The 114,799-nt window shown below is 55.8% G+C and carries 103 protein-coding genes and 1 tRNA gene (2 of these 104 cut by a window edge); 51 read left to right on the plus strand and 53 right to left on the minus strand.

What is annotated here, in order from left to right; translation table 11 throughout:
* The 7 genes from KUO20_RS02435 to def form a co-directional block, all read right to left on the minus strand.
* Nucleotides 1–1,120: the 5' portion of a TraB/GumN family protein gene (locus KUO20_RS02435; protein WP_235041328.1), read on the minus strand. The gene continues 173 nt to the left of window position 1, outside the view; the window shows 1,120 of its 1,293 coding nt (coding positions 1–1,120); its start codon is at nucleotides 1,118–1,120; its stop codon lies off the left edge, out of view.
* Between the two features lie 46 nt (nucleotides 1,121–1,166).
* Nucleotides 1,167–2,615 carry a TrkH family potassium uptake protein gene (locus tag KUO20_RS02440; RefSeq protein ID WP_235041329.1) on the minus strand — a complete coding sequence of 483 codons (1,449 nt, stop codon included), beginning with the start codon at nucleotides 2,613–2,615 and terminating at the stop codon, nucleotides 1,167–1,169.
* 52 nt (nucleotides 2,616–2,667) lie between these two features.
* On the minus strand, nucleotides 2,668–4,041 hold the full coding sequence (gene trkA / locus KUO20_RS02445) for a Trk system potassium transporter TrkA (protein WP_096282082.1): 1,374 nt from the start codon (nucleotides 4,039–4,041) through the stop codon (nucleotides 2,668–2,670).
* Between the two features lie 181 nt (nucleotides 4,042–4,222).
* Complete coding sequence (locus KUO20_RS02450; RefSeq protein WP_096282081.1) at nucleotides 4,223–4,429, minus strand: dodecin; 207 nt, start codon at nucleotides 4,427–4,429, stop codon at nucleotides 4,223–4,225.
* 62 nt (nucleotides 4,430–4,491) lie between these two features.
* Entirely contained in the window at nucleotides 4,492–5,829 is a 1,338-nt protein-coding gene (gene rsmB, locus KUO20_RS02455; RefSeq protein ID WP_235041330.1) for a 16S rRNA (cytosine(967)-C(5))-methyltransferase RsmB, read from the minus strand.
* Entirely contained in the window at nucleotides 5,826–6,818 is a 993-nt protein-coding gene (gene fmt, locus KUO20_RS02460; RefSeq protein WP_235041331.1) for a methionyl-tRNA formyltransferase, read from the minus strand. The genes rsmB and fmt overlap by 4 nt, the downstream gene beginning before the upstream one ends.
* A 44-nt stretch (nucleotides 6,819–6,862) precedes the next feature.
* Entirely contained in the window at nucleotides 6,863–7,375 is a 513-nt protein-coding gene (gene def, locus KUO20_RS02465) for a peptide deformylase (RefSeq protein ID WP_235041332.1), read from the minus strand.
* A 179-nt stretch (nucleotides 7,376–7,554) separates the two neighbouring features.
* Between def and KUO20_RS02470 the strand changes: the two genes are divergently transcribed.
* The 5 genes from KUO20_RS02470 to aroE are packed head-to-tail and all read left to right on the plus strand — an operon-like array spanning nucleotide 7,555 to nucleotide 12,035.
* A complete protein-coding gene (locus KUO20_RS02470) occupies nucleotides 7,555–8,427 on the plus strand; it encodes a peptidoglycan-binding protein (protein WP_235041333.1) in 873 nt (290 codons plus the stop codon).
* A 39-nt stretch (nucleotides 8,428–8,466) separates the two neighbouring features.
* Nucleotides 8,467–9,591: a DNA-processing protein DprA gene (gene dprA / locus KUO20_RS02475; RefSeq protein ID WP_235041334.1), complete on the plus strand. Its 1,125-nt coding sequence runs from the start codon at nucleotides 8,467–8,469 to the stop codon at nucleotides 9,589–9,591.
* 49 nt (nucleotides 9,592–9,640) lie between these two features.
* Nucleotides 9,641–10,198 (plus strand): L-threonylcarbamoyladenylate synthase type 1 TsaC, encoded by a 558-nt coding sequence (gene tsaC / locus KUO20_RS02480; RefSeq protein ID WP_235041335.1) that lies wholly within the window; start codon nucleotides 9,641–9,643, stop codon nucleotides 10,196–10,198.
* Between the two features lie 56 nt (nucleotides 10,199–10,254).
* Nucleotides 10,255–11,217, plus strand: coding sequence for an oxygen-dependent coproporphyrinogen oxidase (gene hemF / locus KUO20_RS02485; protein WP_235041336.1), 963 nt, complete (start codon nucleotides 10,255–10,257; stop codon nucleotides 11,215–11,217).
* Entirely contained in the window at nucleotides 11,214–12,035 is an 822-nt protein-coding gene (gene aroE, locus KUO20_RS02490; RefSeq protein ID WP_235041337.1) for a shikimate dehydrogenase, read from the plus strand. The genes hemF and aroE overlap by 4 nt, the downstream gene beginning before the upstream one ends.
* A 123-nt stretch (nucleotides 12,036–12,158) precedes the next feature.
* On the opposite strand, the gene KUO20_RS02495 is transcribed toward aroE, so the two are convergent.
* The 16 genes from KUO20_RS02495 to KUO20_RS02570 form a co-directional block, all read right to left on the minus strand.
* A complete protein-coding gene (locus KUO20_RS02495; RefSeq protein ID WP_235041338.1) occupies nucleotides 12,159–12,962 on the minus strand; it encodes a M48 family metallopeptidase in 804 nt (267 codons plus the stop codon).
* A gap of 147 nt (nucleotides 12,963–13,109) precedes the next feature.
* Complete coding sequence (locus KUO20_RS02500) at nucleotides 13,110–13,724, minus strand: hypothetical protein (protein WP_235041339.1); 615 nt, start codon at nucleotides 13,722–13,724, stop codon at nucleotides 13,110–13,112.
* Nucleotides 13,725–13,811: 87 nt separating this feature from the next.
* Nucleotides 13,812–15,215 (minus strand): ribosome biogenesis GTPase Der, encoded by a 1,404-nt coding sequence (der, locus tag KUO20_RS02505; RefSeq protein ID WP_235041340.1) that lies wholly within the window; start codon nucleotides 15,213–15,215, stop codon nucleotides 13,812–13,814.
* The gene (gene bamB, locus KUO20_RS02510) at nucleotides 15,212–16,369 is read right to left on the minus strand and encodes an outer membrane protein assembly factor BamB (protein WP_235041341.1); all 1,158 of its coding nucleotides are present in this window, start codon (nucleotides 16,367–16,369) and stop codon (nucleotides 15,212–15,214) included. Before bamB ends, der begins: the two co-directional genes overlap by 4 nt.
* The gene (locus tag KUO20_RS02515; protein ID WP_235041342.1) at nucleotides 16,366–17,025 is read right to left on the minus strand and encodes a YfgM family protein; all 660 of its coding nucleotides are present in this window, start codon (nucleotides 17,023–17,025) and stop codon (nucleotides 16,366–16,368) included. Before KUO20_RS02515 ends, bamB begins: the two co-directional genes overlap by 4 nt.
* 57 nt (nucleotides 17,026–17,082) lie before the next feature.
* Nucleotides 17,083–18,384: a histidine--tRNA ligase gene (hisS, locus tag KUO20_RS02520; RefSeq protein ID WP_235041343.1), complete on the minus strand. Its 1,302-nt coding sequence runs from the start codon at nucleotides 18,382–18,384 to the stop codon at nucleotides 17,083–17,085.
* A gap of 90 nt (nucleotides 18,385–18,474) precedes the next feature.
* The gene (gene ispG, locus KUO20_RS02525; RefSeq protein ID WP_235041344.1) at nucleotides 18,475–19,590 is read right to left on the minus strand and encodes a flavodoxin-dependent (E)-4-hydroxy-3-methylbut-2-enyl-diphosphate synthase; all 1,116 of its coding nucleotides are present in this window, start codon (nucleotides 19,588–19,590) and stop codon (nucleotides 18,475–18,477) included.
* A gap of 8 nt (nucleotides 19,591–19,598) precedes the next feature.
* Nucleotides 19,599–20,537 (minus strand): RodZ domain-containing protein, encoded by a 939-nt coding sequence (locus KUO20_RS02530; protein WP_235041345.1) that lies wholly within the window; start codon nucleotides 20,535–20,537, stop codon nucleotides 19,599–19,601.
* Nucleotides 20,538–20,584: 47 nt separating this feature from the next.
* The gene (gene pilW / locus KUO20_RS02535; RefSeq protein ID WP_235041346.1) at nucleotides 20,585–21,319 is read right to left on the minus strand and encodes a type IV pilus biogenesis/stability protein PilW; all 735 of its coding nucleotides are present in this window, start codon (nucleotides 21,317–21,319) and stop codon (nucleotides 20,585–20,587) included.
* A 137-nt stretch (nucleotides 21,320–21,456) separates the two neighbouring features.
* Nucleotides 21,457–22,641, minus strand: a complete 1,185-nt coding sequence (rlmN, locus tag KUO20_RS02540) for a dual-specificity RNA methyltransferase RlmN (RefSeq protein ID WP_235041347.1) — start codon at nucleotides 22,639–22,641, stop codon at nucleotides 21,457–21,459.
* A 102-nt stretch (nucleotides 22,642–22,743) separates the two neighbouring features.
* A complete protein-coding gene (gene ndk / locus KUO20_RS02545; protein ID WP_235041348.1) occupies nucleotides 22,744–23,169 on the minus strand; it encodes a nucleoside-diphosphate kinase in 426 nt (141 codons plus the stop codon).
* A gap of 223 nt (nucleotides 23,170–23,392) precedes the next feature.
* A complete protein-coding gene (locus KUO20_RS02550; protein ID WP_235041349.1) occupies nucleotides 23,393–23,719 on the minus strand; it encodes a HesB/IscA family protein in 327 nt (108 codons plus the stop codon).
* 30 nt (nucleotides 23,720–23,749) lie between these two features.
* Complete coding sequence (locus tag KUO20_RS02555; RefSeq protein ID WP_235041350.1) at nucleotides 23,750–24,916, minus strand: aminotransferase class V-fold PLP-dependent enzyme; 1,167 nt, start codon at nucleotides 24,914–24,916, stop codon at nucleotides 23,750–23,752.
* Between the two features lie 60 nt (nucleotides 24,917–24,976).
* The gene (locus tag KUO20_RS02560; protein ID WP_235041351.1) at nucleotides 24,977–25,444 is read right to left on the minus strand and encodes a Fe-S cluster assembly transcription factor; all 468 of its coding nucleotides are present in this window, start codon (nucleotides 25,442–25,444) and stop codon (nucleotides 24,977–24,979) included.
* A 76-nt stretch (nucleotides 25,445–25,520) separates the two neighbouring features.
* Nucleotides 25,521–26,396 (minus strand): serine O-acetyltransferase, encoded by an 876-nt coding sequence (gene cysE / locus KUO20_RS02565; RefSeq protein ID WP_235041352.1) that lies wholly within the window; start codon nucleotides 26,394–26,396, stop codon nucleotides 25,521–25,523.
* A gap of 87 nt (nucleotides 26,397–26,483) precedes the next feature.
* A complete protein-coding gene (locus KUO20_RS02570) occupies nucleotides 26,484–27,230 on the minus strand; it encodes an RNA methyltransferase (RefSeq protein WP_235042402.1) in 747 nt (248 codons plus the stop codon).
* A 189-nt stretch (nucleotides 27,231–27,419) separates the two neighbouring features.
* Between KUO20_RS02570 and KUO20_RS02575 the strand changes: the two genes are divergently transcribed.
* Nucleotides 27,420–28,214 carry an inositol monophosphatase family protein gene (locus KUO20_RS02575; RefSeq protein ID WP_235041353.1) on the plus strand — a complete coding sequence of 265 codons (795 nt, stop codon included), beginning with the start codon at nucleotides 27,420–27,422 and terminating at the stop codon, nucleotides 28,212–28,214.
* Between the two features lie 181 nt (nucleotides 28,215–28,395).
* On the opposite strand, the gene secF is transcribed toward KUO20_RS02575, so the two are convergent.
* From secF to queA, 5 genes are all read right to left on the minus strand, one after another.
* A complete protein-coding gene (secF, locus tag KUO20_RS02580; protein ID WP_235041354.1) occupies nucleotides 28,396–29,322 on the minus strand; it encodes a protein translocase subunit SecF in 927 nt (308 codons plus the stop codon).
* Nucleotides 29,323–29,371: 49 nt separating this feature from the next.
* Nucleotides 29,372–31,225 (minus strand): protein translocase subunit SecD, encoded by a 1,854-nt coding sequence (secD, locus tag KUO20_RS02585; protein WP_235041355.1) that lies wholly within the window; start codon nucleotides 31,223–31,225, stop codon nucleotides 29,372–29,374.
* 132 nt (nucleotides 31,226–31,357) lie between these two features.
* Nucleotides 31,358–31,684: a preprotein translocase subunit YajC gene (gene yajC, locus KUO20_RS02590; protein WP_235041356.1), complete on the minus strand. Its 327-nt coding sequence runs from the start codon at nucleotides 31,682–31,684 to the stop codon at nucleotides 31,358–31,360.
* 93 nt (nucleotides 31,685–31,777) lie between these two features.
* The gene (tgt, locus tag KUO20_RS02595) at nucleotides 31,778–32,899 is read right to left on the minus strand and encodes a tRNA guanosine(34) transglycosylase Tgt (protein ID WP_301733657.1); all 1,122 of its coding nucleotides are present in this window, start codon (nucleotides 32,897–32,899) and stop codon (nucleotides 31,778–31,780) included.
* A 79-nt stretch (nucleotides 32,900–32,978) separates the two neighbouring features.
* Nucleotides 32,979–34,010 (minus strand): tRNA preQ1(34) S-adenosylmethionine ribosyltransferase-isomerase QueA, encoded by a 1,032-nt coding sequence (queA, locus tag KUO20_RS02600; protein WP_235041358.1) that lies wholly within the window; start codon nucleotides 34,008–34,010, stop codon nucleotides 32,979–32,981.
* 114 nt (nucleotides 34,011–34,124) lie between these two features.
* Between queA and KUO20_RS02605 the strand changes: the two genes are divergently transcribed.
* The 10 genes from KUO20_RS02605 (at nucleotide 34,125) to KUO20_RS02650 (ending at nucleotide 42,837) form a co-directional block, all read left to right on the plus strand.
* A tRNA-Leu gene (locus KUO20_RS02605) sits at nucleotides 34,125–34,211 on the plus strand.
* A gap of 140 nt (nucleotides 34,212–34,351) precedes the next feature.
* Nucleotides 34,352–35,119, plus strand: a complete 768-nt coding sequence (locus KUO20_RS02610) for a helix-turn-helix transcriptional regulator (RefSeq protein ID WP_235041359.1) — start codon at nucleotides 34,352–34,354, stop codon at nucleotides 35,117–35,119.
* A gap of 148 nt (nucleotides 35,120–35,267) precedes the next feature.
* A complete protein-coding gene (locus KUO20_RS02615; protein ID WP_235041360.1) occupies nucleotides 35,268–35,624 on the plus strand; it encodes a RidA family protein in 357 nt (118 codons plus the stop codon).
* Between the two features lies 1 nt (nucleotide 35,625).
* Nucleotides 35,626–36,561: a bifunctional Delta(1)-pyrroline-2-carboxylate/Delta(1)-piperideine-2-carboxylate reductase gene (gene lhpI, locus KUO20_RS02620; protein WP_235041361.1), complete on the plus strand. Its 936-nt coding sequence runs from the start codon at nucleotides 35,626–35,628 to the stop codon at nucleotides 36,559–36,561.
* Nucleotides 36,562–36,678: 117 nt separating this feature from the next.
* Entirely contained in the window at nucleotides 36,679–37,752 is a 1,074-nt protein-coding gene (dctP, locus tag KUO20_RS02625) for a TRAP transporter substrate-binding protein DctP (protein ID WP_235041362.1), read from the plus strand.
* 104 nt (nucleotides 37,753–37,856) lie between these two features.
* Nucleotides 37,857–38,402, plus strand: a complete 546-nt coding sequence (locus tag KUO20_RS02630; protein ID WP_235041363.1) for a TRAP transporter small permease — start codon at nucleotides 37,857–37,859, stop codon at nucleotides 38,400–38,402.
* Entirely contained in the window at nucleotides 38,399–39,673 is a 1,275-nt protein-coding gene (locus KUO20_RS02635) for a TRAP transporter large permease (protein ID WP_235041364.1), read from the plus strand. The genes KUO20_RS02630 and KUO20_RS02635 overlap by 4 nt, the downstream gene beginning before the upstream one ends.
* Nucleotides 39,674–39,749: 76 nt before the next feature.
* Nucleotides 39,750–40,781: a histone deacetylase family protein gene (locus KUO20_RS02640; protein ID WP_235041365.1), complete on the plus strand. Its 1,032-nt coding sequence runs from the start codon at nucleotides 39,750–39,752 to the stop codon at nucleotides 40,779–40,781.
* On the plus strand, nucleotides 40,778–41,884 hold the full coding sequence (locus tag KUO20_RS02645) for a class II histone deacetylase (protein ID WP_235041366.1): 1,107 nt from the start codon (nucleotides 40,778–40,780) through the stop codon (nucleotides 41,882–41,884). The genes KUO20_RS02640 and KUO20_RS02645 overlap by 4 nt, the downstream gene beginning before the upstream one ends.
* Nucleotides 41,881–42,837: a branched-chain amino acid transaminase gene (locus KUO20_RS02650; protein ID WP_235041367.1), complete on the plus strand. Its 957-nt coding sequence runs from the start codon at nucleotides 41,881–41,883 to the stop codon at nucleotides 42,835–42,837. The genes KUO20_RS02645 and KUO20_RS02650 overlap by 4 nt, the downstream gene beginning before the upstream one ends.
* Here the strand turns inward: KUO20_RS02650 and KUO20_RS02655 are convergent.
* The 6 genes from KUO20_RS02655 to KUO20_RS02680 all read right to left on the minus strand — a co-directional run bounded on the left by KUO20_RS02655 (nucleotide 42,834) and on the right by KUO20_RS02680 (nucleotide 50,570).
* On the minus strand, nucleotides 42,834–43,937 hold the full coding sequence (locus KUO20_RS02655; protein WP_235041368.1) for a pyridoxal phosphate-dependent aminotransferase: 1,104 nt from the start codon (nucleotides 43,935–43,937) through the stop codon (nucleotides 42,834–42,836). The genes KUO20_RS02650 and KUO20_RS02655 overlap by 4 nt on opposite strands.
* Before the next feature lie 58 nt (nucleotides 43,938–43,995).
* A complete protein-coding gene (locus KUO20_RS02660) occupies nucleotides 43,996–45,375 on the minus strand; it encodes an FAD-binding oxidoreductase (RefSeq protein ID WP_235041369.1) in 1,380 nt (459 codons plus the stop codon).
* Nucleotides 45,376–45,469: 94 nt separating this feature from the next.
* Nucleotides 45,470–47,101 (minus strand): ABC transporter ATP-binding protein, encoded by a 1,632-nt coding sequence (locus tag KUO20_RS02665; protein WP_235041370.1) that lies wholly within the window; start codon nucleotides 47,099–47,101, stop codon nucleotides 45,470–45,472.
* A 27-nt stretch (nucleotides 47,102–47,128) separates the two neighbouring features.
* Nucleotides 47,129–47,962 carry an ABC transporter permease gene (locus KUO20_RS02670; protein ID WP_235041371.1) on the minus strand — a complete coding sequence of 278 codons (834 nt, stop codon included), beginning with the start codon at nucleotides 47,960–47,962 and terminating at the stop codon, nucleotides 47,129–47,131.
* Nucleotides 47,959–48,939 (minus strand): ABC transporter permease, encoded by a 981-nt coding sequence (locus KUO20_RS02675; protein WP_235041372.1) that lies wholly within the window; start codon nucleotides 48,937–48,939, stop codon nucleotides 47,959–47,961. Before KUO20_RS02675 ends, KUO20_RS02670 begins: the two co-directional genes overlap by 4 nt.
* Nucleotides 48,940–49,013: 74 nt before the next feature.
* Nucleotides 49,014–50,570 carry an ABC transporter substrate-binding protein gene (locus tag KUO20_RS02680; RefSeq protein ID WP_235041373.1) on the minus strand — a complete coding sequence of 519 codons (1,557 nt, stop codon included), beginning with the start codon at nucleotides 50,568–50,570 and terminating at the stop codon, nucleotides 49,014–49,016.
* 215 nt (nucleotides 50,571–50,785) lie between these two features.
* On the opposite strand from KUO20_RS02680, the gene KUO20_RS02685 reads away from it, so the two are divergent.
* The 12 genes from KUO20_RS02685 to KUO20_RS02740 all read left to right on the plus strand — a co-directional run bounded on the left by KUO20_RS02685 (nucleotide 50,786) and on the right by KUO20_RS02740 (nucleotide 64,471).
* Nucleotides 50,786–51,475, plus strand: coding sequence for a GntR family transcriptional regulator (locus KUO20_RS02685; protein ID WP_235041374.1), 690 nt, complete (start codon nucleotides 50,786–50,788; stop codon nucleotides 51,473–51,475).
* Nucleotides 51,475–52,497 carry a histone deacetylase family protein gene (locus KUO20_RS02690; protein ID WP_235041375.1) on the plus strand — a complete coding sequence of 341 codons (1,023 nt, stop codon included), beginning with the start codon at nucleotides 51,475–51,477 and terminating at the stop codon, nucleotides 52,495–52,497. The genes KUO20_RS02685 and KUO20_RS02690 overlap by 1 nt, the downstream gene beginning before the upstream one ends.
* A 123-nt stretch (nucleotides 52,498–52,620) precedes the next feature.
* Nucleotides 52,621–56,286, plus strand: a complete 3,666-nt coding sequence (locus KUO20_RS02695; protein ID WP_235041376.1) for an ATP-binding protein — start codon at nucleotides 52,621–52,623, stop codon at nucleotides 56,284–56,286.
* The gene (locus tag KUO20_RS02700; protein ID WP_235041377.1) at nucleotides 56,283–56,912 is read left to right on the plus strand and encodes a condensin complex protein MksE; all 630 of its coding nucleotides are present in this window, start codon (nucleotides 56,283–56,285) and stop codon (nucleotides 56,910–56,912) included. Before KUO20_RS02695 ends, KUO20_RS02700 begins: the two co-directional genes overlap by 4 nt.
* On the plus strand, nucleotides 56,909–58,180 hold the full coding sequence (locus KUO20_RS02705; RefSeq protein ID WP_235041378.1) for a hypothetical protein: 1,272 nt from the start codon (nucleotides 56,909–56,911) through the stop codon (nucleotides 58,178–58,180). The genes KUO20_RS02700 and KUO20_RS02705 overlap by 4 nt, the downstream gene beginning before the upstream one ends.
* Nucleotides 58,177–59,058 carry a DUF7281 domain-containing protein gene (locus tag KUO20_RS02710; RefSeq protein ID WP_235041379.1) on the plus strand — a complete coding sequence of 294 codons (882 nt, stop codon included), beginning with the start codon at nucleotides 58,177–58,179 and terminating at the stop codon, nucleotides 59,056–59,058. The genes KUO20_RS02705 and KUO20_RS02710 overlap by 4 nt, the downstream gene beginning before the upstream one ends.
* A gap of 295 nt (nucleotides 59,059–59,353) precedes the next feature.
* Nucleotides 59,354–60,853, plus strand: a complete 1,500-nt coding sequence (locus tag KUO20_RS02715) for an AAA family ATPase (protein ID WP_235041380.1) — start codon at nucleotides 59,354–59,356, stop codon at nucleotides 60,851–60,853.
* A gap of 654 nt (nucleotides 60,854–61,507) precedes the next feature.
* Nucleotides 61,508–61,864 (plus strand): hypothetical protein, encoded by a 357-nt coding sequence (locus KUO20_RS02720; protein WP_235041381.1) that lies wholly within the window; start codon nucleotides 61,508–61,510, stop codon nucleotides 61,862–61,864.
* A gap of 29 nt (nucleotides 61,865–61,893) precedes the next feature.
* Entirely contained in the window at nucleotides 61,894–62,715 is an 822-nt protein-coding gene (locus tag KUO20_RS02725) for a hypothetical protein (protein ID WP_235041382.1), read from the plus strand.
* Between the two features lie 115 nt (nucleotides 62,716–62,830).
* Nucleotides 62,831–63,202 (plus strand): zinc ribbon domain-containing protein, encoded by a 372-nt coding sequence (locus KUO20_RS02730; protein WP_235041383.1) that lies wholly within the window; start codon nucleotides 62,831–62,833, stop codon nucleotides 63,200–63,202.
* A 132-nt stretch (nucleotides 63,203–63,334) separates the two neighbouring features.
* Nucleotides 63,335–63,766, plus strand: coding sequence for a hypothetical protein (locus KUO20_RS02735; protein ID WP_235041384.1), 432 nt, complete (start codon nucleotides 63,335–63,337; stop codon nucleotides 63,764–63,766).
* 288 nt (nucleotides 63,767–64,054) lie between these two features.
* On the plus strand, nucleotides 64,055–64,471 hold the full coding sequence (locus KUO20_RS02740) for a lysozyme inhibitor LprI family protein (protein WP_235041385.1): 417 nt from the start codon (nucleotides 64,055–64,057) through the stop codon (nucleotides 64,469–64,471).
* Nucleotides 64,472–64,612: 141 nt separating this feature from the next.
* Here the strand turns inward: KUO20_RS02740 and KUO20_RS02745 are convergent, their stop codons facing one another.
* Nucleotides 64,613–65,740 (minus strand): glycerol dehydrogenase, encoded by a 1,128-nt coding sequence (locus tag KUO20_RS02745; protein ID WP_235041386.1) that lies wholly within the window; start codon nucleotides 65,738–65,740, stop codon nucleotides 64,613–64,615.
* Between the two features lie 171 nt (nucleotides 65,741–65,911).
* On the opposite strand from KUO20_RS02745, the gene KUO20_RS02750 reads away from it, so the two are divergent.
* A complete protein-coding gene (locus tag KUO20_RS02750; protein ID WP_235041387.1) occupies nucleotides 65,912–66,874 on the plus strand; it encodes a ribonuclease Z in 963 nt (320 codons plus the stop codon).
* A 40-nt stretch (nucleotides 66,875–66,914) separates the two neighbouring features.
* Here KUO20_RS02750 and KUO20_RS02755 read toward each other — a convergent pair whose 3' ends face one another.
* A complete protein-coding gene (locus tag KUO20_RS02755) occupies nucleotides 66,915–67,307 on the minus strand; it encodes a hypothetical protein (RefSeq protein WP_235041388.1) in 393 nt (130 codons plus the stop codon).
* Between the two features lie 453 nt (nucleotides 67,308–67,760).
* On the opposite strand from KUO20_RS02755, the gene KUO20_RS02760 reads away from it, so the two are divergent.
* Nucleotides 67,761–68,408: a glutathione S-transferase gene (locus KUO20_RS02760; protein ID WP_235041389.1), complete on the plus strand. Its 648-nt coding sequence runs from the start codon at nucleotides 67,761–67,763 to the stop codon at nucleotides 68,406–68,408.
* A 15-nt stretch (nucleotides 68,409–68,423) separates the two neighbouring features.
* On the opposite strand, the gene KUO20_RS02765 is transcribed toward KUO20_RS02760, so the two are convergent.
* On the minus strand, nucleotides 68,424–69,008 hold the full coding sequence (locus KUO20_RS02765; protein ID WP_235041390.1) for a CGNR zinc finger domain-containing protein: 585 nt from the start codon (nucleotides 69,006–69,008) through the stop codon (nucleotides 68,424–68,426).
* Between the two features lie 92 nt (nucleotides 69,009–69,100).
* Between KUO20_RS02765 and KUO20_RS02770 the strand changes: the two genes are divergently transcribed.
* Entirely contained in the window at nucleotides 69,101–70,030 is a 930-nt protein-coding gene (locus tag KUO20_RS02770; RefSeq protein ID WP_235041391.1) for an alpha/beta fold hydrolase, read from the plus strand.
* Nucleotides 70,031–70,239: 209 nt separating this feature from the next.
* On the plus strand, nucleotides 70,240–70,791 hold the full coding sequence (locus KUO20_RS02775) for a hypothetical protein (protein WP_235041392.1): 552 nt from the start codon (nucleotides 70,240–70,242) through the stop codon (nucleotides 70,789–70,791).
* 42 nt (nucleotides 70,792–70,833) lie between these two features.
* Here KUO20_RS02775 and KUO20_RS02780 read toward each other — a convergent pair whose 3' ends face one another.
* Nucleotides 70,834–72,018: an FAD-dependent monooxygenase gene (locus KUO20_RS02780; protein WP_235041393.1), complete on the minus strand. Its 1,185-nt coding sequence runs from the start codon at nucleotides 72,016–72,018 to the stop codon at nucleotides 70,834–70,836.
* Nucleotides 72,019–72,114: 96 nt separating this feature from the next.
* On the opposite strand from KUO20_RS02780, the gene KUO20_RS02785 reads away from it, so the two are divergent.
* Complete coding sequence (locus tag KUO20_RS02785) at nucleotides 72,115–72,990, plus strand: NAD-dependent protein deacetylase (RefSeq protein WP_235041394.1); 876 nt, start codon at nucleotides 72,115–72,117, stop codon at nucleotides 72,988–72,990.
* Here KUO20_RS02785 and KUO20_RS02790 read toward each other — a convergent pair.
* From KUO20_RS02790 to KUO20_RS02815, 6 genes are all read right to left on the minus strand, one after another.
* Nucleotides 72,987–73,619 (minus strand): DNA-3-methyladenine glycosylase, encoded by a 633-nt coding sequence (locus tag KUO20_RS02790; RefSeq protein WP_235041395.1) that lies wholly within the window; start codon nucleotides 73,617–73,619, stop codon nucleotides 72,987–72,989. The genes KUO20_RS02785 and KUO20_RS02790 overlap by 4 nt on opposite strands.
* A gap of 175 nt (nucleotides 73,620–73,794) precedes the next feature.
* Nucleotides 73,795–74,715 carry an SMP-30/gluconolactonase/LRE family protein gene (locus tag KUO20_RS02795; protein WP_235041396.1) on the minus strand — a complete coding sequence of 307 codons (921 nt, stop codon included), beginning with the start codon at nucleotides 74,713–74,715 and terminating at the stop codon, nucleotides 73,795–73,797.
* Nucleotides 74,712–75,710 carry an ABC transporter permease gene (locus KUO20_RS02800; protein WP_235041397.1) on the minus strand — a complete coding sequence of 333 codons (999 nt, stop codon included), beginning with the start codon at nucleotides 75,708–75,710 and terminating at the stop codon, nucleotides 74,712–74,714. The genes KUO20_RS02795 and KUO20_RS02800 overlap by 4 nt, the downstream gene beginning before the upstream one ends.
* The gene (locus KUO20_RS02805) at nucleotides 75,707–76,633 is read right to left on the minus strand and encodes an ABC transporter permease (protein WP_235041398.1); all 927 of its coding nucleotides are present in this window, start codon (nucleotides 76,631–76,633) and stop codon (nucleotides 75,707–75,709) included. Before KUO20_RS02805 ends, KUO20_RS02800 begins: the two co-directional genes overlap by 4 nt.
* The gene (locus KUO20_RS02810; RefSeq protein WP_235041399.1) at nucleotides 76,630–78,108 is read right to left on the minus strand and encodes a sugar ABC transporter ATP-binding protein; all 1,479 of its coding nucleotides are present in this window, start codon (nucleotides 78,106–78,108) and stop codon (nucleotides 76,630–76,632) included. The genes KUO20_RS02805 and KUO20_RS02810 overlap by 4 nt, the downstream gene beginning before the upstream one ends.
* A gap of 12 nt (nucleotides 78,109–78,120) precedes the next feature.
* On the minus strand, nucleotides 78,121–79,194 hold the full coding sequence (locus tag KUO20_RS02815) for an ABC transporter substrate-binding protein (RefSeq protein WP_235041400.1): 1,074 nt from the start codon (nucleotides 79,192–79,194) through the stop codon (nucleotides 78,121–78,123).
* Nucleotides 79,195–79,396: 202 nt separating this feature from the next.
* Between KUO20_RS02815 and KUO20_RS02820 the strand changes: the two genes are divergently transcribed.
* The 3 genes from KUO20_RS02820 (at nucleotide 79,397) to KUO20_RS02830 (ending at nucleotide 82,866) form a co-directional block, all read left to right on the plus strand.
* Complete coding sequence (locus tag KUO20_RS02820; protein ID WP_235041401.1) at nucleotides 79,397–80,602, plus strand: GAF domain-containing sensor histidine kinase; 1,206 nt, start codon at nucleotides 79,397–79,399, stop codon at nucleotides 80,600–80,602.
* Nucleotides 80,583–81,317 (plus strand): response regulator transcription factor, encoded by a 735-nt coding sequence (locus KUO20_RS02825; protein WP_235041402.1) that lies wholly within the window; start codon nucleotides 80,583–80,585, stop codon nucleotides 81,315–81,317. The genes KUO20_RS02820 and KUO20_RS02825 overlap by 20 nt, the downstream gene beginning before the upstream one ends.
* Before the next feature lie 85 nt (nucleotides 81,318–81,402).
* Entirely contained in the window at nucleotides 81,403–82,866 is a 1,464-nt protein-coding gene (locus KUO20_RS02830) for a protein adenylyltransferase SelO (protein WP_235041403.1), read from the plus strand.
* A gap of 134 nt (nucleotides 82,867–83,000) precedes the next feature.
* On the opposite strand, the gene KUO20_RS02835 is transcribed toward KUO20_RS02830, so the two are convergent.
* Entirely contained in the window at nucleotides 83,001–83,159 is a 159-nt protein-coding gene (locus KUO20_RS02835) for a hypothetical protein (RefSeq protein ID WP_235041404.1), read from the minus strand.
* Between the two features lie 281 nt (nucleotides 83,160–83,440).
* Here KUO20_RS02835 and KUO20_RS02840 point away from each other — a divergent pair, with 281 nt between their 5' ends.
* Nucleotides 83,441–85,066: an N-acyl-D-amino-acid deacylase family protein gene (locus KUO20_RS02840; protein WP_235041405.1), complete on the plus strand. Its 1,626-nt coding sequence runs from the start codon at nucleotides 83,441–83,443 to the stop codon at nucleotides 85,064–85,066.
* A gap of 298 nt (nucleotides 85,067–85,364) precedes the next feature.
* Here the strand turns inward: KUO20_RS02840 and KUO20_RS02845 are convergent, their stop codons facing one another.
* The gene (locus tag KUO20_RS02845) at nucleotides 85,365–85,892 is read right to left on the minus strand and encodes a LysR family transcriptional regulator (RefSeq protein WP_235041406.1); all 528 of its coding nucleotides are present in this window, start codon (nucleotides 85,890–85,892) and stop codon (nucleotides 85,365–85,367) included.
* A 64-nt stretch (nucleotides 85,893–85,956) separates the two neighbouring features.
* Here KUO20_RS02845 and dinB point away from each other — a divergent pair, with 64 nt between their 5' ends.
* The 3 genes from dinB (at nucleotide 85,957) to KUO20_RS02860 (ending at nucleotide 88,211) form a co-directional block, all read left to right on the plus strand.
* Complete coding sequence (dinB, locus tag KUO20_RS02850) at nucleotides 85,957–87,003, plus strand: DNA polymerase IV (protein WP_235041407.1); 1,047 nt, start codon at nucleotides 85,957–85,959, stop codon at nucleotides 87,001–87,003.
* 110 nt (nucleotides 87,004–87,113) lie between these two features.
* A complete protein-coding gene (locus tag KUO20_RS02855; protein ID WP_235042403.1) occupies nucleotides 87,114–87,941 on the plus strand; it encodes an alpha/beta fold hydrolase in 828 nt (275 codons plus the stop codon).
* A 21-nt stretch (nucleotides 87,942–87,962) separates the two neighbouring features.
* Nucleotides 87,963–88,211: a YkoF family thiamine/hydroxymethylpyrimidine-binding protein gene (locus KUO20_RS02860; RefSeq protein ID WP_235041408.1), complete on the plus strand. Its 249-nt coding sequence runs from the start codon at nucleotides 87,963–87,965 to the stop codon at nucleotides 88,209–88,211.
* Between the two features lie 51 nt (nucleotides 88,212–88,262).
* On the opposite strand, the gene gabT is transcribed toward KUO20_RS02860, so the two are convergent.
* The 6 genes from gabT to csiR all read right to left on the minus strand — a co-directional run bounded on the left by gabT (nucleotide 88,263) and on the right by csiR (nucleotide 97,006).
* On the minus strand, nucleotides 88,263–89,540 hold the full coding sequence (gabT, locus tag KUO20_RS02865) for a 4-aminobutyrate--2-oxoglutarate transaminase (RefSeq protein WP_235041409.1): 1,278 nt from the start codon (nucleotides 89,538–89,540) through the stop codon (nucleotides 88,263–88,265).
* A gap of 214 nt (nucleotides 89,541–89,754) precedes the next feature.
* Nucleotides 89,755–92,310 carry a membrane-bound PQQ-dependent dehydrogenase, glucose/quinate/shikimate family gene (locus KUO20_RS02870; RefSeq protein WP_235041410.1) on the minus strand — a complete coding sequence of 852 codons (2,556 nt, stop codon included), beginning with the start codon at nucleotides 92,308–92,310 and terminating at the stop codon, nucleotides 89,755–89,757.
* Between the two features lie 226 nt (nucleotides 92,311–92,536).
* The gene (locus KUO20_RS02875) at nucleotides 92,537–93,325 is read right to left on the minus strand and encodes an EAL domain-containing protein (RefSeq protein WP_235041411.1); all 789 of its coding nucleotides are present in this window, start codon (nucleotides 93,323–93,325) and stop codon (nucleotides 92,537–92,539) included.
* A 268-nt stretch (nucleotides 93,326–93,593) separates the two neighbouring features.
* Entirely contained in the window at nucleotides 93,594–94,823 is a 1,230-nt protein-coding gene (locus KUO20_RS02880; protein WP_235041412.1) for a CaiB/BaiF CoA transferase family protein, read from the minus strand.
* A gap of 61 nt (nucleotides 94,824–94,884) precedes the next feature.
* The gene (locus tag KUO20_RS02885) at nucleotides 94,885–96,063 is read right to left on the minus strand and encodes an acyl-CoA dehydrogenase (protein WP_235041413.1); all 1,179 of its coding nucleotides are present in this window, start codon (nucleotides 96,061–96,063) and stop codon (nucleotides 94,885–94,887) included.
* A 163-nt stretch (nucleotides 96,064–96,226) separates the two neighbouring features.
* A complete protein-coding gene (csiR, locus tag KUO20_RS02890) occupies nucleotides 96,227–97,006 on the minus strand; it encodes a DNA-binding transcriptional regulator CsiR (protein WP_235041414.1) in 780 nt (259 codons plus the stop codon).
* A 342-nt stretch (nucleotides 97,007–97,348) separates the two neighbouring features.
* Between csiR and KUO20_RS02895 the strand changes: the two genes are divergently transcribed.
* Genes KUO20_RS02895 through KUO20_RS02905 form a run of 3 tightly spaced genes read left to right on the plus strand, consistent with a single transcriptional unit; the run spans nucleotide 97,349 to nucleotide 100,902 of the window.
* Nucleotides 97,349–98,320 (plus strand): TAXI family TRAP transporter solute-binding subunit, encoded by a 972-nt coding sequence (locus KUO20_RS02895; RefSeq protein WP_235041415.1) that lies wholly within the window; start codon nucleotides 97,349–97,351, stop codon nucleotides 98,318–98,320.
* 18 nt (nucleotides 98,321–98,338) lie between these two features.
* Nucleotides 98,339–98,851, plus strand: a complete 513-nt coding sequence (locus KUO20_RS02900; protein WP_235041416.1) for a DUF1850 domain-containing protein — start codon at nucleotides 98,339–98,341, stop codon at nucleotides 98,849–98,851.
* Nucleotides 98,852–98,883: 32 nt separating this feature from the next.
* The gene (locus KUO20_RS02905; RefSeq protein ID WP_235041417.1) at nucleotides 98,884–100,902 is read left to right on the plus strand and encodes a TRAP transporter permease; all 2,019 of its coding nucleotides are present in this window, start codon (nucleotides 98,884–98,886) and stop codon (nucleotides 100,900–100,902) included.
* Nucleotides 100,903–101,008: 106 nt separating this feature from the next.
* Here the strand turns inward: KUO20_RS02905 and KUO20_RS02910 are convergent, their stop codons facing one another.
* On the minus strand, nucleotides 101,009–103,537 hold the full coding sequence (locus KUO20_RS02910) for a penicillin-binding protein 1A (RefSeq protein WP_235041418.1): 2,529 nt from the start codon (nucleotides 103,535–103,537) through the stop codon (nucleotides 101,009–101,011).
* 190 nt (nucleotides 103,538–103,727) lie between these two features.
* Between KUO20_RS02910 and pilM the strand changes: the two genes are divergently transcribed.
* From pilM to gltB, 8 genes are all read left to right on the plus strand, one after another.
* Nucleotides 103,728–104,705, plus strand: a complete 978-nt coding sequence (pilM, locus tag KUO20_RS02915) for a type IV pilus biogenesis protein PilM (RefSeq protein WP_235041419.1) — start codon at nucleotides 103,728–103,730, stop codon at nucleotides 104,703–104,705.
* 16 nt (nucleotides 104,706–104,721) lie between these two features.
* Complete coding sequence (locus KUO20_RS02920) at nucleotides 104,722–105,255, plus strand: PilN domain-containing protein (protein ID WP_235042404.1); 534 nt, start codon at nucleotides 104,722–104,724, stop codon at nucleotides 105,253–105,255.
* Nucleotides 105,252–105,911 carry a type IV pilus inner membrane component PilO gene (locus tag KUO20_RS02925; protein ID WP_235041420.1) on the plus strand — a complete coding sequence of 220 codons (660 nt, stop codon included), beginning with the start codon at nucleotides 105,252–105,254 and terminating at the stop codon, nucleotides 105,909–105,911. The genes KUO20_RS02920 and KUO20_RS02925 overlap by 4 nt, the downstream gene beginning before the upstream one ends.
* The gene (locus KUO20_RS02930) at nucleotides 105,908–106,465 is read left to right on the plus strand and encodes a pilus assembly protein PilP (RefSeq protein ID WP_235041421.1); all 558 of its coding nucleotides are present in this window, start codon (nucleotides 105,908–105,910) and stop codon (nucleotides 106,463–106,465) included. Before KUO20_RS02925 ends, KUO20_RS02930 begins: the two co-directional genes overlap by 4 nt.
* Before the next feature lie 116 nt (nucleotides 106,466–106,581).
* The gene (locus KUO20_RS02935; protein ID WP_235041422.1) at nucleotides 106,582–108,576 is read left to right on the plus strand and encodes a type IV pilus secretin PilQ; all 1,995 of its coding nucleotides are present in this window, start codon (nucleotides 106,582–106,584) and stop codon (nucleotides 108,574–108,576) included.
* Entirely contained in the window at nucleotides 108,576–109,160 is a 585-nt protein-coding gene (gene aroK / locus KUO20_RS02940; RefSeq protein WP_235041423.1) for a shikimate kinase AroK, read from the plus strand. The genes KUO20_RS02935 and aroK overlap by 1 nt, the downstream gene beginning before the upstream one ends.
* Complete coding sequence (gene aroB / locus KUO20_RS02945) at nucleotides 109,157–110,263, plus strand: 3-dehydroquinate synthase (RefSeq protein ID WP_235041424.1); 1,107 nt, start codon at nucleotides 109,157–109,159, stop codon at nucleotides 110,261–110,263. Before aroK ends, aroB begins: the two co-directional genes overlap by 4 nt.
* Nucleotides 110,264–110,786: 523 nt before the next feature.
* A protein-coding gene (gene gltB / locus KUO20_RS02950) for a glutamate synthase large subunit (RefSeq protein ID WP_235041425.1) crosses the window boundary here: on the plus strand, nucleotides 110,787–114,799 show its 5' portion. It continues 430 nt past the right edge of the window; only the first 4,013 of its 4,443 coding nucleotides appear in the window; it begins with the start codon at nucleotides 110,787–110,789; its stop codon lies beyond the right edge, outside the window.

Here is a 114,799-nt window from a genome sequence, read left to right on the forward strand (position 1 = left end):
GTTTACGCATGTAAAGCTCAACACCCGCAGCCACGAAGCCTGCGCCAATCGTCGGATTCAGCGAGGTCAGCGGGGCGGCGAAGAAGGTGGCAATCACGGTCACCGGATGCGCTAACGCGATAATGGTCGCACCGCCCGCGAGAATCCCGTTAATTAAGAACCACTCAAGAACCAGCTGCCAGCCAAGGCCCGTGTTACGCGAGAAGCCGACGGCAAAGCCTGTTAACACCAGCGCGGTAATCAGCCACGGCAGTATTTTCCAGAGTTTCGTGGGTGCCGGGGTCGCTTCAAGTGATTCGCGCTCTACCTTGGGGTCCGCGGGCAGCGGCGCCTCAAGATGCTCAACGGTGCCTTTCAGGTGGCCGGCGCCGATAACCACCAGCACATGCTGATAGCGCCCCGGTGGAGCATCTTCCGCTAAGCGCAGCGCCATATAGCGATCACGCTCGCTAATCAGCGGCGTATAAAGCGCCTCAGATTCGGCGGCAAATTCGTTGAACGTTGCCTCCAGCATATCGCCTTCTTTAAGCTTTTCGATATCCTCTTTGGAAACATCCTGACGTGATAGCACGCTGCCGATAAGGCCTGAAAATAGCGAGAAGCGCTGCCACCACGGCACGTTGCGATAAATGCGTTTTAGCGTCAGGCCCACATCGCGGTCTACCAACAGCAGCGGTAGCTGCAGCCGGCTAGCTTCTTCCACCGCCGCGCGCATTTCTGCCCCAGGCTGAATGCCGGACTGGTCGGCAATGCGCTGCTGAAAAGCGCCCAGTGCAAGGCTTGCGGCCACCATGCCCGCTTTGCCTTCTTTAAATACTTGGAACAGGTCTTGCTCGCCCATGGCATCTGGGTTGGACATGCTGTGATGGCGGGCGTCACAGAGCTCAATAGCCACGGCATCAAAGGCGCCGCTGTCCAGCAGCTTGCGAACGTCGTCCGCGCTTTCTGCTGATACGTGGGCCGTGCCTAGCAGCGTATAGCGGGTATCGCCGATGGCGATCGTTTTAAGCGGCCCGCTGGTGGCCGGGAGCGAGGTCGGCGGTAGTTCTAGCGGCGGTGTCTGTGTGTCAGGCGTAGCGTTACCCGACGCTTCTTCAGGGGACGTGTCTTCGTGATTCATTAACGGCTCTCAAGTCGATCAAATAAGTAGGCCTGATGTGTAACATTTAACGTCGCCAGAAGGCGGGAGTAAAAAGCACCAGTACCGTGAAAATTTCCAGGCGCCCTAGCAGCATGGCCATGACCAAGATCCATTTCGCGAAGCTAGGCAAGTCGCCATAGTTAGTGCTGGCTTCACCTAGTGCGGGGCCAAGATTGTTGAGCGCTGACCCCACCGTCGACCAAGCCGTCACTTGATCTACGCCGGTCGCCATAACGCCCACCAGCATTAAAAAGAACAGCAGGACGTAAACGGAAAAGAAGCCCCACACGGCTTGGGCAATGCCGTCGGGAACGCTGACTTTACCGACTTTCACCGCAATTACCGCGTTGGGGTGAATCAGTCGCATGATTTCACGCATGCCCTGCTTAAGAATCAAAATAATCCGAATCACTTTCATGCCGCCCGCCGTTGAGCCGGAACAGCCGCCAACGAAGGCCGCTACAAAGAGTAAAAACGGCAGCGCGCCCGGCCACATCGAGAAGTCGGCGACGCTGTAGCCTGCGGTCGTGGCGACAGACACCACTTGGAAAATCCCGTGCCGTAAACCGCGCTCTGTCTCGTAGGTATTTGTCAGCCAGAGTGACAGCACCGTGATTACCGCCAGGGCGAGCAGGAAGAGCATCAAAAAGCGTGCTTCCGGATCCTGAAAGTAGTGCAGCAGGCTTTTTTCGCGCCAGGCGATAAAATGCAGGCTAAAGCTAAAGGCTGAAATCAGCATAAAGACCACGCAAATCATTTCAATCATTGCGCTATCAAAATAGCCGATACTGGCGTCATGCGTAGAAAAACCGCCGTTGGCAACGGTGGAAAAGCTGTGGCTCAACGCATCAAACCAGCCCATGCCCGCCAGCATATACGCAATCATGCAGGCGATTGTCAGCGTGGCGTATATGTACCACAGGGCTTTCGCCGTTTCGGTGATGCGGGGAGTGAGCTTAGAGTCTTTGAGCGGCCCCGGGATCTCGGTACGATAAAGCGCCATGCCGCCAATGCCGAGCGTAGGCAAAATAGCCACTGCCAGTACCACAATCCCCATGCCGCCTAGCCACTGAAGCTGCTGACGATAGTAAAGAATCGATTCGGGTAAAAAGTCGATGCCGGTAATCACCGTTGCACCGGTCGTGGTTAAGCCGGAGAACGATTCAAACACCGCGTCGGTAATGCTTAACGAGCCATCTCCGAACAGCATCAGTGGCAGCGAGCCAAACAGCGCCAGTACCGTCCAAAACATCACGGCGATAATAAAACCATCGCGGATCCGCAGCTCTTTCTGAGAGTGTCGGTTGGGAAGATACAGCAATAGCCCCGTAGCGACCGAAATCGCAATGCCGATAATAAAGGCACTCCACACGCCGTCTCGAAACCAAAGTGACATCAGCGTGGGAGGCAGCATGGTAAGGCTGAAGAGCATCAGCAACAGCCCCAAAATGCGCAAAATAACCCTCAGACTCATGGTTGTTGCATGCTCCTGTTATTAGCTCTGGATGGCAGTGATGCTGGGGTTATCAAAAGAATGTTAAACCAACTTGGAATAGGCGCTCTACATCACGGATACGCCGCTTATCGATCACAAACAGGATCACGTGGTCGCCGCTCTCTACCATCACATCGCCGTGGGCAATGATGACCTCTTTGCCGCGTACAATCGCGCCGATGGTGGTGCCGTCGGGTAGGTCGATGTCACGAATGGCGCGGCCGACTACTTTGGACGACTGCTTGTCGCCATGGGCGATGGCTTCAATCGCTTCGGCCGCGCCGCGACGCAGCGAGTGCACGTTAACGATGTCGCCGCGGCGCACGTGGGTGAGCAGGCTGCCGATGGTGGCCTGCTGAGGGGAGATGGCAATATCGATTTCGCCGCCTTGGACCAAATCCACGTACGCCGCGTTGTTAATTAACGTGAGCACTTTTTTCGCTCCTAGGCGCTTGGCGAGCAGCGATGACATGATATTGACCTCGTCATCGTTGGTCAGCGCGCAGAAGATATCGCACTCTTCAATGTTCTCTTCTTCCAGCAGGCGCTTGCTGGTGGCGCTGCCATGCAGTACGACGGTACGGTCCAGGCGTTCCGAGAGCGTGGTGCAGCGCTCCAGATTGTGCTCGATGATCTTGACCTGGTGGCTGTGCTCTAAGTGCTCTGCCAGCCGCTCGCCGATATTGCCGCCACCGGCGATGACGACGCGGCGAAAGTCGCGTTCGACTCGGCGTAGCTCGCTCATTACCGCGCGAATGTCGCGACGGGCGGCCAGGAAAAACACTTCGTCGTCGGCTTCAATCACGGTATCGCCGCGTGGAATAATCGGCCGGTTGCGTCGATAAATAGCGGCTACGCGAGTGTCTACATTGGGCATGTGGTGGCGTAGAAAGGCGAGGTCTTGACCCACCAGCGGGCCGCCGTAAAAGGCTTTAACCGCGACCAGCTGAACCAACCCACCGGCAAACTCCAGCACCTGCAGCGCCCCCGGATGCTCAATCAAACGGCGTACGTGATCGGTGACCACTTGCTCTGGGCTGATCAGTACGTCGATGGGAATGGCTTCATGGGCAAAAAGCCCTTTGCGGGTTAAGTACGCCGTGGCCCGCACTCGGGCGATTTTGGTGGGCGTACGAAACAGCGTGTGCGCTACCTGGCAGGCGATCATGTTGATCTCGTCGCTGTTGGTCACAGCGATCAACATATCGGCGTCTTCACAGCCCGCCTGGCGCAGCACAATAGGATATGAGCCCGGCCCCGTGATGGTACGGATGTCGAGTTTGGTATGTAGCTCGCGCAGTTTTTTGGCATCAGTGTCGACGACGGTGATGTCGTTTTCTTCGCGAGCGAGGTGTTCTGCTAAGGTGCCGCCGACCTGGCCGGCGCCAAGAATGATGATTTTCATTGCTGAGCATCGGTTCCGTTAAAAGCACCAGCGCGATGTCGTTAAGACCGAGAGGCGGTCTTACGACTCCTTCCTGCAAGACCCTGACGCTCATGAGTGTATTGAGTCAGGGCGTCTATCATGCGCTGCAATAAAGACGGCGGCCAGTGTAAACTAGCCGCCGCTGAAAAGCAGGTGGGTATTATTCTAGCGTGAAGCCGACCTTAACCGTGACCTGCCAGTGCGCTACCTGGCCGTCTTCAATGTGGCCACGGGTATCGATCACTTCTAGCCAGCGCATATGCTCAATCGTCTGCGATGCTTTGGCCAGGGCGTTCTGTACCGCTTCCTCGATACCTTTCTCAGAAGACCCGGTTAGCTCTACATGCTTGTAGGTATGATGACTCATGATATCTCCTTCCTTGTCATAAATTCACTGCCCAGGTTAAGGCGCTAAGAACTTAGCCTCAGCTAGGCAGTGCGCTTTTCTAGTCTGGCATAAAAAAAGCCATCGTGACTGCTTACGGCAGGAAACAATTGACGGCCTGCGCCGGTGGCAATGCCCCAGGCGACGTCCTTAGGCGTCGTGACATGAGCATCGGGGGTGCGAGCAAGGAACGCCTCAATTTGCTCAGCGTTTTCTTCCGGCAGCACAGAGCAGGAAGCGTACAAAAGCGTGCCGCCTTCGCGCAGCATGGGCCAAAGATTGTCTAGCAGCTGACGCTGAAGCTTGGCAAGCGGGCGGATATCGTCCTTGCGGCGCAGCTTTTTGATGTCCGGATGGCGTCGGATAACGCCAGTGCCCGAGCACGGCGCATCGAGCAAAATGGCGTCAAACGGTGTGCCGCTCCACCAGTCGCGCTCGGTGGCATCGGCATGTTGCAGCACGGCCTCAATGCCTAAACGGCTTAGCGTATCTTCCACGCGCGCTAGGCGCTGGTTGTCGCTATCAATCGCGGTCAGCTGAATATCAAACTGCTCAAGTAAATGGGCTGTTTTACCGCCCGGGGCGCAGCAAGCATCCAACACGCGGGCGCCGGGGCGTGGGGCAAGCGCGGGCCCCAGTAGCGCCGCCGAGAGCTGGGCCGCTTCATCTTGAACGCTAACGTGGCCGTCTTCGAAACCGGGCAGCGCCGTGACGTCGCAGGGCGTTTCCAGAGTGATGGCATCGGGGCCATGCGGGCATAGCTGCCCAGTGAGGCCTTGTTCGGTCAGTTGGGCTAAATAGGCTTCACGATCGTTGTGATGCTGATTCACTCTTAACGTCATCGGGCCTGCGTGGTTGTTGGCCTCAACGATGTCGCGCCACTGCTCAGGCCATGCCTGGCGCAGCGCGTTGAGCAGCCACGGCGGATGTTCTAGCGCAACGTTCTCATCCTGGTCTACCTGCGCTTGGAGCGCTTCGGACTCGCGCTGCAGGCGGCGTAAGCAGCCGTTTAAAACGCGGGTGGCCCACTCTTTGTTGAGTAGGCGTGCTGCGCCCGCCGTCTCACCGACGGCCGCATGGGCCGGGATGCGCATGTACAGCAGTTGATAAATACCTACCAGTAGCAGCGCTTGAACATCGCTGTCGCGCTTCTTAAACGGCTGCTTAAGCAGTACGCCGGCTAAGGCTTCCAAGCGCGGTAAGCGGCGGCAGGTGCCAAAGCAGAGTTCTTTTAGCAGCCCGCGGTCGCGAGCCACGACGCTGTGGTCATCTAATCCAGCCAGTGAGCCTTGGTCGCTGAGCACCGGAGCCAGCGCACGCGCTGCAGCGGCGCGCACTTCTTGGCCACTGCCGCCGCTTTGTGGGGAGCGCTTTTGGTTCATCGTGAGTTTCCTTCGCTGGACTGTTCCGCTGGTTTACCAAAACGAGCGCCGGTGGCAAGGCGCGCGTGGCGCGCATTCAATAGGTCGCGCACGGCCATGGCTTTACCGCCGGGCAGCTGTGCGCTGGTCACGCATAGTATCTCGCGGCCCTCTACACCACAGGCAATCCGCAGGTGATCATCGCCGTGGTCTAGCAGGGTGCCAGGCGCAGAGGGCGCATGTTCGCCTGCTTCCACGCTTGCCATCAGCAGCCGAAGGCGCTCATCGCCCAGGGCACACCAGGCCACTGGCCAGGGGTTGAACGCACGGATTTTGCTGGCGAGCAGATGCGCCGGCTGAGCAAAATCGAGTTCCGCTTCTGCCTTGCTCAGCTTGGCGGCATAGGTGACGCCGTCTGCAGGCTGCGGCGTGGCATGCACGCCATCGGTGGTCAGTGCATCCAGCACGTGGATCAGGGCATTCGCACCTTGAACCGCGAGGCGGTCGTGTAAATCACCGCCGGTGGTCTGCGGCGTAATAGGCGTACGCACTTCTGACAACATCGCGCCGGTATCCAGGCCAGCGTCCATCTGCATGATGGTCACGCCGGAGGCGCTATCACCCGCTTCAATGGCTCGCTGAATGGGCGCTGCGCCGCGCCAGCGCGGGAGCAGCGAGGCGTGAACATTGATGCAGCCTAACCGCGGTATATCCAGCACCGCTTGAGGCAGCAGCAGCCCATAGGCGACCACCACCATGATGTCAGCGTTAAGCGCGGCCAGCTCGGCTTGAGCCGCGGGCTCTTTTAGGGTCTGAGGCTGATACACCGGCAAATCGTGTTCCAACGCCAGCTGTTTAACCGGGCTGGGCGTGAGTTTGCGGCCACGCCCGGCAGGGCGGTCGGGCTGCGTATAAACCGCCACCACGTCATGCTGGCTTTCCAGCAGCGTTGCAAGACTTGAGGCGGCGAATTCAGGCGTGCCGGCAAAAACAACGCGCAATCGTGACATAAAGAGGGGGTTACCTAGCTTATGTAAAAAATCAGTAGAAAACGTTAGGCGTCCTGCATTTGCTTTTGGCGCTTCTGCATTTTTTTGAGGATGCGGTCACGCTTAAGTGGCGACAGGTAGTCAACAAACAGCACGCCTTCAAGATGGTCGTATTCGTGCTGAATGCAATGTGCCAGCAGGCCTTCTGCCTCTAACTCGTAGGCATCGCCGTTGCGATCCAGCGCGTTGAGCTGCACCTTAAGATAGCGCGGTACTTCGGCGTAATACTCCGGGATCGACAGGCAGCCTTCCGACAGAGGCTCTTTCACGTCGCCTATCGGGGTGTAGCGCGGGTTGATGAGCACCAGCGGCTGGGAGTTATCGTCGCTGACATCCATGACGACGACACGACGGTGGACATCGATCTGCGTAGCAGCTAGACCGATACCACGGGCGTCATACATGGTCTCCAGCATATCGTCGACAAGCGTACGTACCTCATCGTCGACGGTTTCCACCTCAGCGGCCTTGGTGCGCAGGCGCTCGTCGGGGAATTCTAAAATAGGAAGTTTGGCCATGGCGTTACAATCACCGTTATGCTGAGTCTAAATTAAGTCAAACTAGGCCGTGAGCAGCGTCGTCCAGCCTAAGTACTTTATGATGGGCCACTATACCATGCTGTCAACGTTTCTGGGCATGCGCGCCCACTGCTCACAGCGTTTCAGATCTACATCATCATCGCACCGAGGAGAGCAGGATGGCGATAAAACAACACCCTTCTCGTCGCGCTTTTGGCGCTCTGTGGCTGAGCGCCGCGTTGCTAGTAAGCGTTGATTCCGCCGCTGAGAACGGCCAGCGTGTCGTGACGCTTTCACCTCAGGTGCGCACGCTGGTCCCGCCGGAAACAGGCGCGCCTATTTCGATGAGCGCCGCTTCGATGGATGCCGCTTCAGTGGACGTCGCGCGTGCCTTTTTACGACAGCATCGCGTGGTCGATAACGCCGAGAATATTAACGCGCTGGCCTATGTGATCGCCGGTGAGGATCGCCGCTTGCTGAGTGGCGCGGGCGATAAGCTCTACGTGAGAGGCGACGTCCCACGCCACGCTCAAGTGGGAATTTACCGCCAGTCAGCGCCTTATCACACGCTGGATGGTGCGCCCTTGGGCGTCGAGCTGATTAGCATCGGCATTGCTCAGTATGTGAGCGATGACGGCGACATTGCGCAGCTTGAAGTGCTTAGCTCCCATCGGGAAGTGCGGGTTAACGACCTTGTTTTACCGCTGCCAGAGCCTGCGCTGGGCGCTGAGCTGACACCTCGCGCGCCGTTAACGTCAGTCGAAGGGCACATCATTGCCGTGCCGGATGGCGTGCGCTTTATTGGGCGCCTGCAAATCGTTACGCTAGATGTGGGCCGCCTTGATGGCCTGCAGCCAGGCCACGTGCTGCAGGTTGAGCAGCAAGGTGAGCAGGTGGGCGACCCGCGAAGCGAGGAGATGATTCAGCTGCCCAGTACCGAGGCGGGCAGCGTTTTGGTGTTTAAGCCCTTTGATCACGTCAGCTATGCGCTGGTGATGCAGGCATCGCGCGTGCTGGAAGTCGGTGATCAGGTCTCTTCATCGGTTCGTTAATTAGGCGGGAAGCATCAACGTTGTGAGTAAGGAGGTGATATGAACACGCAGCAATGGCTGGTTATCAATGCGCTGCCTGGTATGGGCGCACTGCGGATTGCGCAGTTGGTTGCCCGTCAGCCTCAGTGGCCGGAAGGCTGGCTGGCTGCGCTGCCGAGCCGCGCAGCCAATGAGCTGCGCTTGTGGCTTGAGCATCCCGCTCGTAGCCCGCTGCAAAAGGTGGTTGATGAAACCCTGGAATGGCAGCAAAACGCCTCCCGTCGGCATGTGCTGCACCGCGATCACCCCGCGTGGCCGACACTGTTGAATGAAGTCGCCGACCCGCCGGTGGTGCTGTGGGCTCAGGGCGATCTTGACGCACTGGAAGGGCCTAGGCTTGCCATCGTGGGAACCCGTCGCCCCACCGGCGAAGGCAGCCACAATGCACAAACCTTTGCTCGTGACTTAGTCCGCCGTGGCTGGTGCGTGGTCAGCGGTATGGCGCTCGGCGTGGACGGAGTTGCTCAGCGCGCGGCACTGAAGGCGGGCGGCAGCACAATCGCCGTACTTGGCTGTGGCGTTGACGTGATTTATCCCGCCTCTCATCGGGATCTGCATGAACAGCTTGGCCAAGTACCAGGCGGGTTACTGCTGTCAGAACACCCGCCGGGAACGGTGGCGCGGCCAGCGTTTTTTCCTCGACGCAATCGAATCGTCACCGGCCTTGCCCTCGGTACGCTGGTAGTCGAGGCAACCGAAAAAAGTGGCTCGCTGGTCAGTGCGCGGCTCACGTTAGAGCAGAATCGTGAATTATTCGTGCTACCCGGTTCACTGCATAACGTGCAGGCAAGCGGCTGCCTGGCGCTATTGCGTCAGGGAAGTGCCTCGTTGGCCTGTAGCATTGACGATATCATTGCCGATCTTGGCCACTGGGCAGGGGCATTTATTCCTGAGGTCGACGCTATTCAGTCTGACTTGGCGTCGTTGAAAGACAATCAGGCTAGCACGGAGCCGCTGCCCGATACGCTACTAGAGGCGCTTTCGGCTACGCCAACGCCGATTGATCTACTGGTGCATGCCACTGGTGTGACGGTCAGCGACTGCCAGCAAAGGTTGCTGATGCTGGAGTTAGACGGCTGGGTAACTCAGCAAGCGGGAGGCTGGGTGAGGCTGCCGCGGCCATGATAGGATAAAACCATTAAAGGCACGTTAGCCCTGACGGTGAGGAGAGACCATGAGCCTGGTGACCGATCTAACCCCTGCGATTAGCGCGCTGCGTGCCGGGGGAGTGATTGCATGTCCCACGGAAGCTGTCTGGGGGCTTAGCTGCGATCCTGGAAATGACGAAGCCTTGGCGCATCTTATGCGCATAAAAGAGCGCGACCCCGCGAAGGGCGTCATCCTTGTTGCCGCCAGCATCCAACAGTTTCAGCCCTGGTTAAGCCAGCTGCCGCTTACCATGCACGCGCCTCTGGCCGCTAGCTGGCCTGGCCCTAATACCTGGTTAGTGCCTGACAACGGCCGAAGCCATGGGCTCGTGCGTGGCGCCCATGCGCGTGTAGCGCTACGGGTGACCGCCCATCCGGTGATGAAAGCGCTGTGCGAAGCCTTTGGTGGCCCGCTGGTGTCCACCTCTGCCAACCGTTCGGGGGAGCCGCCTGCGATGAGCGCTGCTGAGATCACCGGCATCTTTGGTGATGAAGTGGCCCATGTGGTGCAGGGCGAGCTAGGTGGCAATGCCAAGCCCAGCACCATTAGAGATCTGGCCACCGGTAAAATTATGCGTTCTTAACCGGCTTTAGAACGACTCACTATTCTCCACTCACTATCCACCACCCAGGAGTCCCCGTGGCCCACGAACACCTTGATGACGTTAAACGCTACCTTCTGGATTTGCAGGATCGGCTCTGCGCAGGCTTAGCTCAAGCCGATGGCGAGGGTCAGTTTCAAGAAGATAGCTGGAATCGTGAAGAGGGCGGCGGTGGCCGTTCCCGGGTGTTAACGAACGGTGGCGTGTTTGAAAAAGGTGGCGTCAATTTCTCGCATGTTTACGGTGCCCAGCTTCCGCCGTCGGCCACCGCCGCGCGTCCTGAGCTTGCCGGGCGCAGCTTTCATGCGCTGGGCGTTTCCTGGGTGCTGCACCCTGAAAACCCACATGTGCCAACTAGCCATGGCAACGTGCGCTTTTTTATCGCTGAGAAAGCCGGTGAACCGCCGGTCTGGTGGTTTGGCGGCGGCTTCGATCTGACGCCTTTCTACCCTGTGATGGAAGACGTGCAGCATTGGCATCGCGTCGCCAAAGCGGCCTGCGACCGGTTCGGAGACGATGTTTATCCGCGCTATAAAACATGGTGCGATGAGTACTTCTATTTGAAGCACCGTGATGAAACGCGCGGCGTCGGCGGGCTGTTTTTCGACGACCTAAACGAAGGCAGTTTTGCAGAATGCTTTGCCATCCAGCGAGCGGTGGGTGACAGCTTTCTAGATGCTTATTTGCCTATTGTGGAGCGTCGTAAGCAGGATGCCTGGGGCGAGCGCGAGCGTGATTTTCAGCTCTATCGGCGCGGTCGCTACGTGGAATTTAACTTAGTGTGGGACCGCGGCACGCTGTTTGGCCTGCAAAGCGGTGGGCGCACAGAGTCTATTTTGATGTCGCTGCCGCCGCTCGCGCGCTGGGAATATGCCTTTACGCCCGAGCCAGGCAGCGCTGAAGCTGATCTGCAAAACTTCTTACACCCCCGGGACTGGCTCAACGAAGCCGCCGGGGGCGTTTCTGATAACCATCGAAGCCCTAGTGAAGCGCCGTTATGACCGATTACTACTGCGTGTTTGGAAATCCTGTCAAACACTCCAAGTCGCCGCAGATTCACGCCGAGTTTGCTTATCAAACGCAGCAAGCGATTGAGTACACTGCCCAAGAGGCGCCGATTGATGGTTTTGCGGGCGCCTGGCAAGCATTTGTTGAGGCGGGTGGGCGCGGTGCCAACGTTACCGTGCCGTTCAAAGAAGATGCTTTTGCACTATGCGATACGCTTAGCCATCGAGCCGCCCGAGCCGGAGCGGTGAATACGCTAATAGTGGGAGGCAATGGCCGCACCTACGGCGACACCACCGATGGCATCGGGCTAGTACGTGATCTGGCCTATCATCGGGTGGCGTTAGTGGGAAAGCGGATTTTGGTCGTGGGGGCAGGCGGTGCAGTGCGCGGCATATTGGAACCACTGCTTGCCGAGCAGCCCAGTGAAATCGTTGTGGTCAACCGCACCGCCGCCAAGGCTGAACAGTTGGCCCGCGATTTTGCTGATCTTGGATCTATCACTGGCGGTGGTTTTGACACGATTGCCGGGACGTTTGATGTGGTGATTAACGGCACCAGCGCTAGCCTTTCAGGCGACTTACCGCCGCTACCTGATACGCTATTTAATACCAGTGCCTGGGCCTACGACATGATGTACGGATCAGAGCCGACGGTGTTTTTACAGTGGGCTGGGCCGCGAGGCGCTAAACTGCTAGACGGCTTAGGCATGCTGGTTGAGCAAGCTGCAGAGTCGTTTTTCCTGTGGCGAAACGTGCGCCCGGATACGGCGCCCGTGCGTGAAAGGCTGCGCCAATCGCTCAACTATACATAGTTTACGTTACGAGCAGCCCAGATGATAAATCGTTTCAATAAGGTTTAGCACGCGTCGTTAATGGGCTATAAAAAAAGCGGGGCCGGATAACTAATCCGGCCCCGCTTTTTTAAACGCAGGCTATCAAGGGCGCGGGCAGTTGGGCTTACGGCCATTGCTGCGGGCTTGCTCATAGGTAGCCAGAGCCTGATCCATATTGGCCTGCAGGCCTTCAATCCGATTACCTTGGCCGGGGTGAGTCGACATCCACTCAGGGGGCGCGCCGCCGCCGGTAGCGGCCTGCATGTTTTCCCATAGCGTCACGCTCTGGCGTGGGTCAAAGCCCGCTTGCGCCATCAGATCCAAGCCAATTATGTCAGCTTCACTCTCATGTGCCCGAGAAAATGGCAGCACGATACCGTACTGGGCACCCATGCCCAGTACGCCCATCAGCTGTTGGCCGCCGGCGGACTGCATGCCTGACGCACTGGAAATAGCCGATAAGCCTAGCGATGTGGCGTTTTGAGTGGAGGCGCGCTCATTAGCGTGGCTTGCCAGCACGTGGCCGACTTCATGCCCTATGACCGATGCCAGCTGATCCTGGCTAGTGGCAACGTCCAGCATGCCGGTATTCACGCCGATATAGCCGCCGGGCAATGCAAAGGCGTTGGGCTGCTCGGATTTAAATACGCGGGTTTGCCAGTCTAACTGCTGCTGCTCGGCGGGCAGTGCGGCGATAACTGCATCGGCAATACACTGCACGTAGCGTTGGCTAGTTTGGTTGGCAGCGGGAAGCTCTTGCTGGTATTGAGAAAACGCCTGACTGCCCATTTCATTGAGTTCGCTGTCAGACATCAATAGCAGCTGCGAACGTCCTGTGGGCGAGGTGGTACAAGCAGCGATAGACACGCATAAAGCGGTCATAGTAAAAGGGCGAAGCCAGCGCATGAGAGGTTTTCCTTTTAAACGAATGAGTTTCTTGTTCATAAGATAGCCGCTGAAAGCAGTCAATCAATGCTGACTATCATAACCTACCTAAAGGGTAAGTATGGATGCTGAACGGCATCGCCGTTTAAGGCGCTTGACTGAAATAGTCTACCCTTGCGGGATTAGCTGACCATCAGCGCCCACGTTCAGACGAATGGTCGGAGTCAATAACCCCGCCGGAAGTCGCATACCTAGCCCGCGTAGATCCCCTGGCGTAATCGCCAGCTGGCTGCCGGGAGGCAGCTCGCCTTGCGTGGCTAATTGGCTGGCAAGCTCTAGCATAGGGGCCATGCGCTGAGTGTCAGTGGCCAGCACGTCAAAGGCAACCGGCAGGCGTAAGTTAGCATCGTCGCCGGAGGTCAGCGTCACGTCTTGCTTATATTGGCCCTGAACAGGATCAACGCCGGGCATATCCAGCGTCCAGCGAAAGCCTGACATCTCAACGGGCGGCATGCCCGCGGGCAAGCCCAGGCCCATGGCAACGGTGGCTTGTATGGGTAAACTTCCCGCACCGAGACTAGAGGCGATCAGGCTGGTTAGATCACTGGTATCTAACCCTGCTTTGATGTTGTAAGGGCCAATGCGCACGTCTTCAATGCCCAGCGAATTTACCGCCAAACGAAACGCAAAAAGCCCCGTTTGGGGTAGAGCGAGACAGCCGGCAAGCAGGCTGGCAATGCCCAGCATGATTAGCCAGCGACAGCGCAGAGCAGCAATAAACATAACATTCCTCGTAAGGCGAGTAAGGCAAAACGCCCGCTTGACGATGCAAGCGGGCGAATGTGAATCACAGGGTAAAACGTTAGCGCATTAGCGGCGGCTTTTGCGCGCCTCTTTGGTGCGGTTAAGCTCGCGTTTCTTGGCCTTCTCTTTGTCACTGGCCCCCGCCATTGTGTCGAACGGGTTGCTGCCCGAACGAAACTCAAAGCGAATCGGCGTTCCGCGAACCTTCAGCACTTTACGGAAAGTGTTGGTGAGGTAGCGGCGATAGGCCTCTGGCACGGACTCAGTTTGATTGCCATGTACCACTATAATCGGCGGATTGCTGCCGCCCTGGTGAGCCATGCGTAGCTTAATCCGTCGCCCCTGTACCATTGGGGGTGGGTTTTGGCTGACAGCATCCTGCAGCAGAGTGGTTAGGCGGTTGGTCGACCAGTGGGCATTGGCCGCGTCAAAGGCACGATCAATCGAGGGATAAAGATCACCCACCGCGGTACCGTGCAGAGCGGAGATAAAGTGCAGCTCTGCGTAGTCAGCAAAACCTAAGCGGCGCTTGATCTCAACGCGCATCTTCTCCTTGGCTTCGCTCTCTAAACCATCCCACTTATTCACCGCGAGTACCAGCGCGCGCCCGGTGGTCAACACATAGTCGAGTAGGTGCAAGTCCTGCTCAACCAAGCCGCTGGAGCCGTCCAATACCATGATCACTACATGGGATTCTTTGATCGCATCCAGGGTCTTGATAATAGAGAATTTTTCGGTTATTTCGCGGACATTTTTGCGCCGCCGAATGCCTGCCGTGTCAATCAACACATAGGGTTTGCCGCGGCGCTCAAAAGGAATCTCGATAGAGTCACGGGTCGTGCCGGCCTCATCAAAGACCACCACTCGGTCTTCACCGAGCAGACGATTGACGAGGGTTGATTTGCCGACGTTAGGCCGGCCAATCACGCCAATGCGAACGCCCTTGCTGCCGGTGTCGGCAGGAATGCTGGCGTCGCGCTCGGGAAACGGCTCAAGCACCACGTCGATTAACGTAGACACATTGCGCCCGTGAGCGGCGGCAATCGGCCATGGGTCGCCAAGCCCCAGCGACCAGAAGTCGCCCATCGCCGAATGTTCTTCTAGGCCGTCGGTTTTATTCACCACCAGCCAGGTTTTTTTCTGATTAACCCGCAGGTGATTAGCAATCGCTTGGTCTGCGGGCATAAGGCCTGCGCGCGCGTCGACCATAAACAGCACAATATCGGCTTCATCAATAGCGGCTAGTGACTGCTCCGCCATCGCGGCGTCGATTCCCTCTTCGTCACCGCTGATGCCGCCGGTATCAATCACCGTATAGACTTTATCGCCCAGCATGCCGTTGCCATATTTGCGATCGCGGGTGAGGCCCGGAAAATCGGCCACGAGTGCATCACGCGAACGCGTTAGGCGGTTAAACAACGTCGATTTGCCCACATTGGGGCGACCGACTAAAGCAATGACGGGTGTCATGGAGTGACTTCCAGGGTTTCCAGGCGACCGTTGTTGGCCTGAACATGAATGGTGCTGCCTTCAGTGACGGGGCGCACGCTAATACCTGATTTGTGCACGCGCGTACGTCCGACAATGTCGCCTTCGCGTGCATCGATCAGGTGAAGGTAGCCTTCAAAATCACCGACCACAATGCGGCCACCGGCAAACGCAGGTGCGGTTAGCCAGCGATCTTCTAAATCATCGTTGCGCCAAACTTCTTGGCCATTGTCTGCATCTAGTGCCACAACGTTGCTGTTATCGGTGACGATATACAGCAAGTTACCGACCAACAGCGGCGTATGGCGGCTGGAAAGGTTTGCTTCCCAAAGTAGGTCGCCTTGGGTGGCTTCCAGTGCGACGACGCGGCCGTTATAGCTGGTGACAAACAGGCGGCCATCGGGGGTGATAATCGGCTGACCGGAAAGATCCACCAGGCGCTCTACCTCGCTACGCCCACGCGGAGTGGCAACCTGCACCTCCCACAGTGGCTGGCCGTTGCGGTTATCCAGCGTCGCTAAACGGCCATTCGCTAAGCCGATAAAGCTGACAGGATCAATCACCATCGGCGTACCGGTGCCGCGCAGCGTTAGCGCCGGCTGTGCGCTAGTGTATGCCCAGCGCTCTTCGCCGGTGGTGCGGTCCAGCGCGGTGATTTGACCATCAACGCTTTGTACGATCAGCAGTTGCTGGTTGGCCTGTGGCGCGGCCAGCACTTCGCTGGATACCCGAGCGCGCCAGCTTTCACTGCCATCGCGCTGATCCAGCGCGATCACTTCGCCATTGCCGGCTAAATAAACCTGGCCAGCAATCGCCGTTAGCGCACTAGAAATAGGCGTTTCAAGATCGATTTCCCACTCAACGTCGCCGCTGTCGGCATTCATCGCCATCACGACACCGTTGGCGTCAGCGGCAAAGACGCTGTCGCCTTCACGATCAGGCGCAATAGGATAGCGTGCATGGCCTAAACCATCGCCAATGTTGCGCCGCCACTGGGTGTCCAGCGACGAGGTTTCGTTGAAGCTGCGCAGCTCTTTCGGCGTGTAGGCAGCAGGCTCGCCTTTACTGGCGCAACCGACTAGCAGTGCCAGTGTCAGGGCGCCTAAACCAGCTCGCATCATGTGTTTAGTAATCATTGTGTCGCCTCCTCAGCGCCGAGATCGTCAAGCTTGAACTGCACGCCGTAAAGCGGCTGGTCTTGCGTTTGCGCAAGCTCCATGGCGGTTTCCCATGCGTCGCGAGCAGCGTCAGTGTCGCCTTTGGCAACGAACGCATCACCGCGCACGTTTGCCAGCTGGGCGGCTAGCGCATCGCTAATCGGCTTTTCTAATAGCGCGAGCGCTTCATCGGGGTTGCCGTCGGCAAGTTCTACCCGCGCTAAGCGCAGCCAGGCCAGACTCTGCACGTAGCGGCGCGAAGAGTCATTGGCAACGCTTTCTAAAGAAGCTTTAGCAGCGTCAAAATCACCTTGCTGCACGGCTAAACGTGCATCGAGCAACAGGGCAAGTTCGGCATACAGCGTATTGCTATGCTCGTCATTCAGCTCACTGACCATCTCACGTGCGCTGGCCACGTCATCATCGTCAAGCTCACTGTTCGTGGTCATGGTGACGATCTGCTGGTAGCGCATGGAAGCGGCTTCTGACTGGCCCTGTTGATAATTTTGCCAAGCATGCCAACCGAATACGCCCGCCCCCGCAAGGACCGCGCCTGCTACCAAGGAGATTCCATTTTCTTTCCACCAGCGCTTGAATGCGTCTAGCTGCTCTTCGTCGCTTCTCAGCTCCGCCACGGGCGGCCTCCTATTTTAGTTGGTATGCACGAGCAGGCATCCTGTGCCTGCTGGGCGTTATACATTAATGGCTAACAGTTCGCGTAGCGTATCGCCTAGCGTTGCAGTAGAAGCGCGCTGCTGTTCGCGGTCATCGCGTAGGAATTTGAGCGTCGCCGACTGCTCAGCAATTTCATCTTCACCGAGCAGTATCGCCATCGTAGCGTTACTTTTATCGGCTTTCTTCATACGGCTTTTAAAGCTACCGCCGCCGCAGTGAAGCTGCAGACGAAGCGTGGGAAGTTCGCTACGCAGCTGCTCGGCCAGAGTAATGGCCGCCAGAGTGGCGTTATCGTCCATTGGCAGTAAGAAGGCGTCACAGCCGCCCAAAGCGTCGTCGGGAATTAACTGCAGGGTTTCAAGCAGCAGAATGAGCCGCTCAATGCCCATGGCAAAGCCTACCGCTGGGGTCGGCTTGCCGCCTAGCTGTTCGACGAGGCCGTCGTAGCGCCCGCCTGCACACACGGTGCCCTGGCTGCCCAGTGCCGTGGTGGTCCACTCAAAGACGGTGCGGCAGTAGTAGTCAAGCCCGCGCACAAGGCGCGGATTGATGACGTAAGGGATGCCCGCCGCCTCAAGTATCTTGGTGAGTTGCTCAAAGTGCTCGCGTGATTCAGTGTCCAGGTGGTCCATCAGCTGCGGTGCCGCGTCCAGCATGTCGGCCATCGCCGGATTTTTAGAATCCAGAATGCGTAGCGGATTGCTGGTCAAACGACGCAGAGAGTCTTCATCCAGCAAATCGCTGTGCTGCTCAAAATAGGCAACCAGCGTGTCTCGATAGGCCGCGCGCGCCTCAGATGAGCCCAGCGAGTTGAGCTCTAAGGTGACGTGTTCCATCAGCCCCAGCTCTTGCCATAGACGGGCAGAGAGCAGAATCACTTCGGCATCTATGTCGGGGCCGTCAAAGCCAAAGGTTTCGACGCCAATTTGATGAAACTGACGATAGCGGCCTTTTTGCGGGCGCTCGTAGCGAAACATGGGTCCTTGGTACCACAGCCGCTGGGTTTGGTTATACAGCAGGCCATGTTCCATGGCCGCGCGCACGCAGCTGGCGGTGCCTTCCGGGCGCAGGGTCAAACTTTCGCTGTTGCGATCGTCGAAGGTGTACATCTCTTTTTCAACGATGTCGGTCACTTCACCGATAGAGCGCGCAAACAGCGCCGTTTGCTCCACAATAGGCGTGCGAATTTCGTTGAAGCCGTAACGCAGCATGAGCTGGCGTACTTTGGTTTCAAAAAATTGCCAGCGTGGGCTATCGCTGGGTAACAGATCGTTCATGCCACGGATGGCTTGAATCTTTTTAACGCCAGTCTTGCTCAATGAAAACTCCTTAGTCTGCCTTCGGGCGCCGCGTGTTCAGAGCCTTGGTGCGCAACTCATTCTGACGGGCTTGGCAGTACACCCCAGCGCTTACGTGCTGCGGGCAATCATGTCGTCTTGCTGCTGCTGTTTTTCGCGCACTTTATCGCGAATCAGCCGCTCTAAGTCATCTACAAGATGGTCATTGCGTAGTTTGCTGGCCGGTTTTCCATCGATATAAACCAGGTTGGCGGGGCTGCCGCCGGTAAGGCCGATATCGGTCTCTTTGGCTTCGCCTGGGCCGTTAACCACGCAGCCAATCACCGATACATTGAGCGGCGTCATGACGTCTTCCAGCCGTTCTTCAAGCTGATTCATGGTGTCGATAACGTCAAAGTTCTGGCGCGAACAGCTGGGGCAGGCAATAAAGTTAATGCCTTTAGCGCGCAGCTTGAGGCTTCTCAGCATGTCAAAGCCGACCTTGATCTCTTCTACCGGATCGGCCGCCAGAGAGACGCGGATAGTGTCGCCAATGCCATCCATTAGCAGCATGCCGAGGCCAATCGATGATTTTACCGTGCCCGAGCGCAGGCCGCCCGCTTCGGTAATGCCCAGATGCAGCGGTTGCTCAATGCGTGCAGCAAGGTCGCGATAGGCGGCTACCGCCATAAACACATCCGAGGCTTTCACACTAACTTTGTATTCTTGAAAATCGAGACGATCGAGATGATCAATATGGCGCATGGCTGATTCAACCAACGCGGCCGGCGTCGGTTCGCCGTACTTTTTCTGCAGGTCTTTTTCTAAAGAGCCTGCGTTAACGCCAATACGAATGGGAATGCCGTTATCCCGGGCTGCGCTAACCACTGCGCGCACGCGATCTTCCCGACCAATGTTGCCGGGGTTGATGCGCAGGCAGTCTACGCCAAGCTCAGCAACGCGCAGGGCGATCTTGTAATCAAAGTGAATATCGGCAACAAGCGGTACATTGACCAGCTTTTTGATTTGGCCAAAGGTTTCCGCAGCGTCCATGTCAGGCACCGAGACACGCACAATATCCGCACCGGCTTTTTCCAGCTGCTGGATTTGTGCCACCGTGGCCGCGACATCAAGCGTATTTGTGTTGGTCATGCTCTGAACAGAAATCGGAGCATCACCGCCAACCGCTACGTTACCAACGTGAATCTGGCGGGAAAAACGGCGTTTAATCGGAGAAGGGGCGTGCATAGGGCGGGTCACTCTCCCAGGGTAAATCGGGCTACGTTGTTGGCACCGGCTTGGGCGGGAAGGTCAACTTCCTTACCCTGGTAGCGCAGTTCAACGCCGGTGGCATTGCCTATCGTTAAACGAAACGGGGGCTGGCCTTCGACGCTTGTGGACGTGCCGGGCGTTTGCAGGCCAACAAAAACGCGCTGATTGGTGGCGTCAAAAATTTCGGTCCACGACTGCTCGTTGAACGTGAGCTCAAGAACGTTAGCGTTCGTCGTGGCTGCTGCGTCGGCAGTGTCCTCAGGATCACTTTCTACCGCTGCGGTTTCTGCCGGCGGCGCGTCATCGGTAGCGACCAGCGTCGCCGGGTCGATAACAGCGACGGCATCGGCGCCGCCTGCTTGCTCTTGGGAAGCCGGTGCTGCGTTTTCATCAGTGCTGACAATGCTGGGCTCAACGGCGGCACTTTCTGCTTCCGACGGCTCTGCTGGCGCATTAGCCGTCTCTTCTGTAGGCGATGAACCAAGGCCGGGCGGCTCATTGCCACCGCGGCTTTGCCACCACATCACTGTCACCGCAATCAGCCCAACAATGACCAGCAGCGTCACAAGTTTGAACAGCCAGGCGCCAACGCGGGAAGGCGGCCGGGTAGTCGACACCGGGATGACCTTGCGCTCAGTATCGATACTGCCATTGCGCGCCTGATAAGCCTCAAGCACGAGACGATCATCCATGCCGAGATATTTTGCGTAGGAGCGCAGGTAGCCGCGGCGATAAGCAGCGACGGGAATCTCTTGGTAGTTGTCTTGCTCTAGCCCGTTTACCACGGCCGGGCGCAGGTTCAGCGCTCGAGCGGCATCGGCGAGCGGCACGCCAAGCTGTTCTCGCTGGCGGGAGAGAAGCTCACCAGGAGAGACGGTGTTGGTGCTGTTAATGACGCTTTCTTGTGACTGTGTATCGCTCATGGCTGAGCATCCTTCATTAAATAAGCGGTGATCAGGGCGTCAATCAATCAGTTGGTGCCAAGCTGGCGCTGGTAGTCGGCGGCGACGCTATAGTCGCCGCGGGCATGGGCGATATCAACCGCCATTTCTAGCGCCGCTTGACCGGGCTCAGCGAGCTGTAAATAAGATTGCAACGGTGCCCAGGCCTGAGCGTAATTGCCCTGCGAATATTCGAGTTCAGCTAACATTAAATAGCCGCGCGCATTGCGCGGATCGATACTTTGCGCACGCTGCAGCCTGGCGCGTGCGTCATCAAATTCTTCCAGCGCCAAATAACACTGCCCCAGGTTGGTAAATAGCTGGGAGCGGTTGGCGTACTGGGCATCCTGGGATGCCGTTTCTAGCTGTTCACAGGCGGGGTCAAACTGGCCCTGGCCGTACAAGAACGCCGCGTAGTTGTTACGGGCGCGTGTAAAATCAGGTTCAGCGTCAACCGCTTGTTGAAAATAATCGTTGGCCAGTGCATTTTCGCCCTGGCGCTGGTAAACCAATGCTAGCGCTTGCAACGCTTCTGCATGGCGCGGAGCAATGTCGAGCGCCCGATCCAGTGCATTTAAAGCGCGGGGAAGATTGTTGCGCTCCAGATAAGCGGCGCCAAGCTGCGTATAGGCGTCGGCCGCTGCTGGATTAGCTTGGGATGACGCCGTGTTGGACGAAGCACAGCCCGCAAGCCACAGGCTGCCGATAAGCACGGTCAGCAGGTGCACCCGAATTGGGTGTTGGCGCTTGCGGTGAGTGATCATATCAATCCTCTCGTGGTGAACGTCCAACCACTAATAACAGTGCAAATAAAGCATAACGCAATGACAATAAAAACCGTGACCATCAAAGCGCCGCGCTAGGCGGAAGTCAAGACAAGCCCTGTTTTGTACCCATGGCGTTAGTCGGCATCAAGCTGCACCGACTGGATATGCCGGGCGCTGCGTTTAGTGCGATCTTTCACGCGTCCAACCAGCTGGCCACAGGCGGCGTCAATGTCTTCACCGCGGGTCGTTCTTACCGTTGCATTGTAGCCTTCATCGTAAAGCCACTGCTGGAAGCGCATGACCTGATTGCGCGACGGTTTTTCGTACCCGGAATTAGGGAACGGATTAAACGGAATCAGGTTAATCTTACACGGCAGTTCTTTGAGCAACGCGGCGAGCTGCTCTGCGTGCTCCTGCTGATCATTGATGTCTTTGATCAGCGTGTACTCAATGGTGATCTGCCGATTGTCTGGGCCTTTGGCCAGGTAGCGATGGCAGGCATCCAGCAACGCGCGAATGTTATATTTGCGGTTGATGGGTACCAGCGTATTGCGCAGCTCGTCCGTTGAGGCGTGCAGAGAAATGGCCAGGCTAACGTCTATTTCATCGCCGAGCTTGTCGATCATCGGCACAACGCCGGAGGTCGACAGCGTCACGCGGCGCTTAGACAGGCCATAGCCGTTATCGTCAAGCATAAGCTTCATAGCCGGCACAACGTTATCAAAGTTGAGCAACGGCTCGCCCATGCCCATCATGACGACGTTGGTTACCGGACGATTAGCCGTATCACGGCGCGGGCCAACGCTACGCTGAGCGACCCACACCTGGCCAATGATTTCAGCCGCGGTTAAGTTGCGCTGAAACCCTTGCTTGCCGGTGGAGCAGAAACTGCAGTCCAGCGAGCAACCGACCTGTGAAGAGACGCAGAGCGTGCGTCGCTTGCCGTTTTCAGCCGGAATCAATACCGTTTCTACGTAGCTGCCATCTTCTACTTCCAGCACCCACTTGCGGGTGCCGTCGCTGGAAGTGCCTTCATAGATTACGCCAGGGCCACGAATTTCTGCTACCCGCGCCAGTTTTTCACGCAGCGATTTGGAGAGATTCGTCATGGCAGCAAAATCATCGCTACCCTCTTGGTGAATCCACTTCATTAGCTGCGCAGCACGGAATTTCTTTTCGCCAATCGACAAAAAGAACGTTTCCATCTGCTCGCGGGACATGCCGAGCAGGTTGTGGCGTTCAGGTGACGCTTTGGCAGCAGGTGTGCTGGCGGCATCGGAACGAGGAGCGGGCGTATGTTGGGCTACAGTGGTGGTCATGGCGGTCAGCGTTAAAGAGAAGGGCGGAGGCATAGCCTCCGCAAAATGGCCGGCAACGAAAGTCGATACGGCGGCGCTATCAGTCAGACCTGTCAGTCAGACTTAGCGCGGGCAAATTTCGTCGTTGTCGAAGAAGTAGCTAATTTCGCGCTTAGCGCTTTCTGCAGAATCAGAACCATGGACAGCGTTGGCGTCGATTGTTTCCGCAAAATCGGCGCGAATGGTGCCAGCAGCGGCTTCTTTAGGGTTAGTTGCGCCCATCAAGTCGCGATTTTTAGCAATGGCGCCTTCACCTTCAAGTACTTGAATCACAACCGGGCCAGACATCATGAAGCCAACGAGGTCTTTAAAGAAAGGGCGCTCTTTGTGCTCTGCGTAAAATCCGCCAGCTTTCTCTTCAGAAAGATGTACCATTTTGGCAGCGACGACGTTCAGGCCAGCTTTTTCAAAGCGAGCAATGATCTCGCCGATAGCATTTTTGGCAACGGCGTCAGGCTTGATAATAGAAAGAGTGCGTTCAGTAGCCATGCGAATGGTCTCCTTGAGTTCTTAAAAAAGAATTAAGCAAAAATTGCCGCCTCAGAAACCCAGGGCGGCCAAGAAAAATGATTTGGCTAATGTGGTTCAGCAGCAAGCGCGTTTAAAAGCGCACGGAAAATCCCCGGCTGCCTGAACTCAGATATCCAGGGGCGCGATTATAGCGCTTAAGCCGGGGGATGAATACCGGTGATGAAAGCTCGCCGTACATAGCTTAAACGGTAAAGCTCTCGCCGCAGCCGCATTCGTCTTTTACGTTAGGGTTATTAAACCGGAAGAAGCGGTTGAGCCCTTCGCTAACGTAATCCACTTCACTGCCGTTGAGCATTTCTACGGCATCGGGCGCAACGTACACGCTGGCGCCGTGGGCTTCAAAATGCACTTCTTCCTCACTAACCGTATCGGCAAAGTCGAGCACGTAGCTAAACCCTGAGCAGCCGCTAGGTTTGACCGAAACCCGCAGGCCCAGGCCTTGGCCGCGTTCGTCAAGCACATGGCGGATCTGCTGTGCGGCAGCCGGGGTAATGTTGAGTGTTGCCATGGGGCGTCCTCCTTAAAAAGTGTCAGCCGCTTAACGTGGCGGTGTACGTAAACTGCTCACCGCGTGGCGAATGAGCGTTAGCGCATGATCAATGTCGGCTTCGGTGGTGAAGCGGCCAAAGCTAAAGCGTAGCGATGAAAGCGCAAGCGAACGCGGCGTGCCGATGCCCAGCAATACGTAGGAAGGGTCAACGCTGGCCGAGTTGCATGCTGAGCCGGTGGACACCGCGACGTCACGCAGCGCCATCAGCAGCGATTCACCGTCGACCCCTTCAAACGCCAAGTTGAGAATGTTAGGAACCGCTTTATCTAGCGGCGTATTGGCAAAAATGCCTTCGACGCCTTCAAGACCGTCTAAAAAGCGCTGCTGCAAACGGCCAATATGCGCGTTGTCGTCAGCGAACTGTTGCTGCATCAAGGCAAGCGCTTCACCCATTCCCGCAATTTGATGGGTCGGCAGCGTGCCGGAACGCATGCCGCGCTCGTGGCCGCCGCCGTGAATGAGCGCCTCAACGCGAATGTCCGGATGGCGCTTGACGTAGAGCGCCCCCACGCCTTTCGGGCCGTAGGTTTTGTGCCCAGAAAGCGACATCAAATCAATTTGCTGGGCCACCACGTCGAGTGGAATACGGCCCGTTGCCTGTGCCGCATCGGTATGGAACGCGGCGCCAAACTCATGGGCGACGCTCGCCAGCGCGGCGATATCATTAATGCTGCCTAGCTCGTTATTCACCGCCATTAACGAGACCAGCGTGGTGTCGTCACGCATGGCCGCGCGCAGTTGCTCCGGCTGAATGCAGCCATCGCGCCCTGGCGTTAGCCAGGTCACCTCAAAGCCTTCTCTTTCAAGCGCGGCAGCGGTATCAACCACCGCTTTGTGCTCGATAGTGGAGGTCACAAGGTGCATGCCGCGCTCGCGATTAGCGCGCATAAAGCCCGTTAGCGCTAAATTGTTTGCTTCCGTGGCGCCGCTGGTCCAAACAATCTCTCTAGGATCGGCACCAATGGCATCGGCTACCTGGCGACGCGCCTGCTCGACCACCTGTTCCGCCTGCCAGCCAAGCATATGGCTGCGCGATGCGGGGTTGGCAAACAGCTGGTCAACCGTTAAATAGCGCTGCATAACCTCGACCACGCGCGCGTCAACCGGCGCGGTGGAGGCATAATCTAAATAGATTGGCAGCGTAGGCGTGGTCATGGGTAAGGTACCGACTGTTTATGAATAATAACGACAAGAAGCGCGAGTGAATGGCTGACGCTAAGGCGATGAGACCAGAATGCCAGCGTCAGCGCGCTGATCTTGTCGCGCTGCTATCTTTATGACATCAGGACGCAGCATCAGTTGTGCCAGGGTCATTTCGTCAAGAAAGTGACGGATCTGAAAAGACAGCTCGCACCACAAGTGGTGGGTCAGGCAAGTGTCGCCCTGCTGGCAGTCTGAAAGCCCTTGGCAGCGAGTGGCATCAACGCTTTCATTCACCGCGTCAATGACGTTCGACACGCTAATCGCGGTTGGCGGCTGCGACAACAAGTAGCCGCCGCCCGGCCCACGCACGCTGTCAACCAAACCGGCGCGGCGTAGGCGAGCAAACAGCTGCTCTAAATAGGAGAGCGATATTTCTTGGCGTTGAGAAATATCGCTGAGGCTGGTCGGGCCGTTATGGGCATGCAGCGCTAAGTCGAGCATGGCGGTAACGGCATAACGGCCTTTGGTGGTCAAGCGCATGGCAAGCACCTCGACGCTGAACCCTCAGCGCTAACGGCAAATGTGTCGCCATTATGGGAAAGCCTGAGTGCTTTGGTCAACCATTACCCGGTGGCGGTGCTGTGGGCCCGCTGTCTGAGTCGGTAGCCGAGGGCGCCGTTGAGCGCTTTTCGACGCTAGGGCAGGGACTGTCATGCTCATCCAGAATGTCGGCAAAATCTTCGCTGCGCAGCGCCGGCAGCTGACCGTCGCGGTAGTTATCGTCTAGTTTGCGCAAGGTAGAGCACATGCGCTCAATGCGCTCATCCACCGCGTGCATATGATCGAGCATCGCCTGCATTGAACGCGCAACGGGGTCCGGCATGTCCTGGCTAACGCCGTACGCATCAAAGCCAAACTTCTGACAGATAGCTTCACGGCGAGCAGGGTCGACGTCCAAGGCTTCTTCTACGTCGGGATTGGCACGTGTAACAATCTTGCCCGGAATGCCGACCACCGTAGCGCCCGGGGGGACTTCTTTAGTGACTACCGCGTTAGAGCCAATCTTGGCTCCGGCGCCTACGATAAAGGGGCCGAGTATCTTGGCGCCAGCACCGACAATCACGCCATCCCCAAGCGTTGGGTGGCGCTTGCCTTTGTTCCAGCTGGTGCCGCCGAGCGTAACACCTTGATACAGCGTAACGTTATTGCCGACTTGAGCGGTTTCGCCAATCACCACGCCCATGCCGTGGTCGATGAAAAAGCGTCGCCCAATGGTAGCGCCGGGATGAATCTCAATACCGGTCAGCCAGCGTGAGAAAGTGGATAGCGTCCGTGACAGCCATTTGAAATTTTTCTTCCACAGCCAGTGGCTGCAACGATGCAGCAGCAGCGCATGCAGGCCAGGGTAGTTGGTCAGCACCTCAAGGAAGTTGCGTGCGGCGGGGTCGCGCTCAAATACACTGTTGATGTCTTCACGCAGGCGTTGAAACATAAGAAGTCCTTGGGAGCGACAACGAATTTTAGAGGATACTGCGATGTTGGGGCGACTGCCGATGACTTCAAGCTATGGCGGTCAGCGCTAACGTCGCGGATTGCCGGCGGCTTTATCGGTAGCCGTTAGTATTCCACGCAAGATGTTGATTTCCATACGCTCAGGGCGGGCCCGCAGGTATAGGCGGCGCAGTCTCGCCATTAGCTGTCGCGGCTGGGCCGGGTCATGAAAATCAATGCCAATTAGCGTACGTTCTAAATGCTCAAAATAGTGCTCAATCTCTGCGTGCGTCGCCAGCTCTTCCGCTTCAGCAGGTGCGGTTGATGGGGCATCGGCTTGGCTAAGCCACGCCATGCGACATTCATAGGCCATTACTTGAACCGCCGCTGCTAAATTGAGCGAGCTAAAATCAGCGTTGGTGGGGATGTGTACGTGGGCATGGCATCGCTGTAGCTCAGCATTGGTAAGGCCGCTGTCTTCGCGCCCAAAGACTAGCGCTATGCGGGCACCCTCGGGCTGGCACTCTGCGGGCAGGCGATCCGCTAATTCTCGCGGGGAAAGCATTGGCCAAGGTAGCGTGCGCGAGCGTGCGCTGGCACCGACGGCTAAAGTGCAATCAGCCACCGCTTCTTCTAGCGTTGCATGAACACGCGCTTGATGAAGCAGGTGGTCAGCGCCCGATGCGCGGGAAATACTGTCCTGGGTCAGGACCTCACAGCGTGGGGCGACGAGGGCTAAATCTGCTAAGCCCATGTTGTGCATGGCGCGTGCCACGCCGCCGATGTTGCCAGGATGGCTAGTGCCAATTAGAACAATGCGAATGCGCTCAAGCATGATAGGGCCCGGTAAATAGTGCTCGGTGATCAATAAGGCGTAAAACGCGCAGTCTAGCATGAGTCGATGGCATGCCCGAGAGCGGTCTGCTAGAATTGCGCCCCAAAGGCGACTATATGCGCCTGCGCTTAGCGCTCTGTTGTTTGCTTTACACCCCGTTCTTTAACATCACTGTCACAAGGCCCGATCATGAATCCTATGGTCCAATTTACGCTGCGTGCTGCACGCGGCGCTGTTGAACATTTTATGCGTGTACGCGAACGTATTGAAAACGCTCACGAAGAATTTAACCTTGACCGCCTGCTCGATGAGACCGCGCGCAAGGCCGAAGCAACGATTGTTCAGCAGTTGGAACGCGGTTATCCCCAGCACGGTGTTACCGGCCGCTTTACACCGCATAGAGCGGGTGAAGGGGAAGGTGCGGATGTGGTCTGGAAAATCGAACCAATGCACGGCTATTCCAATTTAGCCGTTGCCGGTACGGGCTTTGCACTGTCAGTGGTTTGTCTTATCAAAGGTCGTCCCGAGCACGGGGTGATTATTTCCCCGTTCGGCGACGATGAATATATCGCCAGCCGCGGCCGCGGCGCTCAGCACAATGACAAACGCATGCGCGTTAGCAAGCCCACTGCCATTACCGGTACGCGCATGGCGATGAGTCTGCCGGAAGCCTGGCTGCGCACTCGTCATTTGCCTGCTTATGTAACCGTTAGCCAACAGCTCGCCCCGCAGGTAGAAACGCTGCTGGCGACGGGAAGCGGCTTGTTGGATTTGTGTGAACTAGCCTGTGGCCGCGTTGATAGCGCCTTCGTGCTGGGTCTGGAAGAGCAGGATATGCAGGTGGGTACGCTGTTCTTAAAAGAAGCCGGTGCCCTGATGGGTACGCCTGACGGCCAGCCGATAGTGAAAGTAGAAGGGCTGCTGATGGCGGCTGGTCCACGCCTTTATAAAGCGCTGATCAAGCAGTTAACGCCGCACTTTTAAAGCTAAAGCGCACTGCCCAGCCAAGCACTTCGGATAAGTTAGGTAGTTCGAATAAGTTAAGCACTTCGAATAAGTTAAGCACTTCGAGCAAAGTAAGTACGTCGAATAAAAAAGGCCCCTGCTGGGAAACCAGCAGGGGCCTTTTTGTGGGCTCGAGAAACTCAGTTAAGAAAGGGTGCCGTTAAGGCAGCTCTTCCTCTTCTTCGTCGGTCTCTTTTTTGGTCGGTATCAGGTCTTCTCGCGACAGCTTCAGCGGCAGCAGTAGCGCCGCGGCAATGTAGATAGACGAGAACGTGCCAACCCCGATGCCAACCAGCAGCGCAATAGCAAAGTTTTCGATCATATCTCCGCCCAGCAGCAGCAGAGCGAGCAGTACCAGTATGGTGGTGCCCGATGTTGCCAGTGTGCGGGAAAGCGTGGCGTTAATTGCTTCGTTAAAGATCTGCGGCATATCATCGATTCGAGAGGTTCTAATTGTCTCGCGAATGCGGTCATAAACCACGATCGTATCGTTTAGCGAATAACCGATCACCGCCAAAATGGCTGCCAGTACGGTCAGGTCGAAATCGAGCTGGAAGAGGGCGAAAACGCCCACGACGATGACGACATCGTGTAGCAACGCCACCAAGGCACCAATCGCAAACTTGTACTGAAAGCGCAGCGCGACGTAAACCATGACAACGCCCAATGCGACCAGCAGGCCTAGACCGCTTTGGTCGCGCAGCTGATCGCCTACCTGGGAGCCCACGAATTCAGCGCGAACAAGGTTTACGCTTTCGCCACTCGCTTGCAGTAGGCTAACGACTTCGCCACCCACGTCAGCATCAAACGCCTGCTGTAGGCGAATCAAAATTTCCGTCGATCCGCCAAACGTCTGCACGGAAACATCTTGGAAGCCGCTCTGTTCGAGCAGCACGCGAATTGCATCGAGTGAGGGCGCTGCGCCGTAGCGCACCTCAATCAGCGTGCCGCCGGTAAAGTCCAATCCCAGGTTGAGCTGCTGGAATAGGATGGCGCCAATCGACACAATTAATAGTACAGCGGAGACGGCAAACGCGATGTTGCGCCGTCCCATAAAGTCGATTCGCAGGTGTGATAGGGGTTTCATTACCACCTCTTAAGTTCTGGGCTAAGCACAGGAATTAAATCCATGCTTTTCAAATCCACAGCTTTTTGACGGGCTTGCTGCCATAGATCAAGTTGACCATGGCGCGAGTCACCATTAACGCGGTGAACAGCGACGTCAAAATACCGATAGAAAGCGTGACAGCAAATCCTTTAACCGGGCCGGAGCCAATCGAAAATAGGATGATGGCCACAAGCAGCGTGGTGATGTTGGCGTCAACGATCGAGGTGAACGCGCGTTCATAGCCCGCTTGAATCGCCTGCTGAACCGATAAGCCGTTACGCAGTTCTTCACGTATTCGCTCAAAAATTAGCACGTTGGCATCCACCGCCATGCCCAGCGTCAGCACTATGCCGGCAATGCCTGGCAGTGTCAGCGTCGCGCCCAGCATCGACATTACCGCGACCAGCAGCGTTAAGTTCAGCGCCAGCGCAATGTTGGCAAACACACCAAAAACTTTGTAGCGCGCCAGCATAAATAGCACGATTAGCAGCAGGCCAACCTGAACCGACAGCAGGCCACGCTCAATGTTTTCAGCGCCCAGGCTTGGCCCAATTGTGCGCTCTTGCACAAAGTAGATAGGCGCTGCTAGCGAGCCAGAGCGCAATAGCAGCGCAAGCTCGGAAGATTCTGTTGGCGAGTCTAGGCCGGTAATGCGAAAGCTGTTGCCCAGTGCGCTTTGAATCGTGGCTAAGCTAATCAGGCCGCGCTCAACGTAAGGCTCGCGTTCAAGCGTTTCTTCGCCCGTTTCCGGGTCAACCACCACGGTGTCTTCGCTTTTATGCTCAATGAACAGCACTGCCATATTGCGACCAATATTGGTGCGCGTGGCGCGGTTCATCAGCGTGCCGCCGGTGCCGTCTAGGTTGATGTTGACCTGGGGACGGCCATTTTCATCAAAGCTGTTGCTGGCGCTGGAAACACTGTCACCGGTAATGATGACATCACGCATTAGCTCAGCGCTGCGTGCTGAATCATTCCGAAACGTCAGCGTTTCTGTTTCGTTAGCCGGCGTGTCGTTACGCGCCTCTAGGCGAAACTCAAGGTTGGCGGTCGCGCCGACAATGCGCTTCGCGGCAACGGTATCCTGAACGCCAGGTAGTTCAACCACAATTTGATTGGGGCCTTGGCGCTGCACCATGGGCTCAGCAACGCCCAGCTCATTGACCCGATTGCGCAGCGTGGTCAAGTTCTGGTTGATCGCGTAGTCCTGAATTTCACTGATCGACTGATCGCTTAATGTCATCACTAAGCTAGAGGCGCGGCCATCTCCTGCATTGGAATACTCAAAGTCAGGAAAGTCGCGAGTGATCAGTCGGCGTGCCGTGTCACGGTCTTCGGCGCTGGCAAAGTCGATCGAGAGTGAGCGATCTTCTACGTCGGTATTGCGGTAGCGGATACGCTCGCTGCGCAGCAGCTCGCGCATGGCGCTGGCGTTGACTTCAAGGCGCTGGGTTAGTGCGGCCTCCATGTCCACTTCAAGCAAGAAGTGCACGCCGCCACGTAAATCCAGACCAAGCGTCATGGGCGAGGCAGAAAATGACTGCAGCCAGCTTGGGGTCGCTTCAGCAAGATTTAATGCCACGGTGGCATCACTGCCGAGTATTTCAGTGGCAATGTCGCGAGCGTTGAGCTGGTCATCGTCATGGCGCAGACGAATGAGCCATTGCCCGTTCTCTTCTTCGATTGCTTTGATGTCAATGTCGCTTTCAGTTAAAGCGGCTTCAACAAGGTTAATCTGGCGTTCGTCCAGCGAGTCGCCTTGGGCGCTGCTGATTTGGACGGCGGGATCTTCGGGGAATAGATTGGGAAGCGAGTAGATAAGGCCGACCGCCAGGACGACGAGTATCAGCAGATACTTCCACAGGGGGTAACGGTTGAGCATGCAAGCCCTGCCTTCAATTACAAACGGAATGCTGTGCACAGACTCGCCGTGCACAGCATGGTTCACCATCATTCATACCATGTCACCCCTGCCGGGGTGGCTGGCACTGTGTCGGCAGGGGTGTTGAAAGCATTAGATGGACTTGATAGTGCCTTTAGGCAGTACGGCAGCAACGGCATTTTTCTGCACGTTAACTTCGGTGCCTTCAGAGATCTCGATGGTCAGGAATTCGTCGCTCACTTTAGAGATACGACCCACCAAACCGCCGCCAATGACGATCTCGTCACCTTTGTCCAGGTTAGTGACCAGCTGCTTGTGCTGCTTGGCACGTTTGGCTTGCGGGCGCCACAGCAGGAAGTAGAAAATCAGCACGAAGCCAACCAGCATGACGATTTGCGCAATACCACCGCCAGCGGCGGCTTCTTGGGCATGGGCTGGTGAGATGAAGAAATCCAGCATTGCAGAGAACTCCTGAGTTAGAAAACGTCTAGGTTATAAAAAGCTTGGTCAAACAGTTTAAACCACGCGCCAAGGCACGTGGCGATTAATTCGTTAGATTTGCGCTAGGGGAGGCACCGGCAGGCCGCGCCGAGCATAGAAACCTTCCACAAAGGTCGTCAATGTACCCGCTTCAATTGCCGCGCGCAAATCAGCCATTACACGCTGGTAGTAGCGTAAGTTGTGAATGGTGTTAAGCATTGCACCGAGCATTTCATTGCAGCGGTCCAAGTGATGTAAGTAGCCCCGCGAAAAATGTTGGCAGGTATGGCAATCGCACTCTTCATCAAGCGGACGCGTATCAAATCGATGCTTAGCGTTACGAATTTTGACCGTGCCATCGGACGTGAATAGGTGGCCGTTACGCGCATTGCGGGTGGGCATCACGCAATCGAACATATCCACACCGCGGCGCACGCCTTCTACGAGATCTTCAGGCTTGCCGACACCCATTAAATAGCGCGGCTTGTCATCGGGCATCCAGGTAGGCAGGTAGTCGAGAACCTTGATCATCTCTTCTTTAGGTTCGCCAACGGAAAGCCCGCCAATCGCTAGGCCGTCAAAGCCGATGTCCAGCAATCCTTTGAGCGAACGCTCGCGAAGCTCAGGATGCATGCCGCCTTGAATAATGCCAAACAGAGCAGAAGGCGACTCGCCGTGGGCATCACGTGAACGCTTGGCCCAGCGCAGCGATAGCTCCATGGACTTTTCGGCTTCTTCAAGGGTCGCCGGGTAGGGCGTGCACTCGTCGAAAATCATGACCACGTCGGAACCCAGCGAGCGCTGAACAGCCATGGACTCTTCCGGCCCCATAAAGACTTTGCTGCCATCGACCGGCGAGCGAAAGTGCACGCCCTGCTCGGTGATTTTGCGCGTCTTGCCCAGCGAAAAGACCTGGAAACCGCCGGAGTCGGTAAGAATCGGCTTGTCCCACTGGGCGAAATCGTGCAGGTCACCGTGGGCTTCAATCACCTCGGTGCCGGGGCGCAGCCACAGGTGAAACGTATTGCCCAGAATGATTTCAGCGCCGGTCTCTTTAATCGAGTCGGGCGTCATGCCTTTTACCGTTCCGTAAGTGCCGACCGGCATAAACGCAGGTGTTTCAACCGTGCCGCGGGGAAAGTGCAGGCGACCGCGGCGTGCGCGGCCATCCTCAGCCAGGCGCTCAAAGCGCATAAAACATTCGTTTCGCATAAAGATAACTCGTTAATCTCGTTCGTTTGGCGCGGCTTGTGCAAGGTTGGTGAAGCAATTGCTAACGGGTCAATAGCATGGCGTCGCCGTAGCTAAAGAACGCATAGTGCTCGGCCACCGCCTGCTGATAGGCGTGCATGATGGTGTCGTAGCCCACAAAGGAAGAGACCAGCATTAGCAGAGTGGATTCAGGCAAATGGAAGTTGGTAATTAAAGCATCCACACAGCGCCATTGATAACCGGGATAGATAAAAATGTCGGTATCACCGCTGTACGGCGCGATCTGCCCATCACTGCTTTTTTGGCAGGCGCTTTCCAGGCAGCGCACGCTCGTCGTCCCCACCGCCACGACCCGTTTTCCAGCGGCCAGGGTGTCACGCACTTGCTGACAGGTAGCCTCAGAGACTTCAATCCACTCGCTGTGCATATGATGCTCAAGGATATTATCCACACGCACCGGCTGAAAGGTACCGGCGCCCACATGCAGTGTCACAAAGGCGCGATTAACGCCTTTGTCAGCGAGGGCGTCCAGCAGCGGCTGATCAAAGTGCAGCCCTGCGGTGGGTGCCGCTACTGCGCCATCACGTCGCGCATAAACGGTTTGGTAACGTTCACGGTCGCTGATTTCGTCTTCGCGGGTGATATAGGGCGGCAGCGGCATATGACCGTGCTGCTCAAGCAGCGCAATCATTGGCGTGTCGCCTAAAAAGCGCAGTTCGAACAGCGCGTCGCGGCGGCCTTCTACAATCGCGTGAACATCACCTTCAAAAATCAATTCCGTGCCGGGCTTGGGTGACTTGCTAGAGCGAATGTGCGCCAAGCCACGGTGAGCATCCAGCGGGCGTTCAAGCAGCATTTCTATTTTGCCGCCGCTTGCCTTGTGGCCGTGCAGGCGCGCGGGAATCACGCGAGTATCGTTGAATACCAGCAGGTCGCCTGGTTCCAAAAGCGCCAGTAAATCAGGAAAACGACGATGTTCTAGCGCGCTGCTTTGCCCATACACGCACAGCAGACGGCAGTCGCTACGCTGCTCAGAAGGGTAGCGAGCAATTAGCTCGTCGGGTAGCTCGTAATGAAAATCCGCGCGCTGCATGGTGTATGACTCTTAACGTTGATCAAACAGGCGGCATAGGATAGCGCTTTGGCTGGATAAAGTCAGTCGATGCGATTGACCTACCTCAATTTTTACGTATAATGCGCATCCATTGCCGGTATGGCGGAATTGGTAGACGCAGCGGATTCAAAATCCGCCGCCTTTACGGGTGTGCCAGTTCGAGTCTGGCTACCGGCACCATATTCAAAATCAGACGCTTAGGCGTCTTTTTTTGTGTCTGCGATTTGTGTTTTCTCTTGAGAACCTGCATTTATTGGCTTTCTCTTCACTAGCCGTTTTATAGTGAATGAATCGCATTCGATGAAAGACGGACTCTCGCCATGGCCCTTTTTGAGCTGTATAGCCGCAATCTCGCCCAAGAGCAGGTGGCTCATACTCACGATTTTCATCAGCTTATCCTGGCGACCTGCGGCGTGACTGAGCTTTCCATGGAAGGGCAGGGGGAGCGGGTAACCGCCCGACGAGGATGCCTGATTCCCTCTTCGCGCCATCATGAGTTTCAAGGCGATGGCAGCAATCGTACACTTGTGCTGGATATTCCCGTTGCGCACTTGGCGTTACTCGAACAAGGCGGCGAAATTGAGCGCCTTTTCGATAAGCCGCGTTTCTTCAGCGTTCCTCCCGCTTTAAATCAGCTGACTCATGCCTTGGCGCATCAGTTGGAACAGTGCCCCGCACTACAAAATGAAATCGCAATTTTGCTGCTGCGCGCGCTTTACATGTACTTGCAGGATGCCACGCCGACGGCCGCCGCGCAGTTGGGGCAGCACTGTATTAGTGAACGCCTGGATCTTGCTCGCTTAGACGCATGGTTGGATCAACACCTGGCCGATGAGATCCGTGTGGAGCAGCTCGCCGCGCTGTGTGCCTTGAGCCCGGGGCATTTTCACAGCTGCTTTCGTGAGCTAACCGGCGTGACGCCGCTGGCCTATGTACAGCGCAGACGCTTGGAGCACGCGCGTACGCTAGTTCGCCATAGCACGCTCAGCTTGGGCCATATCGCCATGCTAGTGGGCTTTCGTGACCAGGGCAGTTTCTCCCGCGCCTATCGCCGCTACTTTGAACTCTCTCCTTCTTCAGATCGTTAGGCCCTTCCTCTGATCGTTAATCCCTTCTGCTTGCCGCGTTTTGTCTTGTTTGCATGACTTACGGGCAAATCTATCGCAGTGTCGGGCAAGTAATTTGCCCAGTAGCGCTTTAGTCTCTGTAAGATCTTAATTTTACCGGAGAGACCCGATGAGCGTTACATACCAAGACAGCAATGCACGCATGAGCCAAGTCGCCATTCATAACGGCACCGTTTACCTTGCTGGCCAGGTTCCCCCTGATGCCACGGCAGATATGCGTGGCCAAACTGAGCAGGTGCTGGCACGCATTGACCAGCTGCTCGCTCAAGCCGGCACCTCCAAAGAGCACCTGATCTCAGCACAGATCTGGGTGACCAGCATGGCAGAATTCGACCAAATGAATGCCGCTTGGGATGCTTGGGTCGTTCCCGGCCGCCCACCCGTGCGCGCCGCGCTTGAAGCGAACCTCGCTAAGCCTGAGTGGAAGGTTGAAATTATGGTCGTTGCCGCACTGCCGGAGGCCTAATATGCGGGTCATCTCTGCCGAGGAGGTCGCCCGCCACCTAACCTGGGATGGCTTGATCGAGCGGCTGCAAACGACGTTTGTAGAAGGCATTGAGTCTCCTCCCCGTCATCATCATGCGATGCACCGGCCTGACGGCGAAGCCACAATGCTACTCATGCCCGCTTGGGAAACAGCGGGCTATATCGGCGTCAAAATGGTCAACGTGTTTCCACAAAACGCCGATCACGGTATTCCTGCTATTTCGGGGCTTTATCTGCTCAGCGAAGGTAAACACGGCCAGCCGTTGGCCTGTATTGATGGTAGCGAGCTAACGCGTCGCCGTACCGCGGCAGCGTCTGCGCTGGCGGTTAAAGCGTTGGCGAATGCGTCGGCAGAAACGCTGCTGGTCGTGGGCACTGGCAAACTGGCGCCCATGGTGATTGAGGCCCACGCCAGCGTGCGCCCGATCAAGCGCGTGATGATTTGGGGGCGCAGTCGTAGCAAAGCGGCGGCGATTGCCGACGAATACGCTGGGCGCTTTGAAACACAGGTGGTTGAAGACTTGGCCTCAGCCGTCGCGCAAGCCGACATTGTGAGCTGCGTTACGCTTTCGACTCAGCCGATTATCAAAGGCGAGTGGCTCACGCCGGGGACGCATCTGGATTTGATCGGCGCTTTTCGCCCGCAGATGCGTGAAACCGACGCTGAGTGCCTGCGCCGCGCACAGGTATTTGTGGATACCTATGCCGGTGCCAAAGGCGAGGCGGGCGATATTCTTCAAGCGATAGAGGAAGGTGCTTTTCGCTTTAACGATATTAAGGCTGAGCTTGCCGAAGTGCTGTCCGGCACAAAGCCGGGACGTTCTGACCAAGCCGCCATCACGTTATTCAAATCGGTGGGTGCCTCACTTGAAGATTTAGCCGCGGCTATTGAGGTATGGGAATCACTGCCCGAGTAACAATCAATAAATAACGTAACAGGCTGATGCTGATAATAAGACGCTAGATATAACAACCTGTTACGCCACCACGCCAGTCATAACGAAGACCGACTAATAACCAAAACGAGGTGTGTTATGAAAACGAATCAATCCTTACTAATTGCCGCCCTGGCAGCACTGCCCTTGGCCATTGCAAGCGCCAATGCCCAAGCGCAGTCCTATGAAATGGTGATTGCCACCCAGATTCCGGAAGATATGAGTAACAATGAAATCTATCCGGCGCTGATGCATTTTAAAAATCTGGTAGAAGCGCGTACCGACGGTGACCTTGAGATCACTATCTTCGGCGGCGGTCAGCTGGGTTCAGAAGTTGAGAACGGTTCGGAAGTGCAGGGCGGGCGCACGCTGCAGTCGACGATTATTACCGCGGGCGCGATGTCATCGTTTTACGAAGACTATCAAATGGTCACGGCGCCGTTCCTGTTCACTAACTGGCGCCAAGCATGGACCTTTTTTGACAGTGAGTGGTTCGCTGACTTTATGTCCGGCACGATTGAAGCGGCCAATATGCGTTACCTGGGCACCTTTGATGACGGTGGTGGTTTCGTCGCGTTTACCAATAACGTGCACCTGATTAAGACCGTCGAAGATTTAGAAGGGCTTAATATTCGCACCGAGGAAAACCCTGCCCACGTCGCTATTATGCGCTCGCTAGGCGCCTCTGCAACGCCACTGCCTTGGGGCGAGCTGATCACTGCGCTGGAAACCGGCCTTGCCGATGGCCAGTTCAATGCGCCGGTGCTCAACACCACGTTTAACTTTGATGCCGTTACCGACTACACCACGCTCACCGGGCATGTGTATAACAGCGCCCCGTGGGTCGTCAGCGAGTCCTGGTATCAGTCGTTGCCTGAAGACTACCAGCAGGTGCTGATTAGCTCTGCGCGGGAAGCCATTCAGCTGAGTCACGGTATGTCAGGAGCGCTGGCAACGACGAGCTGGGTGGAATCCTGTGAACGCTTCGTCGAATGCTACTTAATGCCTGATTCAGAGCGCGAACGCATGGCCGATATTGCCCGTCCGGCATGGCAAACGTGGATCGTCGATGACTTTGGTATGGACGAGACCCGCGTGCAGGGCCTGCTTGATGAAGTCGCCCGCGTCGGCCAGCAAGTGGCAGACGATGACTACCGCATTTATGGTCAATAAAAGCTGGGTCAGTAAAAACAGGGTCAATAAAAACAGGGTCATTAACGGCTAATTCTTAACCAACGCTGGAGCGGCTTTTATGCGCTCCAGCGTGAGGGATGGTGATGGGTGTATTAATACCGTTGCGCCGCCTAAGCGATAGCATCAATCAGGTGGCCATTGTGGTCTGTGTGGGCTGTATCCTGGCAATGTTGGGGATCTCGTTTACCGCCTTTCTTTATAAGCTAGCAACGGGCAGCACGCTGAGCTGGACCTACTCGCTGGCACGGCTATTTCTACCGTGGATCGGCTTTCTTTCCATGACCATTTCGCTGCGCTACGGCGAACATGTGGCCATGACGCTGCTGATACGCAGCCTGCCAAAAATCCTAGTGCAAATTGGAGCGGGGCTCTGCCTGGCGGTGATCGGCTTGTTTGCATTAATGCTGGTTTGGTATGGCTGGGGCTACTTCACCAACGCCACCCAGGTTTACATGGTCTCCGACCAAATCCGTATCCCCAGTAAAGTGACCGCCATTGTGGTGCCGATTAGCGGCGTCATCATGCTGCTCCACTTGGTGCATGGCTTTTCCTTGCTAGAGCACTTTTTAGATGAGAGCGAGATGATCGACGAGCTCATTGAAATCAATGACGGGGAGAGCCGCTCATGACGCCCGCGATTCTAGTATTCGTATTGCTGTTATTTATTGGTGCGCCCGTTGCGGTGGTGATGGCGATGTCGGGGCTAGCGGGTGGTTTCGCGCTGGGCGGTGAACGCATGCTAGGCATTATTGCCGATCGCATGTTCTCTGGCGTTTCCGGCTTTCTATTGATTGCCATTCCCTATTTTATCTTTACCGCTGAACTGATGAACCAGGGCGGGCTAACCCATAAGCTGATCGCGTTTAACAATGCCTTATTCGGCCGTGTGCGCGGATCGCTTTCCCATGTGAATATTTCGGTGTCGGTGTTTTTTGCTGGTCTGACCGGCGCCGCCGTCACGGATACCGTGGCGATTGGTAAAATCATGATCCCCGAGATGAAAAAGCAGGGCTACGACGCCGAGTATGCCGCCGCCGTTACCGCCTGTTCATCGATCATTGGGCCGATCATTCCCCCCAGCGTCGTTATGGTGGTGTACGCCACGCTGCTGCGGGATATTTCGGTGATCGATCTATTTGCAGGGGGCATTATTCCCGGGCTGTTAATGGCGTTAGCACTGCTGGGAATGAGTTTTTTTCTAGCCTGGAAACGTAACTATCCTAAGCAGGCGCCGACGCCGTTTAAGGCCGCGGTGATTGCTCTGCTGGTCGCGCTTCCGGCGATGGTGGTGCCGCTAATTATCATGGGCGGCATTCTCTCCGGGCTTACCACAATTACGGAAGCCTCCGGCTTTGCCGCCGTTTACGCCATCATCATTGGCACCGTGTTCTACCGCAATCTTACCTGGCGCAAAATATGGGACTCGCTGGTGACCACCGTGCGCTTTTCAGGCGTGGTGTTCTTTCTGTTGGCAACGTCTGCGGTACTGGGCTGGTTCGTCACGCGCTCGGGCATTGCCCGCGACGCCGCAAGCTTGATTACCACCTTTAGCGATATGGCCTTTGTGCAGCTGATGCTGGTATGCCTGCTACTGTTAGTGATTGGCACGGTGATGGATGTATTGCCTGCATTAGTCGTGATTGCCCCGGTGTTAGTGCCCGCGATGATTCAGCTTGGTTTTGATCCGCTGCACTTCGCTATTTTAATGATTGTGGTGCTGAATATCTCCAATGTAACGCCGCCGGTAGGGATGACGCTAATGACCGCCGCGCGAATAGCCGAGGTGCCCTATGAGCGGGCAATTATTGCCTCGCTACCGTTCTACGTCTCGTTTCTGGTGGTGATTGTGCTGCTAGCCGCATTTCCAGCGCTTTCCACCTGGATTCCTTCTTTACTCTAATGGGCTCAGGGGTTGTACGAAACGTCAGCGAAGGCAGGTTGTTCTCGTCAAGAACCTAAGGATTGCGAACTTAATCATGAAATGTTTCTACCATCCCGACCAGGCCGCTCATGCGCCGCCAACGTTTTTACTGCGCGGGCAGCCTGCGCCGTCTCCGGAAGGGCCGGTGCGCGCGGAGCTGCTCTCGCAAGGTTTGGCCATTGCAGGGCTTACGCTGACAGCGCCTAGCGAAGCGGATTCTCCTCGGCTACGTATGCGTTTAGAGCAGATTCATACGCCGCGCTACCTGCAGTTTTTGGAGACTATTTACGCGCGCTGGCAGGCACTGCCCAATGCAGCGGCGTTTGTCGCGCCGAATATTCATCCTTGTGGGGGCGGTCACCACTACCCGCGCCATCCTCTTGGCCAAGCGGGCTGGCATTTGCACGATATGGCCTGCCCGCTCAGTGCCACAAGCTTTCAGGGCGCGCTGGCCTCCGCCGCGACGGCTGAAGCCGCTGCAGAAGAAGTGCTTAACGGCGCGCCGAATGCCTACGCGCTTTGCCGCCCGCCGGGCCATCATGCTGGGCCCGAGCGCGCCGGTGGCTTTTGCCTGCTTAATAATGCCGCGCTGGCGGCCACGGTGCTACGCGAGCGCTTTGCCAAGGTGGCGATCATTGATGTGGATCTGCATCATGGTAACGGCACCCAGGATATTTTCTACGCCCGCAGCGACGTGTGGACCGGTTCGCTGCACGCCGACCCCAGCGACTTCTACCCGTTCTTTTGGGGCGGCGCCGATGAAGAGGGCTGTGGCGAGGGCTTAGACGCCAACGTCAATTTGCCGTTGCCTGTCGGAAGCGATGGCGAGGTGTTTCTAGATGCGCTGGCGGTGTTAATTGATCATCTTCAGAGCTATGCACCCGATGCAGTGGTAGTGGCGCTGGGGTTGGATGCTCATAAAGACGACCCGTTAGCCGGCCTGAACGTGGAAACCGACGCCTTTTTCGATGTGGGCAAGCGCTTAGCCGCGCTGTCGCTGCCCACGGTAATTATTCAGGAAGGTGGCTATCCTACCGAGCATTTAAGCGCCAACTTGGCTGCCTTTATGCAGGGCTTTGCGCCATGAAGCCCACCGGCTTTTACTGGCACGAGCGCTGCTTTTGGCATGACCAAGGGGCAATAGGCGTATTTTCCGCACCCGGTGAGTTTTTACAGCCCCAGGCGGCGTCTGAAAGCCCGGAGAGCAAGCGTCGGTTAAAAAACATTCTCGAAGCCAGCGGGCTGATTGACGAACTTCACGTCGTGAAACCACCGGCGGTAACGATTGATGATCTGCTGCGTTTTCACACCCCGCGCTATTTAAATCTGCTTCAGGCAGGTGACAAAAGCCAAGGCGGTAACGGTGGTGACTGCGCGCCCTTTATGCCCGGCAGCTGGGCGGCGGCTACTCAGTCGGCGGGGTTGGCGGTGGCGGCTGTTGAGGCGGTAGCGCTGGGCGACGTAAGCAACGCTTACGCGCTATGCCGCCCGCCTGGCCACCACGCAGAAGCTGATCAAGGCCGCGGTTTTTGCCTGCTGGGCAACATTCCCGTGGCGGTGATGCGCGCCCGCGCCTTAGGGCAGGTGACGCGCGTGGCGATACTCGATTGGGATGTTCACCACGGCAACGGACAGCAGGCCGCCTTTTACAGCGAGCCTGACGTGTTCACGGTGTCGCTCCATCAAGCGGCTAACTACCCGCTGGAAACCGGTAGCTTTGACGAGCAGGGCGAAGGCCCGGGTCTCGGCGCCAATCTTAATTTACCGCTGCCGCCGGGCTGTGGCTTAGGCGCCTACGCGCACGCCATGGAAACGCTGGTACTGCCTGCGCTGGAAGCCTTTGCGCCTGAATTGATCGTCGTGGCCTGCGGCTATGATGCCTGCGCCAAAGACCCGCTAGGTAAAATGCTGCTCAATACCGAAGCGTTCGCCCGCATGACGGCTCAGCTGAAAGCACTGGCCGAGCGCTGCTGCGAAGGCAAGCTTGTCGTGATACACGAAGGTGGCTACTCGGAGGGCTACGTGCCGCTATGCGGTCACGCGGTTATCCAAACCCTGGCGGGCAGTACGACGACCGTACCCGATCCGCAAAACGATGAAATTGCCGCGTGGGGCTACCAGGCCCTGCAACCGCATCAGCAGGCCTTAATTGAAGGCTGGTGCCAACAGTGGGAGCACGCAAAACGATGACACCGCTTGATGATCGCGATGGCTGGATTTGGCTGGACGGTGAATGGCGTGAGTGGCGCGACGCTAAGGTTCATCTGTTTACCCATACCCTGCACTACGGCATGGGCTGTTTTGAAGGTGTGCGTGCTTACGCAGGCTCTACGGGCACACATCTGTTCCGCGTCGCTGAACACACGCGCCGCCTGGCAGAAAGCGCGCATGCGCTGGACATTCCCCTGCCGTTTAGCGAGGCAGACATCATCACTGCTCAGCGCGAGTGCCTGAGCAAAAATAGCCTAACCAATGCCTATCTAAAACCCACCGTATTTTTAGGCTCAGAAGGCTTGGGGCTGCGTGCTCAGGGGCTCAGCACCCATTTGATGGTGGCAGCTTGGGATTTAGGTCCGTACATTTCACCGCAGGCGGCCACCCATGGTTTGCGCGCACTGACCTCTTCCTGGGCGCGGCATCACGTCAACATCAGCCTGTGCCGGGCCAAGACCAGCGGGCACTACGTTAACTCGATGCTCGCGCTCAATACCGCCGTGAAGGCGGGCTTTGATGAAACCATCATGCTTGATCCGGAAGGCTATGTGGCCGAGGCCTCGGCGGCTAACGTCTTTTTGCTGCGCGACGGCATGCTGCATACGCCGGAAGTAACGTCGTGCCTGCAGGGCATTACCCGGGATAGTGTGATTCAGTTGGCGCAGAAGGTGCTGGGCATTGAAGTGCGTGAGCGGCGGATTACTCGCGATGAGCTATATACCGCTGATGAAGCGTTCTTAACCGGCACCGCCGCTGAGATACTGCCGCTGCGCGAGTTGGATGGGCGGCGTATTGGCGCCCGCGCTGGGGCGCCACCGGCCAATGAACCCATCCTCCCGCGCAGCGTGACGGCTCAGCTGCAGGGCTTATACCGTCAGGCGGTGCGTGGCGAACTGGATGATTTTAGACATTGGCTAACGCAGGCTTAAGCGGTAATCGCAGCCTCTAATGCCGAGAGCTTTCCTGTCTCCAGCGCTGCTTGTACGGCGGTAATACGAATGATATTGGCAAGCGCCGGGTGTGCTAAGCGCGCAACTAACACGCCTTCGGCGAGCAGCTGCTGATGCACCTCGGCGGCAAGCTCCGCGCTGGGTAAGCGAATGCCAACAAAGTTGGTGGCGCTGGGTAGAACGTCCGCCCCTAGGGCGCGAAAGTGTGCTGCCAGCTGCTCACGGCGCGCTTTTACATCGGCCACGTGCTGGTGAACCTCGTCAGGATGATCGAGCACCACTTCCGCGGCCGCTAGCGTTAACGACGACACCGCATAGTGAATGCGCACTTTCATCATCATCGCCAGCACGTCAGGGTCCGCGATGGCATAGCCAATGCGTAAGCCCGCCAGGCCATGAGCTTTTGACAACGTACGCAGGCGTATCACGCCGGGCAGCGCCTGAGCCGCGAACTCGCTGTTAGCATCGTCGCGAAAATCCCCATAGGCTTCATCCAACAACAGCCAGCAGGTGTCGGGCAGCGCTTCGCGCAGCTTAACAATCGCGCTGTCGCTGTGTAAGTGACCGCTGGGGTTGTCGGGATTGGCTAGGTACACCAGTCGTGCATCTTCGTTATGCGCCGCGGCAGCCAGCGCTTCCAAATCGGGTGCCAGCACGCCAGTTGCCTCAACGTAGCTGGGCTCAACCAAGCGGCATCCCTGGCCAAGCGCAAAATAGCCAAAGGTGGGGTAGGTGCCGGCGGTGCAAATGACGGTCGCACCGGGTTCACAGGTCGTGCGCAGGGCCAGCGCAATAAGGCTGTCGGCACCGGCATCGACCAGCAGTGTTTCAAGCGCCATGCCATGCTGGGTACTCAGGCGCTGGCGCACGCCGAGCGCTTCGGCATCGCCGTAGCAGTAAACGTGTTCGGCTAGGGCATCGCCAAAGTGCGCGCGCAGCGCACGGTGGGGCATGTCCAGGCCTTCGTTAGAGCCCAACCGATGCGGGATCTCCTTTCCAATGCGGCGCTCTAACACCTTGATGCCAGGAAACGGATTAACAGGGCCTTCACTGGTTAAGTGCTCGGGGTAGCGGGGCATAGCGGTTCCTAAAAGCGATGTCTAAAAACAGTCGTAATGATCAGCGTTGGGCTTTTCGTTAAAGCACTTTACCGCGATTCAATAGGTTGAGCGGGTCTAGCGCTTGCTTGAGAGTCTGCATCAACTCGATTTCGGCGCTGGCGCGGCAAGTGCTTAGCCACGGGCGTTTTTCCAGGCCAATGCCGTGTTCAGCGGACACAGAACCGCCAAGCGCGGTCAGCGGCTCATAAACCATGGCTTCAACTTCACGGCGAATCTCGATGGCATCGTTGCCGGTACTCACGGAAATATGCAGGTTGCCATCGCCTAAGTGGCCAAACACCACTAGCCGCGCCTCTGGCCAGCGCTGGGTTAGCTGCGTTTCCAGCGCGACGGTGTAGCGCTGCATATCGGCAATCGGCAGACTGACATCAAAGGTGAAAACCGGTGACATGCCTTTGACCAGTCCTTCAATATCTTCACGAATGGCCCACAGCCCATCGCGCTGGGCGTGGGATTGCGCGATCACCGCATCGACAATCAATTCACTCTCTAGCGCGCTTTCCAGCGCTTCGCTGAACTGGCTGGCATTGCGCTCGGCATCGCTGCCCAGTGACTCAATAATCACATAAAAAGGGTGTTCGGTAGCAATAGGCGGCGTATGGCGCCCCATGGTTTCCGTCAGCAAACGGTAGTAGTTTTGCCACATGACTTCAAAGGCGCCCAGGCTTCCGCCTAGCGCTTTGCCCATATGGCTGAGCAGGCCGGTTAACGCTTCAAATGAAGGGCAGGCGACCATCGCCGTCTGCTCGCTGGGTGTCGGGGGCTGCAGGCGCAGCACGGCGCGCGTCACAATGCCCAGGGTGCCTTCGCTGCCAATAAACAGCTGCTTTAAATCAAAACCGGCATTATTTTTGAGCATGCGATTCATCGAGCTGACCACGCGGCCATCGGCCATCACCGCTTCCAGGCCGAGCACCTGCTGGCGCATCATGCCGTAGCGAATCACCCGCACGCCGCCTGCGTTGGTGGCGATATTGCCGCCGATCGTACAGCTGCCTCGGGCGCCTAAATCCAGCGGAAACTGCAGGCCGACTTCTCGCGCTGCTTCTTGAACCCGCTGCAGCGGTGCTCCGGCTTGAACGGTGAGCGTGCCGCCGATCTGGTCGATCTCTTCAATGGCCGTCAGACGCTCCAGGGAAATGACCAGCTCGTCAGGGCTTGCCTCCGCGCCGTGTACTAATCCGGTTAATCCGCCGTGAGTGACTACCGGCTGCTGCACCTCATAACAAGCGCGCATGACCGCCGCTACCTGCTCGGTGTCCGCGGGGCGAACAATCGCTCCAGCCTGGCAGGGCGCACCGGTCATCCAGTCCACGCGGCGGCCATGCACATCGTCACCCGTTAATACGTGGGCCGGGCCAACAATGGCGCGCAGCGCCTCCAGGGTTATCTGCATGAGGGTTCCTTAGCTCATCTTTTCAGTTTGCTACATTAGTGTTTTGAATATTAGTTTTTAACTATTCGATTATGAACGACACCACTTTGAAAACCTACGCCGTAGCCGCTACGGGAGCCACACGCCCTGGAATCGCTTTGAGCAGGGCCTGAGTATATGCCTCGCGGGGAGCAAGAAAGATCTGCTCAGCGCTGCCTTGCTCGACAATGCGGCCATGCTGCATCACCACAATACGATCGCAAATATGCGCCGCCACCCGCAGGTCGTGAGTGATAAAGAGCAGCGACAAAGAGAGGCGTTGCTTCAGTTCTTCCAGCAGCTCCAACACCTGAGCCTGAATGGACACGTCCAACGCTGAGACGGCTTCGTCCGCGACGATCAACTCTGGGTTCAATGCTAGCGCTCTGGCAATGCCAATCCGCTGGCGCTGGCCCCCGGAAAATTCATGCGGGTAGCGCTCTGCCGCCCCGGCGCCCAAGCCGACCATGTCCAGCAGTTCACCTGCCTGCTTGAGCGCCGCCGCTTTTGATGTGCCGTTGGCAATCGGCCCCTGGGCGATCGCCATGCCCACTTTGGTGCGCGGATTGAGCGAGGCGTAAGGGTCTTGAAAAATCATCTGCACTCGGTGGCGTTCGCGGCGCAGCGCATCGCCTTTAAGCTGTGAAAGATTCACGCCATCCAGCAGCAGTTCGCCGCTGTCAGGATGTTCAAGGCGCACCACGCAGCGGCCCAAAGTAGATTTTCCAGAACCGGATTCACCCACAATACCCACCGTTTCACCCCGCGCCAGGGTAAGCGATACATCCTCAAGGGCACGGACTTCTCGGGAGGGTTTAAGCCAACCGCCCCTGGAACGAAACACTTTATTGAGCTGCTTGATCTCCAGCAGCGGGGCTACTTGGCTGGTCTCGCGGTGAGGCGGTACCGCATTGCTGGGAATCGCTGCGATCAGCGCCTGGGTGTAAGCATCTTGAGGATTCTCCAGCACCGCTTTCGCATCACCTAGCTCCACTATTTTTCCGTGGCGCATCACGCAGACGCGATTGGCTATTTCAGCGACGACGCCAAAGTCGTGGGTGATAAACATCACCGACATACCGCGCTGGCTTTGCAAATCGCGAATCAGTTCCAGAATCTGCGCCTGGGTCGTTACATCCAGCGCCGTGGTGGGCTCATCGGCAATCAGTAGAATAGGTTCCAACGCCAGTGCCATGGCGATCATCACCCGCTGGCGCTGTCCGCCGGAAAGCTCGAATGGATAGGCGCGAATGGCTTTTTCGGGCTGTGGGATGCCGACTTCAATTAATAGCTCCAGCGCTCGTGCCTGGCGCTCTTTTGCGGTGAATTGGCCGTGGGCCTCAAACACTTCGGCAATTTGTGCGCCTACCCGCATCAGTGGGTTAAGAGCGGTCATTGGTTCTTGGAAAATCATGCCGATTTTTAGCCCGCGTAGGGCGCGATGCTGTTTTTCTGTCAGGGCGAGTAGGTTTTGCCCCTCGAACATTATTTCGCCCTGAGTGGCGTTGACGCCCTTGGGTAGCAATCCCATTACGGCGTTGGCAGCCATCGATTTTCCGGAGCCGGATTCGCCGACCACGCACATAATTTCGCCGCGCTTTACGTCGTAGCTAACATTCTCCACCGCTAGGGCGCGATCGGCGCCTTTAGGTAGCGCAATGCTGACATCGCGAATGCTAAGCACGCTTTCTGTTGATGCTTCATTCATAACAAGCACTCCAGCCATAACAAGCGCCTAGCGCTCGCGGGAAAGTTTAGGGTTTAGCGCATCATCTAAGCCTTCACCGACAAGGTTTAACGCCAGCACGGTAAGCAGAATCGCCACACCAGGGAAGAAACTCAGCCACCACGCTTGGCGAATCACCGTGCGTGCCGCGCCAATCATATAGCCCCAGGACATCACGTTAGGATCGCCCAAACCAAGAAACGACAGCGCCGATTCCAGCAAGATAGCGGTGGCCACCATTAATGACGCCAGTACGATAATGGGCGACAGCGTATTGGGCAGAATCTGGCGCAGGATAATGGTGCTATTGGATTGGCCAATTAAGCGCGCGGCCTCGACATATTCACGGTTGCGCAGCGACATAAACTCAGCGCGCACCAAGCGCGCCACCGGCGGCCAGCTGACAATCGCAATCGCCAGCACGATCGAGGTAATGCTGGGCTGCATAATCGCTACCAGCACTATCGCTAGGGCAAAGTTGGGGATCGTCTGAAAAAACTCGGTAAAGCGCATCAGAATGTCGTCAACTATCCCGCCGTAGTAGCCGGCAATCGCGCCCAATGGCACGCCAATTAGTAGCGCCACGCTGGTCGAAACCAGCCCGATCAATAGCGATACCCAGGCGCCGTGCATTAAGCCTGAAGCCACGTTGCGGCCCATGGTATCGGTGCCTAGCGGAAACCCATCTTGCGAAAGTGGCGGCAGAAAGGGTCGCTGCACCATACGCCAGGGCGATTCAGGAAACAGCAGCGGGGCGAGTATGGCCATGACGATAATCGCCAGTAGAATAATCAGCCCTATCAGGGCGCCACGGTTTTGCGCGAAGCGTGCGAAAAAGCTCATGCGGCCCCCTTCTTGATGCGTGGATCAGCCAAGCTGTACACCACATCAGTGATGATATTGAAGACGATGACCAAGGCCGCTGAGAAGAAGAAAATACCCAGCAGCAGGTTGTAGTCGCGCTGCTCTAGCGCTTCGAACATCAGGCGCCCAATGCCGGGCCAGGCAAACACGGTTTCGGTCAGAATGGCGCCGCCGACCATTTGCCCCGCCTGCAGGCCTGCCAAAGTGATGATTGGCAGCAGCGCATTACGCAGCACATGGCGACGCTGAATAATGCTCGGCTTTAAGCCCTTGGCGCGGGCGGTTTTTACGTAGTCCTGCTGAGCGGCATCGAGCATCGATGTGCGCGTCATGCGGGTGTAAATCGCCATAAAAAACAGCGCTAAGGTGGTCGCAGGAAGCACCAGATGTTTAGCGACATCAAGCGCCAGCGCAAAGCCGGTATGGCCTGCGCCCACGGTGTAAAGGCCGTAGGCCGGCAGCCAGCCCAGGTAAACCGAAAACACCACCACTGACATCAGTGCGATCCAGAACAGCGGCGTGGCATAAAACACTAGCGCCAGCGCCATAATGATCGAACCAGAGGGCTTTTTAGCTCGTGCCGCGGCCATGGAACCCGCCACAATGCCAAGTACTAACGAAAGTACAAAGGCCGTGCCGGTCAGCAGTAGCGTGGCGGGCAGACGCGCCATAATCAGATCAAACACCGGAACGCCCAGGCGATAGGAGTAGCCGAAATCAAGCATGGCGATGCCCGACACGTAGCGCCAGAGTTGAACATACATCGGCTGGTCGAGGCCGAAGCGCTCGCGCAGCTGATTGAGGAACTCTTGGTCAGCAGCGCCCGCTTGGCCAGCCAGAATAGACGCTGGATCACCGGGGGCCAGCTGAATCAGTAAAAAATTAAAAATGACGATTAAAAACAGCACGATAACAGCTTTAAAAAGCCGCATGAGTATTAAGCGAGCGTAAACCATGGGCACATTCCTGACGTAGCTGAAACGCCCACCCAGCGCGCAACGCCTGGGTGGGGCTAGGCATTTGCTAACAACTAGCGGTCTAGCCAGGCATCCTTAAAGCCGTCGTTAACGCCAACGCTGGACGTCACCAGGTTTTTCACATCACAGCGGTATAGCGTCGGGAAGCCCAGCTCCATCAGCCAGCCAACGGGTACATCTTCATGGAGAATTTCTTGGACTTCGCGGTAAAGCGCCTCACGTTCTGCGTCAGGAAAGGCAGTGGCTGCTTCGTTAAACAGCTCGTCAACGCGTGCATTTTCGTAGCCTTCGACGTTATTCCAGGGCGAGCCTTTGGCAATGTTGTCAGAAAGATAGGTACGTGAAATGCCCAGTGCCGGGTCGCCGTATTGGTATAGGTAGGTGAAGGCCAGGTCATAATCCCAGTCGCCCAGGCGCTGGTTCCAACCGCCTACATCGGTAGCTTGAGTGCTGACGTTAATGCCCACTTCGCGCAGGTTCTGCTGTACGGCTTCGGCCCAACGGGTCCAGGTTTCACCGTAAGGCAGTGGGAGAATGGTGATTTCTTCGCCGTCGTAGCCCATTTCCTCTAGCAGCTCACGGGCACGGTCTGGGTCGTAGTTGTAAGGTTCCAAATCTTCATTCTGGAAGCGCGCGTTCGAGCCAAAGGCAGAAAGCGGCACTTTGCCCAGACCGTTCCACAGCACATCACGGGCGAACTCACGGTCCATGGCGTACATCACCGCTTGGCGAAAGCGCTTATCTGCGGTGGGGCCTTCGCGGTTATTCATCCATAGCATCGAATAGGGGCTAAAGTACTCGTGGCCTTCTTCGGTCATGCAAACGTTATCCATTTGCGCTAAGCGAGGAATGTCGAAGTTTTCGACGGTGCCGCTAGGCAGCACATCGATACTCTCATTTTCGAATGAGATGGCGCGGGAAGCGCCGTCAGGAATGATGTGCCAGTTAATGCCGTCCAGGTAGGGAAGGCCGTCTTCGTAATAGTCTTCGTTTTTCACTAGCTCGATAACCGTGCCGCGTTCCCAGTTAGCGAACTTAAACGGGCCAGTGCCAATCGGGTGGTCGTTGTGTTCGTTATTGCGGAAATCAGTGCCGGCGTAAAGGTGCTCGGGCACCATGGTGAAGGTGCCCGCTTCAAACGAGAGCAGGAACGGGCCAAAGGGTTGAATCAGAGTAAAGACCACGGTGTGGTCGTCGGTGGCCTCAATGCTTTCAACGTGCTGTAACACGGCCCGCGCGCTGGGATTTAACTCGCGATGGAAGACATCGGCAGAGAAGACAACGTCATCTGCGGTGAAGGCTTCGCCATCGTGCCAGGTAACGCCTTCGCGCAGGTGGAAGGTGTAGGTACGGCCGTCTTCACTGACGTCCCATGACTCTGCCAGCTGCGGCATCGGCTCAAGATCAGTGGAGTAGCGTATGAGCCCTTCGTAAATATTGCCCGCTACGGTGCGCGTGGGGGCATTTTGAACCATACCCAGCACCAGGCCTGGCGGCTCTGGCTGAATAATCGTGTTAACGGTTCCCCCTGCTTTGGGGTCTTCGGCCAGGGCGGCAGAGGTAAAGGCGAGTGCTGCAGCGGAAATAGCCAACGCTAAAGTTTTTTTCATGTTTCCTGCTCCTCAGTTATTAGCACGTAATGAGTTTACGTAGTCGTTAGGCGAGCGAGGCGTGGCGTTTAAGGCCCAGTTGTAGTGTTTGTTAGAGACCTTCTTTGAAAATAGCAGCATGTGGTAAAACTGTCGACAGTCGGCAATCGTTCGTCGACAAGGAGGTTTTTTTCGTCATACTGAAGAAAACGCGTCATACCCCATGAGTAACGTTTATGGTCTCATCAACGGTGCCTCCTAAGGCCTTTATTCAACAGCAAAACTTAGCCGAGCAAGTTGCCGACTACTTGACCCAAGCGATTGTTAAGCAGCATTTTTTACCCGGTGAACGGCTTTCAGAAGTGCAGCTTTCCCGCGACTTGGGCGTTAGCCGTGCACCGGTGCGTGAGGCGGCGCGCCTGTTGGAAAGCCGCGGGCTGCTGATATCAAAACCCCGGCGCGGCTTCTTTGTGAGGGCGTTGAATGCCGTTGAACTCGAAGATGTCTTTGATTTTCGGCTGTGCCTGGAGCGTCATGCGATCCACCGCCTAGTCGGCCGCTATACCGCCGATGCCGAGCGCGCGCTAAAGCAACAGGTAGAGGTGCTCTGTGAGGCCGCCATCGGTAACGACGGCACGCGCCGTATTGAAGAGGATCTGCAGTTTCATCGTTTAATGCTGCACTACGCCGGCAACGAGCGGCTGCTGCGCGCCTTTAACGACTTGAGTCACGAGCTGCGCTTATGCATTACCTTAATTACCAAAACGCATGAAGCCCCCGACACCATCGCGACCAGCCACTTCAAACTGCTCGATGCGCTGGATAGCGGCAGCCCTGAGGCTTGCCGCGAGGCAATTGACTACCATATCGGCGTGGCCCGCGACTCCGTAGTAAAGGGTGTGGGCGAAATAGCGGGGGCATACTGATGAAAACATTCTTTCACGCTGAGCAACTGCTCCATCAGCCGCAAACCTACTTCTCCCGCGGGAAAATGCGCACGCCCCAGGAAGTGCCCGAGCGCGCCACGCAGCTATTGGCAGCCGCTCAACGTCTTGGTTTTGATGTTCAAGCACCCGCTGATTACGGCGTGGCGCCGCTAAGGGCGGTCCATTCGTTTGCCTATCTGGGTTTTCTTGAAAGTGCCTATCGGCGCTGGCACACGCTTGACGAAGACTGGGGGGAAGAGGTGATCTCCAACATCTTCGTGCGCTCGCCCAACGCCCTGCGCGGCATATTGGCAGAAGCCGCGCGCTACCTAGCAGACGGCAGCGCACCGGTGGGGCAACATACTTGGCAGTCGGCATACTGGTCAGCGCAAAGCGCGGTGGCCGGTGCCGAGGCCTTGCTGGCGGGCGATCAGTTTGCCTATGCGCTATCGCGCCCGCCGGGTCATCACGCAGGCATCGACACCGCCGGTGGCTTTTGCTTTCTCAATAATGCCGCCATTGCCGCGCAGCATCTTAAAACGCGCTATCCGCGCATCGTGGTGTTAGATCCCGATATGCATCATGGGCAGGGTATTCAGGAAATCTTCTACCAGCGCGACGATGTGCTGTATATCTCGATTCACGGTGATACCACCAATTTTTACCCCGCAGTAACCGGCTTTGAAGACGAGCGTGGTCAGGGTGCGGGGCTGGGCTACAACCTCAACCTACCGATGCCTCACGGTTCGCCGGAATCGGTGTTTTTTGATCGCATGGAACAAGCCTGCCAGGCCATTCGGCTGTTTGAACCCGATGCGATAGTGCTAGCGCTGGGATTCGACATTTACGAGCGAGACCCCCAAGCCAAGGTGACTGTTTCAACTTCAGGGTTCGCTGAGCTAGGCCGCAAAGTAGCCAGCTTGAACGTACCCACGCTAGTGGTGCAGGAAGGGGGATATTATCTTGAAGGATTGGAAGCCAACGCGGTGAGTTTCTTTGCAGGGTTGCTGGGCACCGCTTGATACTGGTGGCAATGCCGAATCCAAACGCTCGATAAGAGTAAGACAAGCTATCAATGTGTCTGGCAAGATAGTCGCTTTCTTTGATCAGCAAAACGATTCGATCAGCAAACGAAAGGACACGGCATGGCCCACCTGCTACGCATCGTGATGATTCACGGCCACCTGGAAGGGGTGGTGGAACTAAGTGTGGACGGCCACACCAATATTTGTGGCACCAACGCCTCAGGCAAAACCACGCTGCAGCGGCTGGTGCCGGTGTTTTACGGCGAGCTGCCTAATAAGGTCGTGCCGAAAACGCGGATGAAGTTCGATGCGTTTTATTTGCCTCATCGTAACAGCTACCTGGTGTACGAATATCGTCGCGAAGCGGGCAATGTCTGCCAGGCGGTGCTCACCCGCAAAGCCGAAGGTGGGGTCGAGTATCGCTTTGTAGGCGGGCCCTATCAGCCGGAAGATTACTTGGTTGAAAGCGAGGCGGGCGTGGCCGCGTTAGATTACAGCCAGTGGGCCAGCGGCCTGCGTCGCAGCGGAACGCCGGTGTCGCCCAAGCTGGGCGCGACCTCTGAATTTCGATCGGTGATTCAAAACGACTTTACCCAGCTGCACGGCAACAGCCGCGACGGCCTCAAGCTGCGCCAAATCGCCGCCCAGTTCAGCTTGGTTAAACCTGAGCGCCGCATTCGCCATATCGAAAAGCTGGTTTCCGCGGTGCATGCCAAAGAGGGCAAGATGGACACCCTCAAAACCATGCTGGCGGCGATTTTCGAAGAGGATGGCGTTGAGCTTCCGGTCACGCGCATTCGCAATACCAAGGCACGGGAGTGGATTGCCCAGATGCGCCAATCCATGCGCCTAGAGCCGCTGCAGGCATCGCTAGCTCGGTTGGCCGGTATCGACCGGGAACTAGCCCATTTAGATGCCACGCTATGGCAGCTAAAGCCCCAGCTTGAAGATGACCGCCAGCGGGCAGAGCGGCGTATGGCCGATGTGGATGCTGAGCTTGCTCGCCATCAGCGCGACTTTCAGCAGCGTGAAAGCGGCTATGCCCAGGCGCGCGATGAGCTTAATGATCGCCATAGCGAAGTGGTCAGCGATTTACAGCACACCCAGCGCCGCCTCAATGATCTACAAACTCAGTTTGAGCGCTACTCTGATGCGGACATGCCCGCCCTGGAGCGCGACATCAACGCGCTGCCCCAGTGGCGCGAACAGCGCGATCAACTGCTTGCCCACTTAAATGAAATGCAGGGCGCGGTGAAGGAGAGCCAGGCGCGCCTGGATGGCCGGCTGCGCGAACTCTCAGAGTCGTTAGCTCGCCAAACCCGTGAAGCCCAGGAGCTGATCGACGCCTTAGTGGAAGAAAAAGCCCAGCGCCGTGAACAGCAGTGGGAGGCGGAGCAAACGCTCAATGAGCGCTATCAGCAGGAGCGCCAGCGCCTTGAGGGCGAGTATCAGGCCCAGCTAGAGCTAGGCGTTGAGCAGCTAGCCGAGCTGAAAGCGCAGCTTTCGCTGACCAGCCAAACCACGGAAGAGGCCAACGAGACGAAGCTTGCCCAGGCGCGCTTGGACCAAGCCCAGCAGGAGCGCAGCGGGGCGGCCGCAACCCTAGACGGGCTACGCCGTGAGTTTGAAACCCGCAAGCGCGAACGCGATGCCGCTGAGCAGCAGCTGGTGCAGCTTCGCCAGCTGCTTGAGCGCGCCGAGCAGCGCAGCTTTGCGCTCTATCAACAGCGTGACCCCGAGCAGGGCAGCCTGCGCCATTTCCTGCGCTACCATCGCCCCGGCTGGGAGCAGCAGCTAGGCAAGGTCGTTGCCCCAGAGCTATTAGAGCGGCGCGATTTAGCCCCACGGCTTGCCGAAGGCGCTAGCGACGACCTGTTTGGATTGGGGTTAGACCTTTCTGCCATCGCCCTGCCGAGCTACGCCCAGGATGAAGCCAGCCTGCTGGCCGCGATTGAAGAGGCGGACACCGCCAAGCGGCGCGTGCAGACAGAGTGCCAAGCGACTGAAAAAGCGCTTAAACAGCACAACGAGCGCGTACAGCAGGCCGATGAAGCTCAGGATCAGGCCCGCATGGCGCATCGGCGCGCCGAACAGGAAGTCGAGTTCGCGCTAGAGGCGCGCCGCCAGCAGCAGGAGCGCCAAACCAAGCACCAGCAGGAGCGCCGCGCCGCCCATCAGGCCGCGTTAGCCAGCCAAGAGCAGGCGCAAACCGCGCTGCGTGAGGAAAAACAGCAGGCGCTCGCGGCGCTTGGCGAAACGCAGCAAGGCCAGCTGCTGGAGCTAAAAGCCGACGGCCAAAGCCAGGTAGACAGCCTGGATGCCCAGCTGCGCCAGTATAAACAGCAGCTTAGCGATGCTAACGCCGAACACCAGCGCCAGCGCGCAGAGCTTGAAGACGCCTTTAGTCAAGAGCTTGCCGAGCAGGGCGTCGACCCGGCCCAGCTAAAAGCCACCAAAGAGCGCCTGGCGAGCCAGGACGAGCGCATCCGCACGACCGCCGCGCGGCAGGATGAACTCACCGACTACACGCGCTTTATGCGAGTGGAGTGGGGGCAGCACAAGCCGCAGCTTGTCGCCCAAGAGGCGGAGCTTGCGCAGGCCGACCAACAATTGGCACGCGATAAAGAGCATCTGAAAAACGACTTTCAGGCCGCGCGTAAAACTCACCAGGGAGCGGTGAGCGGGCTTAAAACCCAGCGTGAAAGCGAACACGCCTGCCTGGAAGCGTTGAAGCCACTGCTCACGCAGTTGGAAAGCCTAGCTATTGAACCTGATGGCCAAGTGCCAACCCAAGCGCTGGGTGATGTGGATGAACGCATTGAGCGCGCCCGGCAGGCATTAGGCAACCGCCACCAGCATATTGAGCAGCTGCGCCGTGGCTGTTTAGAGGTCGAAAGCCAGCTGATTAAAGATGCCAGCAGCGGTTTTGCCGAAGCGTTGGAAAGTGAGCGCAGCAAGCTGCAAAGCGACAACCCACGCCTACAGCTGCCGCTACTGCGCGACATGCTCAAACTGCTCGAAGACCAACAGCAGCAGCTGATTCAGGAAGGGCGCAATCTCAGCGACGACCTGGATAAGTTCTTTACCGTGTTCCGCGATTTGAACCGGCGCATCAGCGCCCAAAGCCGAAGGCTCTCTGAAGAGGTTGCCGATGATCTGCGCCTGGAAGGCATCACGAAAGCCGAAGTGCGCATTCAGTCCACCATTGATGAACTCGGCTTCTGGGAGCCGCTGAAGTTGTTTGCCCAGCGCTATAAAGAGTGGCGCGAATCCGGCCAGACGCTGCCCAGCGACGACTACTTAAACACCCTGGCGGACGTGGTCGATTTACTGCGCAGCGACCAGCAGTACAGTTTTGAAAGCCTGCTGCGCCTGGAGCTGCATCTCAACGAAGGCGGCACGGATCTGGTGATCAAAAACGACCGCCAGCTGTTGGAATCCTCCAGCCACGGCATGGCGTATCTGATTCTGTGTAAATTCCTGCTCGCCTTTACCCGTTTGCTGCGCGGCGATGCGGAAATCGCCATCCACTGGCCGATTGATGAGATTGGCACGCTGGCGTATCACAACGTCGAAAAGCTGTTTGATGCCTGCGACAGCAATCGCATTCACATTGTGGGTGCCTTCCCCAACCCTGAATCGGACGTGCTGCTGCTGTTCGCCAACCGCTACTTGATTGATCGCGATGATACTCAGCCCAACAAACGGGTGCTAAAGCGCATTGAGCCACGGTTAAGCCGCTTGGCCGAGCGGCTTCAAGAACGTCAGCAGGAGGTGACGGTATGATCGAACATGGCCCACTGCTAGAGCGCCTGCTGGCCGGTGAGTTTGTCTGCCCGATCAGCGATGAGAGCGGCTACCGCCATCTCACCAATGAAGAGACCCGGGAGGAGATCGATACCTACCTGCGGCCGCTTAACCGGCGGCTGGCCAGCAACGAAGACGGCAGCGTCTATTTTCTGGCTTGGCGGCAGTTGAACGACAGCGCTCGTGATCAGCTTTCGCGCCAGCTGGGCGATACGCTTAATAGTCTGCTGCCGCTGTTGGAATGGCTGCAGCTGGTTCAAGAAGCACTAGGCCGCGATACGCTGGCCGCCCCCGGCGATGTGCTGAAACCCGCTGAGTTCAGCGCCAAGTGTGAAGATAACCAAAGCCTGCGCGAGCGCCTGGAACGCCTAGCCACCGACAGTTTTTTTGGCTCCCAAAGCGACCAGCTCGATGCCCAGGTAAAGCAGGTGTTCAAGCGCTTGAAAGAGCACGGCTACCTGCTTCAGCCGCATTCAGAGCGACAGGTTTTTGTGGTCACCGGCAAGATCGACTACTTAGTCGATCTGGTACGCTTTATCCGCGATGAAGAAAACCTGCCGATTGAGGCGGAGGAGGGCAGCGGTTCCCAGGAGGCGCTGCTTTGAATAAAAGTGTGAGCCTGAGCGTGAATAACAGTGCGAGTGAGCTAGAAAGCCGCCTGGTGAAAACCGGCAGCGAGCGCTTGGCGCTGCTGGGTAAGCATGCCGATGTATTAATGCAGGCCTACACCCGCGATGAAGTGCCGCTAGAATCGCTCAGCGATAGCGGGCTGCGTAAGCTGCTGGCCGCGCGCATTTTATGGCGGCCCGACGAACAAAGCGGCGTGAAGCTGGCGCCCAAGGTGCGCGAACTGATTGCCGAGATGCTCGCCGATGAAACCCGCCGCCATGTGAACGCCGACGTAGCGGAAACTCTGGAGCTGATTCGCGCCCTAGTACACAGCTACCGCGAAGCGCGCAGCCGTGGCGAGCACTGGCGGTTAGAGCAGCAGTTGATGCGCCTGCGCCAGGAGGTCGACGACCTTAACGGCCGCTTCGCCGATGCTATTGATAGCCTTTGGCAGCGGCTGAACAGTGATTTTGGTTTTGTCAGCCAGCTCAACGACAAAATCCGCGAAAACGACCGCGCCCAGAAGCAGATCGCTCGCCTGTTAGATGGCCTGGCGCTGATCGACTTCGACGAGCTGATTGAGCTAGTGGGTAGCGACGGCAGTCTGCGCAAGCTATTGATCAGCCAGCTTCAGCAGCAGTTAAGTAATCACTACACCGGCCTGCGCGAAGTGCAGCGGCGCTTGATCGAGCTGATGGCGCGCTTTCGCAAGCAGCAGGCGCGCAGCCGCTTGATCAGTGGCATGGCGGCGTTTATGCGCGAACATCCCGGTTTTGTACCCGGTAACTATGCACGCCGCAGCGACGTGCCCACGCTGGTTAATCAAGCCGCACCGCTAAGTGCCGCCGCCGCCCCGGCGCTGGATCGCAACCTCGACAGCCAAGCCCTGGCTGAGCTGCTGCACCAGCTACCCCAGCCGCGCCATACCACCCAGTCAGTAGAAGCCGCGGCCCCTGCTCAAGCCCAGCAAACCAGCATAGCCGCCGCCCGCCAGCAGGCGCTCAAACAGGATGTCGAGCACTTCTACCTAAGCGTGATCGATCAGCCCCAGGCGGAACCGGTTAGCGCCCTTGCGTACCTGCAAGAAAGCCCGCTGGAGTGGCCGGATGAAATCTGGCTGTTCCAGGTAATTGCCGAGTACCAGAGCCTGCCGCGCAACGACCAGCGCGCGTTTCAGCTCAAACAGCAGGAAAGCCAGGCCAGCCGCTTCAATCACCTGCGCCTGATTCACGACGTTGAGCTACAGCTGGCTGTGCCGGTATGAACCTGCCCAGCCGCGCGCGCACCGGGCTTAATGAAGTCGCCCGCTTGCTCTGCCAGCAGCCCACGGTAGTGAGGCCGCGCCGTCAGTGGGTAGACGACATGGTGGCCTGGTGCCATCAGCATGATATTGATCTAGCCGCGCGGCTAAGCGGTAAAACGCTACGCTTTGATGCCGTGCTGTTGGCGCAGATTAACGACGTACTCGAAAGCGCCAAAATAGCGCCACTGGGCCGCTCGCTCAGCGGGTTAACCAGCACCGCCCAGGCGAAAGAAGGCGTAGAAGAAGACAAAACCAGCCGCGAAAGCCCCCGCGCACGGCGGGTGTTAATCAGCCTACCGCCGGAAGCCTCGCCGTTGTTCGTACACGGGCTTGCACAGCCGCCGAGCACTATTCGCGATGTGGATATCCAGACGCTAAAGCTAAGCGCATTCAGCGCTTTAATTCAGGTCGAAAACCTCGACAGTTTCTATGCGTTTACAACCGATAGCTCAGCGCTAAGCGACTACGTTAATCCGCTGATCGTCTACCGCGGCGACAGCCACTACGGCGGTGGCTTCGCCTTGCTGGCCGAGGCCTGGCATAAAACCGGCAGGCCACATATTTATGCCGGTGATTTCGATGTTAAAGGCGTCACGCTAGCGCTCGATAGCAACGCCACTCACTTGCTCCTGCCCACCATCGAATGGCTCACACTGCATATCACGTCGCTGCATGTGCCTGCTGAGCAGTTTCCTTATCAGCGCAGGCTTCGCAAACACTTTGCTGCGCTGCCGTCCGCTCATCCATTGCGTGAGTACTTAACGCTGCTGCTGGAAAAGCAGCGTGGGTTAAAGCAGCAGTGGTTTGGTGGGAAGATGGTTTGTGTGGGGCTGGTGTAATTGCTTACCTATTTATCGCAAGCCCCCTGTATTGTGCCCTTCGACCGTAGGCGCATTGCTGAGTGATGCGCCTGCGGCAGTATGATTGAAACCGGCAAAACGCGCAGGCACGCGAATTTTGAATATACTGCCAAATTTTGCTTTGCTCTCAGCAGAAACAATGGGGTAGAGTCAATTTTCGGGGCAGCATAACCTCAATCAATGTGCCGTCGCGTTTATTGAGGTTATCTAGCCTTCCGTATAATCACTGTTATGCGCCTCACTAATTTTACCGTGAAAGAATAAGAAGGAATATATGGCAGTATCACAACAAGTTTTGCACTTGATGAAGGTTAAGTTCTTAAAAAACTTAAAAGACCTTGAGATCTCTTTTGAAGGGTCTTCCGTTACTGCAATATTAGGCCCAAATGGAAACGGGAAGTCCACAATTCTACACGCTTTAGCTTGTTCGTTCTCACCAAACGAATTTGGCGAGGATTACAAGTTTAGCTGGTTTTTTCTCCCCAGCACTGATGCTCTATGGAATGATAGTGAGCTAAGTATTATTCATAGTTTTAGAGATGCTCAAGTAGTACATCAGAGCGTACCGAGAGAATATAAGAAAACACAGGTTCGGTGGACTCCACGATACGCTAACAGACCAAAGCGAGACGTATTTTACATTGGGATTGATAAGTGCGTCCCCATGATAGAGTCAGAAAAAAAACAGGCTAAAATAAATTATTCAACCAAGGAAGTAAATGAAGATATTATCAACATCATCCTTGAAAAAGCATCGGTTGTGCTGAATCGAAACTATTCTGGCTACAACGTCCATACAGCATCCGGAAAGGAATTTATCGGAGTCGTTGTTGACGGTCTCAGATATTCTGCTCTCAGCATGAGTGCTGGCGAACAGAAAGTATTTTATATTCTTGAAAAAATATTTAGAGCGAATAAATACTCACTTATATTGATTGACGAACTTGACTTGTTGCTACACGACCAGGCAATGAAAAAACTTGTTGATGTGATTTTAGAGCGGTCTAATGAAAAGAAACTTCAAGTTATTTTCACGACTCATCGAGAAAGTATTTTGGAGCTTGAGGATAGGATAAATATAAGGCATATCGTTTGCCGTCCCAACAAAACTTTATGTTTTAATGAAACGAAACCTGATGCAATTAACAGGCTTACAGGAGTTCAGCCGACACCTATAGAAGTGTTCGTAGAAGACGACCTTGCGGCTACTATCGTGAAGAAAGTTGCAGCTAAGCTTAGGATTGCAAAATACACGTCGGTAAGAAGATACGGCGCAGCCACCAATTGCTTTACAACTGTAGGAGGGTTGTTACTTGGTGGTGAAACTTGTGATAACTCTCTTTTCGTATTGGATGGAGATGTCTATCGAACACCTGAGGAAAAAGTTACCGCAGTTAATAGGGTGCTGACTGGCCATGATCAAAATGTTCTACAGGCCAAATCAATCGCAATTTCTATTATTAAGCAGTTTATCTTGCCGGATGCTGTACCGCCTGAAAAGCACCTCCACTCTTTGTTGATTAATATGGTGGAAACTGACAATGATGAATTTAATGAAATTATTGAAGTGGCCACAGAAATTATAGCTGTTGATAATGAGCATAAGTTTATTAATGATATTATTCATAGGCTTGGCTGGGAAAGAGCAATAGGGCTTTCAAAAATAGTTGATCTTGCTGCCACATCTGGTGATTGGGATAACTATGTTAGTGAAGTTTTTGCGTGGCTTAGCTCTAAAAAAGATAACATGAGAGAGGAGCTGGCGGTCGCATAACAAGCCACTTCACTCGGAAATTTTACTCGCTTTGCTCCCAAAATTCCGGTGAGTGGAGCGTTATGTTCTTCGGGAAAGCTCATGGAAGCACTGATAGATACGTTTAGAAATTCACTGCTAAGCATAACGAATGCGCGCTTTTATGGAACAGAGCGAGGATTCCAAGGAGAGCTAAGTGCTGAATTGTGATCCAGGCTTAAGGCGCTTGAAATCGACGGTGCCATCGTTGAACAGGAGTATCAAAAACGAATGAGGGATCATGGGTTTCAAATTCGCCCTGATCTAGCAATTCACATTCCTTTTGAAGGCGCCGGATTCGAGAGTCGTTCGCAGGGTAATTTTGCGGTTGTTGAATTAAAGCGTCGAGCTAGCAGAAGTAGTGCTCGAGCTGACTATCAAAACCTTCAACGAATGTGCCAAGAGTTAGGTTACCCATTGGCCATATTCATAAACATTGATAGCAATGAGACTTTCATTGATGAGTGCTCTCCGTCGGGCCACGGAGCTATCCATGCATTTGCGGTTAGGTTTATTGAAGGTGAGGTCCAAATCACAGAGCAATCCAGAACATAACAAGCGCAATCACGCGGATCAAATTTCCGCTGCGCTTCAATTTTCCCGGTGTTGCGGGCGTTAAGTTTTATCGAGGAAGAAATGCGAATTCTAATCGGAATCGCTTCCGGCATAGTGTTGGGAATGATTGGCTGCCTGTTTATTCTAGCTGGTTCATTTGTTTCATCAGCGTATGGAGCAAATGCTATAGGTATGGTATTAGCAATGCCGGGGTATATAATTATCGCTCCGGGGCTTCTTGGGGTGGGGCTAATCGACTATTTGCCAATGCATCTTATTTTCCCTAGCGGTGGTGCTTCAGGAGTTTTTGGTAGTATTTTGTTGCTTGCAATAATTTTCTGGTCGACCGTACTTAGTTTTCTATCATCTAAGCGATATTGGCCGTACAAAACCTTAACAAAAAGCTCAAGCAAGGACGCCACAAGCGGCGCCGCTTAGCTTGGCATTAGGTGAGCACAGAATCGAGTATGGATAAGAAAGCGAAGAAAATATTATTCTCCACCTACTGGAAGAATGGATGGATTGACTCCAAAGATAGAGTTCTATCTGGTCAGAACTTTGAGTACGCTAAGTCACAAGATTTAATGTTTGATCCAATTTCAATTTCTCATGATGCGTGCATAGAAGCTATTGAAAATTTGGTTAGTGAAATATCACGAGAGAAAATTGCTAAAGGTTTTTTAAGTAGCCTGACATCTCGCCGTTTGGACTGGAGGTCTTCTTTATCTTCGTATTCAATTGCCAAAAAAATACCAGTGCATAAATATACACCAGTTATCACCGGCACTGCATATACTGATGGGAAGCTCACTTCACACTCTTATACCTGCGGGGTGTGCAGGGATTGCCAATACGGGGTAGTGGGCTGTCAGAACTATGATGATGCTGATATAAACGTATTGAATTTTGAGCGTATTAAATGGGGTGGTGTCCGTCATGGTGATATCTTGTACACGTACTTTGACTTAAGCCAATTTTCAAATGCAGATATCCCTGAGCCTGATGATGAAGATATTAATTGTTTCAAGGAAATATTGAAAACCATCGAGTTCTCGAAACCATCAGATTACCCTAGTGCCCTGGAAAAAAGATTGGCTGGTGTCGTAAAGTCTAGCAAAGCGGAAAGACAGGTATTAATTGAAATTTTAGCCAGTATTGGTGTGTTAAAGCCTGGCAGCTACGATCGACCCGTTAAAGGTAGGAATGACTGGGTTTTTGTTGAATATTGGCGAGGTGAAGACAAATATTGTCATAAGGCTGTAGGTGAATATTTTGGGAAATATCTGTAGCTACGAGCGTGGCAAATCACCTGACAAGCGCATGTTGTCGGACTGCTTTTCCGCTGCGCTCCAAATCAGCTGCAAATGCGGGCGTTAGGTATAAGTAAAAAAGGGATAGGGAAATATGGCTAGAAGTAACAAACCGATCGTCCGGACTTATAGGGGCAAACAGGCCGTAGCACAGCGGTCGTTTCTGAACGACGCCGAGAAGCAAGAAGCTAAAGGTTACTTTCCAGTTTCCGAGAAATGGGAGCCGGGTTCGTATGGCTGTCTTGGGTTTCTGGTGGCACTTGTACTTTGCTTCGTGCTCATAGGGTTTTTAATATTCATATATATGGTCTTGGTGAAACCACCGGGCACGCTGACCGTTACTTACGAATATCAGCCCGAGCAGCAAAAAATAGTAGTGGAAGAAAAAACGTGTCCCAAATGTGCTGAAAATGTCAAAGCCGCAGCGCTTGTCTGTCGGTTTTGCGGTCATGATTTCGCTCATTAGCAGCAAAGTCGGAAAATTTACCCAACAGTACGCTGCAGTTGACCGCCCAAAGCGCTGCCGCGCTTTGGGTTCTCTCCACAGCCTTCGGCTGCTCCGGCGGCAACTGAGCTTAGGCGTTATAGCTAATCAAATATGAAACTACTAGTACTAACGATGACTCTATTGTTATCAGGCTGTGTTGTTTATCCAATAAACAAAACTCTTCAGCCTGAGGCTGAAATTCTCGTAACAGATGGGGAAGGAAAGCCCATTCAGGATGCTTGGGTGTCTTTAATATCGAGCTCCTACCCTTATGGCCTTGAACAAAGCAGGATGATAGATAAAACCAGCTATAGAGGTGAGGCAAACTTTCCAAAAATTAAGGAGTGGCGTGCTGAATCATTAATGATTCACGGCTCGCAGGTGTTCTTTTGGAATTGGTGCGTCGTAAAAGTAGGCTTTGAAACACACACTACAATGTGGGGTGGCGGTAATGACTTTCAAGCCCAATACGAAGTCATTCTTAATCCAGGGGAAAGCACGCCATGTCCAGAAGAGCCAAATAAAATTGGCCGCAGGCTATAGCAAGCGCATGTTGCCGGACTGGTTTTCCGCTGCGCTCCAAGCCAGCCGAAAATGCGGGCGAAAGCCATCTTGGTTACCCATGTACACGGTGACCACTGCTACGGGGAACGTGAAAAATTAGCCCAACAGGGTTTTCTCGTAGCGCAATGGTGGGGTCAGTTGAAGCAAGGATTTGATATTGAGGTCGCGGGTGATCGATTACTGCCCCTAACCAGTGGATGAAGCCGACCGATACTGCGCTATGCTGCGGCAGCTTAGCGCAGTACGCTATGTGCTTTCGGGGAAAAAATGAAAAAGTATTTACTAATAGCTCTCGCTGCCATGTCGTTGTCAGCCGTTGCTGACGACGAGGAGCTTGATTGCAATAATATAATGAATACGCTTGAGACCAATCGGTGCGCGGCTATCGAGTTAGAGGCCGCCGAGGATGACCTCACCCACTATCTGGAAACGAGCGTTGAACATAACGCGGTTGACCCTGTGTTAGTCGATGCTATCCAGGTGGCTCAAAAGCAGTGGCAGGCGTATACCGCTGCCCATTGCGGCGCTGTCTATACGCAATGGCGCGACGGGACCATTCGAAACGTTATGACGATTTCTTGCAGAACCAGGTTAACGAAACAAAGAACGCATGACATCTGGGAAGACTTCCTAACGTATATGGATAGTACTCCGCCGGTTTTACCGGAACCAGGTGTTGAGTAAAGCCTTGATCATGTACATAACAATCTTTTAAGAGGGATTCAAAGCGCGTGGCATTTTTACTATGCGCTGGTTTATGTGGGCTTGCCGCGGCTGGAAAAGTGAGACCAGGGCGGAGCGCCGAAGCGCTCCGCCTTTCAGGCCTTACTCGCTCAGGCCAACTTTCTCCATAAACGCGCGCGCATGCACATCCACCGCTTTAATAGCGCTGACGATTTGCTTAGGCGTCAGTTCATACGCCAGATTATGGCTTGATTCGCCTTCCTTCAGTGCCGCCTCGGCTACACGATAAAGATCTTCCTCGCTGGCCTGGTCAAGCTTGAGTGCTTTCAAGGTCACCGGCAGGCCTAGCGCGAGGTAGAGATCCAGATACTCTTCCAGCTCCGCCTGGGGCGTTTGGTCGAGAATCAATTGTGCGAGCGTGCCGTACGCCACTTTTTCGCCGTGGGTTAGGTTGTGAATCTCGCCGTGCAGGGCGGTAAAGCCGTTATGGATAGCGTGAGCCGCCGCCAGGCCGCCACTTTCAAAGCCTAAACCGCTGAGCAGGGTGTTGGCTTCGACCACTGCCTCGAACGAGGGCGTGACGATTTGTGCTTGGTTGGCCTGATAGGCCAGCATGGCGTGCTCGAAGAGAATTTCTTCGCACTTCTGGCCGATGGTCGCGCCCAGCAGGGTGGCCTTGCCGCCCGCCATATTGTTGGCGTTGGCGCGAATGGCGGCGCGTGCCTCGACCCAGGTGGCCATCGCATCGGCAATGCCGGAGGCCAAAAAGCGCGGCGGCGCCTTGCAGATAATGCCGGTATCGACCAGTACTAAATCGGGGTTCTTATTGTAGAAGCGATAAGATTCGAACTCGCCATCGTCGCTGTAAATGACCGATAGGGCGCTGGTGGGCGCATCGGTGGAGGCGGTCGTTGGCAGTATGGCACAGGCCGCTTCTAGCTTTTCAGCCACGCCTTTAGCGGTGTCGATGGTTTTGCCGCCACCAAAGCCAATGACGACCTTCGCCTGCTGCTTGCGGCCGAGCTCAACGAGACGATCGATTTCGCGATCAGAAGCCTCACCTTCGAACACAGCGCGCTCGAAACTCACGCCTTCGCTTTCCAGGCTAGCGCTGAGTTCCTTGCCCGCAATTTTCCAGACAACGTCGTCGGCAATAAGCAGCGCCGTTTTCCCGAGTGCCGAGACATAATGGCCGGCGCGTGCGGTTACACCTTCACCCTGAACATAGCGGGCAGGGCTGATAAAGACTTTCTCGTTCGTGGCTTCCATGGCAGATATTTCCTATACATAGAATGAGTTGCATGATCAGTGTAGTCACTTATGCCACTGACGCGCCTGCGGTGATTTGACGCCTGTGCATGTTAACTTAGCTAACTGGCTCAGCGCCTTGGTCCCACGCGTGTGCACAAGCGATTACGAACAACAGAGTATAAACAAGATATGAACATACTGTTTCTGGGAACCTCCGCCGGTGTCCCTACTAAAGCCCGAAACGTCTCCGGCGTCGCTTTGCGAGAGAGTAAAGGGAAGGGCTGGTATCTGATCGATTGTGGCGAAGGCACCCAGCATCAGGTCTTGCACACGAAGCTGTCGTTCCATTCATTGAAAGCTATCTTGATTACTCACGTACACGGCGACCACTGCTACGGGCTACCGGGCATACTGGCGAGTGCGGCCATGGGTGGCCGAAAAGAACCGCTGACCATTGTGGCGCCCGCAGGCATCAAGACGTGGTTGGAGGCTACCTGTGAGGTCACGCAGCTTTGCTTGCCCTTCGCCGTGGAGTTTATCGCCTCGGCTGAGCTGCCCAGCGTTGAGTTTGAGAACATGGCGGTGGCTACGTTCGAGCTTTCGCACAGGGTGCCGTCCTATGCCTATGGGTTTACGGAGAAGAACGTCGACGCTGCTTTGGATATTGAGAAATTAGCGCAAAAGGGGGTTCCGAGAGGGCCGTTGTGGGGGCAGTTGAAGCAAGGGTCTGATATTGAGTTCGAGGGTGAACGGCTTAAAAGCCATGACTACTTAATCTTCAAGAACAAGCCAAGGAAGGTGGTGATCGCCGGTGACAATGACCAGCCTGATTTGTTGGTGAATGCCTGCGAAGATGCCCAGGTGCTGGTGCATGAAGCCACCTACACAGAAGAGATGGCCCAAAAGGCCGGTGATGTCGGGCATAGCTACGCCAAGCTTGTTGCCGCGTTTGCTGAAACGGTACAGCTACCCAACTTAGTGCTGACGCACTTTAGCCCCCGTTACCAGCCCAGCCCCCATGCGTCGCCTTCCATTGAGGACATCCGCAAAGAGGCCCAAAGCGTCTATTCGGGCTCGCTTTACCTAGCGCGGGATTTTGGCGAATACACGCTGGATAAGTCGGGCCAATTTTCTGAAGTGGCGGGCGAATAACCGATTTAATCGCGCCGCCCTTTGAGGAATCGCCGACAGATCAGTTGCGGCAATAGCCTTCACCTGTTGCTACTACCAGGCAGTCTTCTTTTTCCGCTAGCCACTTCATGCCGGTGGCTTCGCCATCCCCCGCGCGGAGCAGCTGTTGTCCGTCATCGCGGCTGAAGCTGATGCCTTCGTCTGTCGCTTGGCCTTCGAACGTTCCGCTTTGCTCGGCATCCAGGCCGTACTGCATCTCAAGTAGATAATGGCCGGGGCCTGCAGGCTCGTCTTTGCTGATTTCCAGAAACAGCCCTTCGACCCCAGTCCAACGGCCGACCCATTGATCGGTTGTAGTATCTGAAGTAGAGGCGCTTGATGCAGGGGGCTCGCTCTCACTGCTGCACCCGCTGATGAGTATCATTGTGCTTAGGGCTAACGCTGTTTTGATCATGGGTAGTGGTACCTGCTGTGGTTGAATGGCCGCCTTAAATTCAATCCTCTACTCGAAGCCCTAGGACGCGAATAAACTCACCAAGGTTATTGGTTACCATAATCATTCTCCGGATATGCCATGGTCTGGGAGGGGAACGAGAGCAATTTAACCAGTCGCTGCTGTGGGGCAGGCTCTTCACTGCTTCGTGACTCCTAGGTTTTGTACGAAAACTGCTTATGCTCGACCATACGGCGTTAAAAATAATCACAAAATACGCATTTACACATGTAAACTGCGTTTTTTCGCTTATTTTTTGCTTTGTCTGGCCTTCGTTCAGCGACTTTTCGTACAAACCCTAAGTTACCGCAAAGCTTAGCGTTTGCCTTGAGCGTTATCCACAGCTCATCATCATGTTTAGAATAATCAGAGACGCTGCGTCTACTGATCTCGATTCAACTGCGAAAAATACCCATGACGCCCTTACTTGATCGCCTGTACTCTTTTCGTCGCTGTCCCTATGCCATGCGTGCCCGTCTCGGCTTATTGTTTGCTGAGTTGCAGGTGGAGCTGCGGGAGATAATATTGAAAAACAAACCGGCCCAGATGCTAGCGATTAGTCCGAAAGGCACTGTGCCTGTTTTACAGCTTTCTGATGGTGCTGTGATCGAGGAAAGCCGAGAAATAATGGTGTGGGCGCTTGAGCAGCAAGATCCGCAAGGGCTGTTAGATGCCAAGGTTTTGACTCAGGCCAATGCTTTGATCGAGCAAAACGATAATGAATTTAAACATTGGCTGGATTGTTATAAATACGCCGATCGTCATCTCGAAATGACCCAGGCGGAGTACCGGCAACGGGGCGAAGCTTTTTTACAGGTGTTAGAGACGTTGCTGACTCAAAAGCCTTATCTTCTGGGGGATAACGCGACCATTGCCGATATTGGCATCATGCCTTTTGTCCGCCAGTTCGCCCATGTGGATCGCGATGTTTTTTACAGCCTACCTTACCCGCACCTACAGCGGTGGTTAGAACACTGGTTGGAGCACGCATTCTTTCTGCAGGCTATGACCAAGTTTCAGCCATGGCAAGAGGGGGATGACGTGATGGTTTTTCCTTCTTAAACAAAGCGCCATCTGTTACTTCGTGTCGGCTTTCTCACTCTTTCTAGCGCGATGCGCGGCCGCTTTCATTCTGTTTCCGCAAGACGCCATGCTGCACCAGCGGCGCCGGTGAGATTTTGTTTGATCGTGGAACAGAAGAACGCAGCCCGAGGCTTCGCACTGTTTAACGAGCTGCAAGTCTGCCTCGGTAAGCAACTTAACCAACGCCCGTGCGACAGGCTGCAACAGGCTCTCGCTTCCCATGCTTCGCTGATAGGTTTTTTTCTGAAATACCGACGCTGTTGACTGCCATTCGATCTTCTCAATGGGGTAACCCCGCTCCAGTACATGATTTACCACGGCGGGGTCCGCGGCTCGGCCCTGCTGGGCAGAGGTAAGAAGGTCCCGCATGTTGTTGCGTAATTCCCTAGCAAGTTGCGCTATCCCCGATGGTGGGCTTTCACGGTATTCGGCCAAAACGCCCGCCTGTTGAAGCCACGCAACGACACTGCTGTCGTCGTCCAGGCATTCTTGGCGCTCGTCTGCTACGCCAAATTGCGTGTTCATAAAGTCGAGGGCGAGATTGCTTGCGATAAACGGTGGCGCAATTTCTGATGGCATGTCTAGTAACCTTTAATTTTCCTGTTGACAGGTTACTATTTTTTTGGATAACCTGCAAAAGGAGTTATTAATGGTTATCTAGGGATTTGTCCATGACATCTGAAAATATGACTAATACGCAGGAAGCACTCACAACCAAGGCTGGGCAGGTTCACTATCGTTTCGAGAAAGTGGGTGATGTCGACATCTTCTATCGTGAAGCGGGTGATCGGGCGGCACCGACAGTGTTGTTGCTGCACGGATTCGCTGCATCCTCGTATATGTGGCGCGATGTGATTGAAGCGCTTGCCCATCGATATCACGTAGTGGCACCGGATTTACCCGCCTTTGGCTTCACTCAATCACCACCAAGGGGGCAGTACGAGTACACCTTTGCCAACCTAACCAAGACGATTGATCAATTTACCGAGCAGTTGAAGATCGATCGCTACGCTATTGCCGTTCACGATTATGGTGCACCTGTGGGCTGGCGGCTGGCGGTGGCTAATCCGTCAAAAATCACTGCCATCATTTCGCAAAACGGCAATGCTTATGAGGAGGGACTTTCAAAAGGGTGGGAGCCTATCCGGACGTATTGGAACGATCCTTCCAAGGCGAATCGTGAAGCCCTTAGCGACTTTCCGACGCCGGCGTCAATAAAATGGCAGTACGTGGAGGGCGTTAGCGATACAAGTGCTGTAGCACCGGATGCCTATACGCTAGAAGGTGCTCAGATATCCCAGCCGGGGATGGCGGATATTCAGCTCGACTTATTGTTGGACTACGCCACCAATGTTGCGAAGTATCCTGAGTTTCAGGCCTACTTCCGCGAGTATCAGCCGCCCTTGCTCGCGGTATGGGGAAAGCATGATCCCTTCTTTCTACCGCCGGGAGCCAAAGCCTGGAAGCGAGATATTCCTCAGGCGGACATTCACTTTTACGACACGGGGCATTTTGCCTTGGAAACCCATGGCGATGTCATTATCCCGGTGATTTGTGCGTTTTTAGATGATCATCTGCAAGTATTATCAGGTGACAAGTGATCGCTGTTCCCCACTGGGCGGCAATGGCAATGGCAATGGCAATGGCGGCGCTGCCCGCGCGAAGCCGCCGGAACGTTATTTTCCTAGAACTAAAACAATGAGATAGAGTCCTATCAGCAGCTCAATTAGTGCGCATGCTGATACGCTGATTGAGATTATGTTGCCTTGCGTATAATCATTGTTAGCGTCTTTTATATATAGAGAAAAATATGTTCCCTATCCGAACTGCTGCATTCGCTTTGATCATTTTACTTGCTGGCTGTAACCAATCGACTCCCAACCAGCAAGTCTCCGCACCGACAGAAGGTGCTCAAGCTGGGGCTGAATCCTCTTCGCCAGCCGACGCCAACGATCTCTATTCACCACTTCTTAAACCCAAGGGAAAGGTCACGCTGAGTAGTTGTCGAATGGGCGGCTGCGCTTGGAATAAATGGCTTTACGTTAAGTCCATTAGCACTTCAGAGACAGAGCAAACACTAGAAGTGACGCTGCTTAGCGGTGACTCAAGGCTTAAGGACGGAGAGGATTCCCCCACGTCACCCGATGGCGTCGCGATCAATTGGAACGTAGAACCCGAGGTTATCAACGTGACGTGCTCACACACGGCACCGTCAGTTTCTGGGGAAGCATTAACCTTAAATTCCGAAAGCGCCGTGCCCGGTGCCATGGAAAGCGCCGCTGAGCTGTATTTTGCGGCATGCCACTCCAACGTCGACGGTTATTCGAGTGGCATAGAGACTTTTTCCTACGATGTGAAATAGGCAGGCATTGATGGCTGCGCTTTTAATCTTCCTCCATGCGATTTAGCGCATTTTGAACGGGTTCAGCCCGTTGGCTTGCTGCATCATCATGCGCTTGGCCAGCGGGAAGCGCTCGGCAATCTGCAGGCTTAAATCACCTAGTTGGCGCAGGGGCTTGGCACCGGTAAACAGGTGGTGAAAGCTGTCGGTCGCGGCGATCATGGCTTGATTAGCCACGCGGCGCTGGCACTCAAAGCGGAGCAGGTTGATCGGGTCGCCAGCGTCGCGGCCTTTGATGATGATCTCGGCTAGCGTATCGGCGTCGTGCAGGCCGATGTTTAAACCTTGCCCCGCCAGCGGATGCACCACGTGCGCCGCATCGCCAATCAGCGCTAAGCGTGTGCCGATATAGCGCTGCGCGTGCTGGCGCTTAATGGGAAAGCTTGCCCGTGCCACGATGCGAGTAATGCCGCCTAGCCGTTTGGGAAAGGCCGTTTCAATCGCCGTTTTTAGCGCGTCATTGTCTAACTGTTCGCGGGCTTTGGTGGTTTCGTCTCTGTCGTACCACACCAACGAGGCGCGCTGGCCGGGCAAGGGCAGCATCGCGAGCGGGCCGGTGGGGGTGAAAACCTGCCAGCTAACGTCTTGCTGGGGCAGCTCGGTTTCTACGTTAATAATCATCGCGCGCTGATGATAGTCGTAGCTTGTCACGCTAATGCCCGCCAGCGCACGCAGCGTAGAATTCGCACCGTCAGCACCGACAATTAAGCGCGCACTGAGGGTTGTGCCGTTATCTAGCTCCAGCGTGCGAGCATTGCTGGCCGTTCCTGTGCTAATCGGCGCGCAGTGGGTGTAGCAGCTAACGCTAGGCAGCTGTTCCAGCCGCTGCCATAGCGCGTACTGCAGCGTTTGGTTTTCGATAAAGATGCCGAAGTCGTCCATGCCGCTATCTTCAGCGGAAAACAGCGAATGGCCGGTGCCATCCTGATTGGCGACATCAATATGGCGAAAAGGGCAGCTGCGCTCTTGCGGCAGGGCGGTGCCGCTTGCCTTGATAAAGGCCAGCGAGCGCGCATTGAGTGATGAGATGCGCAGGTCATAATCGCCGCTGGGCTCGATAGGCGCATCGCCTTGCTCCACCAGCCCAACGTTCAGCCCCGTATGGCCTAAGCGTGCTGCTAATGCCGCGCCCACCATGCCGCCACCGACAATAACGACATCATGGTTTTGTTGATCGGACTCTTGCATCAGACGCTCCTTAAAATGAGGTGCCTTTGCTCGTTGCGCGGACATTGGTTGTCGTACAGTATCGTTTACTTATATCAATATTGCCTAGGTGATCCTTTGACGCAGGCCGCAGAAAAAGTAACCAGCGTTGCTCAGATGGGTGAGGCGCTGGCAGCGTTTATACAGCAGCACCCCAAACTGTGGGTGATTACCGGTGCAGGCGTGAGTACCGACAGCGGCATTCCGGACTATCGCGATGCGCAGGGGCAGTGGAAGCGCCCGCCGCCGGTACAGCACAGCGACTTTATGACGTTTCACGGCGTGCGTCAGCGCTATTGGGCACGCGCGCTGATTGGGTTCAGGGCTATGCGTGAAGCGCAAACCAGCGGTGCGCACCGGGCGTTAGCCGCGCTGGAAGCGCAAGGGTACATCCAGCAGCTGGTGACGCAAAACGTTGACCGCCTGCATCAGCGCGCAGGCTCGCGCCGCGTGATCGACTTGCATGGCCGTGCGGACATGGTGAAGTGCATGGCGTGTGATTATCAAATGATGCGCCACGCGATGCATGCTGAAATGGCGCGCATGAATCCAACGTTTGCCAATTTGCAGGCGGGTCACGCACCGGATGGCGACGCTGATTTAGAAACCGACTTCAGCGCCTTTCGTGTTTTCGACTGCCCGCGCTGTCGCGGCATCTTAAAGCCTGACGTGGTGTTTTATGGCGATGTGGTGCCCGCCGAACGGCGGCTGGCAGCGCAGGTGGCCATGGCCAAGGCGGATGCCGTACTGGCCGTGGGCACCTCGTTGATGGTGTTTTCCGGCTACCGCTTCTGCCGTGCCGCCCATGAACGAGGCATGCCGCTGGCGTCGCTGTCACTGGGCGTCACCCGTGCCGATGCGCTGTTAACGCATCAGTGGCGTGCGCCGCTAACGCCGGTGCTTGAACAGGCGGTTCGTTGTTTGCAGCCCACTTTGTCAGCGGGTGCGCGCTAGCGCGCTTTAGACACCCACGGGTTGTCTTCCAACCAGAAACGCCACGGGGCATCGCGGTGCTCGGGCTTGGCGTAGTCAATGCCCACGCGTGGGCCGCTAGCAACGGGCTCGTGATGCGACGCGGCGCTAATCCAGAGCTGATCGCGCTGGGTCATATCATGGCCATACAGCGCTTTATTAATGCTGAGCGCGCGCGTGAGCTTGCCAGGGCCATTGCTCAACTGTTTACCGGTTGCCTGGCGGATAGCGCGCATGGCGTCCTCGTTAGCGGTGGGTTCCACGGCGCGAATCAATACCGCGCAGGGCGAATCTTCCGGCTCCGTCACTACGTTCAGTAGCCAGTGCATGCCGTAAACGAGATACACATAGGCGTGCCCCGGCGGCCCGAACATCGCTTCCGTGCGCGGTGACCGGCGGCGATGGGCGTGGCAGGCAGAGTCTTCAGCCCCACAATAGGCCTCGGTTTCAACAATCCTCGCGGCCATCTGTTCGCCGTTAATCTCACGCACCAGCCAGCAGCCGAGCAGGTCTCTTGCGACCTCTAGCGTGTCGCGGTTATAAAAATCACTGGGTAGGGGCGTTAGCGTACTGTTTTCAGTATTCGGCATGGTGGGCCATTGTTTTAACATCGTCATCTCGGCGTTTATTTGACGAGTGTTAGGGTATTCGCTAACCACAGCCAATAGAAGCGGAGTGAACCGTGCGCTCATTTGAGCATCGCGATGCCACCTTGCCCGAACCCCTCTGGATTAGAAGCCTGCAGAACCCGTACTAGTGCAGGCCGTGCGTTTTTTAAAGGGCGTTTTAACCGGCGACAGGCGCACCGTTAGCCGCAGCACTGTTAACGTGAATGGCATAGACACTGGTGGTCGCGGTGATCAGCAGTTCGTTGCCGCGTTGCCCACCAAAGGTCAGGTTTGAAACGGTTTCAGGCACCAGTATCTTGCCCAGCAATACGCCATTGGGATCAAAGCAATGCACGCCGTCGGCCGCCGACGTCCACACATTGTCGTGACAATCGACCCGGAAGCCGTCCGGTAGGCCTTGATCAAGCGTGGCAAAGTCGCGTCCGTTTTCCAGGCTATTGTCAGCACAAACATCGTAAACGCGGATAACAGCGGGCACCGTTTCGTCATGGCTACTACCCGACTCGGCAATATACAAGCGTTTCTCATCGCAGGAAAAAGCCAGGCCATTTGGCTGGGTAAAATCATCGCTAACCGATGACAGCTGCCCTGTCTCGGGATCAAGGCGAAAAACATAGCGGTGGCATTGTTGCGGTGTTGCCTTGTAGCCCTCGTAATTGGACAAAATGCCGTATGTGGGATCGGTAAACCAGATGCTGCCATCCGACTTGACCACAACATCATTGGGCGAGTTGAGACGTTGGCCGTCGAACCGATCTACCAATGTCGTGATCCTGCCGTCATGTTCGGTTCGGGTAACCGAGCGTGTTCCGTGCTGGCAACTGATTAGGCGACCTTCACCATCTTGGCTATTGCCATTGCAAAAATTGGAGTTGTCCCGAAACACATTGACGGTTCCATCGCACATCCAGCGATAGATTTTTTGTTTAGGGATGTCGGAGAATAGCAGGCACTGATGGGCCGCAAACCACACCGGACCCTCGGTCCATAGATGGCCAGTAGAAAGCCGCCGCAAGTGGACATTCGCTAAAATAAGATCACGAAAACGCTCATCGATAATGTCATAGGGTCCGTTCATATCCGATAGCCTTTTTTGTTAGCCAGTACCACCACCGAGACAATAATGACCCCGGTCAGGATCAGCCTTGCGCCGGCGCCCAGACCATAAGAATTAAGCATCGACACCATCAGGAACATAAACAGGGCAGCCGCCCAGATGCCGGGAACATTAGAATTACCTCCTGCAATGGAGGAGCCGCCGATTACCACCACGGCAATTGACATCAGTAAGTATTCCGTCCCCATATTCAGGTTGGCACCGCCTGAGAAGCTCGCCAGCATGAAGCCCGTAAGGCCTGCCAGACCAGCACAGCCGACATACACGCTAAAACGTACGGCATTGACCGGCACACCACTCAGTCGTGCGGCCCGGCTGTTTTGGCCAGTGGCCGATATCCAGCGTCCTGCAATCGCTTTTTCCAGAACGATCCAGGCCACAATGGAAACCAAAAGCGCGACCAGAGCAATATTGGGAATACCGAAGGTGCCCCCGGTTGCGAAATCGGCAAGCAGCGGGGGTGGTTTGATGCGCAGCCCGCGGTTTGACCAGATCGCCAGTGACTGAAACAGGAATGATGAAGATAAAGTGGCAATAATGGGCGGAATACGCAGCAGCATAATTAACAAAAAGTTAAATAAACCGCAGGCCAGTCCGACCCCCAGCGCAATTAAGAGCCCTGGCAGAATAAGAGCGCCATCCGTTGCCATGAATTTCAGTGCCAGGGTACCGGCAAGCGTCATGGAGGCAGGAATGGAAAGGTCTACATTACCCGGCCCCAGGGTAACCACAAACATCTGCCCGACCCCGACGATCACCGCAAAGGAGGCGAAGGTGAATGCCGCATAAAGCAATGCCCCGGCACCGCCACTCGAAACCACTAGCAAGGTGGCAAGATACGTCGCCAAAGCGGCCAGCCAGGCCCATATCCATGGCTTGCGAGACAGCGTGCTCAACACAACTGACAGCCCGCTTTTTGAGTGTGGTTGTGGGGTGTTTTTGGCCAATATTTTCATGCCAGTGCCTCCCGCCGGGTAAACACAAGACGCAAGGCAAGAACGGCGATCAGGATGGCCCCTTGCGCGCCGATCTGCCAGTCGGATGAAAGGTGCAGGAAGGACAGAAAACTGGCCGCCAGTGTCAGCGTCAGCGCGCCAATCACCGCACCGATAGGCGAGACTCGCCCGCCGGTAAATTCACCGCCGCCCAAGATCACCCCGGCAATCGATAACAGGGTATAGCGCAAGGCAATATTGGCATCGGCGGAGGTCGCTAAACCGACCAGCGCCATCCCTGCCAGCACACCGAACAGCCCGGCAATCCCATAGGCAACGGCTTTAAGCCCCAGTATAGACCAGCCTGAACGTTCGATGGCCTGTTCATTGCCACCCACCCCACGCAGTAACACGCCCAAAGAAGAGCGTTTAACCACGTAATGCATGCCTAGCCCCATCACCACAGGAGCAATAATCGCTACCGGCACAAACGGCGTTTTGGCGGTCATCATCGCGCGAAGCCACTCCGGCGCCGATCCGCCTGGGGAGGGAAGTACCAACACCGCCATGCCGGCCCAGAAAAAGGACATGCCCAACGTTACGACAATCGCAGGCAAGCCGCGGGCATGTATGATCGCGCCCATCCCGGCATAAACCAGGATGGCCGCCGATAAGATGGCATAGCCGATCAGCGGGTCGCTTTGCACGAAGGTTGCCGTCACGCAGGCGCAGAAACTGACAAAGGTACCAATCGACAAATCAATATCGTTGACCATCAGAATCATCATCTGGGCAATGGTTGCCAAGGCGACAGGCACCGCCAGATTAAACAGCAGATTCAGCCCGAAATAGCTCATGGTGCGCGGCTGCATATAAAAGACAGCGGCCAATAGAACTGACAGCGACATGACCGGCAATAAAATTCGTAGATAATCGCGATTCATTGGACCGCCTCCTGCATATCAAAAGAGGCGCGCAGCATGTTCTCTTCGCTGATCTCATCGCCGCTCAGTTCGGCGGCAACTTCTCCGTCGCGGAAAACAAACACGCGGTCACATTGCAGAATTTCGTCGGTTTCGGTCGAATACCATAGGAAGGTGCGGCCTTTGGCGACTTCCTCGCGGATCATCCGGTAGACTTCTTTTTTGGTACCCACATCCACGCCTCGCATGGGGTCGTCCATGACCACAATGGGGGCTGATGATGCCAAGGCTCGCGAGAACAGCACTTTTTGCTGATTACCCCCGGACAGCGACAAAATTGAGTCGTGAAGATTATCTGTTTTTATGGCAATTTTGCGGTGCCATTCTTGTGCCAGTTTTGCCTCCGCATTACGGTCGACCAGAAAGCTTCGGCTGCATTCGACCAGTGTTTGCAAACTCAGATTCCGCATGATCGACCAGAGGGGCATCACGCCATCCCGACTGCGGTCACCGGCGACAAATACGACCTGGGGGTTGCGTGTTGTCCGCCAATCCGAAGACCGTTCAAGAAAACAATGCGCTAATGCCTCTGCCTGACCATGCCCGGCCAATCCGGCTAACCCGACCACCTCACCCTGGCGTGCATGCAGGCCGTTTTCCATTCTCAGTACTTCCTCCCCAAATGCTGTGTGCTGTTGGATCTCTTCCGCATCTACAGCATCGGCAACTACGTGGCCCATCGCATCAACAAGACTGTCACGGGTAAAGTGGCTGGCGTCGTCATTAGCTAGAACGCAGCCGTCTTTCATCACCACAATACGGGTGGCGACGTTAAAAATTTCACCCAGCATATGGGAGATAAAGATGATTGACCCACCTTCGGCACAAAACTGCTTGATATAGTTAAGTAACTGGTCAGCAATTGCGCCATCAAGAGAGGAGGTGGGTTCATCAAGAATGACTAAGCGCGCATCAATATCGCGCTGGGAAAACGCGATGGCAATTTCGACCATCTGGCGTTCTGCAATGGGCAGGTCGCCAACCAGACGATAGGGGTCTATGCCATTGCCGGGAAAAATTGTATCCAGTGCCTTGCGGATAGCCAAAACGGCTTTGCTGCGCCAGCTTTGCAGAGGCATGTTCCGGTACGGAATACGCAGATTTTCCAGCACCGTCAGGTTGGGACAAAGCGACAGTTCCTGAAATACGCTGCGTATGCCGGCATTTCTCGCCCGCTGGGCATTGCTCAGATCTGTCGTGGCCGCTTGGTCGTTATAGCGGACATCCCCCTGTGTCGGAGACAAACGGCCATTAATCACATTGACCAGGGTGGATTTGCCTGCACCATTATGGCCAACCACCCCGAGACATTCGCCGGGCAGGATGGTCAATTTGACATCGCTGAGGGCCTTTACCACTCCAAAAGAAACGCTGACATCGCCAAGCGAAATGATCGGCACCTTCTCGGTGCCGATCAATATGTGGTTAGCATGCATGGTTGAATCGCCCTAGTTCGCCGATGAGATTAGGTTTTTTGCATCGTCCAGGGTGTATTCTTGATTCGCGACAGAGCCTTCGGGCGTTTCATTGAGTACTTCTTCTAGGTTGTCCTGATCAACGCGTAAGAAGGGGACGGTCAGGTCCTTAGCAACGTCCTGGCCATCAAGTATTTGTTGAGCCACCCAGAAGGCCAGCGAACTAACCCCCGGGGCAATCGACAAAGAGATGGTTTCATAACCGCTGTCGGCCTTTTGTTCCGCCCACCATTGCAGTTCGTCTTGGCGGTTGCCCATAATGATGGTCGGAATAGGGCGATCTGTAGCTTGGAAAGCTTGCGCAGTACCATAGCCGTCTCCCCCTTGGGTAACGACCGCTGTAATGTCGGGCAAGCTGGGTAGAATCCCCGCAACGGCTTTCTGCGCTACATCCTGGGCCCAGTCACCATGCACGGAACCGACGACCTCAAACTCGGTGTTAGCAACTTCTTCGTGAATCCCGGCACTGATTTCGTCGTCGACAAAAACGCCGGCCAGGCCACGGATTTCAAGCAGGTTGCCGCCGTCAGGGTAGCGACCTTCCAGGTATTTGACCTGGTCACGCCCCATTTGCTGGAAATCAACGGCAATGCGCCATGCGCAAGGTTCGGTGACGATGCCATCGAAAGACACCACAATAATACCGGCATCGCAGGCTGTCTTAATCGCGCCGTTAACAGCCGTCGGCGATGCTGCATTGACCACAATGGCGTCATAGCCCTGCAGAATCATGTTTTGAATCTGTGCAGCTTGTTCCGTTGCCTGATTTTCTGATGTGGTAAAGGCGTCAGCTGCGGCGATAGTCCCCTTCTCGACTTCCTCCTCAGCGACTTCCTCCCAACTTTCCAGCATGGCCTGACGCCAGGAATTCCCTGCATAGTTGTTTGAAAGGGCGATGCGTTTGTCTGCAGTGTCGGCTAGGGCACTCCCGGACATTCCCATCACTACGCCAGCCACAACGCTGAAAAGTATGGGTCTTAATGGAATGTTAGGGTGAAGACCGTGTTGGCGAGCAATAGTGTTGTAACGATTGGCTTTGACGTTCATTTTATTCTCCTTGACGCGGCTAGGCAGTCCGTAGTCCACGTCGTAGTTTGTTTTATTTGTTATAAACTTGAGTGTCGGCAACCCTGCTAAAAGCGTAAAGAGTATTTGCCGTACTAATATTGCGGGTTCGCGCAGTTGTTTTGCGGGTTCACGCAAGGTCGTTAGCGGCTTCGCAAATGGGTGCTCCTAGGAGGTAGTCTTCATGTCAGATCTTGCCCATTACTTGCGCATCGCCAATCTGCTGGCAGGCAACCTCGATATTGATTCAGCGCTGCGTTCCGTTAAAGCGGAAATTGCCAACATCATCGAATTTGATCATCTTGATGTGTGCCTAACGGATACAGACAGCCGCTGGAATACGACCTACGAGGTTGGGCTACAGACCACCTGGGGCACCTCTCGGTCACTTGTGGCGCTGTCTCCCGTTCGTGACATTCTTTTGGGCAAAGCCGACTATCTTCTTACCGGAAATGCCCAAAAAGATCCACGTTATATGTTTCCCGGTGCCGTCAGCGCACCGATCCTTGATAATGAATTCCGCAGTCGCGTCAATGTTGCGATGAAAGTATTGGGCAAAGTCGTTGGATCATTGAACTGTTCTTCTAAACAACAGAATCTATACACCCAGCAGCATGTTGAACAGGTGCGCAGCCTGGCCGATATACTGGCCCCGTATTTCTATGCATTGCGCGCCAATGAGAAAGCGAATAGGGAAGCCGTTTTTCGTGCTGAACTTTTGGCAAGAGAAGAAGGGCTTCGTCTTGGCGCATTGAATCTAACGGATACGCTGGAAGCTGAACGGCAGCGGATCGGCATGGATTTGCACGATCAGACTCTGGCGGACCTGACCCGAATTGCTCGCGATATTCGCCCTGGTATGACAGAAGGCCAACATTATCGCTTACATCAACAAATACAAAATACGATACAGGATTTACGCGATATCATTGATATCTCTATTCCTTCAATCCTTGAGCTGTTTGGTTTTCGTCACGCGGTTATTACGCATTTAGAGCGCGCCGTTAGCCGCGAGAGTTCTGTTTTTTTCACTGTCGAAGACTTGACCGAAAGCGCTGTTGATGGGCTACCTGAAGTCACCCGTATTGCCGTTTTCAGGATCTGTCAGGAGGCTATTAATAATGCCGTCCAGCATTCGGGTGCCGCGCATATTTTCGTCACTATCTACCATGATGACGATAGCTATTTAACTATCCGAATTGCCGATAACGGCTATTTTCAGCTGTGCGAGTCCAGGCCGTGCAGCGGTCTAGCGCATATGAAAACACGTGCTCATCTTATCGGAGCAAAATACGACATCGCCACTGAGAGTGGTACGCAGATCACTATCAGGTTGTCAGAAGCCTCTGTCATTGCCCAAAGAGCGAATCATGAAAATACTGTTGGTTGAAGACGATAAAATGCACGCTGACTTCTTGCGTGAAATCGTTGAGGGCGCCCTCCCAGAATTTGAGCAAATTCTGATGGCGCAGGATGGTAAAGAAGCGGAAGCTTTGACTCAGCGCCACAATATTTCAGCCATCGTTATGGATTTGCGCATGAAGGAGCATAACGGTATCGAAGCGGCGAGAGCGATTTGGTCCAGGCGGCCTGACGCCCGCATTCTTTTCTGGTCGAATTACTCCGATGAAGCCTATTTACGTGGCATTGCCCATATCGTTCCCGATCAAGCAGCCTATGGCTATGTACTCAAAACAGCCTCACAAGAAAGAATGCGTGTGGCACTGCGTGCCGTCTTGATTGAAGCGCAGATCGTGGTTGATCTTGAAGTTCACCAGCTACAAAACCAGCAGATCCGTTCACGCAGTACCCTAAGCGAGTATGAATACCTCATTCTGTTGGATGTCGCGCTGGGTCTACCAGACAAAGCCATTGCAACACGGCGCAATCTTTCACTGCGCACTGTGCAGAACAGATTGTTAGGCGTTTATGACAAGCTCGATGTCGCGGCCCTTGATCAGAATGATTTCGGCATTTTATTTAACAAACGTGCGCGTGCGGTTTCTAACGCCATTAATCGAAAAATTATTAACCGCGAGGGCTTAGAAGCAGCGGAGAAGGAGCTGCGGTCATGGTTTAGCAACGCATCAAAAAACGCTGACTGACTGGAGAGCGGGCCCTTCTTCGGCGTTTACTTGACTATAATGCTAGGGTATTAGCAAACCACAGCCAATAGAAGCGGAGTTAATCGTGCTGTCATTTGAACATCGCTATGCCACCTTGCCGGACCCCTTGTGGGTTGAAAGCCAGGCAACGCCCGTGGCTCATCCTGAACTGATTGCTTTTAATGCTTCACTTGCCCATGTGCTGGGCGCAAACGACGTGCCTGACGTCGCAACGCTCGCCCAGTGGTTCAGCGGCAATCAGCCCATGCCAGGTGCTAAACCGGGCGCGTTAGGCTATGCGGGCCATCAGTTCGGCAACTTTGTGCCACAGCTAGGTGATGGCCGTGCGCTGCTGCTGGGAGAAGTAGTTGATCAGAACGGCGTACGCCGTGATGTACAGCTAAAAGGCAGCGGCCGCACGCCTTTTTCCCGCGGTGGCGACGGCCGTTCACCGTTGGGGCCGGTGCTGCGTGAGTATCTGGTCAGCGAGTTTATGGCGGCGATGGGCATTCCGACGACCCGTGCGTTAGCCGCGGTCGCCAGTGGCGAGCGAGTGGCGCGCCAGATGTCTGAACCCGGGGCGATATTTACCCGCGTGGCGAGCAGCCATATTCGCGTGGGTACGTTTCAATTTGCCGCCGCGCGCCAAGATGAAGCGCTAGTAAAAGCGCTGGCAGATCATGTCATTGCCCGCCACTATCCGGATGCCGCCAATGCGGCAGATCCGTATCTAGCGCTATTAGAGGCGGTGGTCGCCCGCCAAGCGCTGCTGATTGCGCGCTGGATGAGCGTCGGCTTTATTCACGGCGTGATGAATACCGATAACTGCAGCATTGCCGGTGAAACCATCGACTACGGCCCCTGTGCGTTTATGGAGCAGTTTGACCCGCAAAAAGTGTATAGCTCTATCGACCAAGGCCGCCGCTATGCGTTTGCCAACCAGCCCGCCATTGCTCAGTGGAACCTGGCTCGCTTTGCTGAAACGCTGCTGCCGCTGATGAATGAGCAGGGCGAAGCGGCGGTAGAGCAGGCCACTGCCGCACTTCGCCATTTTGATACGCTATTTCGTGAAGAGCAGCGCCGCTTGCATGCTGACAAACTGGGCCTCTCACCAGAAAGCGAGCAGGCAGTGCCGCTGATGGAAGGCCTTGAAAGCCATATGCATCAAGGGCGAATGGATATGACCGCGACCTTTGATGCGCTTACTCGTTACGCTGGCTCGCTGAGTGATGAAAACCGTGAGGCGCTGCTGGCGCTAACGACTCAGCCTAACGAGCTAGCCGTTTGGCTAGAGACATGGCAGGCCGAGCAGAACGCCAGTCAGGATAGCCAGCGCCTTGCCGCGATGCGGCGTGCCAACCCAGTCATTATTCCCCGCAACCATCGGGTTCAGGAAGTCATCGATGCCGCTTACGACGGTGACTTTGCGCCTTTCCACACTCTGTTAGCGGTCGTTACTCAGCCGTTTGATGAGTCGGTTGAAGCCCGCCGTTTAGCGGCGCCTGCCACAGACAACGAGCAGGTTCTGAGAACATTTTGCGGCACCTGAGTCGGCGTTTTATCACTGTCGCCTTCGTCTGAGATCACCCGGGTGCATGCTTCGGTCCGTGATCAGCGCGGGGCTGCCAACGTGACGCTGGTTCAATGCAATTCCGATGTGGCTATCTCATTGGCGTGCTCAGCCTAGATTTGCGCGGCGCGGTGATCGTTCCGGTCCTGACGCGCGACGCTCTGGCCGAAATTCATCAAGCCCGCATCATGCTGGAAGGCCGCGCCGCATTTGTGGCGGCAATCCACCGCAAAGCCAAGGATGTCGATGATGTGGATGCGCTGCGGAGCCATCCTGTCACATCTCCATGACGGTGGGGCACCATTCAGCGACGTCAATCCCCACGTGAAACTGATCGAGGCCGTTCGCGCCAACGACCCCGACATGGCCCGCCAGGCGACGTAAGAAGATATCACCCGCGGCGGCAAGACGCTGTAAAAGTGGGCCAATTGACCTGCGATCCCGGTGGCCTTGCTAAACCCAGCCCCACTATTGACGTCATGCCACAATTATTCGAGACTGATTTCACATTGGCTCGCGTTACCGAGGCGCAGCAGTTTTTTGGGAAACTTCCATGCAACGAAAAAACCTAGCCGCCGCGTTGATGTCATGCAGCGCATTACTACCTATAGCGCTTCATGCTCAGACCAGCTCAACCGAAGATAGCCCTGCCGACGTGATTATTTCGGATGGTTTTGTGTACGACGGCACAGGAGCGCCTTGGATCAGGACGGACATCGCAATCGAGGGCGACCGGATCGTCGCCTTAGGCGATCTGGACGAGATGGAGGCCGGAAGACGCATTGACGCGACTGGGCTTTACATCTCTCCAGGGTTCATCGACGTCCACAACCATGCCGGCGTCGGACTGGCGACGCCGGAGCTGTCGCACGGACAGCCGCTTCTCGCGCAGGGCCTCACGACGGTCATGGTCAATCCTGATGGTGGCGGCGCAGTAGATCTTGCCGAGCAGCGTGAGACTTTTCTGAGCAATGGCATCGGCCTCAACATCGGCATGACCACTTCCCACGGATCCATTCGCAAGGAAGTGATGGGTGAGGAAGATCGCCATTCCACCCCCGAAGAGCTTGACCAGATGCGCGACCTCGTCAGAGCTGGCATGGAGAACGGCGCCTTTGGCATGTCGAGTGGTCTGTTCTACTCACCCGGCTCCTTTGCTGATATTTCAGAGGTTGTGGAGCTGGGAAAGGTCGTTGGGGAGTATGGTGGGTTATACACGAGCCATATTCGGGATGAGAGTGATTACTCGATCGGCCTCATCGCTGCGGTGGAGGAAGTCATCGAGGTCGCGCGCGAGGCCGCGATCCCGGGCATCGTGACGCATGTCAAGGCACTCGGTCCGCGCGTGTGGGGCTTTTCGGAAGCTGTCATCCAGCGCATTGAAGGGGCGCGGGCGGAGGGCGTGGAGATGTGGGTGGACCAGTATCCGTATGATGCGTCTGCACCGGGCCTGTCATCGGCTTTGATCCCCCGATCGGCTATGGTGGGCGGAAGCGAGGCGATGTTGGAGCGGCTGGCGGACGAAACACAACTGACGGAAATTCGGCCACAGATCGTTGAAAATTTGAAGCGCCGCGGCGGTGCCGATCGCATCCAGATCAGAACTTTCGACCCTGATGCGACCTACGAGGGCATGCGTCTGAGCGAAATTGCAGAGGAACGCGGGCTCGATGCTGTCGAGACCACGATCCAAATGCTGGATGAGGCTGGCGGAGATGTCGGTATCGTTTCCTTCAACATGCTCGACAAGGACATCTCCAACTTCATGCAGCAACCTTGGCGCATGACAGCGTCGGACGGCGATCTCGTCCCCATGGGAGAAGGCGCTCCCCATCCGAGGAGCTACGGCACATTCACCCGGATGCTCGCGAAGTATGCGCGGGATGAGAGTGTGGTTCCCGTATCGAAAGCTATTCATTCGATGACTGGGCTACCAGCAACCGTCTACCGTATCAAAGACCGTGGGCTGATTCGCGAAGGCATGATCGCAGACATAAATGTCTTTGATCTCGATGGATTGAATGAGGTCGCGACATTCACCGATCCTCATCACCTATCCGAGGGCGTCGTTTACCTGTTTGTTAACGGCGAGCTGGCGATTGATGATGGAGCGTTCACAGATATTCTGAACGGGCGTGTATTGGATAGAAATGGCTCAGATCACATGCGACCAAATTAAAGGGTTTAATAGGGTAACCGTCTGGTCGGCGCTGCCACGGCTACGTAGCGCCAGCCGCCGGCTTCGCCGCAGCCGCAAGTCGACAATCTGCCGGAACGTGATCTCAGGATTGCGGAACAGCAGAGCCGCGTTGCGCGGCATCAGCGCAACACCCATTCCAGCGCGTATCATGCAAAGCTAGCCGATGGTTGAATGTGCACGCAGCCGTGGGCGAAGGAAGTCTTCGGGCAGCAAACCGCTTTGCATTCAGCCCGATCAGGCACTTGGCCGGAATATCGGCCAAGTAGTGTTGCACATCCTATGCCGCTGATGGATGATCCGCGCGGCAGGCCATCCCGACCATGTCCTGCATGACTTCGCGCTGGCGCAGATCCGGCGAATGCTGTGCACGACCTGCAATTGCGATATCCAGCCGCCCGTCTGACACCATCAAGGCCAACTCCTCGGCAATATCGTTGTGCAGCATGCAGTCGATCCCCGCATGATCGCGCCCCAGTGGGATGATGGACGGCGGTCGAGTGCTGCGGTCAAACAGCGGTGCGCCGATCTGCGCCTCAAGCTGGCGGATCACCCCGGACAGGGCCGAGGGCACGACGCCAAGACTGGCCGCCGCGGCGCCGGCGGTGAAGCAATTATCGCCGCGCTCTCGCTCTTTCAGCTTTACACCGCAGGGGTGCAGCCTATGGGGCTGTTTTTCCAACGGCCCATTCATCTTGGCTTTGTCCTGGTTCTGTGTTTCCTGATTTATCCCGTCTTCGGTCGCGAACGGGCCGCTAGGGTGGATCATCGACAGCTCCTTGATCGTGATGGGGATCGTGACCATCATAGTCGTGCTAGAGTCGGCGCTTCTTGTGATAAGCTGTGTTTTTTTACAGTTAAAAGGGTAGCCGGTGCGCAAAATTATTCACTGCGACTGTGACTGCTTTTATGCAGCGGTGGAAATGCGCGATAACCCCGCGCTGCGGGACATTCCGATTGCCATTGGCGGCAGCGTTGAGCAGCGCGGCGTGGTCGCTACCTGCAATTACCCGGCCCGTAAGTTTGGCATTCACTCGGCCATGCCGATGGGGCAGGCGCTTAAGCGCTGCCCGCATTTGACCGTAATTCGCGGCGACATGGCCAAATATAAAGAGGTTGCCCGGCAAGTCTTCGCGATTTATCGCGACGTCACCGAGCTGATTGAGCCGCTCTCACTGGATGAAGCCTTTTTGGATGTCTCAGACATCACCTTGCATCACGGTAGCGCTACGCTGATGGCTGAAGCAATCCGCGAGCGGGTAAGCCGCGAAGTCGGTATTACGGTCTCGGCGGGGGTGGCGCCCAATAAGTTTCTGGCTAAAATCGCCAGCGACTGGAACAAACCCAACGGGCTATGTGTGATCACGCCAGATGAAGTTGATAGCTTTGTGCAGCAGCTGCCGGTCAAGAAAATCCACGGCGTTGGCCCCCGCACGGCAGAAAAGCTAGCCGGGCTTGATATTCACACCTGTACCGATTTACGCACGCGCTCGCTGACCGAACTTGTCGAACATTTTGGCCGCTTTGGCCGGCGCCTGCATGAACTAAGCTGGGGGCGTGATGAGCGGCCGGTGAAAACGCACCGCGAGCGTAAATCGGTCAGTACCGAGCAGACCTACGCACAAGACTTGCCTAATCTCGATGCTTGCCGCCGCGAGCTGCCCACGTTGATCGAAGATTTAGAACGCCGCTATGCACGCCTTGACCCACCGCTGGCGGTGCGAGGGCTGATCGTTAAAGTAAAGTTTAGCGACTTCACCCAAACTACCGTCGAACACGCTGACCCCGCGCCTAATCTTGACCAGTTTGAAACCCTGCTGAAGGTTGGCTGGGCCCGCGGTGAACGCCCGGTACGGCTACTGGGCGTGGGGTACCGGCTGGCGGAAAGCAGTCAGGAGCATCAACTGCCGCTATTTTAATTAGCACGTTAACACTTAGGTGGATTGACGCTCTGTAAGGGGCAGGATAAAACAGACGTATGATAGATGGCCTAGCCATCGCTGACTTACTCTTATCGACGAGCCACGCCATGCCTGCTGAGACGACTTCACGCCCGCGTTTAGTGTTTGCCCATGCCAATGGTTTTCCAGGGCTAAGTTATCGCAGCCTGCTGGACCCGCTGGCAGAAACGTTTGATCTTCACCCTGTAGACCGTCTGGGCCACCATCCGGATTACCCCGTTAATCATAACTGGGGCAACCTAGTGGATGAGCTGCTTAGCTACCTGCCACAAGACGATACGCCGCTGCTGGGCGTGGGCCATTCTTTGGGCGGCACCTTGATGGCGATGGCCGCCGATAAACAGCCTGAGCGCTTTTGCGGTGTGATCATGCTCGACCCGCCGCTGATGCTGGGAACGGATGCCTGGGCCATGAAAGCCGCCAAGCGCTTCGGGTTTATTGATCGCGTCACGCCTGCCGGTAAAACCCTGGGGCGGCGTACCGCGTGGCCCAGCCGCGAGATAATGGCCAGCTCGCTCGGTCGCCGTGGCCTGTTTCGCCGCTTTACCTCGGAAGCGCTCAACGACTACATTGAAGCAGGGACGCGCTTGTTAGACGACGGCAGCGCGGAGCTGACGTTTAACCCGGAGATTGAAGTGGAGATTTTTCGCCATCTGCCCGATCACCTTTCGCGCCTGCCTAAGCGTTTAGGCGTGCCGGTAGAGCTAGTGGCGGGCAAAGAATCGCACTTGCTGACGGCTGCACGTATAAAGCGTTTAAAGCGCAAGGGCCTAACGATCAGCGAGGTCCCGGGGACGCATATGTTCCCAATGGAGCACCCGGATGAAACCCGTGCCGCCATTCTGGCTGCCTGGCAGCGTTTATCTCGCGCCGGGAAAAATTCACATACTATGTAAAGAACCATGTAAGGAGACGTTATGTATCTTTCCGTACAGCTTAGCTATTACCCGCTGGCCGATGATTTTAAGCCGGTAGTAAAAGAGGTCGTCAAACGCTTGGAAGCGACCGGATTAGAAGTGCACCCGAACCGCATGAGCACCCAGGTATTTGGGGAGTTTGATGCCGTGATGACGGCGTTGGGTGAGGTGATGAAGTGGTCGTTTGAGACTCACGGTAAAGCGGTATTTACGGCGAATTTTATTGAAGGCGATCGCCGGCCGCGTTAAAAAATAAATGCCGCCCGATTTGGGCGGCATTTGCTTGTACGCTAATAGCGCTTAGGTCAGCGACTCCAAGCAGGACTCAATAATATCCAGCCCTTCATTCAGCACGTCGTCTTGAATAGTGACGGGCATCAAGAAGCGGATGGTGTTGCCGTACATGCCGCAGGAAAGCAGGATTAATCCCTCTTCGCGGGCTTTCTTACAAAGCGCCGCGGCCAGTTCGGCGTTAGGCGCCCGGTCTGTTTTATTCGATACCAGTTCGAACGCCGCCATGGAGCCCATGTTGCGCACGTGGTCGATGCATTCGAACTTGCCTGCCCACTCGGTGAAGCGTTTCGAAAGCTTCTCGCCAAGGGCTTGGCTCTTCTCAAGAATGTTCTCTTCCTCAAATACTTCCATCACCGCCAGCGCGGCTGCGCAGGCGGTGGGGCTGCCGGTGTAAGTGCCGCCCAGGGAGTTAGGGCCAGAGGCATCCATCACTTTATCGGTACCCACGATGGCAGAGATCGGCATGCCGTCGGCCATACTTTTGGCCATGGTCATGATGTCCGGCTCAACGCCGCTGTGTTCAATGGCAAACATCTTGCCGGTGCGGCCAAAGCCCGACTGTACTTCATCGATGATCATTAGAATGCCGTGCTCATCGCAGATTTCACGAATCTTGGTCAGAAAGCTGGTGGATGCTGGGTAGAAACCGCCTTCACCGAGTACCGGCTCAAGCACAATTGCCGCGGTGTCTTTGGGATTAGCGTCCGTTTTTAGCGTCATCTTCAGGCCGCGAATGGCTTCGTCTTCGCTAACGCCGTGGTAAGGCACTGGATAAGGCGCGCGGAAAACGGTGCCCGGCATTGGGCCAAAGTCGCTTTGATAGGGCGCTACCTTGCCGTTCATCGCCATCGTGAAGAAGGTGCGGCCATGGTAGCCGCCGTCAAAGCAGATCACGTTGGAACGACCGGTCGCGGCGCGCGCGATTTTAACGGCATTTTCCAGCGCTTCGGCACCGGAGTTAGCCAGCATGACTTTGGCATGGCCACGTACCGGAACAAGATGGCTAAGCTTTTCGGCGACTTTTACGTAGCCTTCATAAGGCATAACCGTCTGGCAAGTGTGCATTAGCTTATCAAGCTGGGCTTTAACTGCGGCGACCACTTTAGGATGGCGGTGGCCGACGTTGAGCACGCCAATGCCGCCCGCAAAGTCGATAAAGCGGTTGCCGTCAGCGTCCCAAATTTCAGCGTTTTCAGCACGGTCGGCAAAGGCCGTCGCTGGGCTTGCGGCGCCTGCGGCGACGTATTTATGTTTCAGCTCGTTCAATTCGGCATTGCTGCTCATATAACTTACTTCCTGTTGATGAGGGTTGTTCTTTCAGCATAGTCGGTAATAGAGCACGCATATAGTATGCACAATCGACAGGCTGGCTCTGTGCTCGCCGTTGATCACGATTGAGTCGTCGTTCACGCTGTTCGGTGGAAAAATTTGCCATCAAAAAGATCGCCCCGGCTAAAGGGTCGGGGCGATCTCGTGTTACCGCAAGCGAAGTGGGCGATCAGGAATCGCTTTGCTTCGGCAGGGCGTAGGCGATCACGTAATCGCCGGTGGGGGTTTCCATAAAGTGGTGGCCCGTTGCCACGATCACCAGATACTGGCGGCCGTTGGCTTCATAGACCATCGGGTTGGCTTGGCCACCCGCGGGCAGTGCCGCTTGCCACACGGTTTCACCCGTTTCGATATCGATCGCGCGGATAAGATCGTCAGTTGCCGCCGCGATGAAAATCAGACCGCCGGCGGTAACGACAGAACCACCGTTATTGGGCGTGCCGATATCGATCGGTAGGCCAGAACGGATGCCCCAGGGGCCGTTGGCGCGAGCGGTGCCCAGCGGACGGTCCCACAGGGTGTCTCCGGTCGCCAGTTCGATGGCGCGGATGTGACCGTACGGCGGTTGCTTACACAGCATGCCGGTGTAAGGCACACGCCAGCCAGCGTTGACGTTGATGGCGTAGGGCGTGTTGGCCTGCGGATCGCCAGCACCTTCGGCGCCGCCGGTGTCTTCATCCAGCTCTTCACGCGGAACCCAGCCACGCTCGTTGGCAACGTCTCGCGGGACCAGCTCGTTGTAGTTGGGCATGTCGTTGTAGTTGGCAATGATCACGCCACGTCGCGGGTCGATTGCGACACTACCCCAGTCAGAGCCACCGTTGTAGCCGGTGTACTGGATCCACGGCTGCTCGGCGGTGGGCGGCGTATACATGCCTTCCCAGCTCGCCTGACGGTATTGAATCCGGCAGAACAGCTGGTCAAAGGGCGACATGCCCCACATGTCTTTTTCGTCGATCTCCGGCTGACGCAGCGTGGCATAGAGCGAGTAGGGCTGCGTTTCGCTGCGCATTTCGGGCTCGGCGCCACCTTGGGGTACCGGACGCTCTTCTGCACCGCCGCCCAGCAGTTCGCCGGTTTCACGATTGAAGACGTAGATCTCACCCTGCTTGGTCGGCATCACCAGCGCCGGCACGTTGCCGTCTTCGGTGGGGAAGTCGATCATCGAGGGCTGCGAGCCGGGATCGTAGTCCCAGACATCAACGTGGGACGTCTGGAAGTGCCACACCGGCAGGCCGGTTTCCACGTCGAGGGCGACCATGGAGGCTGCCCACTCGTTTTCCTCTTCGCTACGCGAGCTACTCCAGTAGTCGCCGGCGGCGTTGGCCATCGGTAGATAGACCATTCCCAAGCTGCTGTCGCCAGCGGCAATGGTCCACATATTGGGCGAACCGCGGGTATAAACGTCGTCACCCGTTAGCGGCTCGCTTTGGTCCGGGCGTGCGGCGTCCCAGGCCCAGCGCTGCTCGCCGGTCACCACGTCATAGCCCTGAATCACGCCCGAAGCGGGATAGCGGCGCTGGCCATCGAGCACCTGATGACCGGTAACGAGGACATCGTTGACGACCACGGGCGGGGAGTTGATGGCCACATAGCCCGGCGGTGTCTCGCCCATGTTGCGCTTGATATCGACCTGACCGTTGTCACCGAAACCGGTGCAGGGCTCGCCGGTGGCGGCGTCGACCTGAATCAGGCGGCCGTCGAGGGTGCCGGAGATGATGCGCGTGCGGCAGGCCTGATCGTCATTGGTGGCGACGGACGGCTGAGTCGGCGCTTCATCCTGTGGCGCGTTGTCTTGATCTTCCTCCTGCTCGTCATTAGCGGCGACCTGCTCACCCTGATTGGCAGCGTTGTCGTCAGCTTCAGGAGCCTGATCGTTCTCGGGCACTTCGTAGTAGGTCACACCCCGGCAAGCGGCGGTGTAGGGGATGGCGTCTTCGGAAACCACCGGATCGTAGCGCCAGTTCTCTTCACCCGTTGCGGCATCCAGAGAGACGAGGATGTTGCGCGAGGTACACAGGAAGACGTTGTCGCCCACTTTCAGCGGCGTTGTTTCGGCACCCCAGCGATGCTCGAGCAGATCGCCGGTACGGTATTCCCAGGCTACCTCGAGATCACCCACGTTATCCGGATTGATCTGTTCGAGCGGGGAGTAGCGCGTCGCGGCGGCATCACGCCCGTAGGCCGCCCAATCTCCGTCGGCCGGTGCGTCTGACGGCTGGGCGTTGCCCATGTCGGTGGCCAGCGAGCTCTCGGCCATCTCGGGCACGTCGGCGATGTGCTGGTAGCCACGCCCGGGAAGAAACGCTAACGCCCCGGCGATGATCAGACCCAGAACCATGACGCCCGCGACGGAGAAGCTGGCTTTACGGCCGGGGCCGCCTCTCAGGCGCGGAGCCGCCAAGGCGACGAGGATGGCGAGAATCAACACTACGTCCAGTCGGGGGATCCAGCGCCAGTAATTCAGCCCCGATTCCCATGCGGCCCAAAGTAAGGTGCCGATAAAGACGAGGGCAAAAATGTAGGCGCCGGACATGCGCCCTCGAACCAGTTGAACCCCGGCGATCAGCATTGCCACGCCGGCGATCAGGTAGTACCAGGAACCGCCCAGCGTCGCTAGATACAGCCCGCCGCCGCCGAGGGCGAGGCCGACGAGTGCAACGATAATCCCTACGAGTTTGGCGAAAAATCCGCCGGCACCGCGAGAAGTGGTGGAATGAGCCAATGTATTCTCCCTTGAATGACCTTGTTTGTTGTCTTCCCAAGACAAATACGTCGCGATGGAACCTAAGCGTGGTCGCCGTCACACTAAAAGGATAGTACACATTCATCTTAAATATATTTTGTAACTACTTGTCATTATCCATTTAGATTTGGGGTTCGTTCTCTACACTCTCCCTAAGCGTTGCGCGTAGGAGTGACGATGCAAGGATAACGTTGATTTACTGCGCCTATTGCTTGCTGCCTATTTCATTATTTAACCCAGCGAGTAGCGCGGTAATATCACTGCCCAGCGAGTTAATGGCCGGCTTAGCAAAGTAATAGCCCTGCTGCTGAATAATGCCAGCACGCGCCAGCCATAGCGCTTCAGTACGAGTCTCGACGCCTTCGGCGATGAGGGGTATATCAATCTCTTGGGCAAGTAATATTATTGCGTTCAGCAGTGCCTGGCGACGAGGATCACTATCACAGTGCATGACCAGTTCGCGATCGATTTTTAGCTTGTCAGGCGTCAGGTCGGTGAGTAGGTCTAAATTGGCGTAACCATTACCAAAGTCATCAAGCGCCGTTTTAAACCCCATGGAGCGATACGCATCAATGATATTGCACAGATGCTGCCGATTCTGGACGCGCTCAGTTTCGGTGATTTCGAAAATGAGCCGATTCGCTGGCCAACCAACTCGCGTTGATACCGCTAACGTTGCCTGGATACAGGCTTCTGGTTCATAAACAGCGTTGGGCAAGAAGTTGATCGAAAGGTTGGTTTGCATACCCAGCGCGCTGGCCATTTCTATCGCTTTCACCCGGCAGGCTTGGTCAAAACGGTAGAGCAAATCATTAGTGACTTGTGCAATGACGCTGGCGGCGGATTCCCCTTGCAAGCCGCGCACCAGGGCTTCGTAGGCGACGATTCGGGCTAGTGATAGGTCCACAATCGGCTGAAATGCCATGGTGAATTCAAAAGGTAAGTCGCCTTCACAGCGCCTACAGCTGCCGTTAACGCGTGCGCACTGGCTCATTGCTGCTCCTGAGTAGAGATTTCTAGTGGCTTGTCTGGCGCCGCTAAGACTTACATTGAGAAAACGTAATATCTATACGTGATACAGAAGCACCTTGCGATGCTTAGTTTAGATCTCAAAACATTGCGGGTATAGATTTTGTATAGCACTAATTCGCTGTAGTAAGTTTTATCCGTTGTTTCGGCAGGCACCCATAGGCACAAAAAAAGGCGCCTGGTGAGGCGCCACAAAGGGGAAGATATTTCACGTCACCGGTGCTTAATGCGGGCTAGATAATGCCTGCCTCACGCAGAGCGGTGCGCTGCTCGGGTGTAATGCCGAGCTCATCCAATACGTTTTCGGTATGTTCACCCAGGTGCGGTGGCGCCGTTGTGGCGCTCATTTGCTTACCGTTGAAGCGAATAGGATTGGCTACCAAATCCACATGGCCTGCCTGTGCGTGGGGCAGGGTTTGCCTAAGCCCGCGCGCTTTGACGTGGGGGTCGTCAAATACCCGGTCTAGCGTGTTAATCGGGCCGCAGGGCACGCCTACCGCTTCAAAGGCTGCGAGCCATTCATCGGTGCCGCGTTGAGCCAGTGCCGCTTCCAGCTGCGGAACCAGCAATACGCGCTGGTTAACCCGTGCGCCGTTAGTCGCAAAGCGTGGGTCTTCAGCCAAGCCTGGCAGTGACAACACGCTACAAAAGCGCTTGAACTGTTCGTCATTACCCACGGCGACAATAATATGGCCGTCCTGGGTGGCAAACGCTTGGTAGGGCACGATATTAGGATGAGCGTTACCTAATCGCTGGGGCACATTGCCCGAGGTTAGGTAGTTAAGCGCCTGATTGGCGAGCACGCCGACCTGCACATCCATGAGCGCCATATCAATGTGGCAGCCAACGCCGCTATCACGACGCTGATAAAGCGCCGCCAGCACCGCGTTGGAAGCATAAAGCCCGGTAAAAATGTCGGTAAACGCGACGCCGCTTTTGACCGGGCCACCGCCGGGTTCACCGTCTGGCTTGCCGGTCATGCTCATGATGCCGCCCATCGCTTGGATCATAAAGTCGTAGCCCGCGCGATGGGCGTAGGGGCTTTCCTGACCAAAACCGGTGATTGAGCAGTAAATCAGCTTGGGGTTTAGCGCCTGCAGGCTCGCGTAATCCAGCCCGTAACGCTTTAAGCCGCCCACTTTAAAGTTTTCTATCAGCACATCCGACTGAGCGACAAGCTGCTTAATCACCGCTTGGCCTTCGGGCTTGGCCATATCGATGGTGACCGAACGCTTGCCACGATTCGCGCACAGGTAATACGCCGACTCTTCTGTGCCACCCAGCCAAGGAGGGCCCCAATGGCGGGTGTCATCGCCGCTGCCGGGTCGCTCAACTTTGATGACATCAGCTCCCATGTCCGCGAGCATTTGTCCGCACCACGGCCCGGCCAGCACCCGAGAAATATCGAGTACTTTAATCCCGGCCAGTGGTTTGGTTGGCTCGCTTAACAGGGGCTTGCTCATAACAGCTGCTTCCTTGGCTGAATACGTTTAACGTTTATTGCTCAGGGTTCTATTAAGACTATTAAAAGAACGACTGAATGCCCGTCTGCGCACGGCCTAGAATCAAGGCGTGCACGTCGTGAGTACCTTCGTACGTATTCACCGACTCTAAGTTGACCATGTGGCGAATGACGCCGTATTCGTCGGAAACACCGTTGCCGCCGTGCATGTCACGGGACTGGCGGGCGATATCCAGCGCTTTGCCGCAGTTGTTACGCTTGATCAGCGAGACCATTTCCGGTGCCCAGTTGCCGCTGTCCATCAGGCGGCCAACCTGCAGCGCTGCCTGTAGACCCAGGGTGATTTCGGTCTGCATATCGGCCAGTTTTTTCTGGATGAGCTGATTGGCAGCCAGCGGGCGGCCAAACTGCTTACGATCAAGCGTATATTGGCGCGCGGCGTGCCAGCAGAATTCAGCGGTGCCCATGACGCCCCAAGCGATGCCGTAGCGGGCTTTGTTCAAACAGCCAAACGGGCCTTTCAGACCGCTGACGTTAGGCAGCAGGTTCTCTTCAGGAACGAAGGCGTTGTCCAGTACGATCTCACCGGTCGTCGAGGCGCGCAGCGATACTTTGCCTTCAATTTTGGGCGTGCTGAAACCGTCGGTTCCGCGCTCAACGATAAAGCCTTTAATCTGATTGTCGTGAGCCGCTGACTTGGCCCATACCACCGCGATATCGGCAATCGGGCTGTTGGTGATCCACATTTTGGCGCCGGTTAGGCGGTAGCCGCCGTCGACTTTTTCAGCGCGGGTAATCATGCCGCCCGGGTCTGAGCCGTGGTCGGGTTCGGTCAAGCCAAAGCAGCCAATCATTTTACCGCTGGCAAGCTTGGGCAGAAATTTTTGCTTCTGCTCTTCAGAGCCGTAGGTTTCGATGGGGTACATCACCAGCGAAGACTGCACGCTCATGGCTGAACGGTAGCCAGAGTCAACGCGCTCAACTTCACGAGCAATCAAGCCGTACGCGACGTGGTTAACGCCAGCACCGCCGTATTCAGGGGAAACGGTGGCGCCGAGCAGGCCAAGTTCGCCCATCTCGCTCATGATTTCACGTTCAAAGCGCTCTTCACGGAAGGCCGTTAGCACGCGGGGCTGAAGGTTTTCCTGGCAGTAATCATAGGCTGCATCACGAATCTGGCGCTCTTCATCCGTCAGCTGTTGTTCCAGTAGCAGCGGGTCGTCCCAGTTAAAATGCGTCATGGCGTGAATTCCTCGATTCGTTATGCAGGCGCTATAAATCGCCCACGGCAATGGATTGGCTGCAAAATAGCATAAGGCCAATGTATCGCCGTTAGTTTAAAATATCTACATTTTTTTAAAACGCAGAATTTATTTTGAGGTGGCACCGCTTAAATCGAAAGGTTTATTCGATGCCGTGCGCTTTGAGAACGCGGGTAATGATCGGAACCGGCGTCATCAGGTGGTCGCGCATCAGAGTGTCGGCCTGAGCGATGTCGCGGGCTAAAATGACATCCACCAGCGCTGAGTGCTCTTGGCGCTTAAGTTCTAATGCCTGGGGCGACATCACGGTTTCTTGCAGCCATAGATGGCGGTAGCGCTCTACCTGATCAAATAGCGTGTTGCGCATCTGCAGCAGGTGAGGGGAGTTGCAGCCGCTGGCAATCGCGGTGTGAAAGGTTTTATGACGCTGATCCCAGAGTTCGAGCAGGTCATCGGGTGTATTGATGTCGGTGACTTTCGCTAATAGGTGAGCGGTGGCGAGCACCATGGCCTCCCAGTCGTCGTCGCCGCGCTGTATAGCCAGGCGCAGAATTAGCCCTTCAAGCTGGGCACGGGCATCGTAAATATCATTGAGCTCGGCCAGCGACATCGGCGCGACGCGGTAGCCACGCTGGCTAATCGCCACGACTAAACGATCCGCCACCAGTTGGGAGAGCGCTTCGCGCAGCGGCCCGGTGCTAGCGCCGTAATGCTCTTTAAGGTGTGTCATTAATAGCTTTTGTCCCGGCGCATAGCAGCCGCGAATAATGTCATGCTTAAGCTGACGATAAGCGCTAATGGCTAAATTTTGGCGGGGACCGCTTGGCTCGCTAATGTTTTTTTCCTTAAGGGCTGGCGCTTGAAGATCGGATTCTTGAAGGTCGGACGCTTGCAAATCCGACGCCTTAACTTCGGGCTCCATATCAGTATGGCTCCTGGGCGAGTAGCGGTACATTGTGAGAGATTGTCAGCTATTATCAATAAATATTAACTATTTGGCAGAGGTAAAGAGATTACTAACGTATTTCCGCATTGTTGTCGGCGGATTATTTCTGATGACCAGGCTGACATTGCTCGCGGTCGTGGGCGTTGTGATGTCGTTAAACGTTAATAATGGCCAATTAGCATCTAACGCTTAAGCCGTGCTAACTTCTTCTCCACCGCGCCTGATTGGCCGTTTGATTGCCAGGCAGGCGCTGGGGCTCCAAAACCTCCTTTATCGTCAACCATACCTATAAGTCCAAGCAGGACGGAGGAAATGCTCATGCGAACTCTACGCTCTCTATATTCCACAGCAGCCGCTGCATCGCTGCTCGCGGTCGCGCTCCCCGCTAGCGCCCAACAACTTTCAATTGCGACCGGCGGCACCGGCGGCGTGTATTACCCTATCGGCGGTGGTTTCGCCGAAATGATCAACAACCATATTGAAGGTGCTCAGGCGACGGCGGAAGTCACCGGCGCGTCGGTTGAGAACATGGGGCTGATCATGCGTGGCGATGCGGATTTAGCGCTGGCCCTGGCTGATACGGTCTATCAGGCGTACACCGGCACCGGTGACTTTGACGGGCGTCAGGTCGAAAACACCCGTGCGCTGGCCTCTGTGTATCCCAATGCCGTGCAGCTTGTCACGCTAGCAGAGTCGGATATTAAATCGATTGCAGATTTGGCCGGTAAACGCGTTTCTGTGGGCGCACCGGGCAGCGGCACTGAGCTTAATGTGCGTGCGTTGCTTGAATCCAATGGCGTTGACTATGAAGACTTTACGCCTCAGCGCCTTAACTTCAATGAAACCGCCGATGCGATTCGCGATGGCGATATCGACGCGGGTTTCTGGAGCGTAGGGCCGCCCACCAGTTCAATTCTTAACCTAGCCGCCACGCGTGATATTCGCCTTATTGGCTTCTCTGACGAAGAGATCGCTAACGCGCAGGAAGAAGAAGCGGTGTTTGCACCGTATGAGCTAGCCGCCGGTATGTATGACGGCATGGATGAAGCGGTTCAGACGATCGGTATTCCTAACGTATTGGTGGTTAACGCCGATATGGACGAAGAGTTGGCGTACCAGCTTACCCAGCTGCTGTTTGAAAACACCGACGAACTGATTGCTGTTCACCCTGCGGCGAATGACACCACCGTTCAGTTCACAATGGAATCTACGCCGGTGCCGTTACACCCAGGTGCGCTGCGTTATTTCGAAGAAGTTGGCGCTGACATCCCGGATCGCCTACGTCCGTAACGGCTAAAGGACACCACCATGCAGTGGCAACATCGACTGGTGGCGCTACTGATTGCATGTTTACCACTCGCCGAAGTGGGGGCTTCCCCCGCTTCGGCGACGCCGTTTATGCGATTAGCAGTGACGACCGAGCAAGGCGACGTCTTGGTGGATGAAACGGTTCCTCTGGGCGGCCGCTGGTGTATTAAGTGGCAGCACTCCGTTGAGCACTTCACCGTACTGGACTGCTATCGCAATGTGGCAGGCGTAATGCAGTTAGAACGTAGCCATCAACCTGACTTCGCCGCAGGGCTTGGGCATATTTTTGGCCGTGGAGAGCAGGTCTCAGACGGTGAGGGCGGTTACTGGATTAATGCGATTGACGAGCCTGTCGTCAATAATCGCTATCTATTAAGAGTCGGCTCGCCTGCCGTCAATCATCGAGTGGTTTGGCCAGACGGAGAGCATCCTCAGGTGAGCTTGAGTGCGCTCGCCGCTGGACAGCGCGTGACCGTTCAGCTAGCCGCTCCTCACGCCTTCCCGCGTGAATAAAAACGACATTAGTTAACGCTTCCGAGGACTTCATGAACGAATCCAATCAACCGTCGACCGTAATACCGGGCGGTAATGTGATTCAACCCCGCATGGTGCTGTGGTTGATCACTATTGTGGCGGTGGGACTTTCCCTTTTTCAGCTGTATTCCGCGGGTATCCAGCCGTTAGGGCTGTTTTATCAGCGCAGTATTCACCTGGCATTGATCATGATGCTGGCGTTTTTAATGTTCCCAGTCTTTGGCCCTACCAGTAAGCGTGGCGTCGTTGGGTGGGGAGTTGATCTCGTGTTTTTAGCCGGGGCGATCATCACCGGCGGCTATCTAGTGTTCAATCTGGATGAGATTTTCAGTCGCGCGGGTTTTTGGAGCAGTACCGACATTCTGGTCGCCTGTATTGCGACCGTGACGGTGCTGGAAGCGAGCCGCCGCGCGGTAGGTTTTGGTATGACCGTGATCGGCTTGATTGCCATTGTGTATGCCTTTGCCGGGCCGCGGGGCGAGCTGCCGTGGCTGGGCGAATGGATGCCGGGCATTCTGGAGCATCGCGGCTATACCATTGACCGCGTTGCTGGCCAGCTTTACTTGGGCCAAGAGGGTATCTTCGGCCTGCCGCTCGGCGTGGCAGCCACCTATATCTTTATTTTTGTACTGTTTGGCGCCTTTTTGGAATGCACCGGTGCGGGTAAGTTCTTCATCGATATGGCGTATGCCGCTACCGGTCGCCAGCGCGGCGGCCCGGCCAAGGCTGCGGTGCTAGCCTCAGCGGGCATGGGGTCTATTTCCGGCAGCGCGATTGCCAACGTTGTCACTACCGGCGCGTTTACTATTCCGCTGATGAAAAAACTGGGCTACAAAGCCAAGCAGGCAGGGGGCATTGAAGCTGCTGCTTCAACCGGCGGGCAGATTATGCCGCCGTTGATGGGGGCGGGTGCTTTCTTGATTGCCGAGTACACCAATACGCCGTACTTGGACATTGTGAAAGTCAGCATTTTGCCGGCGATTATGTATTTCTCGACGGTCTATCTGTTTGTCCACATTATTGCTCTTAAGCAAGGCATGCAGGGGCTGCCGAAAGAAGAGCTGCCGCAGATGCGCCAAGTCCTGAAAGAGGGCTGGCACTTCTTGCTGCCGCTGGCCGTGCTGGTCTGGCTGCTGGCGCTGAGTATGTCGCCCATGCGCGTCGGCTACTATGCGGTGGTCACCATGGTGACAGTGGCGGTATTACGCTATGCGCTGTGGTTCTTCTTTGTGGCGCCGAGACAGGGGCAGCCGGTAACGTCGACTTCGATTAAAAACGTTATTCGCGCAGGTTTTGCCAAGCTGATTGAAGGATTAGAGCTCGGTGCACGCAATGCGGTGTCTGTCTCGATGGCCTGTGCGGTGGCCGGTATTATCGTTGGCGTTGTGGGCTTAACCGGTTTAGGCCTGAAGTTCTCGTCGATGATGCTGGCTTTCTCTGGTGGCAACATTCTGCTCGCGCTGCTGATGGTGCTATTGGCAAGCTTGGTGCTAGGCATGGGCCTGCCGGTCACGGCGAGCTACATCGTGCTGATTGTGCTAGTTGGCCCGGCGCTTACCCAGGAGTTTGGTATCCCGCTGCTGGTCGCTCACCTGGTGGTGTTCTGGTACTCCCAGGACTCTAACGTGACGCCGCCCATCGCCTTGGCAGGTTTTGCCGGGGCGGCGATAGCAGGCAGTAAGCCGATGGAAACGAGCTTCCAGGCGTGGAAATTTGCCAAAGGGCTGTACCTGATTCCGCTGTTTATGGTGTTCAACCCAGAAATCATCATGGGTGGCCCCGTGCCGGTGGTGATCTGGAACGGCGTCATCGCCATCCTGGCACTAGGCGCTTTTGCAGCGGCCTTGGAAGGGTATCTGTTTACCCGTATGTCGTGGCTACCTCGCCTGGCGATTACGGCGGCGATTATTGGGGTGTTCTATCCTAACCTGATGACCGAGATTGCCGGTGTCGTGGTGATGGTTGTGGTGATTGGTGCCAACTGGCTGGCCAGTAAGCGCCAGCCGGAAACTCCCGCCGTTAATGGCTAAGGGCGATAGCCGCAAAGACGCTAAGTAAGTAATAAAAAAAGGCCCGGAGATATTCTCTCCGGGCCTTTTCGCTATTGCGCCGTGGCGTAGGGGTTAGCCGCTAGCGTTAGAAGATTGACTCTGCGGTGCCTGAGCCTTGCGAGCCGCTGGCTTCTTCCAGCTCGCGACTGATACGGCGCTGCTGGTAGTCCGGCAAGTGATCGCGATGGAACAGCTCTGTGAGGCCGCCCGGCTGGTCGTCAGTTAAGCGACGGCCGGTATCCGGATCAACGCGCGCAGTCACAATCGTATCAGGGCGATCTGGTACGGCCGGCGGCGTGCCTTCCAGCGCATCACCCATAAACTCTACCCAAATCGGCAGGGCGGCGCCGGCACCATACTCAGCGAGGGTTTCATTGCTGTCTTTGCCGACCCACACTGTGGTGACTATGTCGCTGTTAAAGCCCGCAAACCATGCGTCGCGCAGGCTGTTCGTGGTGCCCGTTTTGCCCACGATGTCTTCACGGTTCAGGCTTAGCGCACCGCGCCCAGTGCCCGAGGTGATAACGTCACGCAGCATGTCGCGCAGAATATAAACCGCGGCCGGATCGGCTACCCGTTTGGCGATGGGGTATTCGCGGCCATCAATTTCTACCGTTTCCTGATCCTCTGCACAGCTTGGGCAAGCCACTTGAGGCGTTGCTTCATCAATCAGTTCGTTATCATCGTTGCGGGTCACACGCTCAATAAACCAGGGTGCGACTTGGAAGCCGCCATTAGCAAGAACGGCGTAGGCGTTGGTCATTTCCATGGGCGTTAAGCTCGCGCTGCCAAGCGCTAAGGCCAGACCATGAGGTAAGCGGCCAGGTGCAAAGCCGAAGCCTTCCAAGTAGTTAATTGTGTGATCCAAGCCCATCGTCTGAAGGACGCGGATAGTCACCAGGTTTCGTGAACGTGCCAGCGCAGGGCGTAGTCGCATCGGGCCTTGGAAGTCACGGCTAGAGTTCACTGGCCGCCATAAAGAGTTACTGCCGTCGTCAAGCACTACCGGTGCGTCATTGACCACGGTTGCAGCATTCATCTCGCCATCTTCAAGAGCCGCCAAGTAAATGAAGGGCTTGAAAATAGAGCCTGACTGGCGCTGAGCTTGTACCGCGCGGTTGAACTTGCTGGCGTTAAAGTCAAAGCCACCTTGAAGGGCGAGAATGGCGCCGGTGCGCGGATCTTGTGCGACCAGCGAGCCTTCGGCGTCCGGGCGTTGAGAAAGACGCAGTGAGCCGTCTTCATTCTCAATCACACGAATCATGTCACCACGGACGGCAATTTGATCAGCCGAGCTGGGTGCGGCCCCACGACTGCGTGGGCTAAGGTACTTTTGTGCCCAGCTTAAGCCCGCCCAGGGGATCGTTTGTAGCCCACCGTTGCGGGTAAGTACTTTCATTTCCTGGCCGCTACTCTCTACCACGATCGCGGGCTTCAGCAGGCCGTAGTTGGGCGTGCGCTCGAGTACCTGAACCCAGTTACTGACGTCGCCATCAAACCCTTCCACTTCCGTTTGGCTACGCTGCGCGGCCTGGCGGGCGGTTTGACGAATTTCGGGCGACTCAGAAAGCTCCTCTTCAAGGCCTTGCGTCGCGGTTTGCTCTTGCGCTTCGACTAAGCTGGCAGCAATGTCACGCTGCTCTGGCCCGCGCCAGCCATGGCGCAGGTCATAGGCGGTCAGGCCATTGGCTAACGCTTTTTGAGCAAAGGGCTGTAGCTCGCTATTAATAGTGGTGTAGATGCGGTAGCCGCCGGTATAGGCCTCGTCGCCAAAACGCTCAACCGCATACTGACGCGCCATTTCTGAAACGTAGTCAGCGTCAACTTCGGTTTGCGTGTAGTGACGGCGGGCCGTCACCGGATCTTGAACCGACGATTGATAGGTGCTCTGGTCGATATAGCCTAATTCGCGCATGCGAAACAGAATCCAGTTGCGTCGAATGAGCGAGCGCTCTGAATTAGCCAGCGGGTTGAACGCAGAGGGCGCTTTGGGCAGCCCCGCAATCATCGCCGTTTGCGCGAGCGTCAGTTCAGCCAGCGGCTTGTCATAGTAAGTTTCAGCGGCAGCTGCGATGCCATAGGCACGGTTGCCCAAGAAAATCTTGTTAACGTAAAGCTCGAAAATTTCTTCTTTGCTGAGTACTTGCTCCATTTGCAGCGCTAGCAGGATTTCACGAATCTTACGTGTAAAGGTTTGATCCAGCGTCAGCATGTAGTTACGGGCGACCTGCATTGTGATGGTCGAACCGCCTGACTGAATAGACCCGCCGCTGCTAACCAGCTCCACCGCAGCCCGGGCTATGCCACGAGGGTCGACGCCGGAATGATTAAAGTAGTTGGTGTCTTCGGCCGCGACCAAGGCATTGACCATATCCTGCGGAATTTCATCGAAGTCGATCGCCATGCGACGCTCCTCACCGAATTCGCCAATCAGCTTACCGTCTTGCGTAAAGATTCTCAGCGGGGAGTGCAGCTCAAAGTCTTGCAGTTGACGCACGTCAGGTAAGCCTGGCGCAAAATAAATAGCCGCGGCCACCACGGCCAGCACGGTGGCGCCGACCAATGACACAATGAGAAAAAATAGCGACACAATAAGGGTTCGAAGAAACGTCATGAACAAAGAGCACCCTGGAGAGAATAAAAAGATCGGCGTCTGAACGGCCGCATCATGTAATTGGCTGCCATTATAGGAAGCTGAGGCGGCGGCCACCAGTGTTGATATGTTGTAAGTTCGTCCGCGTGAGTCTTAAGTAAAAATAAGGTAACCTCGATTCACGTGATCAGCAGGTGGAGCTGAACCTACTATGAGCCTTATGAAATCCGATAAAGGGTTGATCGGTATAGACATTACGTCGGCGAACATAAAGCTGCTGGAGCTAAAGCAGTGTCGTGGTAGTTACCAGGTAGAAAGCTATGCCATTAAAACACTGCGCGAAAGTACGCTAATTGAACGTCGTATTCGTGACATTAATGACGTTATCAGTACGTTGAAACGCGCTTTAGACCATGCGCAGCCCTCTACACGTAAAGCCGCCGTCGCCATCCCTGCGAGTGCGGCCATCACTAAAACGCTGAGCTTTTCTATCGAACTGCGTGAAGACGAGATAGAAGAGCGCATTATGGCCGAATCCGACCGCCATATTGCTTTTCCGTTCAATGACGTTGCTTTCGATTTTAAATGCTTGGGCCCAGCGCCGTTTGATAAAGGGCAGCAGCAGGTAGATCTGGTGGCCTGTCGCCAGCGCGACGTTATCCAACTTTCTGAAACGTTAGAGCTCGCAGGTCTTGAGCCTGCGGTCGTGGATGTTGAGACCTTTGCGCTGGCGCGCTCGCTGGGTGAATTACACGGCCAAACGCCCGCCGGTGATGCGGCTGTTGGCGCGGATACGGCCTGTGTTGGCGTCGTCGATATTGATACTGCAACGCATGGTTTATACGTCTTTCATGGCCAGCATATGGTCTATAGCCGCAGCGCGGCGTTTGACGATAGGTCGCTAACCACCTCTTTACTCGACGCCGTTGCTCAGCAGGCTATACGCGCCTTACAGCGTTATCACACCAAGGCGTACCAGCAGGTAATACAGCATATCGTATTGGCCGGTGTATCAAGCGTGATGCCTGGCCTAGCCGAGCGTATTGCTAACGATAGCGGCACGCCGGTGAGCATCGCTAACCCCTTTCAGCACATGCAGGTCAATAAACGTTTAAACCTTCAAGGGCTGATGGATGATGCGCCGACGATGTTAACCGCCGCTGGCTTAGCGATGAGGGTGAATCAATGAGGGTCTGCCGGTGAATATGAGCATTAATCTGCTGCCTTGGCGGCAGGCACAGCGAGAGCGGCGAACGCGACACTACTATGTCGCTGTGGCGATCATGCTGCTACTGGGCGTAATGATTGGGGTGCTTATCTCTCACTTTTATCAGCTTAAGCTGGCCGTTCAGCAGCAGCGCAACGCGCTTATTAGCAGCCATATTGAGCGCCTGCATGCGGATATTGACAGCGTGTCGCGCGTAGAGCGCGATGCAGCGCGGTTAAATGAGCAAATAGGCGTGTTTCAGGCGATGCAGTCTAGGCGTACCGATACCGTACACCTGGTTAATAACGTGGCGAATAGCGTCGTTAATGGCGTGGTCTATCAGCGGCTATCGAGAAGCGATAATAGCGTCAGCGTGACGGCGGCTGCGGACAGCGCTCGGCAGGTGTCCGAGCAGCTTCGTCGTATTGCCGCGCTACCGGGCTTGGGAGTGCCGGTGCTCTCTGCGCTGGAAAGTGAGCAGGACGGCGCGGGCCGCGTGTTTCATTTCGACGTTGAGCAGGCAGCGCTATGAGTTTTCAGCGCGACTCCTGGGCCATGGAATGGCAGCGCTTGCGCGAGGTTGACTGGCGAGGGTTAGACGTTAAAGAAGCCGGTAGCTGGCCGTGGCTATTAAAGGTTATGAGCTGCGGTTTAACGCTGCTGGCGACGCTGGGCGTGATGCTATGGTTGACGGTCGGTGAGCAGCGCGATGCCTTCATGGCCGCGCAGCGCCAGGAAGTCAGGCTGCTAAGTGAATATCGCAGCCGAGTCTCTGAAGCCGCTTTCTTGCCGGAACGGCGTGATCAATTGGCAGCCTTAAAAGCGCAGGTGGCGCGCTTTCATACGATGCTGCCCAGCGATGCGGAAATCCCCTCGCTGCTTGATAGTATCAGTGATGCCGCGGCTGATAACCGCCTGATGATCGACACGATTTGGCTGCGCCCTTCGCTGGAGAAGCCGCACTATATAGAGCAGCCGCTGGATATTCAGGTGCGCGGCGGCTATCACCAGTTGGCGCGTTTTATCGCCGATATCGCATCGCTGCCGCGCATGGTGACCCAGCATGATTTTACCTTAGCGCCCGTTGAGGGGCACGGCGACATGCTGCAGCTGTCGCTTCTTGCCCGCACCTATCGCTATGCCGAAGACAGTGATCTGCCGCTGGATGAGGAGGCAGAAGTGCTATGACGCCAAGCCAACAGCGACTCTTGAAGCGTGCTGCGCCGCTGGTGATGCTGGGCTCTGTGGTCTTGTTGTCTGGCTGTGCGGAGCCTGATTTAGACCCGCTGGCGCAGACGCTGGCTGATATTCGGCAGTCGCCGTTAGGCGAGCCGCCATCAATAAGCGTGTTAGCGCCAGAAAGCGCCTCGTTAGACTACTTGTATAGCGATCAGCGCAGCCCTTTTTTGGCGCCACAAGCGATAGCTGAGAGTGGCAATCAGCGCAACGACCGCGTGCCAGCGCCGAACTCGCAGCGCGCCTCTGAGCCATTAGAGCAATTCTCTCTGCAAGAGCTGCAGCTGGTGGGCACGATGACAATGGCAGGGCGCCGAGTGGCGTTAATTGCATCGCCCGATGGCGCCGTGACCAGTGTCAGAAAAGGTGACTACATGGGCACTAACAATGGGCGGATTGCGCAAATAGACGCGCAGGCAATTCATCTCACCGAACACGTACTTACTCAACGCGAAGGTTGGCAGGAGCGACAGGTATCGCTCGTCATTAACGAAGACGACTCCTAACTGGATAATAGCTTATGACAGTGACCGCTTGGCAACGAAGATTCTTTTCGGAGGTAGCCGCACGCTTGCCTTCGCTATTGGCGTCATTATGTATAGCAATGGGCGCATCAGTATCAATGGCGTTGCCTTCATGGGCCGCTGCGTCAGTGCTGACCGACATCGACGTGCTGCCTGCGCAAAGCGGTGGGATTGACGTTGATCTTTATTTCTCCGGCGGCGTGCCCGAGCTGCGCAGCTATCGATTAACGGCCCCGCCACGCGTCACGCTTGATTTGGCTGCGACGCAAAATGGAACCCCCCATCGGCGTGTGGACGTGAATCGCGGGGGCATCGAGCAGATTACTGCTCTGGAGGGTAATGGCCGAACGCGCCTAGTTGTTAATCTTCGCGAAGCGCAGAGCTTTACTTCTAGCGTGCTGGAAGATCGTTTGCGTATTCGCTTTGAGGCTGACCCTCATGGCGCTAATAACGCCGCTGCAACGGCGCTTGAAATCGACGAGGGGCCGCATATAGAAAACATTGATTTTCGACGCGGTCAGGACGGTGCCGGGCGACTCATCGTTACCTTTGACCGTGAAAGTGTGGACGCAAACGTGCGTGAAAGCAGCGAAGAGAGCGTGATCGTCGAGTTGCCCGGCGTATCCCTGCCTGACGCACTGAATCATATCTACGATGTTACTGATTTTGCCACTCCCATCACGCGCATTACGCCTCGATTAGGGCCACGGAGTACGCAGCTCGCGATCGCAACGCAGGGGGCTTTTGCGATGATCTCCTCGCAAAATGGTCGCACGTTGACGGTCGATGTTCAGCCCGCTGCCCAGGCACCGTCTTCTTCTCAAGCGCCGGGGGGTAGCTTTCACGGTGAGCCGCTGAGCCTTAATTTTCAGGATGTTGATGTGCGCTCAGTGTTAGCGACGCTGGCCCAGTTTACCGGCCAGAACCTGGTCGCCAGTGATAGCGTGACCGGGCGCGTGACGCTTAATTTAAATGATGTGCCTTGGGATCAGGCGCTGGCGCTGATTTTACAAACCCAAGGGCTGTCGAGTCGTGAGCAGGGCAATGTGATATGGGTGGCGCCCACTCATGAATTGGCTGATTTAGAGCGCCAGGCGCTGGAAGCTCGCCATCAGCGTGAAACGCTGTTGCCGCTGGTGACCGAGTTTATCGAAATCAAATATGCGCGGGCCGATGATTTGGCTCAGCTGTTAAGCGGAGGCGAAAGCGAGGGCTTTGGGCTGCTAACGGAGCGTGGCCGGGTGAGCGTCGATCATCGAACCAATACGCTGCTAGTGCAGGATACCGCCGCGCAGGTGCGCGATATTGCCCGCACGATTGATCGTTTGGACGTCGCCGTTCGCCAGGTGCAGATAGAAGCGCGCATTGTCATCGCGCGGGACACCGCGTCCCGCGAACTCGGGATTAACTGGGGCATGTCGAGTACGCGAGGTTTTCAACAAGGCGATGATGGCGCGTTTACGCGACGAAATATTAACCCCAATAACATTAACCGAGCACAGGGAGGCCTGGCCGTTGACTTAGGGGCGGCATCGGGGCGGGGCACCGGCTTTAGCTTTGGCTATTTATCGGGCGATATTTTGTTGGATCTGGAGCTGCGCGCCCTGGAAAGTGAAGGTAAAAGCCAGACCATTTCTCAGCCTAGAATTATTACTGCCAATCAGCGCACGGCCAGAATAAGCCAGGGCGAGGAGCGCGCTTTTCAAAGCGTGGATGGCAATGACAATCCGGACACTGAGTTCAAAGAAGCCGAGCTTTCACTGGAGGTCACGCCGCAAATCACGCCGGATAATCGCATTATTATGGATCTGGTGATCAAAAATGATAGCTTTCGTGAATCAGAGTTCGGCGGTGAGCCGCCGATTGATACCAATCAAATTGAAACCCAAGTATTGGTAGATAACGGCCAAACGGTGGTATTAGGCGGTATTTTAACGACAGAAGAACTTCGTCAAATCGCCAAAACACCGCTCTTGGGCGATATTCCTTTGCTGGGTAGACTGTTTCGCTATACCGCAGAGAGCAATGAAAAGGTAGAGTTGTTAGTCTTTATTACTCCACGACTCCTTGACGATGGCTTGACGGTTCGCTGATGCAGGATTTACCTAATCTATTTCTTATTGGCCCCATGGGGGCTGGCAAAAGTACTATTGGTCGCCTGCTGGCGGCCGAATTGTCGCGCCAATTTTATGACAGTGACCACGCCATACAGGATCGGTGCGGGGCGGATATCCCGTGGATTTTTGATGTCGAGGGTGAGCAAGGCTTTCGCCTGCGAGAAATTCATATGATAGATGAGCTGACCCAGCTTTCGTCCGTGGTTGTCGCCACCGGCGGTGGCGCGGTGCTGCGCGAAGAGAATCGCCGCGCGCTGCGTGATCGGGGGACGGTCGTTTATCTACTCACCACCGTTGATCAGCAGCTCAAGCGCACGGCGAAAGATCGCAATCGTCCGCTGTTGCAGTGCACTAATCGTGAGCAGGTTCTCAACGATATGTTTGCCCAGCGTGATCCGCTTTACCGCGCGACCTCGGATATTGCCGTGCGCACAGACCGGCGCAGCCCCCGGGCGGTGGTGAATGAAATTTTGCGGCGAGTATATCGGCTGGTTGATCCATTAGAACCATTACCGGTTCATCGCGCCGCTGAAACGCTTAACCATAAGGTATTTCCATGACCGCTCCAGTCGATGCACGGCGTACGCTTCACGTTGCCTTAGGTGAGCGCAGCTATCCCATCCATATCGATACAGGGCTCATCGGTCGCGCGGATGCTTTGACGCCATATTTGGCCGGTCAGCAGGTGATGATAGTCACCAATGAGACGATCGCACCGCTGTATCTAGACAAGCTCTGCGCCAGCCTGCCTGACGGTGTCGAGGTGCGCACTGTGGTGCTGCCGGATGGCGAACAGTACAAAACCATTGAACACGTCAGCCGGATTTGGGATGCGCTGTTAGAGGCCGGCTTTAACCGCCGCTGCACTCTGGTCGCGCTAGGCGGCGGGGTGATCGGCGATATGGTGGGCTACGCTGCCGCTTCCTATCAGCGCGGCGTTGCGTTTATTCAAGTGCCGACCACGCTGCTTTCCCAGGTGGACTCGTCGGTGGGCGGCAAAACGGGCGTTAATCACCCGCTGGGCAAAAACATGATTGGCGCTTTCTGGCAGCCTAAAGCGGTGCTGATAGATATCGAGTCGCTGAAGAGTTTGCCGCGTCGTGAGCTGTCGGCAGGGCTTGCCGAAGTCGTTAAATACGGGTTTATCCGTGATGAAGCATTTTTAAGCTGGCTGGAAGCCAATATGCCAGCGCTGCTGGATGTCACGCCCGATGTGATCGCCGAAGCCATCGCACGCAGCTGTCAGATCAAAGCTGATATCGTTGCCGAAGACGAGACCGAGCAAGGCGTGCGTGCCTTACTGAATCTAGGGCACACCTTTGGCCATGCTATTGAGGCGCATCAAGGTTACGGCAACTGGTTGCACGGTGAGGCAGTGGGCGCGGGTATGGCCATGGCGGCGACGCTTTCCCAGCAGCTGGGTTGGATTGATGAAGCGATGCTTGCCCGAAGTCTGGCGGTCATTGAGCGCGCGGGATTGCCATTAGCGGCACCGGCGAATATGTCTAGCGAAGACTTTTTAACGCGAATGCGGCTTGATAAGAAGAATATCGATGCCAAGCTGCGCCTGGTACTGCTCAATAGCCTGGGGGATGCCTGCGTCAGCGACGCCACGCCGGTGCCGGTACTGCAAACCCTGCTGGATGACTATCCGCGCCGTTAAGCGGTGCAATTAAGTGCCAATGCCAGCAAGTACGTAAGCCAGCAAGTAGTTAAGAACGTAAGCTAGCTCAACCCGTCTTTAATCACCGCTCACTAAGCTAAGCGGCGATTGAAGGCGGGTTTTTTGTTTCTCGGTTTCCATGCAATTAATGTCTTTTTAGATAATCGGTATGCCTTATGCGCTATCGGCATGGGTTAAATTGCTTATTTAAGACTAAAGTCTAATCTCGAATCGCTACCGTTTAAATATCGTTATACGTGCTTGCAAGTGTTTGAAGTCTATATATTTTTTCATAATTAGGTGATGCAAGCTAAGGATTTGAAAAGAGTTTTTCTAACATCGTATGTAAGTGGCGATTGCGCAAATAGGGTGCGAATCGCTATGCTGGCCGACCATTTTGTTTCAGCAGCGAAGGTGGGAAGCATCCCTTTTTGGGTGGGTAATAAACACTATAAAAAAAGCAAAACCTGCCTTTTTACCACACACACGCTGCTAAAAAAAGACCCTGACTAGAGGCGCGCCCATGAATAAAGGTCTTCACCAGCCTGGCGAATTTCGCGATAACTGTGGTTTTGGCCTGATTGCCCATATGGAAGGGCAGGCTAGCCACGATTTATTGAAAACAGCCATTGAATCACTGACCTGCATGACCCATCGCGGCGGTATCGCTGCCGATGGAAAAACCGGCGACGGCTGTGGTCTGCTCATCAAAATGCCTACGCTATTTATGCAGGCGCTTGCTAAAGAAGCATTTGATGCTGAGCTGGGCGAGAAGTTTGCCGTTGGGGTTATCTTCCTGCCTAACGATGACGCCCGCGAAGCGCATGCCCGTGACACGCTGACTCGCGAGTTTGAAGCGCGTGGGCTTAACGTAGTGGGCTGGCGCGATGTGCCTACGGACGCCAGCGTTTGTGGGCCGATGGCACTTGACTGCCTGCCGCGTATTCGTCAGCTATTTGTGCAGCCAGGCCAGGGCGAACACTTCGACGTTGATCTGTTCATGGCTCGCCGCCGTGCCGAGCAGGCGCTGCGCGACGAAGAAGATTTCTATGTTGCTTCGCTCTCGTCGGAAGTTGTCTCTTATAAAGGCTTGGTGATGCCGGAAGATCTACCGGCGTTTTATCAGGATTTAAATGATCCGCGTTTAGAAACGGCTATTTGCGTGTTTCACCAGCGCTTCTCGACCAATACCGCGCCCCGCTGGCCGCTGGCGCAGCCATTTCGCCTGTTGGCCCACAACGGTGAAATCAACACCATTGAAGCCAACCGTGGCTGGGCGAACTCGCGTAAAGCGAATTTCGTTAACGAACGCCTGCCCGATATCGCCGAGCTGGATGAGATCGTTAACACCGTTGGCTCTGACTCCTCCAGTATGGACAATATGCTGGAAGTGCTGCTGACCGGTGGCATGGAACTGCACCGCGCGGTGCGGATGATGGTGCCACCCGCTTGGCAAAACGTAGAGACAATGGACGCCGAGCTGCGCGCCTTCTACGAATATAACTCGATGCATATGGAGCCGTGGGACGGCCCTGCAGGCGTGGTCATGACCGACGGTCGCCAGGCCGTCTGTATGCTCGACCGTAACGGCCTGCGCCCCGCGCGCTGGGTTATTACCAAGAATGGCTATATCACGCTGGCATCGGAAATTGGCACCTACGGCTATAAGCCGGAAGACGTGGTCGCCAAGGGCCGCGTTGGTCCTGGGCAAATGCTGGCGGTGGATACTCAAACCGGCGAAGTGCTGCACACTCAGGATATCGATGACCGGCTGAAGTCGGCCTATCCCTACAAGCGTTGGCTTAAGCAAGAAGCTAACTATCTAGAGTCGGCGCTGACCGAACTTGCGCGCTTCCAGACCATGGATACCGCGGCGCTTAACGTCCAGCAAAAGCTGTTCCAGATCAGTTTCGAGGAGCGCGACCAGATACTGCGCCCGCTGGCAGAAAGCGGCCAGGAAGCGGTGGGCTCAATGGGCGACGATACCCCCATGGCGGTATTGTCGAGCCGTCCTCGACTGCTGACAGATTTCTTCCGTCAGAAGTTTGCTCAGGTCACCAACCCGCCAATCGACCCGCTGCGCGAAGCGATCGTAATGTCGCTGGAAACCTGCTGTGGCGCGGAGCTTAACGTCTTCAAAGCGACGCCTGAGCACGCCCACCGTTTGATTTTGACCACGCCGGTACTGTCGCCACGTAAATTTACCGCGCTGGTCACCCAGGAAGACCCCGCTTTCGCCAGCCACACGCTGTCGCTAGGTTACGACCCCGAGCAGCAGAGCCTTCATCAGGCGGTTAAGGCGCTGTGTGCAGAGGCAGAGGCGCAGGTACGCGCTGGCAAAGTGATTTTAGTGCTTACCGATGCGGAGCTGGCGCAAGGGCTGATTCCTATCCAGGCCGCTTTAGCGGTCGGTGCCGTGCATTCCCATTTAGGCCATTTGGCGCTACGTCCCAATGCCAACATTGTGGTGGAAACCGGCTACGCCCGCGATGCCCACCAAATGGCGGTGCTGTTTGGTGTGGGCGCCACGGCGGTTTATCCGTGGCTGGCCTATCAGGTGATGGCGGATATGCACCGCACCGGCGAGCTGACCGGTAACCCGGCAGATGGTCGCGAGAACTATCGTAAGGGATTGCAGAAAGGCCTGTTTAAAATCCTTTCCAAGATGGGCATCTCGACGCTGGCTTCCTACCGTGGCTCGATGCTGTTCGAGGCAGTGGGATTGTCTGACGAGGTGATGGATCTGTGCTTTGTGGGCATGGCATCGCGCATTCAGGGCGCTGGTTTTGCTGAGCTTCAGCTGCAGCAGGCGCTGTTGGCGAAAGACGCTTGGATTCCCCGTAAGGGTATTTCTCAAGGCGGCATGTTCAAGTATGTCCACGGCCACGAATACCACGCTTACAACCCTGATGTCGTGATGTCGCTGCAGCAAGCGGTTCAAGAGGGCAGCTACGCTAAGTGGAAGAAGTTTGCCCAGCTGGTGAACGAGCGTCCGGTAGCGACGATTCGTGACTTGCTCAAGCTTAAGCCGTCAGAAACGCCGGTTGCGCTTGATGACGTAGAGCCCGTAGAAGACTTGCTGCCACGCTTTGACAGCGCGGGCATGTCGCTGGGTGCGCTTTCACCAGAGGCGCACGAAGCGCTGGCTCAAGCCATGAACGAGGCCGGCGGCCGCTCTAACTCGGGCGAAGGCGGCGAAGACCCTGAGCGCTATGGCACTATCCGTAGCTCCAAAATAAAGCAGATCGCCTCCGGCCGTTTTGGCGTTACCCCGGCGTACCTTGTGAATGCAGAAGTGCTGCAGATCAAAGTTGCCCAGGGCGCGAAACCCGGTGAAGGCGGCCAGCTGCCCGGCGGTAAGGTCAATGCGCTGATCGCTCGCCTGCGCCACGCGGTGCCTGGCGTTACGCTCATTTCACCGCCGCCACACCACGATATTTACTCGATTGAAGATTTGGCTCAGCTGATTTTCGATCTTAAGCAGGTCAACCCAGAAGCTCAGGTGTCGGTGAAGCTGGTATCCGAGCCGGGTATTGGCACCATCGCCACCGGCGTTGCCAAGGCCTATGCCGACCTGATTACCGTATCGGGCTATGACGGTGGCACCGCCGCGAGTCCATTAACGTCGATCAAGCATGCCGGGTCCCCTTGGGAGCTTGGTCTGCCGGAAGTGCATCAGGCGCTGCGCATTAACGGCCTGCGGGATAAGATTCGCCTGCAAACCGATGGCGGCCTAAAGACGGGGCTGGATGTCGTGAAAGCGGCCATTCTGGGGGCGGAAAGCTTTGGCTTTGGCACCGCGCCGATGGTGGCGTTGGGCTGTAAATACCTGCGTATTTGTCACCTAAATAACTGTGCGACCGGTGTGGCGACGCAGGATGACTTCCTACGTGGCGAGCACTTCCGCGGCACCGTGGACATGGTGAAAAACTATTTCCGCTTTATTGCCGAAGAAGTGCGTGAGCTGATGGCTGAGCTAGGCGTGCGTAAGCTCACCGATTTGATTGGGCGCACTGACCTGCTCGAAGTGTTGGAAGGCAATACCGCTTCTCAGCGCAAGCTCGACCTTACCCCGCTGTTGGCGAATGACTTTGTGCCTAAAGATGCGCCGCAGTTCTGTAAGGTAAGCCGTAACGTGCCGCATGACCCTGGCGCCAAGAACCAAGAGGTGCTGGCCGCGCTGAAAGACGCTATCGAGAACCGTTCGGGGGGTGAGTTTAACTTCACCATTACCAACTGTGATCGCAGCGTAGGCGCGCTGTCATCGGGTGCGATTGCCAAGCGCTACGGCGATGAAGGATTGGAGTCAGCGCCGGTAACCGCGAATTTCGTCGGTGTGGCGGGGCAAAGTTTTGGGGTGTGGAACGCTCGGGGTTTGAATCTCTACCTGGAAGGCGATGCCAACGATTATGTCGGTAAAGGCATGAACGGCGGCAGTATTGTGATTATTCCTCCGAAAGTCAGCCAGTTTGAGAGCCATAAAACGGCCATCATCGGCAATACCTGCTTGTATGGTGCAACCGGCGGTACGCTGTT

This window comes from Vreelandella profundi (genome assembly GCF_019722725.1).
Classification (GTDB): Bacteria; Pseudomonadota; Gammaproteobacteria; order Pseudomonadales; family Halomonadaceae; genus Vreelandella; species Vreelandella profundi.

Excerpts from the sequence above, each read along its gene's own strand:
- KUO20_RS02440 (WP_235041329.1), bottom strand. The coding sequence starts at position 2,615 with ATGAGTCTGAGGGTTATTTTGCGCATTTTGGGGCTGTTGCTGATGCTC.
- trkA (WP_096282082.1), bottom strand. The coding sequence starts at position 4,041 with ATGAAAATCATCATTCTTGGCGCCGGCCAGGTCGGCGGCACCTTAGCA.
- KUO20_RS02450 (WP_096282081.1), bottom strand. The coding sequence starts at position 4,429 with ATGAGTCATCATACCTACAAGCATGTAGAGCTAACCGGGTCTTCTGAG.
- rsmB (WP_235041330.1), bottom strand. The coding sequence starts at position 5,829 with ATGAACCAAAAGCGCTCCCCACAAAGCGGCGGCAGTGGCCAAGAAGTG.
- fmt (WP_235041331.1), bottom strand. The coding sequence starts at position 6,818 with ATGTCACGATTGCGCGTTGTTTTTGCCGGCACGCCTGAATTCGCCGCC.
- def (WP_235041332.1), bottom strand. The coding sequence starts at position 7,375 with ATGGCCAAACTTCCTATTTTAGAATTCCCCGACGAGCGCCTGCGCACC.
- KUO20_RS02470 (WP_235041333.1), top strand. The coding sequence starts at position 7,555 with ATGGCGATAAAACAACACCCTTCTCGTCGCGCTTTTGGCGCTCTGTGG.
- dprA (WP_235041334.1), top strand. The coding sequence starts at position 8,467 with ATGAACACGCAGCAATGGCTGGTTATCAATGCGCTGCCTGGTATGGGC.
- tsaC (WP_235041335.1), top strand. The coding sequence starts at position 9,641 with ATGAGCCTGGTGACCGATCTAACCCCTGCGATTAGCGCGCTGCGTGCC.
- aroE (WP_235041337.1), top strand. The coding sequence starts at position 11,214 with ATGACCGATTACTACTGCGTGTTTGGAAATCCTGTCAAACACTCCAAG.
- KUO20_RS02495 (WP_235041338.1), bottom strand. The coding sequence starts at position 12,962 with ATGCGCTGGCTTCGCCCTTTTACTATGACCGCTTTATGCGTGTCTATC.
- KUO20_RS02500 (WP_235041339.1), bottom strand. The coding sequence starts at position 13,724 with ATGTTTATTGCTGCTCTGCGCTGTCGCTGGCTAATCATGCTGGGCATT.
- der (WP_235041340.1), bottom strand. The coding sequence starts at position 15,215 with ATGACACCCGTCATTGCTTTAGTCGGTCGCCCCAATGTGGGCAAATCG.
- bamB (WP_235041341.1), bottom strand. The coding sequence starts at position 16,369 with ATGATTACTAAACACATGATGCGAGCTGGTTTAGGCGCCCTGACACTG.
- ispG (WP_235041344.1), bottom strand. The coding sequence starts at position 19,590 with ATGCACGCCCCTTCTCCGATTAAACGCCGTTTTTCCCGCCAGATTCAC.
- KUO20_RS02530 (WP_235041345.1), bottom strand. The coding sequence starts at position 20,537 with ATGAGCGATACACAGTCACAAGAAAGCGTCATTAACAGCACCAACACC.
- pilW (WP_235041346.1), bottom strand. The coding sequence starts at position 21,319 with ATGATCACTCACCGCAAGCGCCAACACCCAATTCGGGTGCACCTGCTG.
- rlmN (WP_235041347.1), bottom strand. The coding sequence starts at position 22,641 with ATGACCACCACTGTAGCCCAACATACGCCCGCTCCTCGTTCCGATGCC.
- ndk (WP_235041348.1), bottom strand. The coding sequence starts at position 23,169 with ATGGCTACTGAACGCACTCTTTCTATTATCAAGCCTGACGCCGTTGCC.
- KUO20_RS02550 (WP_235041349.1), bottom strand. The coding sequence starts at position 23,719 with ATGGCAACACTCAACATTACCCCGGCTGCCGCACAGCAGATCCGCCAT.
- KUO20_RS02555 (WP_235041350.1), bottom strand. The coding sequence starts at position 24,916 with ATGACCACGCCTACGCTGCCAATCTATTTAGATTATGCCTCCACCGCG.
- KUO20_RS02560 (WP_235041351.1), bottom strand. The coding sequence starts at position 25,444 with ATGCGCTTGACCACCAAAGGCCGTTATGCCGTTACCGCCATGCTCGAC.
- cysE (WP_235041352.1), bottom strand. The coding sequence starts at position 26,396 with ATGTTTCAACGCCTGCGTGAAGACATCAACAGTGTATTTGAGCGCGAC.
- KUO20_RS02570 (WP_235042402.1), bottom strand. The coding sequence starts at position 27,230 with ATGCTTGAGCGCATTCGCATTGTTCTAATTGGCACTAGCCATCCTGGC.
- KUO20_RS02575 (WP_235041353.1), top strand. The coding sequence starts at position 27,420 with ATGAATCCTATGGTCCAATTTACGCTGCGTGCTGCACGCGGCGCTGTT.
- secF (WP_235041354.1), bottom strand. The coding sequence starts at position 29,322 with ATGAAACCCCTATCACACCTGCGAATCGACTTTATGGGACGGCGCAAC.
- secD (WP_235041355.1), bottom strand. The coding sequence starts at position 31,225 with ATGCTCAACCGTTACCCCCTGTGGAAGTATCTGCTGATACTCGTCGTC.
- yajC (WP_235041356.1), bottom strand. The coding sequence starts at position 31,684 with ATGCTGGATTTCTTCATCTCACCAGCCCATGCCCAAGAAGCCGCCGCT.
- tgt (WP_301733657.1), bottom strand. The coding sequence starts at position 32,899 with ATGCGCTTTGAGCGCCTGGCTGAGGATGGCCGCGCACGCCGCGGTCGC.
- queA (WP_235041358.1), bottom strand. The coding sequence starts at position 34,010 with ATGCAGCGCGCGGATTTTCATTACGAGCTACCCGACGAGCTAATTGCT.
- KUO20_RS02610 (WP_235041359.1), top strand. The coding sequence starts at position 34,352 with ATGGCCCTTTTTGAGCTGTATAGCCGCAATCTCGCCCAAGAGCAGGTG.
- KUO20_RS02615 (WP_235041360.1), top strand. The coding sequence starts at position 35,268 with ATGAGCGTTACATACCAAGACAGCAATGCACGCATGAGCCAAGTCGCC.
- lhpI (WP_235041361.1), top strand. The coding sequence starts at position 35,626 with ATGCGGGTCATCTCTGCCGAGGAGGTCGCCCGCCACCTAACCTGGGAT.
- dctP (WP_235041362.1), top strand. The coding sequence starts at position 36,679 with ATGAAAACGAATCAATCCTTACTAATTGCCGCCCTGGCAGCACTGCCC.
- KUO20_RS02630 (WP_235041363.1), top strand. The coding sequence starts at position 37,857 with ATGGGTGTATTAATACCGTTGCGCCGCCTAAGCGATAGCATCAATCAG.
- KUO20_RS02635 (WP_235041364.1), top strand. The coding sequence starts at position 38,399 with ATGACGCCCGCGATTCTAGTATTCGTATTGCTGTTATTTATTGGTGCG.
- KUO20_RS02640 (WP_235041365.1), top strand. The coding sequence starts at position 39,750 with ATGAAATGTTTCTACCATCCCGACCAGGCCGCTCATGCGCCGCCAACG.
- KUO20_RS02645 (WP_235041366.1), top strand. The coding sequence starts at position 40,778 with ATGAAGCCCACCGGCTTTTACTGGCACGAGCGCTGCTTTTGGCATGAC.
- KUO20_RS02650 (WP_235041367.1), top strand. The coding sequence starts at position 41,881 with ATGACACCGCTTGATGATCGCGATGGCTGGATTTGGCTGGACGGTGAA.
- KUO20_RS02655 (WP_235041368.1), bottom strand. The coding sequence starts at position 43,937 with ATGCCCCGCTACCCCGAGCACTTAACCAGTGAAGGCCCTGTTAATCCG.
- KUO20_RS02660 (WP_235041369.1), bottom strand. The coding sequence starts at position 45,375 with ATGCAGATAACCCTGGAGGCGCTGCGCGCCATTGTTGGCCCGGCCCAC.
- KUO20_RS02665 (WP_235041370.1), bottom strand. The coding sequence starts at position 47,101 with ATGAATGAAGCATCAACAGAAAGCGTGCTTAGCATTCGCGATGTCAGC.
- KUO20_RS02670 (WP_235041371.1), bottom strand. The coding sequence starts at position 47,962 with ATGAGCTTTTTCGCACGCTTCGCGCAAAACCGTGGCGCCCTGATAGGG.
- KUO20_RS02675 (WP_235041372.1), bottom strand. The coding sequence starts at position 48,939 with ATGGTTTACGCTCGCTTAATACTCATGCGGCTTTTTAAAGCTGTTATC.
- KUO20_RS02680 (WP_235041373.1), bottom strand. The coding sequence starts at position 50,570 with ATGAAAAAAACTTTAGCGTTGGCTATTTCCGCTGCAGCACTCGCCTTT.
- KUO20_RS02685 (WP_235041374.1), top strand. The coding sequence starts at position 50,786 with ATGGTCTCATCAACGGTGCCTCCTAAGGCCTTTATTCAACAGCAAAAC.
- KUO20_RS02690 (WP_235041375.1), top strand. The coding sequence starts at position 51,475 with ATGAAAACATTCTTTCACGCTGAGCAACTGCTCCATCAGCCGCAAACC.
- KUO20_RS02695 (WP_235041376.1), top strand. The coding sequence starts at position 52,621 with ATGGCCCACCTGCTACGCATCGTGATGATTCACGGCCACCTGGAAGGG.
- KUO20_RS02700 (WP_235041377.1), top strand. The coding sequence starts at position 56,283 with ATGATCGAACATGGCCCACTGCTAGAGCGCCTGCTGGCCGGTGAGTTT.
- KUO20_RS02710 (WP_235041379.1), top strand. The coding sequence starts at position 58,177 with ATGAACCTGCCCAGCCGCGCGCGCACCGGGCTTAATGAAGTCGCCCGC.
- KUO20_RS02715 (WP_235041380.1), top strand. The coding sequence starts at position 59,354 with ATGGCAGTATCACAACAAGTTTTGCACTTGATGAAGGTTAAGTTCTTA.
- KUO20_RS02720 (WP_235041381.1), top strand. The coding sequence starts at position 61,508 with ATGCGAATTCTAATCGGAATCGCTTCCGGCATAGTGTTGGGAATGATT.
- KUO20_RS02725 (WP_235041382.1), top strand. The coding sequence starts at position 61,894 with ATGGATAAGAAAGCGAAGAAAATATTATTCTCCACCTACTGGAAGAAT.
- KUO20_RS02730 (WP_235041383.1), top strand. The coding sequence starts at position 62,831 with ATGGCTAGAAGTAACAAACCGATCGTCCGGACTTATAGGGGCAAACAG.
- KUO20_RS02735 (WP_235041384.1), top strand. The coding sequence starts at position 63,335 with ATGAAACTACTAGTACTAACGATGACTCTATTGTTATCAGGCTGTGTT.
- KUO20_RS02740 (WP_235041385.1), top strand. The coding sequence starts at position 64,055 with ATGAAAAAGTATTTACTAATAGCTCTCGCTGCCATGTCGTTGTCAGCC.
- KUO20_RS02745 (WP_235041386.1), bottom strand. The coding sequence starts at position 65,740 with ATGGAAGCCACGAACGAGAAAGTCTTTATCAGCCCTGCCCGCTATGTT.
- KUO20_RS02750 (WP_235041387.1), top strand. The coding sequence starts at position 65,912 with ATGAACATACTGTTTCTGGGAACCTCCGCCGGTGTCCCTACTAAAGCC.
- KUO20_RS02755 (WP_235041388.1), bottom strand. The coding sequence starts at position 67,307 with ATGATCAAAACAGCGTTAGCCCTAAGCACAATGATACTCATCAGCGGG.
- KUO20_RS02760 (WP_235041389.1), top strand. The coding sequence starts at position 67,761 with ATGACGCCCTTACTTGATCGCCTGTACTCTTTTCGTCGCTGTCCCTAT.
- KUO20_RS02765 (WP_235041390.1), bottom strand. The coding sequence starts at position 69,008 with ATGCCATCAGAAATTGCGCCACCGTTTATCGCAAGCAATCTCGCCCTC.
- KUO20_RS02770 (WP_235041391.1), top strand. The coding sequence starts at position 69,101 with ATGACATCTGAAAATATGACTAATACGCAGGAAGCACTCACAACCAAG.
- KUO20_RS02775 (WP_235041392.1), top strand. The coding sequence starts at position 70,240 with ATGTTCCCTATCCGAACTGCTGCATTCGCTTTGATCATTTTACTTGCT.
- KUO20_RS02780 (WP_235041393.1), bottom strand. The coding sequence starts at position 72,018 with ATGCAAGAGTCCGATCAACAAAACCATGATGTCGTTATTGTCGGTGGC.
- KUO20_RS02790 (WP_235041395.1), bottom strand. The coding sequence starts at position 73,619 with ATGTTAAAACAATGGCCCACCATGCCGAATACTGAAAACAGTACGCTA.
- KUO20_RS02795 (WP_235041396.1), bottom strand. The coding sequence starts at position 74,715 with ATGAACGGACCCTATGACATTATCGATGAGCGTTTTCGTGATCTTATT.
- KUO20_RS02800 (WP_235041397.1), bottom strand. The coding sequence starts at position 75,710 with ATGAAAATATTGGCCAAAAACACCCCACAACCACACTCAAAAAGCGGG.
- KUO20_RS02805 (WP_235041398.1), bottom strand. The coding sequence starts at position 76,633 with ATGAATCGCGATTATCTACGAATTTTATTGCCGGTCATGTCGCTGTCA.
- KUO20_RS02810 (WP_235041399.1), bottom strand. The coding sequence starts at position 78,108 with ATGCATGCTAACCACATATTGATCGGCACCGAGAAGGTGCCGATCATT.
- KUO20_RS02815 (WP_235041400.1), bottom strand. The coding sequence starts at position 79,194 with ATGAACGTCAAAGCCAATCGTTACAACACTATTGCTCGCCAACACGGT.
- KUO20_RS02820 (WP_235041401.1), top strand. The coding sequence starts at position 79,397 with ATGTCAGATCTTGCCCATTACTTGCGCATCGCCAATCTGCTGGCAGGC.
- KUO20_RS02825 (WP_235041402.1), top strand. The coding sequence starts at position 80,583 with ATGAAAATACTGTTGGTTGAAGACGATAAAATGCACGCTGACTTCTTG.
- KUO20_RS02835 (WP_235041404.1), bottom strand. The coding sequence starts at position 83,159 with ATGGCTCCGCAGCGCATCCACATCATCGACATCCTTGGCTTTGCGGTG.
- KUO20_RS02840 (WP_235041405.1), top strand. The coding sequence starts at position 83,441 with ATGCAACGAAAAAACCTAGCCGCCGCGTTGATGTCATGCAGCGCATTA.
- KUO20_RS02845 (WP_235041406.1), bottom strand. The coding sequence starts at position 85,892 with ATGATGGTCACGATCCCCATCACGATCAAGGAGCTGTCGATGATCCAC.
- KUO20_RS02855 (WP_235042403.1), top strand. The coding sequence starts at position 87,114 with ATGCCTGCTGAGACGACTTCACGCCCGCGTTTAGTGTTTGCCCATGCC.
- KUO20_RS02860 (WP_235041408.1), top strand. The coding sequence starts at position 87,963 with ATGTATCTTTCCGTACAGCTTAGCTATTACCCGCTGGCCGATGATTTT.
- gabT (WP_235041409.1), bottom strand. The coding sequence starts at position 89,540 with ATGAGCAGCAATGCCGAATTGAACGAGCTGAAACATAAATACGTCGCC.
- KUO20_RS02875 (WP_235041411.1), bottom strand. The coding sequence starts at position 93,325 with ATGAGCCAGTGCGCACGCGTTAACGGCAGCTGTAGGCGCTGTGAAGGC.
- KUO20_RS02880 (WP_235041412.1), bottom strand. The coding sequence starts at position 94,823 with ATGAGCAAGCCCCTGTTAAGCGAGCCAACCAAACCACTGGCCGGGATT.
- KUO20_RS02885 (WP_235041413.1), bottom strand. The coding sequence starts at position 96,063 with ATGACGCATTTTAACTGGGACGACCCGCTGCTACTGGAACAACAGCTG.
- csiR (WP_235041414.1), bottom strand. The coding sequence starts at position 97,006 with ATGGAGCCCGAAGTTAAGGCGTCGGATTTGCAAGCGTCCGACCTTCAA.
- KUO20_RS02895 (WP_235041415.1), top strand. The coding sequence starts at position 97,349 with ATGCGAACTCTACGCTCTCTATATTCCACAGCAGCCGCTGCATCGCTG.
- KUO20_RS02900 (WP_235041416.1), top strand. The coding sequence starts at position 98,339 with ATGCAGTGGCAACATCGACTGGTGGCGCTACTGATTGCATGTTTACCA.
- KUO20_RS02905 (WP_235041417.1), top strand. The coding sequence starts at position 98,884 with ATGAACGAATCCAATCAACCGTCGACCGTAATACCGGGCGGTAATGTG.
- KUO20_RS02910 (WP_235041418.1), bottom strand. The coding sequence starts at position 103,537 with ATGACGTTTCTTCGAACCCTTATTGTGTCGCTATTTTTTCTCATTGTG.
- pilM (WP_235041419.1), top strand. The coding sequence starts at position 103,728 with ATGAGCCTTATGAAATCCGATAAAGGGTTGATCGGTATAGACATTACG.
- KUO20_RS02920 (WP_235042404.1), top strand. The coding sequence starts at position 104,722 with ATGAGCATTAATCTGCTGCCTTGGCGGCAGGCACAGCGAGAGCGGCGA.
- KUO20_RS02925 (WP_235041420.1), top strand. The coding sequence starts at position 105,252 with ATGAGTTTTCAGCGCGACTCCTGGGCCATGGAATGGCAGCGCTTGCGC.
- KUO20_RS02930 (WP_235041421.1), top strand. The coding sequence starts at position 105,908 with ATGACGCCAAGCCAACAGCGACTCTTGAAGCGTGCTGCGCCGCTGGTG.
- KUO20_RS02935 (WP_235041422.1), top strand. The coding sequence starts at position 106,582 with ATGGCGTTGCCTTCATGGGCCGCTGCGTCAGTGCTGACCGACATCGAC.
- aroK (WP_235041423.1), top strand. The coding sequence starts at position 108,576 with ATGCAGGATTTACCTAATCTATTTCTTATTGGCCCCATGGGGGCTGGC.
- aroB (WP_235041424.1), top strand. The coding sequence starts at position 109,157 with ATGACCGCTCCAGTCGATGCACGGCGTACGCTTCACGTTGCCTTAGGT.